The organism is Amycolatopsis sp. PSD-21 (assembly GCF_055561455.1).
This window is the reverse complement of the sequence record NZ_CM145712.1, coordinates 835,080-947,340: the sequence shown is the minus strand read 5'-3', so window position 1 is coordinate 947,340 and position 112,261 is coordinate 835,080. Positions and strand designations below refer to the sequence as shown.

The window sequence follows — 112,261 nt, the reverse complement described above, 5'->3', positions numbered from 1 at the left end:
CCGAACGCGTCCGGCAGCACCGAGGACATCGGCAGGATGCCGCTCGGGGTGTCCACCAGGCAGTCGGATCCGCCGTGCTCGAACAGGATCTGACGGCAGCGCCCGCACGGCATCAGCAGATCACCGGCGCCGCTGCGGCACGCGACGGCGACGAGCTTGCCGCCGCCGGTCAGCCGCAGCTGTCCCGCCATCGTGCATTCCGCGCACATTCCCAAGCCGTACGAAGCGTTTTCGACGTTGCAGCCGACGACGATCCGGCCGTCGTCCACCACAGCGGCGACGCCCACGTGCAGACCCGAGTACGGCGCGTACGCCGACTTCGCCGCCTCGACGGCTTGAGCCCGCAAGGCTTCCCAGTCGTACTCCGCCATGTCAGTCCTCACCTCGCCGATAGGTGGCGCCGATCGCCTTGGGCGGCCGCAGCCGCTGCGAAGCCACCGCCAGCACGATCAGCGTCACGAAGTGCGCGGTGTACGGGATGAGGTCGCTGGGCAGGTCGTCGTTGGTCCAGTAGATCGCGTACAGCGCGACGGCGCCGACGACACCGAGCGCGGAAGCGATCCACTGACGGCGGAACAGCTGCACCGCCACGATCACGGCCAGCAGGATCACCGCGCCGTACAGCAGCGCGAGCACCGCGGTGCCGCCACCGGCGAGCTGGAGGCCGTCCGCGTAACCGAACAGCGCCGCGCCACCGAGCAGGCCGCCCGGCCGCCAGTTGCCGAAGATCATCGCCGCGAGGCCGATGTAGCCGCGGTTGTTGGTCTGGTTCTCCAGGTAGTCCGCACCGCCGGCGAGCAGCACGAGCGACGCGCCACCCATTCCGGCGAGCCCGCCGGAGATGATCATGGCGATGTACTTGTGCAGGTAGACCTTCACGCCGAGGGATTCGGCCGCGACCGGGTTCTCGCCGCAGGACCGCAGCCGCAGGCCGAACCGCGTCCGCCACAGCACCAGGTAGCTGATCGGGACCAGCGCGATCGCGATCATCGTCAGCGGCGCGACCTCGGTGACCAGGCCGTTGAGGATGCCGGCGAGGTCGGAGATGAAGACGCGCTGCATCTTCTCCAGGTCCGAGAGCCAGTCCGAGAGGAACGTCGCCGAATAGGTGTCGAACTTCGGCACCGGCGGCGACTGGCGCGGGTTCCCCGAAAGCGGGGTGAACACCAGGTTCGCCAGGTACTTCGCGACGCCGAGACCGAGCAGGTTGATCGCCACACCGGAGACGATGTGGTTGACGTTGAAGGTCACCGTCGCGACGGCGTGCAGCAGCCCGCCGAGCGCGCCGAACACGACCGCCGCGATCAGCCCGGCCCAGACGCCGCCGTGGTACGCGCCCCAGGCGGCACCCCAGGTGCCGAGGATCATCATGCCTTCGAGGCCGATGTTGATCACGCCCGCGCGTTCGGCCCAGAGGCCGCCGAGCGCGCACAGCAGGATCGGCAGCGCCAGCCGCAGCGCGGTGTGCGCGGTGTTGGTCGAGGTCAGTGTGTTGACGCCGGTCGCGTACGACGCGATCGCGAGCACGCCGACCGCCAGCAGTCCCCAGATGGCGCCCTTGAGCCAGCCGGGGATACGGCGCTTCGGCGGTTTCACCGGCATGGTGGTCCCGCCCGTGTTGGGCGAAAGAACGTCCGCGGTGGTCACACCGCACCTCCCTCGGACACGCTGGAACCCTTGCGGCCGTTGCCTGCCAGCGCGCGACCGACGCGACGCTGTTCGGCGGCCAGGTCCGCGCGGCGCACGATCTCGTACGCGATGACGACCGACAGCACGATCACGCCCTGCATGATCGTGGCGATCTCTTTGGACACGTTGATCTGTTCCAGCGAAACGGCGGACCGGTCGAGGAACGCCCACAGCAGGGCGCCCAGCGCGATCCCGGCCGGGTGGTTACGCCCGAGCAGGGCGACCGCGATCCCGGTGAAGCCGTACATCTGGGTCGAGGTGATGCCGTAGCTGAAGTCGCGGCCGAGCAGTTCCGGCATCGCGACCAGACCGGCGACGCCACCGGAAAGCAGCATCGCGATCAGCGTCATCTTCTTGGCGTTGACGCCACCCGCCGCGGCGGCCGTCGTCGACTCACCGGAGGCCTTGAGCTCGAAGCCGAACCGGGTCCGGTTGAGCATGAACCAGTAGGCCCCGCCGATCAGCGCCGCGATGACCACGAAGCCGAACAGCTCACCGGACCCGATCGGGATTCCGGGGATCCGGCCGGTTTCGGCGATCTCGCGGGTGGCGATGTTGTTGCCGGTCTGCACGCCGAACTGGTCCGCGTTGACCAGGAACGCCACGATGCCGCCGACGATCGCGTTCAGCATGATCGTCGAGATGACCTCGGAAACGCCCCGGGTCACCTTCAGCACGGCCGGGATGGCCGCGTACAGCATGCCGCTGAGCACCGCGACGACCAGGATCGCCAGCACGTGGATCACCGGGGGCAGCTGCAGCGCCCCGCCGATGATGGCGGTGACGATGGCGGCGAACCGGTACTGGCCTTCGACACCGATGTTGAACAGGTTCATCTGGAAGCCGATGGCCACCGCGAGCCCGGACAGGTAGTAGACCGTCGCGAGGTTCACCGTGTCGACGGCGGTCGAGCCCTTGAAGAGCTGGCCGATCATCGTGCCGTAGGCCTGGAGCGGATCCGCGCCCGAAATGATCAGCGCGATGGCCGTCAGGATGACGGCGAAAACGATCGCGAGCAGAGGCGGCAGCAGCCTCGTACGCCAGGAACTCACGCTGCACCTTCTTCAGTGTCTTCGGAGGCACCCGTCATAGCGGAGCCCAGTTCCTGCGGGGTCACGGTCGCGGGGTCGGCCTCGCCGACCAGTCGTCCGCGCAGCATGACCTGAATGGTGTCGGAAAGCCCGATCAGCTCGTCGAGATCGGCAGACACCAGCAACACGGCCAGCCCGGCCGCCCGCGCCTGGCGGATCTGTTCCCAGATCAGCGCCTGCGCGCCGACGTCGACACCGCGCGTCGGATGCGACGCGATCAGCAGCACCGGATCACCGGAAAGTTCGCGCCCGACGATCAGTTTCTGCTGGTTACCACCGGAAAGCGCGGCCGCGGGGACGTCGATACCCGGCGTGCGGACGTCGTACTCCTCGACGATGCGGCGGGTGTCCTCACGCGCGCCGGCGATGTCGAGCAACTGTCCTTTCGCGACCGGCTCGCGCGTCTGGTAGCCGAGGATCCGGTTGACCCACAAGGGTTGCGTGAGCAGGAGGCTGTGCCGCGTGCGGTCTTCGGCGATGTAGCCGATCCCGGCCTCGCGGCGGGCGAGCGTCCCCAGTTTGTGCAGCTCGACGACCTTGCCGTCGACCTCGGTCAGTTCGATCCGGCCGCCGCCCTTGCGCATGCCCATGATCGTCTCGACGAGTTCGGTCTGGCCGTTGCCCTCGACGCCGGCGATCCCGAGCACCTCACCCGCGTGCACGGTGAAGGAGATGTGGTCGAGCACGTTCCGCTCGGACCCCTCGACGCTCAGGCAGACGTCGTCCAGGCGGAGCACGGGCCGATCGGTCACGGTGGACTCGCGGGTCTCCGGGCTGGGCAGCTCCGAGCCGACCATCATCTCGGCCAGCTGGCGCGAGGTGATCGTCTTCGGATCCGCCGTGCCGACGGTGGTGCCGCGCCGGATCACGGTGACCGTGTCGGCGATCGCGCGCACCTCGTCGAGCTTGTGCGAGATGAAGATGAAGGTGAAACCGTCCTTCTGCATGGCGCGGACGGTCTCGAACAGCGCGTCGACCTCCTGCGGCACGAGCACCGCGGTGGGCTCGTCGAGGATGATGATCCGCGCGCCGCGGTAGAGCACCTTGACGATCTCCACGCGCTGGCGGTCGGCGACGCCGAGCTCTTCCAGCAGCGCGTCCGGGCGGGCGCGCAGGCCGACGCGTTCGGCGAGTTCAGCCAGCTTCGCCCGCGCCGCGCGGCCGATGCCGTGCAGGTTCTCCGCGCCGAGGAAGACGTTCTCCCCGACGGTCAGGTTGTCGGCCAGCATGAAGTGCTGGTGGACCATCCCGATGCCGGCCTTGATGGCGTCCTGCGGGTTGCGCAGTTTCACCGGTTCGCCGTTGATCGCGATGTCGCCCTCGTCCGGCTGCTGCATGCCGTAGAGGATCTTCATCAGGGTCGATTTGCCCGCGCCGTTCTCGCCGCAGACGGCGTGCACCTCGCCCTTGGTGACGGTGAGGTTGACGTCGGAGTTGGCCACGACACCGGGGAACCGCTTCGTGATCCCGGTCAGCTGCACGGCCGGTTCACCCCGGTCGGGGGCGTCGGTGACCTCGGCCTGGGGAGCGCTCATGGAAAAGCCATCCAGTTCTGGGGTAAACAGGTTGGGGCTCGGAAGGGGTTACCCTCCCGAGCCCCGCTGCCTGGTGAAGCTTACTTCTGCGGCTTGTCCGAGACGGTGATCGCCCCGGAGACGATCTGCGCCTTGTAGCCGTCGAGGACGTCCTTGATGTCGTCGACCTTGCCACCGGAGGTGGCGTAGCCGATGCCGTCGACCTTGAGGTCGAACCGCTTCGGCAGCGTCGTCAGGTCGCCCTTCGCCAGCGCGCGCAGGTAGTCGAACACCGCCACGTCGACGCGCTTGAGCATCGAGGTGATGATGACGTCCTTCGACGCCTCGACCGTCTTCTGGTTGTACTGGTCGGAGTCGACGCCGATGGCCATGGCGTTGTTCGACTTCGCGGCCTCGAACACGCCCTTACCGGAGGCGCCGGCGGCGTGGTAGATCACGTCCGCGCCCTTGGCGATCTGCGCGGCGGCCTTCACGTTGCCCTTCGCCGGGTCCTGGAACCCGGAGAAGTCACCGGCCGGGGTGAGGTACTCGTCCTCGATCTTGGCCTTGCTCGAAGCGGCCTTCACGCCCTGGAGGAAGCCGGCCTCGAACTTCTGGATCAGCGGCGTGTTCACCCCACCGACGAAGCCGACGTGGCACTTCTTCGACTTGTAGGCGGCGGCGACACCGGCCAGGAACGAGCCCTGCTCCTCGGCGAAGACGAGCGAGGTGACGTTCGGCGCCTCGACCGAGTCGTCGTCGACGATCGCGAACTGGGTGTTCGGGTACTTCGGCGCGATGGCGCCGACGGCCTTGGCGTAGGCGAAGCCGACCGCGATGATCGGGCTGAAGCCCTGGGTGGCGAGCTGGTCGAGACGCTGCGACTTGGCGGCCTCGTCCTCGGTCGCGGCGGCGGTGCTTTCGGTGACCGTCGTGACGCCGAGCTCGGCCTTCGCCTTGTCGGTACCGGCGGCGGCGGAGTCGTTGAACGACGCGTCGCCGCGGCCGCCGACGTCGAAGGCCAGCGCGACCTTGAGCTTGCTGCCGTCGACCTTCTCACCGGCCTGGCTGGAGCTGGTCGAGGCGGCCGCCGCGGCGGGCGGCTTCGGCGCCGTCACGCAGCTGGCGGACTGGTCCCCAGAGCCGGCGTTGTTGTTGTTCCCCGTACCTGAATCCTTCGCGCACCCGGCAAGTACCAGTGCACCGGCCATGGCGGCGGCGGCCAGCGCGGTTCCACGCATGCGACGCAACGTGTGTCTCCCTCCCCGCTGATCCAGCGGATGGTCCGAAGAAAGCGACCCGGCGACACTGCCGGGTTCGACCGGGAGACGGTACCTAACGGCCGCTTTGCCGCCATAGGAAAGGCACGCTACGTAACACAAACGTTTACTCATGAGTCGTGAGCGCGACGAATGGAGTACTCACGGTGACCACAACGGAGTAATCGCAGGCAGCACCCGGCCCCGTGGCCGGGTGAGACGGCGTAGATCGTCACGCACCGTTCAGGGGGTCCGGCCGGCCGGTCGCGCGTCCACAGTGGACGAACCGGTGAGTTACCGGCCCGCGTCACCCGATCGGGCAAGGGGCCCGATGTCTGGTCCATCACACAGAGGAACCCGGAGGTGAGCCCACCGTGAGGTGCGGGTCTAGCATCCTGTTTATCCACGCTCGATGACCATGATCTCGGCACCGTCGCCGGAGCCGTCCCCAGGTGGACGTCCCGGCGGCAGGCGCGGAAACCAGCGGTCAGCGGGCCCAAGCCATGACGTTGGAGGCCGTTCACCGATGTCCACCACGGCTAGCACCGCCACCGAGGCGGCCGCGAGCGATCGGGCGGGTGCCTCACGCCGGCAAGGGACCTTCTACCGGGGCGACCCCGGTATGTGGTCCTGGGTGCTGCACCGCATCACCGGCGTGCTGACATTCTTCTTCCTCTTCGTGCACGTGCTCGACACCGCGCTCGTGCGCGTGTCGCCCGACACGTACAACGAGGTCATCGAGACCTACAAGACCCCGCTGGTCAACCTCCTCGAGGTCGGCCTCGTCGGCGCGGTGCTGTTCCACGCGCTCAACGGCATCCGGGTCATGCTGGTCGACTTCTGGGAGAAGGGACCGAAGTTCCAGAAGCCGATGCTCTGGACCATCCTGGCCATCTGGGTCGTGGTGATGATTCCCGGTGCCTTCTTCATGATGAAGCGCACCGTCGAAGTTATGTTCGGGGGGCACTGACCATGGCAACCGAAGTTCTCGCACTCGACAAGCCGCGTTCGCCGAAGCGCCCGGCCGCCCGCCGCAGCAACTTCGAGCTCTACAGCTGGCTGTTCATGCGCATCTCGGGCCTCGCCCTGATCGTGCTGGTGCTCGGCCACCTGTTCATCATGAACATCCTCGACGGCGGCGTGCACCGCATCAACTGGGGCTTCGTCGCCGGCCGCTGGGCCTCGCCGTTCTGGCAGTTCTGGGACCTGTCGATGCTCTGGCTCGCCGAGATCCACGGCGGCAACGGGCTGCGCACGATCATCGACGACTACGCCCGCAAGGACAGCACCCGGTTCTGGCTGAAGATCGTGCTCTACGTCTCGATGGTGCTGATCCTCGCCGTCGGCACGATGGTGATCTTCACCTTCGATCCCGGTATCTCGGCCAACTGACGCCCACCACACGTTAAGCGGAGTCATCCCTATGCAGTTCCACAAGTACGACGTGGTGATCGTCGGCGCCGGTGGCGCCGGCATGCGCGCGGCCATCGAGTCCGGCCAGCGTGCCCGCACCGCGGTCCTCACCAAGCTCTACCCGACGCGTTCGCACACCGGCGCCGCCCAGGGCGGTATGTGCGCCGCGCTGGCGAACGTCGAAGAGGACAACTGGGAGTGGCACACCTTCGACACGATCAAGGGCGGCGACTACCTGGTCGACCAGGACGCCGCCGAGATCATGGCGAAGGAGGCCATCGACGCGGTCCTCGACCTCGAGAAGATGGGCCTGCCGTTCAACCGGACGCCCGAGGGCAAGATCGACCAGCGCCGCTTCGGCGGGCACACCCGTGACCACGGCAAGGCAGCGGTGCGCCGCGCCTGCTACGCCGCGGACCGCACCGGGCACATGATCCTGCAGACGCTGTACCAGAACTGCGTCAAACACGGCACCGAGTTCTTCAACGAGTTCTACGTGCTCGACCTGGTGCTGACCCCGGACGAGAACGGCAACCCGGCCGCTTCCGGCGTCGTCGCCTACGAGCTGGCGACCGGCGAGCTGCACGTCTTCCAGGCGAAGTCGATCGTGTTCGCCACCGGCGGCGCGGGCAAGATCTTCAAGACGACGTCGAACGCCCACACCCTCACCGGTGACGGCCTCGGCATCATCTTCCGCAAGGGCCTGCCGCTGGAGGACATGGAGTTCTTCCAGTTCCACCCGACAGGTCTGGCCGGGCTCGGCATCCTCATCTCCGAGGCCGTGCGTGGTGAGGGCGGCATCCTCCGCAACGCCGACGGCGAGCGGTTCATGGAGCGCTACGCCCCCACCATCAAGGACCTCGCGCCGCGTGACATCGTCGCCCGGTCGATGGTGCAGGAAGTGCTGCAGGGCCGCGGTTGCGGGCCGAACAAGGACTACGTCGTCCTCGACGTCACGCACATCCCGGAAGAGACGCTGAACGCGAAGCTCCCGGACATCATGGAGTTCTCGCGGACGTACCTGGGCGTCGACCCGGTCACCGAGCCGGTGCCGGTGTTCCCGACCTGCCACTACGTGATGGGCGGCATCCCGACCAACGTCCACGGCGAAGCGTTGCGGGACAACGAGAACGTCATCCCCGGCCTGTACGCCGCGGGCGAGGTCGCGTGCGTGTCCGTGCACGGCTCGAACCGGCTCGGCACGAACTCGCTGCTCGACATCAACGTGTTCGGCCGTCGCGCCGGCATCGCGGCCGCCGAGTACGCGCTGGCGCACGACCACATCGAGCTGCCGGAGAACCCGACCAAGGTCGTGGAAGACCAGCTCGCGCTGCTGCTTTCGGAGCACGGTGACGAGCGCGTCGCCGACATCCGCACCGAGCTGCAGCGGACGATGGACTCGCACGCTTCGGTGTACCGCACGGAGGACACGCTCAAGCAGGCGCTGACCGACGTGCAGGCGCTGAAGGAGCGGTACAGCCGGATCACGGTGTCGGACAAGGGGAAGCGGTACAACACCGACGTCCTCGAAGCCGTCGAGCTGGGCTTCCTGCTCGAACTGGCCGAGGTCCTCGTCGTCGGCGCCCTGGCGCGCAAGGAATCCCGCGGCGGGCACGCGCGCGAGGACTACCCGAACCGCGACGACACGAACTTCATGCGGCACACCATGGCCTACAAGGAGGGCGAAGGCCTCACCGCCGACGTCCGCCTGGACTACAAGCCGGTGACCTTCACCCGCTACGAACCGATGGAGCGGAAGTACTGATGACCACGGCCACCCCCGAGAAGTCGGAGGCCGTGTCCTCCGACCACACGCCGATCACCGTCACGCTGAAGATCCTCCGGTTCAACCCCGAGATCGACACCGAGCCGCACTGGGAGTCCTACGACGTCCCGGCGCAGCGCACCGACCGGCTGCTGAACCTGCTCTTCTACGTCAAGGACTACATCGACGGGACGTTCTCGTTCCGGCGCTCGTGCGCGCACGGCGTCTGCGGTTCCGACGCGATGCAGATCAACGGCATCAACCGGCTGGCGTGCAAGGTCCTGATGAAGGATCTGCTCGAGACCAACGGCAAGAAGACGACGATCACCATCGCGCCGATCAAGGGTCTGACCACGCTCAAGGACCTTTACGTCGACATGGACCCGTTCTTCGAGGCGTACAAGGCCGTGAAGCCGTACCTCATCGCCTACGGGAACGAGCCCACGCGCGAGCGGATCCAGTCGCAGGCCGACCGCGACCGGTTCGACGACACGACCAAGTGCATCCTGTGCGCCTGCTGCACGTCCTCGTGCCCGGTGTACTGGAACGACGGCTCGTACTTCGGCCCGGCCGCGATCGTCAACGCGCACCGGTTCATCTTCGACTCGCGAGACGAAGGCGCCGAAGAGCGTCTGGACATCCTGAACGACTCCGAGGGTGTCTGGCGCTGCCGGACGACGTTCAACTGCACCGACGCCTGCCCGCGTGGCATCCAGGTCACGAAGGCGATCCAGGAAGTGAAGCGCGCTTTGCTCTTCAAGCGCGTCTGACGCTTCTGTCGAAGTACATGAAGGCCCCCTTCCTTGCGCTAGGCGCAAGGAAGGGGGCCTTCATGTACTTGCGGGTGAGTTATCCACAAGGGGTCAGTTATCCACAAGTAGGCAAATCGACTCTGGCGCGCAGGCGGCCCCACGCCCACGCTGAGCACCATGACCAAGAGGGGGCGATGGGCTCAGCATCCCGAACTGCTGCACGCACGGAGTCGCAACGGGGTCATCCGGGCGGCCGACCTGGAAAGCCTCGAAATGAGCAGCCGGACGATCTACACCCGCTGCCTGCCGGGTGGTCCATGGCAACGCCTGCTGCCGGGCATAATCCTGCTGCACAACAACGAACCCACGAGCGAGCAGTTCGTGACCGCGGGGCTGCTGCACGGCGGTGCGGACGCGGTTCTCACCGGAATCGAAGCCTGCCGGCGGCATGGCCTGCGCACAACCGCGATGCCACCGGACGCGGGGCTGCACCTGCTGATCCCGCATGATCGGAAGATCCGCAGCACCGGTTTCGTGACCATGGAGCGGACGATCCGCCTACCACCACCGATCGTCCGGAACGAAATTCCTTTGGCGCCACTGGTCCGGGCCACGACGGACACGGCACGGCGACTCGGGAACTCCGAACAGGTCGAGGCCATCTTGATCGAAGCGGTCCAGAAAGGCGGATGCCATCCGAAAGCTCTGCTTCGCGAACTCGATCACGGCTCACTTCGAGGTACCGCTGTACCGAGGCGCCTGCTGACGAACTGGGTGGATCTCCGCTCCATGGCGGAATCCAGTGCCAGGATCCTCAGCCGGCGCATGACGACACCACCGAGCCACTGGAACGCGGCGATTCACGACCGGCAAGGGCGCTATATCGGACGCCCCGACGCGTTATGGGAGGACGTCGGCCTCGTGTGGGAAATCGACTCTTTCGAGTTTCATTTCCGCAAGTCGGACTACGCGCGAACCATCGAGCGCAATACGCGGTACGCGGCGGCGGGCCTGGTCGTGGTGCAGACTCTGCCCTCCCGACTACGAGACGACCCCGATGGCGTCCTCGCCGATCTCACGGCCGCGCACGAGGTTGCCATCGCCAGGCCGCGACCCGACATCCACCTCGCGACAGCCTCCTGAAGTACATGATGGCCCCCTTCCTGTACCTAGGCGCAAGGAAGGGGGCCGTCATGTACTGGCACGGACAGCCGCTACTCAAGAATCCGGGCGTCCAGCGAGTGATGGCCGGCGCCGGAGTCGGCGGTACCCGGCAGCCGGTCGAAAACCTCCGGGTCGATGTACCCGACAGCCCCCGTGCTCACGTCCCGCAGCATGTTGTACAGCCCCGCCATCACCGCGCGCGTGAAGCGCTCCCGGTGCTGCTGCCCGAGCGTCTGCGTCTGCCCGCGCACCTCGAACAGCACCGTCCCGGTCCCGTTCAGAGCGAACGAACACCGCGCCTGCCCCGGCAGATCCCGGTCCGGCGCGTGCGGATACCGCGCCCCGACGAAGCCACGCGACGTCATCCCGTTGAAGGCGCTGATCGCCAGCTGCCGCGATTCGTCCTTTGTGTACACATCGCGGTACTTCGCGTACTTCTGGCCGGGCTCGAAGAACTTGTCGGGAAGCGGCGGGTAATCGATGCCGACGTCGAGCAGCCGGTTACTGCCTTCCTGCCGGACGCAGGCGCCTTGGTGGTGCAGATCGACGTAGACGTCGGGCACCTTCCCCCGCGAAGCGGTCAGCTCCAGGTACACCGAACGCAGCGCCCGCGCCTCGGGCGTGATGAACCAGCCGGGCTGATCCGGCGCACCCGGGACGTCCTCCGCACGCGGGACGTAGTCGAGCTCGGGATTGAAGTCGCGGTTGACGTCGAATCCCGGCCGCTTGCGGTAGTCGTCGCCCTGGAGGATGCCGCTGAGGTAGTTCCAGGTGGGCGGCCGGTCCTTCAGCTGGGGGAACTTCCGCTGCACCTCGGCCCACGACAGGTCGTTGCCGCGCCGGTCGAGTTCGGCGCCGTCGGGGTTCAGCTTCGGCACCGCGACGAAGGTGATGGTCTTCCGCAGCCGCTCGGCGTCCCGCGACTCCGACGTGCCGAGGTAGTCGAGGATGCGCAGCAGGGCGTCGGTGCCGGTCTTCTCGTTCCCGTGGATCTCGCTGGAGACCACGAACACCTTGGGCCCGGTCCCGACGGTCGCCTGGTGGATCACCCGGCCGCGGTTCGACCGCCCGACCTCCTTGACCTTCACCCGCCCTTGGCTCACCCGTTCGAGCCGTCCGAGCTCCCGCACCATCTCGCGATAGTCGGTGAACTCGTTGATGGGCAGCTCCCGCGGCTCCTCGCTGCAGGGCGCCGCCACCGCCGTGGGCGCGCTGACGAGCGGGAGCATCGCCAGCCCCACCACCACGGGAACCAACCGACCGGACAACGACATCGTGAACTCCCCACTGCCGAAGGTGCTCATAACGTAGCGAGAAGGACCCCCATCGCGAATCCGGCGAAAGTTCCCGAAAGCGAAACCGGGGCCGGCCCACGAAGGTGGACCGGCCCCGGCGAACGCGCGAAACTACTTCACCGCGTCCAGGGCGTTGACGCGGCCGTGGCCGTAGTACGAGTTGTCCTTCGCCGGGCCTTCGCAGACCGGCGCCGCGGTTCCGCAGGGGACCGTGTCCGCCTGGTGCTCCAGCAGCCAGGTCAGCAGCCGCGGCGAAGCGTGGCGGTAGCGGGACGCCAGCAGCGCGGCGACACCGGCGGCGTGCGGGGACGCCATCGAGGTGCCGCACTTGGCGCCGTAGCCGCCGTTGAAGATAGTCGACAGCGGGCAACCGACACCCTGGCCCTCGGGCGGAAGCTGGGCGCGGTCGCCGCCGGGGGCGGTGACCGAAACGTCGTCACCGTAGTTGCTGTACGACGACTTCGTGCCCGCGTAGCCGATGGCCGAGACGTTGACGACGCCGTCGATGGCCTTGGGCAGGATGCCGCAGCTCGTGTCGACCGGGTGCGGGCGGTTCGGGTCGGTGGTCTGCTTGTCCGGGTCGAAACCGCTGTTGCCGGCGGCGGCGACGTTCAGCACGCCACGGCCGGTCGAGTAGGTCACCGCGCGGCGGACGGCTTCGAACGCGGCCGCGTCGCCCGGCTCCTTCGAGCAGTAGAACATGCCCGGGTCGATGTAGTAGCTGTTGTTCGTCACCGGGAAGCGGTGCTTCGCCGCCCACATGAACCCGCACACCGCGGCCTCGGGGAGGATCAGGCCGTCGTCGTTCACGACCTTCACCGACGCCAGCTTGACGCCGGGCGCCACGCCCGTGAAGCCGCGTGCGGCGTCCTTGCCCGCGATCGTGCCGGCGACGTGCGTGCCGTGGTCGGAGTTCGTGGGTGCCCAGGCGGCGGGCGTGGTGTCGGGCGCGCCGCTGTTGCAGCCCGCCGACACCTTCGGGTCGAGGGCGGCCTTCAGCGCGGGGTGGGTGGGCTCGATGCCCGAGTCCAGCACGCCGACCGTCACCGAGCGGCTGCCACCGGAGATCTTGTTCGCCTCGGGAGCCTGGATCGCCCGCATGTCCCACTGCTGGGCCGACAGGTCCTGCTCGACGGCGACGCTGGTGGTCTCTTCGTTCTCCTTGGTGTCGACCACGGCGGAGCGGGTCGAGCGGGTGGAGGCCGCGGGCGGGAACGCGACGTCACGGCCGCCCGAATAGGCGCGGAAGACACCGATCTTCGCCTGGAAGTCGGCGTTGCGCGAGGTCGCCACCGCGACCCCGATCTCCGGGTAGTACGCGACCTTCTCGCCGCACTTGGCGCGCAGCTCGTTGTCGACCTTGCGCTCCGGGGTGCGCGGGTCGTAGAGCACCACGTAGTTGAACGGGGCGCTCGCGGTGTCGCACTGCGGCGCGGGTGCGGCGCTCGCCGACGGAGCCGAGAACACGCTTCCCGCCGCCGCCGCGACGAGCGCGGGGACGAGCAGGCGTCTGATCCGGGACATTCCACCTCCATGATTCGGTGGAGTGAACGTAAGCGAGCCGGACCCCGGCCAACACCGTCAAAAGGACGACAAAACCCGATCAGGCGTCAGCCTTCTCCGCGTCCCGTGACTTGGCGCCACGAAGCGTGCGCAGACCGATGAGCCCGATGATGGTGCCGAGCACGAACGAGACGACCGTCAGCACCGCGTGCACGATGAAGTAGGCCGTCGGCGAGCCGTCCGCGGCCCAGGCGCGGTCACTGTCCCAGAGGTTCTTGGCGAACGTGATCCAGATGATCCACGACCACACGCCGAAACCCAGCAGGAACATCGAAGTACCTCGCGAAATGCGCATGCCCCTGAGTATGCAGCGGGCCCGGCGGCGCTACATTGCTCGGGTGCACAGCGCTATCTCCCGGTTGCTCCTGGTCCTCGTTTCCGGTGTGCTCGCCCTCGCGGTGACGCCGGTGGCCACAGCCACCCCGAAGCCACCTGCCCAGGCGCAGCCGTGCGCGAACAAGGTCACGCCTCCCCCGCCCGTCGACACCTCCGAGAAGCCGCGCCCCGGCGAGGCCGCTCCGGCGCCGCTGCCGGTGCCGCCGGTCCCGGTCGGCGGCGACCGGATGGCCGAATGCGGGCTCGTGCTCCCGAAGCGCGCGCTGAACCCGCCCGAGGGGAACACCTCCGCGGCGTGGGTGCTGCAGGATCTCGAAACCGGTGACGTCATCGCGGCGAAGGATCCGCACGCCCGCCAGCGTCCGGCGTCGCTGATCAAGGTCCTGCTCGGGCTGGTCGTGGTCACCGAGCTCCCGCCGGGGAAGATCGTCGTGGCGACCAAGGAGGACGCCGAGCAGGAGTGCACCTGCATGGGTATCGGCGCCGGCGGTCAGTACACAGTGGACCAGCTGCTGCACGGACTGCTGATGCACTCGGGCAACGACGCGGCGCACGCGCTTTCCACCGTGCTCGGCGGCCTGGACGCGACGCTGGCGAAGATGAACGCGCTGGCCACCCGCATCGGTGCCACCGACACCCGGGCCGCGACACCGTCCGGGCTCGACGGCCCCGGCATGTCGACCTCCGCCTACGACATGAGCCTGATCTTCCACTACGCGATGAAGAACGCCGAATTCGCCAAGGTGGTCAAGACCAAGAGCTTCGAAGTCCCGGCCACCGGCGGGAAACCGGTCGTCACGATCTACAACGACAACAAGCTCCTCGGCAGCTATCCCGGCTTCACCGGCGGGAAGACCGGCTTCACCGACGACGCGCGCCACACCTACGCCGGCAGCGCGGTCCGGAACGGTCACCGGGTCGGGGTCGTGATGCTGCGCGCCGAGCAGCGACCGACCAGGGTCACCGAACAGGCGGCGAAGCTGCTCGACTACGGCATCGCGCTGCGCGATGCCAAGGCCGAATCGGTGGGGCGCATCGAATACCGGTCGCCGGAAGCCGTGAACGCTGATCCGGCCAACGCCGCGCCGAACGCCGACGGCGCGTCGAACAGCGGAGCAGCGGCCGCTGCCGAAGACCCGTTCGGCGTGACGGGGTGGATCATCACGCTGGTGGTCTTCCTGATCATCGTGGCGTCGTTCGTCATCGGCCACCAGCGCAAGAAGGCCATGGCGGGCGAATAACGTCAGGACTTGCGGCGGCCGAACCAGCCCAGCAACGCGCCGGTCGCGAAAGCCCCGCCGACGGCGCCGAGTCCCGGGCCCTGCTGGACGGTCACCCTCGGGTGGATCAGCACCGGGGGCGGCGGCTCGACGACGGTCTTCATGTTCTCCTTCGCCGTCGCCGTCCACGCGGTGACGAACAGCAGGAAGCGCGACACCAGGTTCGCGAACACGAGCAGACCGATCACCGGGCCGAACAACGTGAACGCCGGTGACTTCGTGACGCTGCCGAGGTAAACGGTGGCGGCCTGCTGGAGCACGATGAATCCGACCGCGGCGAAGATCGCGCCCTTGACCGCGCTGCGCAGCGCGACGTGCTCACGAGGCAGCCTCGCGATGACCCACAGGAAGACCAGGGTGTTCGCGAGCAGACCGAGCAGGATCGTCGCGACTTTCAACAGGAACACGGCCCAGCCCTGGTTCTCGAGACCGACCAGTTCGAGCAGGAACCGCCCGACGCCGCTGCCCGCCGCGGTGAGGCCGAACGAGATCACCAGCGCGAGACCGAGCCCCACGAGGGACAGCAGGTCCTTGATCGTCGTCGACACCAACGGCAACTGCTGCTTTTCCTGGCCCCACTGGGCGGTCAGCGCGTCACGCAGGTTGGTCATCCAGCCGACGCCCGAATACAGCGCCAGCAACAGGCCGAACACCCCGATGCCGCCGCCGGAGTCCAGCGCCGCCTTGATGATGCTGCCGACGAGATCGCTCAGCCCTTCCGGGACCGACTTCTTGATGCCGTCGACGAGCTGGTTCGTCACCACCTGGTCGCCGGCGAGCACGATCTTGAGGATCGCGAAGGCGACCATCAGGATCGGGATCACCGACAGCACGCTGAAGTAGGTGATGGCGGCGGCGTAGTGGTTGCCGTAGCGCTCGGTGAAGGCGTCGTTGGCCCGGATGAGGTGATCGAGCCAGCCGTACTTCCGCCTCAGGCGCGGTAACAGCTTGTCCTGTTCCGGCTTCGCGCCGTCATCATTCGCCACCGTCAAACGCTAACCATCCGGCGACGACATCGCAGCGCGAATCAGCCTGCCGGGGGAAGGAACCCGATGTTCTCGTAGACGTTCCGCAACGTCACCGAAGCGACTTCCCTCGCCCGTTGCGCCCCGAGCGCCAAGGCCTTGTCGAGTTCGGCGACGTCATCCAGATAGGACTGGACGCGTTCCTGCACCGGCGTCACCCAGTCCACGAAGGCCTCCGCAACACCCTTCTTCAGGTCGCCGTATCCCTTGCCCTCGTAGGAGTTCTCGAGTTCCGCGACCGGCTGATCGGTCAGCGCGGAGAGGATCGTCAGCAGGTTCGAAACGCCCGGCTTGTTCTCGGCGTCGAAGACGATCTCGCGGCCGGTGTCCGTGACCGCCGAGCGCACCTTCTTCGCCGACTTCTTCGGGTCTTCGAGCAGTTCGATCAGGCCGTTGCCGGTCGACGAGGACTTGCTCATCTTCGCGGTCGGGTCCTGAAGGTCGTAGATCTTCGCCGTGTCCTTGACGATATGCGGCTCCGGCACGGTGAACGTCTTGCCGTAGCGGTTGTTGAACCGCTGCGCGAGGTTGCGCGTCAGCTCCAGGTGCTGGCGCTGGTCCTCGCCGACGGGGACCTCGTTCGCCTGGTACAGCAGGATGTCGGCGGCCTGCAGGACCGGGTACGTGAACAGGCCGACGCTGGCGCGATCGGTGCCCTGCTTCGCGGCCTTGTCCTTGAACTGCGTCATCCGGCTCGCTTCGCCGAACCCCGTCTGGCACTCCAGCACCCAGCCGAGCTGGGCGTGCTCGGGCACGTGGCTCTGGACGAACAGCGCGCTGCGGGCCGGGTCGACGCCGAGCGCGAGCAACTGCGCGGCCGAGCGGCGGGTGCGGTCCAGCAGCACCTTCGGATCCTGCTCGACGGTGATCGCGTGCAGATCGACGACCATGTAGAAGGTGTCGTGGGTGTCCTGCAGCCGCACCCATTGCCGCAGCGCACCCAGGTAGTTGCCGAGGTGGAACGAGTCGGCGGTCGGCTGGATCCCGGAGAGCACGCGCGGGCGCTTCTGTTCGTCGGACACGCCCGGATTCTCTCAGGCCACGCCACGGCGGGTCACGCGGCCTCGCCCCGGCCGAACGGTCTAAACGGTTAAACGCCACATACTTCCGACGGTTCTGGCCAGGGTGCCCGATTCCTAGCGTTCATGGCACCGGATCTTCCGGCCACACCGAAGGAGAACCCAGATGAAGGCACGATCCCTACTGATGGGCTTGGCCATGGCGGCCGCGGCCGTCTTCTCGCTTTCCGGCGTCGCGGCTGCGGCCGAGCCCACCGGAGGCGTCCAGCCGAACATCGTCGGCGGCGGCAACGCGACCCAGGTCTACTCGTTCATGGTGTCCCAGCAGTCGAGCTCCGGCGGCCACCAGTGTGGTGGCTCACTGATCAGCTCGACCTGGGTGGTCACCGCGGCGCACTGCGGCACGCCGTACCAGGTGCGCGTCGGCACCACGAACCGCACCAGCGGCGGCACCGTCGCCCGCGTGGCCCAGCGCATCGCCCACCCGAGCGCCGACCTGGCGCTGCTGCGTCTCTCGACGGCGGTGTCGCAGGCGCCGGTCACGATCGCCGCTTCGTCCGGGGCCGTTGGCACCGCGACGCGGATCATCGGCTGGGGCCAGACCTGCCCCGTCCGCGGTGGTTGTGGCGCCCCGATCAACCTCCAGGAGCTGAACACCTCGATCGTCGCCGACAGCCGCTGCCTCGGCATCAACGGTGCCAGCGAGATCTGCACCAACAACCCCAACGGCAACTCGGGTGCCTGCTACGGCGACTCGGGCGGCCCGCAGGTGAAGCAGGTCAACGGTGTCTGGCAGCTGGTCGGCGCGACGAGCCGCGCCGGGAACAACAGCAGCACCTGCGCGACCGGGCCGTCGATCTACGTGGACGTCCCCTACTTCCGTAGCTGGATCCGCACCAACTCCGGCGTCTGATCCGCTCCCCGCGTCGCCCCACCGCCCCCGGGGGCGACGCGGGCCCAGGCGGTTCAGCAAAGAACCGTGCGGAAGTTCGAAGAGCCGCTCCAGCAGCGCGACCGCCTTCAGGGAGTCGCACCGCTCGGGGCGGCTTCTTCCGGTCCGCCAGTAGCTCAAGGTCGCGACACTGACCCGGACACCCTCCAGGGCGAGCCGGTGCCGGATCCGGTCGAGGCCGAGGCCGCTGTCCGTGATCGCCCGGTCCAGGGCGCGGGGGAAGGGGTCACCGGGCCGGCTGCGACGCCGTGTCACCGTCATGGACCCGAGCGTGGCGATCAACGGGCGGCTAAACAATCCGGGCGGGACTAGGTGTACCTACCCAAAAATCCGCCGACCTGCGTTTAGCGGGCTAATCGCGATCCGCCCACCCGCCGGCACCGACCCGCGTTTAGCGGGCTAATCGCGATCCGCCCAGCCCCGGGCACCGACCCGCGTTTAGCGGGCTAATCGCGATCCGGGCGCGCGTCGCGTTTAGCGGGCTAAACGCGATTTGAGCCGGGGAGACGCAGGTCAGGGGCGCTGCTGGCGAGTGAGGGCCTCGTCCGCGAGCACGGCCTCGGCCATCGCGGCGACGTGCGGGGCGGCGGGCTGGGGTGGGGTGGTGGGGACGGCGGCCGCGCGGGCCTTCCGGCGCTGACGGAACACGCCGAAGGCCATCCCGACGACGCCGAGCGCGACGGCGATCAAGCCGACCGGGCCCAGAAGACCGAACGCCATCTCCGACCGCGACGTCATGTCCGCGGCCGACGCCGGTACCGCGCCCGCGATGAGCAGCGCGACCGGGATCGCGATGACCGCCGCGGCCCTCGCCGCGGGCAGGGTCGATCGCATCAGGAGATGAACTGGGTTCCGCACCGGAGTGCCTCCCGTGACGTGACTTTGCCGAACCGGAACGCTAACCCGAACGAGTGAGCATTTCCAGGCTGCTGGTCAAAAAACTACCGAGCGTGTCAAGACCTGTGGGTTCTGATCAACTCGGGGCACGAGACTAGCCCCTCACAGGGGGGATGTTTCGAGCACCCCTCTTCTCAGAGTTGCCGTGCTCAAGATCGGTTTCTGACAAAACCGGACAGGGTTAGGCCATTCGACTGTCACACGCGGCCGAACAGGCAGTATCCGACTTCCCACGGTTGGTTTCTTGTCCTCAATGGTCTATACCTGTTGGCCATACCCTTTAAAAGGTATAGACCAATCTCCCCCTGCATGGTCCCCTCGTACGAAGGAGCCACCGATGTCTCTTCGACGTATTCTCGCGGCGGTCGCCGCCACCTTCGCCGCCACCACGGTCGCCGTGGTCGTCCCGGCCCAGTCCGCCTCCGCCGCGGACTGCGTGGCGCCATGGAACGCGAGCTCGGTCTACTGGGGCGGCAACACCGCCTCCTACAACGGACACAACTGGTCCGCGAAATGGTGGACACAGAACGAAACCCCCGGAACGGCGCAGGTCTGGGCCGATCAGGGCGCCTGCGGCGGCGGCACGACCAACCCGCCGAACCCGTCCGGCTTCGTGGTCAGCGAAGCCCAGTTCAACCAGATGTTCCCGAGCCGGAACCCCTTCTACACCTACAACGGCCTGGTCACCGCCCTGAGCGCGTACCCGGCCTTCGCCGGCACGGGCAGCGACACCGTGAAGAAGCAGGAAGCGGCGGCCTTCCTGGCGAACGTCAGCCACGAGACCGGCGGCCTCGTCCATATCGTCGAGCAGAACGAGGCCAACTACCCGCACTACTGCGACACGAGCCAGTCCTACGGCTGCCCGGCGGGCAACGCCGCGTACTACGGCCGCGGCCCGATCCAGCTGAGCTGGAACTTCAACTACAAGGCCGCCGGCGACGCGCTGGGCCTGCCGCTGCTGACCAACCCGTGGCTGGTGCAGAACGACGCGGCGGTCGCCTGGAAGACCGGCATCTGGTACTGGATGACCCAGAACGGTCCCGGCACGATGACCCCGCACAACGCGATGGTCAACAGCCGCGGCTTCGGAGAGACCATCCGGAGCATCAACGGGAGCATCGAGTGCAACGGCGGCAACCCCGCCCAGGTGCAGAGCCGCGTGAACAAGTACCAGCAGTTCACCGGGATCCTCGGCGTGAGCCCGGGCGGCAATCTGTACTGCTGATCCATCTAAAGCACTGAAGGGGCCCTTCGCCGCATGTGACGCGGTGAAGGGCCTCTTCAGCTTTCGAGGGATGCCAGCAGCCGTCGCAGCGACGCGTCCAGAACGTCGAGGTCCTCGCCGAGTGGCGACAGCAGCTTCGCGACGTTCGCCGTGTGCTCGGTCATCGCGGCGTCGACAACCTCGAACCCGCGCTCGGTCAGCGTGACCCGGAAGCTGCGCCGGTCTTCGGGATCCAGCGCCCGCTCGACCAGCCCCGCCGACTCGAGCCTGTCGATCCTGCTGGTCATCCCGGCCCTGGACATCATCAGCGTCGCGGAAAGCTCGGACGGGATCAGCGTGTACGGCTTCCCGGACCGCCTGAGCGCCGCGAGCACGTCGAACTCCCCCTGCTTCAAGCCGTGCTTAGCGAACACGGCTTCCACCATGGGAGTGGTCAGCATCGCCACGCGGCCGAGGCGCCCGGCGACCCCGATCGCGGTCAAGTCCAGCTCCGGCCGTTCGCGCCGCCACGCGCCGACGACCGCGTCGATCGCGTCCGTGTTCCGTTCTTCGCTCACGGACGTAGTCTATTCGACGGAAGATAGTTTGACAGCGAACTATCAGCGGTGGAACCATCTCGGGCATGACCCAGCGCATCGAAACCCGTGAACCCGTCCTCGTCCGCGCCGCCGAAGCCGAGACCGTCGGCGCGGCCCCCACCCTTGTCACGCTGCTCGCCGACGTCTCGACCACAGGCGGAGCCCTGAGCAGCGCGCGAACACGGTTAGGCGTCGGCGCGGATGGAGCGGCGCCGCACTACCACACCGGCTCCTCCGAGATGTTCTTCATGCTCGGCGGGAAGCTGGAAGTCCTTGTGGGAGAAGAGATCGTCACTATTTCCGAGGGCGACATGCTGGTCGTCCCGCCACTGACCACGCACGCTTTCCGCGCGGCGGTCGACTCGGCGGCGGACGTCCTCATCGTGTTCGTCCCAGGCGTGGAACGGTTCGGCTACTTCCGCCTGCTGGAGAAGGTCGGACATGGCGAGGCGACCGTCCAGGATCTCTTGGACAGCCAGGAAAAGTCCGACAACCACTTCGTCGAGAGTCCGGTGTGGACGGAGAGTGCGAAGTCCCGTCAGTAACCGCGCGGCGGGTACCCCGGCGGCGGATATCCCTGGGGCGGATACCCGGGCTGCGGGTACTGCGGTGGTGGGTACTGCTGCGGCGGATATTGCGGCGGCGGATACCCCTGATGCTGCGGCGGATACGGCTGCTGTCCGTACTGCGGCGGAGGCGGGTATTGCTGCGGATAGCCGGGGTTCTGCGGCGGGTACGGCTGGTGCGGGTACTGAGGTTGCTGCGGAGGTGGCGGCGCGGCAGGCTGGCCGCCGCCGAGGTGGAACGGCAACAGCGACACCAGCTGCGCGAGACGCCCCAGCGTCGAGAGAACGTCATCCGGCTTGGTCCGGCCGAAGGTCGGATTCTCGACGTAGACCAGTTCCGCGCCCACCAGCGACCAAGTGTGCAGTTTCAGGGACCGCATGGTGGCGGCGACCTGCGGCGTGAGCACGCCGATCGCGACGTTCGGGTCGGTGTCGATCAGCTTGTACCAGCGGTTGAACTTCCGGTCCGCGGTGGCGGGCTCCGGGTATTGCTCGACGTCCCAGGCGGATTCGATGCTCGACACGATCTGGAAGTTCGGCATCGGGGCGGGCAGGGTGACGACCCAGACCGTGTCGATCGAGATCGTGTCGAGCTCGTTGACCTTCTTGTTGGTCCACCGCGTGTGCACGCTCGTGACCGTCGGGCGGCGGTGGTAGTCGAAAACGCTGAACCGCAGCCCTTGGTACGCGCCACTCAGCGCGCCGAACGCCATCCGCTTGTCACCGCGCTGGTTGAACGGCAGCACCGTCCACCGTTCCAGCATGTTCGGCGCGTCCGGGCTGAACTCCCACCCGTACTGGCCGGACATCGCGTAGCGCTCGGCGTTCGTCGCCTCGATACGCCTGGCTTCGTTCGTCTCCATGACCGGCCGGGCTATTCGGAGTACGTCGCCGTCACCGGCGCGTGGTCGGACCAGCGCCGGTCGTAGGACTCGGCGCGCTCGACCACGACGGAAGTGCACCGCTCGGCCAGGCCGGGGGTAGCGATCTGGCAGTCGATGCGCCAGCCGGTGTCGTTGTCGAACGCCTTCCCGCGGTACGACCACCAGGTGTACGGGCCGGGGCCTTCCGGGTCGAGCTTGCGCTGCACGTCGACGTAGCCGGCCTCGCTGAACACGCGGCCGAGCCACTCCCGCTCCTCCGGCAGGAAGCCCGAGCTCTTCTGGTTTCCGCGCCAGTTCTTCAGGTCGATCTTGTCGTAGGCGATGTTCCAGTCGCCCACGACTACGACCTCGCGGCCGCCGGCCTCGGCCTTGGCGCGCAGGTCGACGAGGTACGGCAGGAACGCCGCCATGAAGCGCTCCTTTTCGTCCTGGCGTGGGGTCCCGACGTCACCGCTGGGCAGGTACAGGCTCGCGACCACGACGTTCGGCAGGTGGATCTCGGCGTAGCGGCCGCTGTCCTCGAATTCGGGCTCGCCGAAGCCGATGCGGACCTCTTCCGGCTCCGCCCGGCTGAACAGCATGACGCCGTTGCGCCCCTTCTGCGCCGACGGCGCGTGCACCACGTGCCAGCCTTCGGGCGCGGCGGCACCGGCCGGCAGCTCCTTGAGCTCGGCCCGGACCTCCTGGCAGGCGACGACATCGGCTTTCGTCGAGCCCAGCCACTCGACGAAGCCCTTTTTCGCGGCGGCACGGAGGCCGTTGACATTCACAGTGGAGACGGTCAGCACCCTCCGCACGCTACCCGGGGGGTCCGACAGAATCGGCACTGGGAGACTGCGCGCATGAGCGAGCTGACCGTGCTGGGCAGCTGCGGCGCCTGGCCGGAACCCGGCCGGGCCTGCGCCGGCTTCCTGCTGGTCCACGAGGGTTTCAAAGTCGTGCTCGACCTCGGCTACGGCGCCGCGTCACGGCTGTTCGAACACTGCCCGGACGGCCGGGTCGACGCGGTGGTGGTGACGCACGAGCATCCCGATCATTGCGCCGATGTGAGCGCGCTCGGCCGGGCTCGCGCCTACGGGCTGCCGGACGAGCCGAGGATCCCGCTGCACTGCACTCCGGGAACGGTGCGCCGGCTCGAAGCGCTCGAGCCGCGGCCGCATCCGACGACGATCTTCGACGTGCTCGAACTCGGTCCGCCGCGTGAGGTCGGGCCGTTCCGGATGACCACGTTCCTGCTTCCGCACCACGTGCCGAACTACGGCGTCCGCTTGGCCGCTTCCGGACTCACCGTCGCGTACACCGGCGACAGCGGACCGAGCCCGATCCTCGCGGAACTGGCGCGCGACGCCGACCTCGTCATCGCCGACGCCACGCTTCAGGGCCCGTCGCCCGACGTGACGCCGCGTCTGGTGTCGACGGCGGGCGAGGCCGGGTACTGGGCCGAGCGCGGCGGCGCCCGGCGGCTGCTGCTGACCCACTTCTGGCCCGGTTCCGACCGCGCGATCTCGGTGGCCGAAGCGCGGGAAGCGTTCAGCGGGGAGGTACTGGCGGCCGAGGAGGGCACCCACCTGCGTTTAGCGGGCTAATCGCGATCCGCAGGCGCACTTGCGTTTAGCGGGCTAAACGCGATCCCGCAGGTCAGAGCACCCCACCTGCGTTTCGCGGGCTAAACGCGATCCCCCAGGTCAGAGGCCACTTGCGTTTCGCGGGCTAAACGCGAAACCGCAGGTCAAGGGCCACATTTCGCGCCGTCCACCGGGGGCGCGAACTCGACCGAGACCCACTTGCCCTCGGCGATCTTGCGGAAGCCGTTCTCGACCACCGGCTGCGCGTCGATCTTCGTGTCCTTGACGTACTTGCCGACGATCTTCTGCCCGCCGGGCGCGTCGCGCGCGTTGAGAACGTCGGCGGTCACGACGACCTGGCAACCGGTCGGGCTCGACGCGCTCGACTCCCTGTCCTGTCCCGAGATGGCGACGACGACGATCAGCGCCAGTCCGCCGCCGATGAACAACATCGGTTTCGAGATGGCCATGGTGGTCACTCCTCGAACAAGGGAATCGTTTTCCGTCCGGTCCAGAGTGGCAGAAGCCGGGGCGGCCGCCCAGATCCCGGATTGCCAACCACCCGGAGGCGCCAACCGAACGGCCTTCGTACTACCGACCGTCACAACGCGAAAGGCCCCCTTCCACAAGCGGAAGGGGGCCTTCAGGCGCTTAAGCGACTCAGCCCTGGGCGATCTTCTTGGCCAGGTTGGTGTCCAGCGTCGCGAGGAACTCCTCGGTGGTCTGGAACGGCTGGTCCTTGCCCACGAGCAGGGCGAGGTCCTTGGTCATCTTGCCGCTCTCGACGGTCTCGATGACGACCTGCTCCAGCTTGTTCGCGAAGCCGATCAGCTCCGGGTTCGAGTCCAGCTTGCCGCGGTGCTCGAGGCCACGGGTCCACGCGTAGATGGACGCGATCGGGTTGGTCGAGGTCGGCTTGCCCTGCTGGTGCTGGCGGTAGTGCCGGGTCACCGTGCCGTGCGCGGCCTCGGCCTCGACGGTCTTGCCGTCCGGGGTGCGCAGCACCGAGGTCATCAGGCCCAGCGAGCCGAAGCCCTGCGCGACCGTGTCGGACTGCACGTCACCGTCGTAGTTCTTGCACGCCCAGACGTAGCCGCCCTCCCACTTGAGCGCCGCGGCGACCATGTCGTCGATGAGGCGGTGCTCGTAGGTGATGCCCTTGGCGTCGAAGTCGGTCTTGAACTCCGCGTCGAAGATCTCCTGGAACACGTCCTTGAACATGCCGTCGTAGGCCTTGAGGATCGTGTTCTTGGTCGACAGGTAGACCGGCATCTCGCGGTCCAGGCCGTACTGCAGCGAGGCGCGCGCGAAGTCCTCGATGGACTTGCGGTAGTTGTACATACCGATGGCGACGCCGCCGCCCTCGGGGTACTGCGCGACCTCGAACTCCATCGGCTGCGAGCCGTCGGCCGGGGTGTAGGTCAGCGTCAGGGTGCCCGGGCCGGGGACCTTGAAGTCGGTGGCCTTGTACTGGTCACCGTGGGCGTGACGGCCGATGATGATCGGCTTCGTCCAGCCGGGGACCAGCCGCGGGATGTTGTTGATGATGATCGGCTCGCGGAAGACGACGCCGCCGAGGATGTTGCGGATGGTGCCGTTCGGGCTCCGCCACATCTTCTTCAGGCCGAACTCCTCGACCCGCGCCTCGTCCGGCGTGATCGTGGCGCACTTGACGCCGACGCCGTGCTTCTTGATCGCGTTGGCCGAGTCGATGGTGATCTGGTCGTCGGTGCGGTCCCGCTCCTCGATGCCCAGGTCGTAGTACTCGAGGTTGAGGTCCAGGTAGGGGTGGACCAGCTTGTCCTTGATGAACTGCCAAATGATGCGGGTCATCTCATCGCCGTCGAGCTCGACGACGGTGCCCTGGACCTTGATCTTGGCCATGAGCAGCGGTGCTCCTTCCGCGGATCTTCGCGTTCTACTTCAGTCTCTCCGGTAGCGGTACAAGCGTACTGCTTAACGGTGCTGGATGGTTCCAGTAGTGGTCGGTATCAAGTCTCCACGAGGCGGATGTGTCCGACGTCACCCGGTCGCACGACGGCCATCCGGCCGTCACGGGAACGACGGCGACCGCGTCATCATCGAACAACACTCCTCCGCCGGCCCACCGGAAAGGGCGATCCCATGTCGACCAACCCCTACGCCGTGCCTCCGTACGAGCAGCCTCAGGCACCGGAGCCCTACGCCCAGCCTAGGCAAAACGGGCGCGCGGTGCCCCGGGTGATCAGCGGGCTGGGCGGTGTCCTGCTCACGCCGGTCGCGCTCGGCCTGACCATCTACGGCGGCTCACTGCTCCAGCGGGGATTCTCGCGTTCCTTGTCCATCACCGAGGATCCGCTCGGCATCGTCCTCCTGTTCCTGGGCGGCCTGCTCTTGCTCGGCGTCGCGTTCCTCGGGGCGCTGTCCGGACTCGGGCCGGTGCTGGGCGGACTGGTGTGGGGTGTGCTGCCAGGCGTGGCGTTCCTCCTGAGTCCGCGCGACGTCATGAGCCTCATCTACGACGTCGGCGGCAGCGGCCTCGGCGTCGGCCTGGTGACCTGGCTGGTGATGGGCGCGCTGGTCGGGAGCGGTTTCCTGCTCATCGGGGCCGGTCTGGTCGGCACCCTCTCGCGGCGCCGCTCAAGTCGCGTTTAGCGGGCTAAACGCGATCGGCGGAGATCGAAGTGAACCGGAGGGGGCTCGCGTCCGTAGTCCGGGGCAGGGAGGTGACCCGCCGATGTCATCGCACCGGTACGCCGCGGAGTACGACGACGAGGACTACCAGGAGTACGGGGAGTACGAGCAACCCGAAAACCCGCGAGATCCGCGAAGGCCGTACGAGGACGTCGAGTCGTACGAACCGTACGAGCCCTTCGACGACGACCTGAGCCCCGAAGACACGCGCGCCGGCCGAGGCGTGCGTCGCGTCCTCAGCGGTGCGGGTGGCCTCATCCTGACGCCGGTCGCCCTCGGCCTGCTGGCCTGGGGCGGCTTGCGGCAGCAGATGCTCGTCCAGGCGACGCTCAGCACCCAGCGTGACGTCCTCAGTATCGGCCTCCTCGTCGGCGGCGGGATCCTGCTGCTGTCGGTCGGGCTGCTCGGCGCGCTCTCGGCGACCGGCCCGATCCTCGGCGGCCTGGTCTGGGGTGTCGCCCCCGGCGTGGCGACGATCGCGGTCCCGGAATGGGGCTTCCGGCTGGTGAAGTACCTGCCGCAGAACGACGTCACCTACGGCGTCACGAGCTGGCTGTTCATCGGCGGGCTGCTCGCGACGGGTTTCCTCCTGATCGGCGCGGGCCTCGCGTCGAGACTCGCCCGGCGGCGCCGCTGAGCGTGCTGGGACCATCGGCGCATGGGTCTGTTCACCGTTCCCGAAGCCCGCGCCGAGCTCGCCCGGCTACGCCCCGTGCTCGACGAGTTGATCCGCCTCCGCGCCGACGCGGCCGAGCTCGCCGCTTCCCTGCGCCCCGGCGGCCGCGAGACCTCGCTCGGCGGGATGCCGGAATGGAAGGCCGCGCAGGCCCGGCTGGACGACCTGATGACCACCGTCCAGCGGACGGGCGCGGAGCTGAAGGGATTCGCCCCGCTCCTGATCGACTTCCCCGCCGAGCTCGACGGCGTCGACGTCCTGCTCTGCTGGCTCGAAGGTGATCCGGAACTGGCCTGGTATCACCGCACCGACCTCGGTTTCGCCGGACGCCGCCGCCTGCCGGATAGGGTCGCCGTCGTGAGCGAAGAGATCGCGGCCGGGCTGTTCGACGGCATCGCCGCGCACTACGACGAAGACACCTTTCACGGCCTGGTCGCCGACGCGCTCGTCGACGGCCTCGGCTGCACGGCGCCCGAGCGCGTTCTCGACGTCGCGACCGGGACCGGGGTGGCCGCGTTCGCCGCGCTGCGGCTGGACCCGGGCGAAGTGCTCGCGATCGACATCTCGCCGGGCATGATCGCCCAGGCCGAGACGAAGGCGACGACGCACGATCCCGGCAAGCGCATCACCTGGCAGGTCGCTTCCGCGGTTCCGTCGCCGGTGGAAGACGAGGGCGCGGACGCCGTGCTGTGCGCGTCTTCGCTGCACTTCCTCGGCGCGGCCGCGCTCCGCGACTGGCTGCGGGCGCTGCGCCCGGGCGGCAGGGTGGGCTTCAGCCTGCCGCTCGCGTCGGCGTTCCGGCCGTCGGAGGCGTTCGCCGCCATCGTCCCCACCGACCTGAAGCTGCCGGAGACCGAGGACGACGCGGCGGAACTGGCCTCCGAAGCCGGCTTCACCGAGGTGACCGTGAAACGTCTCGACGTCGAGACCGAGGATCGGGTCCGGTCGGTGTTCGTGGTGCACGCGACCAGGCCCTGATCCTTACAGCGGCGCGAAGAACGGCACGCACTTCGGCGCGGGAGCGTTCTCCGGATCGAGCGCCTTGAGGATCAGGCTCGTCACGTTCGGGTCGATCGCCTGGCTCAGATGCCCGGAAACGTCGGCGCCACAACGGTCCTGCAGCACGATGTCGGTCGCGCCCGGCTCGTCCAGCACACCGCTGGTGTACGGCGTGACCACTCGATCGTGGCGGCTCACGATGCTCGTGTAGGTCGGCCCCGGCACGGTCACGCCGTCGCGGGCCAGATCGTCGAGGAACGCCGACGGCGCCAGGTATTCGCGGCACGCCCCGCACACACCATCGGCGAGGAGATCGATCCCTGGCAGCGACAGCACGGCCCTGGCCAGCTCGGAAAAGCCGTTGAGCGTCGTGCCCTTGAAGTTCGAGCCGAAGCCGACGAAATGCTTCACCTTCTCCGCGCCTCCCTCGAATTTGAGGTAGTACGCGGGCATCGTCGTGCCCTCGGAATGCCCGACGATGTCGACCTTGTCCGCGCCGGTGCTCGCTCGCACCCGGTCGACGAACGCGCCGAGTTCGACGGCGCTCTTCCGCATCGAGGCGAGCCCGCCGAACAACTGTCCACCCAGGACGGTGGCGCCGTAGGTCAGCGAATAGACGCAGTAACCGGCGTCCTTGAGCTTCGGCGCGTGGTGGAACCAGTTGGTCGTCGCGTTCCCGCCGAGGCCGTGCACCAGCACCACGGGCTCGGGATGGCTCGCACTCGGCCGGCACGACCAGTCGTTCCAGCCGCTGGACGGCGCCGCGTTCGCCGCCGCCGGAACGGCGATCGTGAACGTCAAGGCCGCGATCAGCGTGGTGAGGATCCGAGCCCGCATACCCGCCTCCGGTTACTCGTCAGTATGGGATGCGAGTCATCATGCGTCACAAACCGACGACCTGAACCAGGAGAAAGACCAGACTTACCCGCCAGTTCTTAGGACTGATCACAAAGGGAGCAGGACTCGGCGTTCGATCGGGCTGGACATGACGATCGACGTCGTCGTGGCGCCCAGCACGGAAAGGTCCTCCAGTAGCTCTTCCAGATGACTGGTGTCGCGCACGGCGATCTTCAGGATCCAGCAGTCCTCGCCCACCACGTGGTGGAGTTCGAGGATCTCCGGCCGGTCCATGATCTTCCGCGTCCGCGGGTGCCGGACGGTGAACCCGCTGTGCGGCGCCATCCGCACGAACGCCCGCAGCCCCAGCCCGATCCCGGTCGGCGAAACCAGCGCCGCGTAGCCGGTGATCGTGCCGTCGGCTTCGAGCCGTTTGACGCGCTCGCCGACCGCGGCGGGGCTCAGCGAAACACGTCGCCCGAGCTCACTCAGGGTGATCCGGCCTTCCTCCTGGAGGAGTTCGAGGAGTCGTCGGTCGATCACGTCCAGTGAACTTTCAGCGAAACTCCGATTCGACCGAGATTCTTTCAGCGATTCCGCCGTTTCACCCATGTTCTCCCCTTCAACCACCCGGATGGCCACCGTAACACTGGTGGACATGAAGAAAGTGCTCGTTCTCGGCGGAAGCCGGTACTTCGGCCGCGGGGTGGTCGAGCGGCTGCGCGACGCCGGCGCGGACGTCACCGTCCTCAATCGCGGGTCCGCGCCTGCTCCGGACGGCGTCGCCCACATGATCGCGGACCGCGACGACGAAGCCGGACTGAAGGCCGCGCTGGGTTCCCGCTCCTTCGACGTCGTCCTCGACCAGGTCTGCTACACACCGGTCCAGGCGGAGATCGCGAGCCGCGTGTTCCGCGCGGACCGCTACGTGATGACGTCCACGATCGAGGTCTACGACCAGGTCCGGACGGAGACGCCGATGACCGAATCGCTGGTCTCCCCCGTGCCGGTCGACCTCGGGGCGGCTTCGTACGACTACGGCGAAGGCAAGCGACAGGCCGAGACGGTCTTCGCGGCGGCGGACACGCCGTTCGCTTCGGTGCGCGTCGCGCACGTCCTCGGCGGCGAGGATTTCACCGGGCGGCTACGCCATTACGTCGAACGGCTGGACGCGGGGGACGCCGTGGACGTCCACGCGGAACCGCGGCCGTCGACGTTCATCCACGCGAGGGAGATCGCGGACTTCCTGACCTGGGCGACGCTCGCGGACTTCACCGGGCCGGTCAACGCCGGCTCGCACGGCGAACTGTCGGTGCTCGATCTCGCCGCCGCCATCAGCACGAAGCCCCGGTTCCGGGTCGTCGAGCGGGACGCCTCACCGTTCTCCTTCGACCGGTACGCCGTCCTGGACACCTCGCGCGCGACCGGCCTCGGTTTCTCCTTCTCCACCACCACCGATTGGCTCGGCGAAGCCATCGAAGACGTCAGAAAGGCTTGACCTACATGCGTTACCGCAGCATCGGAGACGTCGAAGTGAGCGCGATCGGCCTGGGCGCGATGCCCCTGTCGATCGAGGGCCGCCCGGATCGCGACCGCGCGATCGCCACCATCCACGCCGCGCTCGACGCCGGTGTCACGCTGATCGACACGGCCGACTCCTACCACTGGCACGCGGGCGAAATCGGGCACAACGAGGAGCTGATCGCCGCCGCGCTGGCCGTCCGCGGCGACTCGGACGGGGTGCTCGTCGCGACCAAGGGCGGTCGTGGCCGTCCCGGTGACGGTTCGTGGACCGTCACCGGAACTCCCGAGCACCTCAGGAACGCCTGCGAAGGCTCGCTGAAGCGGCTCGGCGTCGACGCCATCGGGCTCTACCAGCTGCACAAGCCCGACGCGAACGTGCCGTGGGCGGAGTCCGTCGGCGCGATCAAGGAGCTGGCCGACGAAGGCAAGATCCGCCTCGCCGGGATCTCCAACGTCTCCCGCGCGCAGATCCTCGAAGCGCGAGCCATCCTCGGCGAGACCCTGGTTTCGGTGCAGAACGAGCACGCGCCCGCGCAGCTCGCGCACGAACCGGAACTGGCCCTGTGCACCGAACTCGGGCTCGCGTACCTGCCGTGGGGCCCCCTTCGCGGCATCGACGGGGAGTTCCTTGCCGTGGCCGAAGAACTCGGGGTCAGCCCGCAACGGGTGTGCCTGGCCTGGCTGCTCGCGAAGTCGCCGTCGATGATCGCGATCCCCGGCTCGACGAGGCCAGCGACCATCCGCGATTCGGCGGCCGCGGCCGATCTGGTGCTCCCCGCCGAAATGCTGGCCCGCTTGCCGTGATCAGGCGCCGGCCACCAGCGCCACGCCAAGGCCGATCATCGTCGCGGCGACCAGACCGTCCAGTACCCGCCACGACGACGGCTTGCGGAAGAACCCGCTGAGCAGCCGCGCGCCGAAACCGAGCGCGAGGAACCAGATCACGCTGGCCGACACCGCGCCCACGCCGAACGCCCACCGGTCGCTGCCGTGCCCGGCCGCGATGGCGCCGAGCAGGAGGAGGGTGTCGAGGTAGACGTGCGGATTCAGCCAGGTGATCGCCAGCGTGGTCAGCACGATGCGGCGCAACGATCCGCCGGTCTCCGGGCCGCCGGTCTCCAGCTTCGACGGCTTGAACGCACGGCGGGCCGCGAGGGCGCCGTAGCAAAGCAGGAAGGCGCCGCCGATCAGCGCGACGATGGTCAGCGCTTCGGGTGACGTCCCGACCAGGGCACCGACCCCGCCGACGCCGAGGCTGACCAGGATGGCGTCGGAGAAGATGCAGATCAGCACCACGACGAGCACCGCTTCGCGCCGGATGCCCTGGCGCAGCACGAAGGCGTTCTGCGCGCCGATCGCGACGATGAGGGCCATGGTGGCGCCGAACCCGGCGACCGCGCTGAACAGAACGTCTCCCATACGACCAACACTAGGAAGCCGCTCGTCAACAGTACAGCTAAAGATTCTTACGTAAGATTAGCGTTCGTGATGACAGATCTGCCCCTCGACCTGGTCCGCACGCTGCTGGTCGTCGCCGACGAAGGCACGTTCGACGCGGCGGCCTCGGCACTGCACGTGACCCCGTCGGCGATCAGCCAGCGCGTCAAGGCGCTCGAACAGCGCACCGGCCGGGTCCTGCTGATCCGCACGAAACCGGTGCGCCTGACGGAATCCGGGCAGGCGGTGGTGCGGTTCGGCCGTCAGGTGGCGCTGCTGGAGGCCGACACCCGGGCCGAACTCGGCCTGACCACCGGCGACGAGCCGGTCCGGCTGACGATCGCGGTGAACGCCGATTCGCTGGCGACCTGGTTCCTGCCCGCCCTCACGCGGGTGCCGCCCGAGCAGAAGATCTGCTTCGAACTGCATCGCGAGGACCAGGACCACACCACGACCCTGCTGCGGGAGGGCCTGGTGATGGCCGCCGTGACGTCGTCACCCGATCCGGTCGCGGGATGTTCGGTCCACCGGCTCGGGCACATGCGCTACCTGGCCGTCGTGAGCCCGGCACTCGGCACGGACCTCGACCTCGCCGAAGCGCCCGTCGTCGTCTTCGACCGCCGTGACGACCTGCAAGACCGCTTCGCGCGCGAGCGCGGCACGATCGCGAGCCGGCTGCGGCACTACGTCCCGTCGTCCGAAGGGTTCTTCGACGCCGTCGCGGCCGGGATGGGCTGGGGCATGGTGCCGCTCGCGCAGATCGGCGACCGGCTGCGCGACGGCAGCTTCGTCTGCCTCGACCCCGACCACCCGATCGACGTACCGCTGTTCTGGCAGCAGTGGAAACTCGACTCCCCCGCGCTGGCGGCGGTCTCGGCCGCCATCACCACGGCGGCCGCGGACCTGCTGGTCGACCCACAAGGATGAGGACGCGCGGATCGGCCCGGTCGTGAGATCCTGGGCGCATGACGCGCGCATTGCACCTGGTCGGGGACGAGGAAGCGGACCGGCTGCTCACCGAAGACCCGTTCGCGCTGCTCGTCGGGATGCTCCTCGACCAGCAGTTCCCGATGGAACACGCGTTCCGCGGCCCGCAGAAGATCGCGGACCGGATGGACGGGTTCGACATCGGGAAGATCCACGCGATGGACACCGAAACCTTCGTCGAGCTGTGCGTGATCCCGCCCGCGATCCACCGCTACGGCGCCTCGATGGCCCGCCGCGTGAAGGATCTCGCGCAGCACGTCGTCGAGGTCTATGACGGAGACGCCTCCCGGATCTGGACGGCCGGACGCCCCAAGCCGGACGGCCCCGAAGTCCTCAAACGCCTCAAGGCGCTGCCCGGCTACGGCGACCAGAAGGCCGCGATCTTCCTCGCGTTGCTCGGCAAACAGCTCGGCGTGCAGCCCAAGGGCTGGCGCGCGGCCGCTGGCGCGTACGGCGACCGCGGCTCGCGGCGTTCGATCGCCGACGTCACCAACGCGAAGACCCTCGGCGAGGTGCGCGCGTTCAAGAAGGCGGCGAAGGCCGCCGCCAAGGCTCCTGCGGAGTAACTACTTCTTCCCGGCTCCCGGCCACGGTCCCGGTGTCTCGGCGGGCAGTTCGGCCTGCCCGACCTCGGTGCGGAACAGCCGGAAGCCGCGTGCCTGGTAGTTCTTGAGCGCGGCCGGGCCGTCCGTGGTGCAGGTGTGGACCGTGACGCGCCGCGTCGGCGTCTTGCCCGGCCAGCGCTCCGCGAGCGCCCACGCCTCCCGCAGCGCGACGGTCAGCAGGTGCCCGCCGACGCCCTTGCCGACGAACGACGACATCAGGCCGAAGTACGCGAGTTCGACTGTGCCATCAAGACCGCCGTCCACGCTGCCGTCAAGCTCGAAATAACCGCACGGCGTCCCCTGCGCGTAGGCCACCCAGGTCTCGACCCCCGGCCTGTCCAGCCACTCGACCCACTGCGCCCACGTCCAGCCGAGCCGGTCGATCCAGAACCAGTCGCCGCCGACGGCGGTGTAGAGGTAGCGGTTCAGTTCCGGGCTGGCCAGCTCGGCGCGGGTGACCGTCACCGGGACGGACGGCGGTTTCGCCGCGCTCAGCTCGTCCGGCGAGGTCTGTTCGAGGTGCCAGGTCGTGATCTCCATACGGCGATCATTTCAGCCAGACCCGCAGCGGACCCAGCGCCGTGTAGCCGTTGCGGAGGGCGGCGTCGAGATCCTCGCCGCGTTCGTAGCCGGTGATCGGCAAACCGGGGAAGCTGGCCGCGACGGCCGAGGTCGCGCCGCGCCAGGCCTCGTCCAGGTCGCCCTGAGTGTACAAATTGGACAGTCCCGCGAAGTCGCCGTCCCGGTTGGCCGTCACCCCGGCGGCACCGCTCGCCCACACGGCGACGGACGGGTCGTCGAAGGGGTCGGCGACCCGGGACCAGCCCGGTTCGAGCGGTGGCTCCGCCGTACAGGTGATCCAGGTGGCCTCGAAGAGCACCTCGAAACCCAGCGGCGCGAGATCAAGGCAGGCGAAGCTGTCCTTCACCGCGCAGCCCGGCGAGGTGTCGATCCCGTCCAGCACCTCCGCCGCCGTCGCGTCCGGGGTCAGGGTCATCGCGTCCGGATACAACGGCGGTGTCCGGCGGGCCGACTTCCAGACGCGGGCGGTGAAGGTGCCCGTCCGGCACACCGTGTCGCACCAGCGGGCGTTGACCCGTGCGGCGTCCGCTACACCCGCGCGAACCACAGCACGTCCGGTTCCCCTTGCGGCACCGGGATCTTCAGCTCCCGCACCTCACCGAACCGCGCCCGCAACCGCTTCCTGAACGACGGCACCGACTCGGCGCTCCACACCCCGAGCACGCCGCCGGGACGCAGCCGTTCGGCGAGCATGTCGAGCCCTTCGTCCCGGTAGAGCTTCGAGTTGCCGTCGGTGACCGTCCATTCAGGACCGTTGTCGATGTCGAGGCACAACGCGTCGAACCGTTCTTCCGTCCGGCGCAGCCACTTCACCAGATCGGCCTCGACGACGGTGACCCGTTCGTCGGACAGCGCGTCGTCGTGGACGTCCCGGAGCGGCCCCTCGCGGTTCCAGCCGATCACGGCGGGCTCGCGCTCGACGACCACGACCTCGCCGACACCGGGATGGTCCAGCGCGGCGCGCAGTGAATAGCCGACGCCGAGACCGCCGATCAGCATCCGTGCCTCGCCCGGCACCAGATCCGCCGCCACCGACACGAGCAACCGTTCGGATTCACCGTTCCGGGTGTCCATCAGGAAGACACCGTTGGCGATGACCTCGAAGTCGTCCCCTGCCCGGCGGAGCACCAATTCGCCGCTTTTCCCGGCGACTTTGTCGAGTACGTCGGTCATCCGGCCAGCTTATCGGCGACGGTCACAGCAGGCCCGCCAATTTGTACAGGACGAGGCTGCCGGCGACGGCGAGGTTGAGACTCGCGCCGGTGCCGACCATGGGAATTTCGACGACGGTGTCGAGAAGATCGAGCGCTTCCGGCGGAATGCCCTGCTGCTCGTGGCCGAGCACGGCGATCGTCCGGCCTCGCGGGCACGAGATCGGCGAGACGCACGGCCTCGTCGGCGAGTTCGACACCGACGATCGCCGTGCCCGCCGCCTTTTCCCGCGCCAGCCAGCCCGGCGGATCGTGCACCCAGTGCACACAAGCCGGACGGCGCAACGTGTTCCCCCGGCGCAGCGCCTCGGGCACCCACGGAAACCGCGGCACGGCGAGGCAGGCACCCACCGCGTCACAGGTTCGCAGCAGCGTGCCGAGGTTCGCTCCGTGCAATGGCCACAGCGGCGCGGCGACGAGATGTCCCCAGCAGGAGTGGGCTTTCCTTCTTCTGGCCGCACGCAGTTCCGACGGCGTGCGGACCCGGATCGACGGGCTCACCGGACGTGAGGCGTCGCGCCTCCAAGGATTTCGAGGATCATGCCGACACTGTAGCGAGATCACCCCGACGCTCCTAACCTTGAAGGCGTCGGAGGTGGTTCTCATGCAGGCGACCGTCGGAGACGAGATCCACGTGCACGGACGCACGGTGGGCTCGGCCGAACAACGCGGCGAGATCCTCGAGGTACGCGGTGAACACGGCGCCCCGCCGTATCTCGTCCGGTTCGCGGACGGACACGAAGGGCTGGTGTTCCCCGGCCCCGACTGCGAAGTCCAGTCGCGCGCCGAATAGACGTCATTCAGCGAATGCGGGCCGCTTCACGCGGTTCCGCCAGCCCGCCACGACCACGGCCGCGCCGAGCGCGGTCAGCACCGCCGCGACCTCGGGCAGCAGGAGCGGCCCGCCGCCGCTCAGCACCGCTCCCCCGACCACGCCGGAGAGGCCGACGCCGAGGTAGATCGCGGACGCGTTGAGCGAGAGGACGAGCCCGGCGTTCTGCTTGGACAGCTCGATCAGCCGGTGCTGGATCGGCGGATTGACCGACCAGGTGGCCAGGCCCCACAGGAAGAGGACGATCGCCGCGCCCGCGACGGTGGTCGCGATCAGCGGAAGCAGCGCGAGCACGACGGTGATCCCGCCGAACACGACCAGCAGCGGTCCCTTGGCGCCCCAGCGGTCGGCCGCGCGGCCGCCGAGGACGTTGCCGAGCGCGCCGCCCGCGCCGTAGACGAACAGCAGCAGGCTGACCGTCGTGCCGTGGACGCCGGCGGTGGCGGACAGGACCGGCGAGATGAAGGTGTAGACGGAGAACGCGGCGAGGCAGCCGAGCACGGTCGCGCCGAGCATGGCGAGGACGCGCGGATCCTTGGCGACGGTGAACCGTTCGGCCAGCCGGACCGGAGGTGGCGCCGGGACGGCGGGCAGGACCAGCCGGACCGCGACGGCGCCAAGGAGCGAGAAGACCGCGACGAGCGCGAAGACGGCCTGGTAGCCGACGCTCTGCGAAAGGACACTGCCGAGCGGGACGCCCAGGATCGTCGCGACGGTGAGCCCGCCGAAGACGAGCGCGACCGCGCGGCCCCGGCGTTCCGGCGAAGTGAGCTCGGCGGCGACGGCGCTCGCGGCCGGGGTGAAGACCGCCGCGCCGATCGCGGTGACGACCCGTGCGAGGAGCAGGGTCACGTAGCCGGGCGCGAGGGCGGCGAGGGCGTTGCCGACGGCGGTGACGACGAGCGCGGCGACCAGGAGCGTGCGCCGCTCCCAGCGGCCGGTGACCGCGGCGAACAGGGGTGAGCCGACCGCGTACGCGATGGCGAAGGCGGTGACCAGCTGGGCGGCGGCCGTCTCGGAGACCGCGAGCTCGCCGGTCAGCGCGGGCAGCAGCCCGGCGACGACGTAACCGCTGGTGCCGACCGCGAAGGTACCGAGCGCCAGCACCGCGGTCCTGGGTGGTGCGAAGGTCATGACTCCCCAGCTCCAGACCCCACAGATCGCGTTTAGCCCGCGAAACGCAGGTCGGCGCCGGATCGCGTTTAGCCCGCTAAAGGCGACATGGGGGTCGTTGTTCGATGGTTGCCGTAGTTCGATGGAGACCGTACTACGAACTCGCCGGAAGTTCGAGGGGCGTCGTACTATGGACGAATGGCCGCGACGCAGCAGTACGTCTATCCCGATCAGGACGAGATCCGGATCGAGGCGGTCCTCGCCGCACTCGCGGACCCGGTCCGCCTCGACATGGTCCGCCAGCTGGCCGAGCCCGGCACCGAGATCTCGTGCAGCGGATTCGACGTCGCCGTGACCAAGTCCACACTCACCCATCACCTGCGCACACTGCGCGAAGCGGGCATCATCATGGGCCGCCAGCAGGGCACCGCCCGCTACAACTCGTTGCGCCGCAACGATCTCGACGAGCTGTTCCCCGGCCTGCTCCAAGGGGTGCTCGCCGCCCGCCGCTGAGGGTGGCCAGCCTCACCCGAAACCGGGATGACAAAGGCACCCTCGATCGGTTGAACTGGACACAGGACAGCGGGGCCGCACACGCTGTCTTCTTTTGTGTCCGAGACCTAAATCGATTCAGCTCCCCATCCGCGACGCTGGGCGAGTAATCGTTTACTCACGTACGACCCTCGAAGGGAGAGCCGTGCCCGTCGCGCTGCTCGCGCTCGCCATCGGTGCCTTCGGCATCGGGACCACCGAATTCGTCATGATGGGCGTGCTGCCCGAAGCCGCCGCGGACTTCGACGTGTCGATCCCGTCCGCCGGGTACCTCATCTCCGGCTACGCCCTCGGCGTCGTCGTCGGCGCCCCGCTGCTCACCGCCGCCGCCGTCCGCCTGCCGCGCAAGACGATGCTGCTGGCGATGATGGGGCTGTTCACGCTCGGCAACGCCCTCTTCGCGCTCTCGCCGAACCAGGAGTTCGGTGTCGCGTTCCGCTTCCTCGCCGGCCTGCCGCACGGCGCGTTCTTCGGCGCCGGCGCGGTCGTCGCGTCCAGCCTGGCCAAGCCGGGCGAACGCGCGAAGGCCGTCTCGATGATGTTCATGGGCCTGACCCTGGCCAACGTCGTCGGCGTCCCGCTGGGCACGCTGCTCGGCCAGAAGGTCGGCTGGCGCGCGACCTTCGGCGTCGTCGCCGTGATCGGCCTGGTCGCCATGGCCGCGATCGCGAAACTGGTCCCCCACCAGGGCAAACCGGCCGAGCCGTCGCTGCGCGGCGAACTCGGCGCCTTCCGCCGCCCGCAGGTGTGGCTCGCGCTCGCGATCGTCACCTTCGGCCTCGGCGGCGTGTTCGCCTGCCTGTCCTACATCGCGCCGATGCTGACCGACGTCACCGGCTACTCGCCGTCCGACGTCACGCTGCTGCTGTCCCTGGCGGGCGTCGGCATGACCATCGGCAACTACCTCGGCGGCAGGCTCGCCGACAAGGCGCTGATGCCGAGCCTCTACGTCTCGCTGATCGCGCTCGCTTCGGTGCTGGCGATCTTCACCTTCACCGCGAACGGCAAGGTCGGCGCGGCGGTGACGATCTTCTTCGTCGGTCTCGCCGGCTTCATGATCGGCCCGATGATGCAGGCGCGGATCATGGAGAAGGCGGGCGGAACGCCGTCGCTGGTCTCCGCGGCCGTTCAGTCGGCGTTCAACATCGCGAACTCCATCGGCGCCTACCTCGGCGGTCTGGTGATCGCCGGCGGGCTCGGCCTGGTCGCGCCCAACTGGGTCGGCGCGTCGCTGGCCGTCCTGGGGCTCTCGCTGGCCGTGGTGTCCGGCGGGATGGACCGCCGCGAAGCCCGGCTCGCGCCCGCCATGGCTTCCTGAGCGCTCAATGCGCGTGAAGGCCCCCTTCCCTCGGCTGAGCCGAGGGAAGGGGGCCTTCACGCGCATCAGGACAGGGGCCCGCCGGTGATCGTGAGCGCGATGAACAGGATCAAGACGGAAAGCGCGCCGTAGGTCAGGACGTCGACCGGTTTGCCCCGGATCGCCAGCAGCCCGGCCTTCGCCTCGGGCAGTACCGCCCGCAGCAGCCCGGCGAGCAGCAGCGCGCCGCCGATCAGCGCGGCCCCCTGCCGCCAGTGGTACTGGCCGATCCGGAGGGCGGCGACCGCCACCACCAGCATCACCAGCAGGAACGGCAGGTGATGGAGCAGTGCCCCACGGTCACGCCGTTGTCCGGCCACCGCCATCAGTCCTCGTCCTTCAGGGTCTCGCGGGCGATTCGGTTCACTCGGTCAGTATCCCGGGTGAGTGACCCGGCACCAGGTCAGGGCGTCTTCCGGCGAGTCAATAGCGGCAAAACCCACATGCGGGGTGCACAGGAGCGCGGATACGGTCAAAATGTGACCGTGGCACAACCGACGACTCAGTTGAACGCGACCGAGCAGGACACCCTGGTCAAACAGATCGGCCTCGCCCTGCTGCGGGCCGCTCCGCGTGATTGGCGGAAGGTGACCGCCGAGTACCGAGCCGTCGGCAGGTACCACGAGATGACCGGGGAGATCATCACCGAGGACGGCACCTCACACGAATGGGTCGCGACGCACGACATCGCGACACTGTTCGGCAGACTCCGTGCCGGGATGTATCGCGACGGCCGCGGCACCTGGTTCAACGCCCGTTACCAGCTCGACCACCCGTCCAGCTACAACCTCGAGTACAACCGCGACGAGCCGCAGTGGCGTCTCGCGCCGCCGCCGCAGGCGCTCTCCGACGAGCTGCGCATGTTCCCCCGCTCCGAGGAGAACGTGCCCGAGTGGCTGATCCGGCGCATGTCCGGCCTGGGCCCCGAGCAGCCAGGACCGCATTTCCGCATCGCCCGCATCTTCGACACCATCGGCCCGGCCGGGCGTCCGGTGATCAACCGGCCCGACCTGGAGATCGAGGAGCAGGACAGGCTGCTCGAGTACCTCGACCACGCGCCGCTGGTGGTCACCGAACGCGGCTACGACATCGACCGGCTCGCCCAGACCCCCGAGGCCACCGTCCCGGTCGCCTTCCACAGCGACGGGCAGTGGATCTGGCCTGCCGCCGTGAACTTCTACCTGCGCCAGTACGGCGTCTCGCCGGAGCTCGACCTGATCGAGCACGTCCGGCAGAACGACTTCACGCTGCCCGAGGTCGACGGCCCGACACTGCAGGCCGCGGCGGGGTACCTCACCCGGGGGAATCAGCCCCCGCAGCAGCGCCCGAACGGCCCGGGTGGCCCCAACAACGGCGCGCCCGCAGGCCCGCCTCCGCAGGGTCCGCCGCAGAACGGCCCGGTGCCGCCGCAGCAGGCCGCGCCCGGCGCTCCCGCCGGCCCGCCGAACCAGGCCGCTCAGCCGCCCGTCCCGCCGCCACACCAGCAGGGTCCGGACCAGGCCGCGGTGGCCGCCGCTGCCGCCGCTCCGGTCGCCGCGGCGGCGGCCGTCCCGTCCGCCGAATCCACCGTCCCGGACCAGGCCGAGCAGGCCCAGCGGTACGAAGACGATTACGACACCCAGGACTACCAGGCGCAGGACTTCCACGAAGCCGCCGCCGAGCAGCAGTACGAAGACGGCTACGAAGAGCCGTACGCGTCCGAGCAGGACGCCTTCACCGACGAGGAGCGGCAGGGCACCGAGCCCGAGCCGCAGCTCGCCGACCCGGAGGCGACCACGTACGCACGGGCCCCGCAGGCCGGCGCCTACGAGCAGCCGCCGCTCAAGGAAGAACAGGACGCGTACGCCCGGCAGGAAGAAGACCAGCCGTACGCGCCGCCGGAAGAGGAGACGACCACCGGTTACACGCCGGTCGAGCAGGCCGACGCCGGCCCCGAGCTGCCCCTCCTCACGCACGACGCGGAGCCGGACGTGGCGCCCCCGCCGTCGGACACCGAGATCACGCAGGTCGACGGCCCGCCGCAGGAGCGGGGGACCTTTGCTACCGCCCCCGTACCCCACCCGGAGCCCGAGCCGCGGCGTGAGGAAGCGCCGCCGCGCCGCGCCGAGCACCCCGAGCCGGTGCTGAACGAGTTGCAGGCGAAGTTCGACGAACTCGACGTGCCCGGCGACGTCTACCGCATCGGCTCGCCCGCCGAGCACGGCTGGAGTGTCGAGCAGGTCGACGGTGGCGGCTGGCGCGTCGGCTGGTACGACGGGAAGCTGACGAATCCGGCGGTGTTCGGCGACGCCGAGGACGCGGCCGCGTTCATGCTCGGCAAGGTCCTGCTGAACCCGAACGGCGCTCCGCCGCCCGCGGAAGAGCCCGCCGCCGAAGAGGAACCGGTCGAGGAACCCGCTCCCGCGCCGCCCGTGATGGCGACGCTGTCCCCCGAGATCGCGACCGGTTCGCATCCGGTGCCGCCGCGGGAGTCGATCCCGGCACAGGAACAGACCGCGTTCACGACGGCCGAAGAGCTGCTCGGGGACGATTTGGACGACGAGCCCGCCCCCGCGCCGGTCCCGCCCGCGCCCCCGGCGCGGCCGAACCCGGTGCTCGCGAGCCCGCCGCCCGCGCCGCCGCGGCGCGAGCCGCCGGTGACGCCGCCTCCGGCGCCGCCGATGCGGCGCGAGGAACCGGCCCGTCCGGCCGCGGCGGCGAGCGCCGGGGCGCCGGACGCCAAGCAGAACTGGCCGATCTCGCCGCTCAACGGTGAGCCGCCGCTGACGCTGTTCCGCGGCAAGGAGCTGCGTGAGCTGCCCGCGGGCAGCGAGCTGGACCGCTTCGGCGGCCCGAACGGCAACCTGACCTACGCGGCCGGGACGCCGTTCGAGGAGCGCTCGCTCGTGCCGGAGTGGGTGAACCGGCCGTACCACGTCTACCGCGTGCAGCGTCCGCTCGAAGCCCTCGCCGGTGTCGCGATCCCGTGGTTCAACCAGCCCGGTGGCGGGTCCGCGTACCTGCTGCCGGCGTCCATCGAGGAACTGCTCGCCGAGGGCGACCTCATCGAGCTGGACCCGGGCGAACCGCCGATCGACTGAGCCCCCCAGGCGCTATGAACGGGCCGTTCCTGGCGAAATTCGCCAGGAACGGCCCGTTTCAGTGGATGACGAGACCGTGCGCGGCGGCGTAGGCGATCGCGGTCTCGGTGTCCACGTGGACCCCGGCGAGGTTCGCCTGCACCAGGCCGTTGGCGTCGAGCCGCGCGCCGCGCAGGTCCGCGCCGTCGAGCTTCGCGCCCGCCAGCCGGGCGCCGGTGAGGTCCGCGCCACGCAGGTCGGCGCCGGTCAGGTCAGCGTCGAGCAGGTTCGCCTCACGCAGCCGCAGGCCACCGAGGTCCACTTTGGACAATCGAGCCTTACTGAGCGACACCAGCGAGAGATCGCATTCGGTGAAGGCGATCTTCTGGAACCGGCAGTCCACAAAGGACGATCCAAGCATCGAGCAGGAGCTCCACCGCGTACTGGCCAGCACACTGCGGTCGAAGGTGCACGAGCGGAACGCCGACGCCTCGTGGCGCGAGCCTTCGAAGTCGACCTTGGTGAAGTCGCACTGATCGAAGGTGCAGCCCTGGGTGCGCAGCCCGCGCAGGTCGGCTTCGGTGAAATCACAGCCGACGAAACCGCGTTTTTCCCACCACTGCTCGGAAAGAACGGCTTCTCGGTAGTCCTCCGCGGTCTCGATCACCCGTCCAGGATCGCATACCCGCTCACGACCAGGTGATGCCGCCGAACAAGTCGCGCAGCTTCGCCGCCCGGAGCTCCGAAGACGCGGCGATCCAGCCGATCCGGCCGAGCAGATGGGCGCGGAAGTCCGGATGACCGGCCCGGTTCTGTTCCTCCGGGCCGGTGCGGACGCAGTTGTGGAGCACCGCGCGCAGGGCGTCGTAGTCGGCGCGTGTCGCGGCGGGCGCACTGTTGACCACCAGTCCCGCGACCCGTTGTCGCTGGTGCGCGGCGGCGATCGACGTCTTGTCGTCCCGGAGCCGGAAACCCTCGTCGGTCACGATCCGCCGGACCCCGGGCAGCAACCGGTGCAGTGGCAGGGAATCCCCGGAGAACGCCAGATCGTCGGCGTACCGCGTGTAGACCGCGCCCAGCGCACGGGCGAGGCCGTCGATCCGCCGGTCGAGATGGTGTGTGACGGCGTTCGCGACCGCGGGCGACGACGGCGCGCCCTGCGGAAGATGCGTGGCCGCCAGGTTGCTCAGCAGCCGCACGCGCGCCGGATCCCGCCGGCCGTCGGGCACGGTGGCGAGCACACCCGGCGGAACGGCCGTGGTGAGCACACCCGCCAGCGCCTCGGCCACGACGGACGGATAGCCGGCGAGGGCGAGCAACGCCGAGATCCGGCGCGCGGACACCGTCGGAAAGAACCCTTCGAGATCCATCCGGACCACGGTCTCCCGGCCGGCATGCGGTGCCGCGCACGACATCGGCGACCGGCCGCGCCGGAATCCGTGCGCGGCCTCGTGCACCGGCAGCGCGTCGACGACGTGCCGCACGATCCGGCGTTGCAGTTCGGCGATGCGCGGCTTCGGCCGCTCGATGAGCCGCACCCCGCCCGAAGCCGTCGGGATCCAGCGGTAGGTGTAGTGCCGGATCGGCCCGGCCGCACGCCTGTTCCAGCCCTTCGCGTCGGCGAACCACGACAGTTCGCCGGGGGTCAGGCCGAGCCCGGCGGCGCACTCGTCGAAGGTCGCCCAGCGGGCCACCTGGAACCGCCAGACCGGCGGCAGGGGTTCGAGGAGCGACGCGGAGGTGACTCTTTCTCCTGTCATCCGCGCGGACTCGCACGCGGAGCATGCCGCGCTCGCGCGGGGCGCCTTGTCTCGCTGACTTCGTACTCCCCGGGGTTGCCCCGGAGTGGGTGGTGATCCACCGGCTCACCTCCGCGTCGCGATCACCACCCTACCGAAATCAGCGGCTCGGGATGATCTCCGAGCTCGCCACGTAGTTCATGGCCTCGATGAACTTCGGGTCGTTCATCCGGCGCTCCATCTCCGGGTAGTCGAGGTCGACCACCCTGGTCTGGATCCACCAGAGGTTGCCGAACGGGTCGAGCACCCGGCCGACACGGTCGCCGAAGAAGAGTTCGGTCTGCTTCGTGACCTCTTTGGCGCCCGCCTCGATCGCCCGGCGCTGCGTCTCGATGCTGTCTTCGACATAGAGCCGCAAGTACGCCGGAGTGTCGACCCAGTGGTCCCGCGAGTCGAACAGCATGACGACCGAGTCGCCGATCCGGACCTCCGCGTGCCCGATCTTCCCGCCTTCGACGTACACCGGGTCGCCCAGCGGCTCGGCGTCGAAAACGCGCTTGAGGAAGTCGATCACGCCCGCGGTGTCACGCGAGATGATCCACGGGGTGACCGAGTGGTAGCCGTCGGGGATCGGGTTGGTCATCGGAGTTCTCCTCAGTCGTCGTGTGCGATGAGAAGAACGCTATGACCCTTATAGGTCAGATCATGTCCTAATGGGATTTCAGCAGGAAAGAAGGCTTCGTTTCCTGCCACTCCGGCATGTCCAGTGCGTTGAGCACCTCGACGATCCGCTTCTCCTCGTAGCGGAAATGCGTCTCCATGATCGCCGTGAGCCCGTCCAGTTCCCGTTGGATGTCGAGGATCTCGGCCTGGCTCGACCCGGGGCCGACATCGGCGACCAGCTCTTCGATCCGTTCGATGATCCCGGTCATGACCTCGTGGTCGTGCGCGAGCTCTTCGAGCGACGGCCGCAATTCGGGGAATTGCTCCGCCAGCACAAGGAAAGCGCCACCGTCCTCGCCGGTGTGATGCCTGGTCAGCGCGGAGCAGAAGGTGAGGCAATGAGCCCGGAGATCGCGCAGCCGCTCGGCCCGCCCGGCCGCGACCGACTCCAGATCGTCATGCAGCCTGGCCAGCTCTTTACGCAGCCAGTTGTGAACCTGAACGAGTTGATTTCCGAACGCCGTCAACCGGCCGTTCGTCCGAGAAGGGGTTTCCATGATTTCCCATGGTCCGGCGCCTCCATGCCCGCGACGGTCTCTTTGCCGGGTGCACTGCGACGCTGGAAACACTTCAGCACGGCCTCCCGATGATCGTCAAGAGGGTTCAGCGGAAGTCACGGGACTTGGCGGTGATCCGCAACGGCAGGTGCCGGATCTGTTCGGCGAGGACGTTCACCACCTCGCCGGTGCGCTCGACCACACCCCGGACCAGCAGCGCGGGGCTGCCGCGGGCGACCCGGTGGTAGCGCTGCCACACCCCCATCGTGCAGATCACGTTGATCATCCCCGTCTCGTCTTCGAGGTTCATGAAGGTGACGCCGCCCGCCGTCGCCGGCCGCTGGCGATGGGTGACGGCGCCGCCGGTCAGCACGTGTGTGCCGTGCGGGATCTCGCGCAGGCCCGCCGCCGTGACGACGCCGAGTTCGTCGAGGTGCTCCCGGATGAACTGGGTCGGGAAGCTGTCCGGCGACACCCCGGTGGCCCAGACGTCCGCGGCCGCGACGTCGATTTCGTCCATTCCCGGCAACATCGGCGCCTTGGCCCCGGTGATGAGTCCCGGCAATTTCTCCGGGCTTTCGCCGGCGACCGCCCCCGCCGCCCAGAGCGCGCTGCGCCTGCTCTCGCCGAAACAACCGAAGGCACCGGCCGCGGCCAGCGCCTCGACCTGCGGCCTGGTCAGCCGCACCCGCCGGGCGACCTCGGACAGATCCGCGAACGGGCCGCCGCTTTCCCGCTCCTCGACGATCTTCTTCGCCAGGTTCTCGCCGATCATCCGCACGGTGGACAGGCCGCCCCGCACGGCGAGCAGCTTTCCCCCTTCCGGCAAGGGTTCCAGCGTCGCGTGCGGAAGACTCGCGTTGATGTCCGGGCCGAGCACCCGCACCCCGTGCCGCCGCGCGTCGGCGACCAGCGACTGCGGCGAGTAGAACCCCATCGGCTGCGCGCGCAGCAAACCCGCCAGGAACGCGTCCGGGTGGTAGTACTTGAAGTACGCGCTCGCGAACACCAGCAGGGCGAAACTCAGCGCGTGACTCTCCGGGAAGCCGAAATTCGCGAACGCCTTGAGCTTGCCGAAGATCTTCTCGGCTAGCTCGCCTTCCACGTCGTTCTTCGCGGCGCCTTCGAGGAAACGGCGTTTGAGCCGCTCCATTTTCTGCTCGGAACGTTTCGCCCCCATGGCGTGCCGCAACTGATCCGCCTCCGCCGGCGTGAAATCGGCGATGTCGAGGGCGATCTGCATCATCTGTTCCTGGAACAGCGGGACACCGAGGGTCTTCCCCAGCGCGTTGGCCAGTTTCGGATGGTCGAAATCCCATTTCTCCTGGCCGTTCTTGCGCCGGATGTAGGGATGCACCGAACCACCCTGGATCGGGCCGGGCCGGATGAGCGCGACCTCGACCGCCAGATCGTAGAACTTCTTGGGGCGCAAGCGGGGCAGCGTGGCCAGCTGCGCCCGGCTCTCCACCTGGAAGACGCCGATCGCGTCGGCCCGGCAGAGCATTTCGTAGATGTTCTGATCCTTGAGATCCAATTCGGAGATGTCGACCTCTTCCCCCTTGTGATCACGGACCAGATCGATCATGTAGTGCAGCGCCGACAACATCCCGAGCCCGAGCAGATCGAATTTGACCAGTCCGGCGGCGGCGCAGTCGTCCTTCTCCCACTGCACGACACTGCGGTTCTCCATACGGGCCCATTCGATCGGGACGACCTCGCTCACCGGCTGACGGCAGATCACCATCCCGCCGGAATGGATGCCCAGATGCCGGGGGAAGTCTTCGAGCGCACAGGCCAGCTCCACGACCTCTTCCGGGATGTCGTGATCGTGGTCCTTTTCCGTGGCCCGCAACGCGCCCCAGCGGTCGATCTGCTTGCTCCACGCGTCCTGCTGGCCGGGCGTGTACCCCAGCGCCCGCGCCGCGTCCCGGACCGCGGACCGCGCCCGGTAGGTGATCACGTTCGCGACCTGCGCGGTGTTCAGCCGACCGTACTTCTCGTAGACGTACTGGATCGCCTCCTCGCGGCGGTCGGATTCGATGTCGAGGTCGATGTCCGGGTAGCCGTCGCGATCCGGGGCGAGGAACCGTTCGAAGAGCAGGCCGTAACGCACGGCGTCGACCTTGGTGATGCCGAGCGCGTAACAGACCGCCGAGTTCGCGGCCGATCCCCGGCCCTGACAGAGGATCTTGTTCTCCCGGCAGAAGTTCACGATGTCCCAGACGATCAGGAAGTAGCCGGGGAAACCCAGCTCTTCGATGATGTCCAGCTCGTGGTCGATCAGCTTGCGGGCCTTTTCGCGGTACTCGGCGTCTTTGTTCTTCTCGTGCTTCTTCGCACCTTCCTTGGTGAGATGGCGCAAGTAGGACGCTTCGGAGGCGTGCTCCTTCGGAACGTCGAACGGCGGCAGTTCCGGCTTGATGTGGTGGAGTTCGAACGCGCACTCCCGGCCGAGCAGCGCCGCCCGCTGCACCGCGCCCGGATACCGCTCGAAGATCTCGGCCATCTCCTCTCCCGACCGCAGGAACGCCGTCCCCGCGGCGGGCAGCCAGCCCTCCATGTCCTCCAGGCCCCGCCGGGCGCGGATGGCGCTGAGCGCGTCGGCGAGCGGAGCCCGCTCCGGCCGGGCGTAGTGCGCGGCCGTGGTCGCCACCGTCGGCAGGCCGAACTCGTCGGCCATCTCGCTCAGCAGGTCGTTGTGCGTGCTGTCCAAGGGAAGGCTGTGGTCGATGAGTTCGACGTAGACGTTCTCCCTGCCGAAGCAGTCGATGAGTTCCTTCAGCCTCACCACGGCCGCGGCCGGGCCTTCGGTGACGAGCGCCTTGCGCACCGCGCCCTTGCGGCACCCGGTGAGCACCACGCATTTCCCGCGTACCTCCTCGGCGACCGCGCGCAGGTCATAGACCGGCCTGCCTTTCTCCGCCCTTTCCTTGGGGGACAACGACTGCCTGTCGAAGCCGTACAGCTGGCCGGCGGTGATCGCCCGGTTCAAGCTCAGGTACCCGTCCTGTTGCTTGGCCAGCAGGAGCAGATGCTCACCCTCGGGATCGGCGAATCCGTTCTGCGGCCCCGAAAGGCCGAAGCTGAGCTCGGTGCCGAAGACGGTGTGCACGCCCAGCTCCCTCGCCGCCTCGGCGAAGCGCACCACGCCGTACATGCCGTCGTGATCGGTGAGCGCGATCGCGTCCAGGCCCAGCCGCGCCGCCTCCTCCACCAGCTCCTCGGGGTGGCTCGCCCCGTCGAGGAAACTGAAGTTCGAATGGCAGTGCAGTTCGGCGTACGGCACCCGGCAAGCGGTGGCGCCGTCGTCTTCGCCGATCAGCCCGGTCAGATCCGCGGGCCGTTGATAGCCCTGCCGCTTGGCACTCCAGGCGGGGCTGTCACCGCCGTCGCCGGGCGGGGCCTCGCCCGCGAGTTCGCGGGCGAGGTCCTTCCACGGCCGCGGAGGGTTGTTCCAGCCCATCGGTCACCGATTCTCGGTCGAGCTTCTCGGCGCGGGGACGAACACTTCCGCGCGCGGGACGCAGGCCGCCCAAGCGGTGTCCAGCTCGGCACGCTGTACCGGGATGGCAGGCTCTTCCAGCCAGCGTCGCACCAGCCGCGTGTACTCCTCGTCCATGGTCAGTCGTACTTCCCTTCCAGTGTCCACATCGGATTCTTGTGGTGCTCGAAGCGCAGCAGCACCGCCTCTTCGGCGTCCTGCCCGTCGGCCAGCAGCACCTGCAACCGCATCCGGGTCCCCGACCGGGCGTGCCCCGCCCCGGCCCGGACGCCGACGAACCACGGCCCGGCCCAGGCGATCACCTCGCGCGGCTCACCCCCCTCGAAACTCACGAGGAACGGAGCGGCGGTGACCCGGCGTCGCGCGGTGATCTCCACGACGCGCCCGTTCTCGTCCAGCACCTGAGCGGGCACCGGGCGGGCGAACACCGTCGCCGGGGAGGGCGACGGGAGCCGCCCCGCCCAGTTCGCGTCCGCCTGCGCCGATTTCTCCCGCCTGTCGCCCCACGGCACCAGCCGGACCCGCTCGGCGGGATCGCGGCCGCCGTCGAGCACCGCGGTGAAGACGCTCTCCGGACCGAGGAGGCCCTGCACCCGCACCAGCGCGCGGCCTGCCCGCTCGCCGGACACTCCTTCGTCCTCTGTGGACGGTCGCAGCACACCTGTCGCGCCCGCCTGCCACAACCCGAGCTGCAGCGACCGCCCTTCGACCGTCTCCTCCGGCTCCAGCCGCAACCGCACGACTCCGGAGTTAGGGCGGTCTTTGGCCTTCAGCCAGCCTTCGAACTGCCAGCGCACCCTGTCCGCGACGCCGAGCGGGGTCAGCGGTTCGGCGCAGCGCCACACCCGGCCGAGCTGTTCACCGGTCTCGGTGGTGGCGTAGATACCGAGCCGGGTGCAGGCCAGCCCGTGTGCGGCGAGCCCGGCGTGGAAGCGTTCGCCGAGCCCTTTCGCCACGAACGCGGCGGCGTCGACCCGGTCGATCGGCGGGTCGAACGCCTTCGCGAGGGAGAGTTCCGGTGGCGGCCGCCGACGCGACGGCGGCCGTTCGGACCGTCCTCGCGCCAGCCTGTGCGCGAGCACTCCTTCCGCCCCGAAGCGCGCGGAGACGTCGCTTTCGTCGAGGGCCGCGAAGGCGCCCAGCGTGTGCAAGCCGAGCTGTTTGAGCAGGGTGACCAGCTCGGCGCGGCCCGCCTCGGGCTGATCGAGCTCGCGGATGGGCAGCGGGGCCAGGAACTCCGCCGTGCCACCGGGTTCGACCAGCGTCGAACGGCGGGCGGCGAGCGTCGCGGCGAACAGTCCGTCGGCGACGCCGACCTGGCTCTCCACTCCCGCCGCCACGGACACCTCGTCCACCAGTCTTTCGAGCAGGCCGTGCTCACCGCCGAAGTACCCGGCCGCGCCGTCGACCGGGACGGCGACGATCCCCGGACGTACCACCTCGACGCCGACGGCCAGCTCCTCCACCGCCCGTGCGACGGACTCGAAGAGCCGGGCGTCACGACCGTCGTCCTCGCCGAAGACCGCCAGCTCCGGGCAGCAGGACTGGGCCTCGCGCCGCCGCATCCCGCGGCGGACGCCGTATCCCCTGGCCACCGCGGTGCAGGCGACCACACGGTTCGCCGAGAAGACCGCGGCGGGACGGCCCACGGGTTCACCCGCGACGGCCGCGGCGGCGACCGCGGGCCAGTCCGGGCACCACAGCACCAGCATGCGTACAGGCAGGTTCACGCCGTCCCCCACCTGGTCGCGGGGAAGTCCGCCCGCTCGACCTCGCCCTGGCCGGGGAACCGCAGCAAGGCCGACGTCGGCCGGGCGGCCGCGCCCCGGCCACCCGCCCGTACCTCCACCTCACGGCTGCGCAGGTAGCCCGCGCCGCGGCCGGTGAAGCCCGTCCATCGCGTGCGACGACAGCTCAGTTCGACCTCCGCACCGGGCCAGGAGCCCAGCGAAAGCAGCACCGAACCACGGTTGCGCGCGCGGGCGGACAACCTTCTCGCCACCTCGGGCCGGGCGAGCCCCGGACCGACGACCACGAGGTCGAAACCGTCGAGCAGGGCCGCGGTCACCGCCGGGAACTCGGCACCGGGACGGGGGACCAGCGCCAGCCTGCCCACCTCGACCCCGAGTTCCGCGGCGGCGACCACCCCGAGCGTGGGCAGGCCGACCGCGACCGCCCACGCACCGCCGGCGGTCGCGGCGGCCAGCAGGGTGAGCATCAGTGACGTGGACCCCAGCACCGAAACGGTGCTCCCGCGCCGGAGCCCCGCGGCGGGCAGCAGACCGGACAACGCCGGGGACACCGGGAGCACCCTTCCCGTCGTCCTCGCGTGTTCGGCCGCGGAAGCCACGCCACTGGCCGTGCTCACTCCTGGCAAAGCCGCCAGCCTCGCCAACGGCAAGGCCCGCGCCTCGACCACCTCCGCTGTCACCGGACCTCGCCTCCCCACGACACCTAGACCGTCCTTTGTGGACGGCACCGGCGTGCCACGGGGAAGGCGGCACTTCGAACGCGTGTTCGATGACTCCAGTAGACCGGGTGGCGCAGCGGTTGTCAAGCGAGCCGGAACGATCACCGGACCTGTCACGTCCGATATCCGGAATCACCGCGTCAGGAAAGGAAAACCCGCAGTGGACGACGCTTGGCCCGAGACGGTGAACGGCTGGGAACTCGCCAGGGAGGGCCATATCGAGAACTACCGCAAACGGCTGGCAAACCAGGTCACGGTCACCGCGATCTGGGAGAACGGGACCGGCCGCGGCCAGGTCGACGCCCGCACCGAACCGCTGGGCGGCGGACGGACCCTGACCAGCAGCCGCAAGGACTTCCGGGACAAGGACGCGTTCTGGACCGCCGCGACGTGCGTGCTGGAGATGGCGGCGAACCTGCCGTCACTGGACTGGAGCACGAGCCCGGCGGACACGGCGCTGGCCGGGACCGTGGCGGGGATGGTCGAGGCGAAGCCCGGCACCAGCGGCCATCCGGAGGCCGAACTGACGTTCACGCTGACCGAGGGGCACACCGTGACGTTGGTCATGACCGACGAGCAGGCCTTCGACCTGAGCAACAGCATTTCGCGGCTCGATCACCACGTCTGGTCCGAAGAACGCGAAGACGACGAAGAAGATGACGACTACGACGAGTCCGTCGTAGTGGAAGAAGTGCCTGACGTCAGCGAAGTCCGGTCCGGTCCGGACACCGGGCACGACCTGGTCACGGTGCTGGAGGAACAGTTCGGAGTCACCGAGGACGACCTGCTGGCGCACGTCGACTGGTCCGCGCTCATCGTGGTGGGTGAACCCGCGGTGAGCTCCCTCATCGAACGGGGTGGCGAGCTGACCGCCGCGGTGGCTCCGCGGTGGTATCCGGTCGTGGCGGACCGTCCCGGTGAACGCTGGGTCGTCCTGAAGCGCACCGGCCTGCGCTACCACGGGGAATGAAAACTCGTCTCCGGTAACCCCGCCGCGTGCCCGAGGATAGGCACATGGACCCGGAGATCGAGCCCCACGCGTCAGGCCACCTGGACACCGGTGACGGCAACCTCGTGTACTGGGAGGAATGCGGGAACCCCGGCGGCAAGCCCGTGGTGTTCCTGCACGGCGGCCCCGGCGGGGGCTGCTCGCCGTCGCACCGCCGGCTGTTCGACCCGTCCGCCTATCGGATCGTCCTGTTCGACCAGCGCGGGTGCGGGCGGTCGCTGCCGCACGCTTCGGCGTCGGGCGATCTTTCGTCGAACACGACCTGGCATCTCGTCGACGACATGGAACGCCTGCGGGAGTCGCTGGGCATCTCCCGATGGCAGTTGTTCGGCGGGTCATGGGGGTCGACGCTGGCGTTGGCGTACGCCGAGAAGCACCCGGAACGGGTGTCGGAGCTGGTGCTGCGCGGGGTTTTCACACTGCGTTCGTCCGAAGTGGACTGGTACTACCGGGGCGGCGCGGCGACCGTCTTCCCGGACCTGTGGGAGAAGTTCACGGCGCCGATCGCCGGGCTCGACGGCGATCCCGTCGAGCTGTACGCGAAGCTGCTCTCCGACCCCGACCCCTCGGTGCACGGACCAGCCGCCGTCGCGTGGAGTACCTGGGAGGCCGCGACGACCACGCTGCTCCCCCGCCCCGAACTGGTGGCGGATTTCGCCGAGCCCGAGTACGCGCTGGCGTTCGCGCGCATCGAGAACCACTATTTCGTGCACAACGGGTGGCTCGAAGAGGGACAGCTGATCCGAAACGCCGCCGTGCTGAAGGACATCCCCGGCGTGATCGTCCAGGGGCGGTACGACCTCGCCACGCCCACGGTGTCCGCGTGGGACCTGCACAAGGCATGGCCGGAATCGGAGCTGGTGATCGTGCCGGATGCCGGGCACGTGTACGACGAGCCCGGCATCCTGGCCGCGTTGCTGGAGGCGACGGACCGGTTCCGCGACCAGCCCTAGCGAGGAAGCGGGGCCGGGTGGTGCCGCTGGAACGCGGCTGCGGCGGTGCCACCCTCACCGTGCAGCCAGTCGTAGAGGAAGCGGAATTCCGGGCCGAACCGGTTCGCCTCGGCGTTCAACCGTTCCGGCGACGTCGACGGCCAGCGACCGGTCTCGACGCGGTCCCGCAGCACGCGCAACGCCGTCAGTTCCTCCGCGGCGGTGTGCTGGCAGTGGCCGCCCCGGTTCACGAACAGCTGCCGGATCCGGCCGGGTTCGACGCGGTCGCCGTAGGTCCGCTCGTGTTCGGGGGCGACGCCGTCGCCGATGGGGTGCAGCGTGACGACGGGCGGCCGGCCACGTCCTGTCGGCGTCCCGACTCGGGTGAGCCATCGGGCGGCGGCGTTGTCGGCCCCGACCCTGGGCGCGGCGGCGAGCGCGGCCAAGTCGGCGCCGAGGTCCAGCCCTGCCGCACGGTAGGCCTGTTTCACGAGGTCGCGTTCACTGGACCGGGCGAGCACGGCGCGGTAATCCACTCCGGTGTTCCCGACTGGGTTCCCGCCCGCCTGCACCTCCAGGTCGGCCCGGTGCGCACCCCAGGCCAGCTGGTCGTAGACGGCCAGAACGAACTCCGTCTGCTGACGGATCTGCGCGGCGACGTCGGTGGGCCTGGGATGGTGCGCCGTCGACCAGCCGGGGACGTCGGCGAACGCGTTGGCGAGGGCGAGCCGCGCCCGTCCATCGGGTGATTCCAGCGCCTTCGCGACCACCTGGCGGGCTTTCGCGAGGTTCGCCGCGGGGTCGGCGATACGGGCGACCTCCAGTTCCGGCGCCAGCAGCGTCCGGACCGCGAACCCCAGGTCGAGCGCCTGAGCGAACAACGCGGAACCGCCCGCGACGGGACCGCACATCGCCAGCACGCCGTCGATCCGGTGCGGAAGCCGCTCGGCCAGCAGGACCGCGTTGAGCCCGCCGCCGGAAGCTCCCCAGGTGAGCACCTGCTCCGGACGGCCGACAGTGCGATCGAACCAGGACAGCAGCGCCGTCTGGTCGTGGACGGCTTCGCGGGCCGAGAAGCCGTTCGGCTTGCTGTAGAGCGACGCGGCCAGCGCGTAACCCTCACCGAGGAGAACGGGTTTCGCCTCTTCCCGGTTGGCGAGTTCGATCTCCTCAGGCACGTAGCCCGGCGGGTAGATGCCGTGGTTGTACAGCAGCAATCTGCCGTTCCAGTTCGACGGCACCTCGACCCGGTACCGGGCGCTGTCGATCACGCCGGTGTGCACGCGGACGTCGTCCGTCGCGATGGCGGGCGCGCCGGTGACGATCAGCGCGGCGGCCAGGATTCCTGTGAGTGTCATGGCGGAAATGCTGGCAGCGCGAGGCTTCGCGGGAATCCGTCGAGACGCGGCTTCTCGTCTACGCTTCCCGGCGTACGAGCTCAAGCACTCTTCCGGCGGATGAGCTCCTCGACGGCGGAAGGCAGCGTGGTCTCGAAGTCGATGAGCTTGACCCAGGTCGGGGTCAGCACGATGCGGACCATGCCGTCGTAGAGCGACCGCACGTTTTCCTCCCACTCGACCCGCTGCTCGGGCGTCATCTCGTAGGTGCCGCTCCACTGCAGGTACTCGTCGGGGATGCCGTCGACGTAGTCCAATTCGACAGTGCCCCGGAGGAGCAGGACCTTCGGCGGGTGCGATTCGGTGTCGATCGTCAGCGCCACGGCGGGGTTGCGACGCAGCGCCGGCAGCTTCTGGGCGTTCGTCGACGTGCACATGACGATCTCCCCGCCGTTCCAGTGGATGCCGATCGGGATCGCCCGCGGCGTGCCGTCGAGCGCGGTGTAAGCCAGGCGGGCCAGGTCGCGCGCCAGGAGCTCCTGGCTGAGCGGGCGGTTCAGGATCTCGTCGATCGTGTTCTGCTTCATGTCTCTCTCCTCGGGTCGCCGTCTTCGCGGACACCCCAGGGACGCCGCCGTCCGGCGCACTTCGACACCCCAGAATGTGACCCACGTCACATCGTCTTTAGCGGGCTAAACGCGATCCGGCTGTCGAAAGCGCCCCTGGCCAGGCGTCGCTCTTGTGAAGGCAGACGAGAGAGGGACAAGTCATGGCGAAGGAATCCGAGGTCCGCTTCGAGGGCTTCCTCCCCACCACCCCCGCGGACACCTGGGCCGCGATCACCACGGGCAGCGGCGGCTGGCTCTGGCCGATCCAGTACGAACCGCGCGACGGCGGCGCCGAATCCGGACTCACCCCCGACGGCGGCATGGTCACCGTCTGGAAGCCGTCACAGCGCTTCGTCACCTACGCGGAAGACGAGAGCGGCTGGTTCAACACGCTCGAATACGTCCTCGAACCGAAGGACGGGGGCACCTACCTGCGCTTCGAGCACACCACCGTCCTCGACGACTGGGACGTCGAATACGACGCATGCGTGCAGCACACGTCGTTCTACTACCACTCGCTGGGCGAGTATCTGACGCACTTCAACCGGCTTCAGGCGAAGTACTTCAAGGCCGACGCACCCGAAGCGTCGACGGCCCCGGAGGCGTTCGAGGCCGTCCGAGCGGCGATAGGCGCGAAGGCAGTGGGTGACCGGGTGTATCTCGATGTCCCCGGCGTCGAGGGTGTCGTCGACTACCTGACTCCCGCCTTCATCGGCGTCAGGACCGAAGACGCGCTGTACCGCTTCTACGGCCGGAACGTCTGGGGCTGGCCTGTCGGCATCGGGCACCACTTGTTCGCCGAAGACGCCGACGCGGACGAGGCCGAGAAGGCGTGGACAGCCTGGCTGAACGGCCTGTACGCCTAGCGGGGCAGGTTCTTCACGAGCTCTGCACCCACGGACTTCGCCACTTCGGCGGACTCCGCGGGCGGGATCGGCGAGTTCGTGAAGAACCCTTTGTCCCAGCCCTTGTAGGTGACGATGACGACGTACACGCCCTGGGTGACCCGCAGCTCCGCGCCGCTGAAGGCGCTGTCGGTGTCGAGGGAGACGAGAACCGCCTTCTCCCCGATGCCCTGCACCTGCTGCTGACGCTCGGACGGCGCGGCCGACCCGGTGGACGACTCCGACGCGCGCCTCTCGGCGTCCCGCCCCTCGTAGCGGTACACCATGACCTGGAGGGCGCGGTCGTGGACGTTGTCGCTCTCCGGCGGCAGCCAGGAACAACCCTGCTGCTTCGTGACGATGTCGCCCGCTTTGATCTCGTTGTCGCGGACGCCCTGGAAGCTGCTGGTGAACGTCTTGTTCAGGATCTCCGGGGAGAGGGCGCACTCGGCGGGCGGCTGCTGCGAGACCGGCGCCTTGCCGACCGACGAGTAGTACTCGGACGCGAAGATGCCGCCGGGGATGCCCAGGCCGAGAAGGACCACGCCGCCCACGATCAGGCCGACGATCAGCCCGGTCTTTTTCTTCTTGGGCGGCGGCCCGTAGCCGGGCGGACCGTAGCCAGGCGGCGGACCGTACCCGGGCTGGGGCGGGCCATAACCCGGCTGCTGCCCGTAACCCTGCCCAGGTGGCGGGCCGTGACCCGGCCCCTGGCCGTACCCCTGCGGCGGCTGGTGCACCGATCCTCCCCTACCGATTCGCCTACGTCCGCGTCGCGTTTAGCCCGCTAAAGGCGACGCGCGCCCGGACCTGCGTTTCGCGGGCTAAACGCGATCCGCGGCCAGCATGGCACGATCGCCGCGGCCGGGCACCGAAATGCCCGTGGCCCTGTCCACCCCGCCGGATCGCGATTAGCCCGCTAAACGCACGTCCGGGGCCCGGATCGCGATTAGCCCGCTAAACGCAGGTCGGCGTCAGTGGGCGAAGTGGCGCGTGCCGGTCAGGTACAGGGTGACCCCGGCGGCCTCGGCGGCGGCGATGACCTCGGCGTCGCGGATCGAGCCACCCGGCTGGACGACGGCGCGGACACCGGCCTCCAGCAGGACCTCGAGCCCGTCCGGGAACGGGAAGAAGGCGTCCGAAGCGGCGACGGAGCCCTTCGCCCGGTCGCCCGCACGCGACACCGCGAGCCGCGAGGAGTCGACCCGGTTGACCTGGCCCATGCCGACGCCGACGGTCGCGCCGTCGTTCGCCAGCAGGATCGCGTTCGACTTCACCGCGCGCAGCGAACGCCACGCGAACTCGAGGTCGGCCAGCGTCCGCTCGTCGGCGGGCGCACCGGTCGCCAGGGTCCAGTTCGCCGGGTCGTCGCCCTCGGCGGCGATCGTGTCGACGGTCTGCACCAGCATGCCGCCGGAGATCGGCCGGAACTCGATCGGATCCGGCGACGTGATCGCGGGCAGCTTCAGCAGCCGCACGTTCTTCTTGCGCTGCAGGATCTCCAGCGCCTCGGCGTCGAAGTCCGGCGCCAGGACGACCTCGGTGAACACCTCGGAGATCTGCTCGGCGGCCTCGCGGCTCACCGGCCGGTTGGTCGCGATCACCCCGCCGTAGGCCGAGACCGGGTCGCACGCGTGCGCCTTCCGGTGCGCCTCGGCGATGTCCTCGCCGACCGCGATCCCGCACGGGTTGGCGTGCTTGATGATCGCGACGGCCGGGGCCTCGAAGTCATAGGCGGCACGGCGCGCGGCGTCGGTGTCGACGTAGTTGTTGTACGACATGGCCTTGCCGTGCAGCTGTTCCGCGTGCGCGAGGCCCGGCCGCCAGTGCTTGTACAGCGCGGCCTTCTGGTGCGGGTTCTCGCCGTAGCGCAGCACGTCGCCACGCTCCCACGAAGCGCCGGTGAAGTCCGGGAAACCGGAGTCGTCCGCAGGCGCGTAGACGTTCGCGAACCACGAGGCGACGGCGGTGTCGTACGCCGCCGTGTGCGCGTAGGCCTGCGCGGCGAGCCGCTTGCGGTCGGCCAGCTCGAAACCACCCGCGGCGACACGCTCCAGCACCCACTCGTAGCGGGACGGGTCGACCACGACGGCGACGCTGTTGTGGTTCTTCGCCGCGGCGCGCACCATCGCCGGGCCGCCGATGTCGATGTTCTCGACACAGTCTTCGGGGCTCGCGCCCGAGGCGACGGTCTGCGTGAACGGGTACAGGTTGACCACGAGCAGGTCGAACGGCGCGATGTCGAGCTGCTTGAGCTGCTCGACGTGCTCCGGGCGGTCGCGGTCGGCGAGCAGACCCGCGTGCACGCGCGGGTGCAGCGTCTTGACCCTGCCGTCGAGGGACTCCGGGAACCCGGTGACCTCTTCGACCGGCGTCACCGGCACCCCGGCGTTCGCGATGACCTTCGCCGTGCCACCGGTCGACACGATCTCGACACCCGCCGCGTGCAGCCCGGTGGCGAGTTCGAGCAGACCGGCCTTGTCGGAGACGCCGATCAGCGCGCGCCGGACGGGACGCTGTCCCTGTGCGGTACTCACGAAAACCTCACCTTTCGTCCCTCGACCGCGCACCCGCTCCGGCCGAGTTTTTCGATCGTTTCCACCAGGAGCCTGCGTTCCACGGCCTTGATCCGCTCGTGCAGGACGTGCTCGTCGTCGTCGGGCTCCACGATCACCGGCTCCTGCGCGATGATCGGCCCGGTGTCGACTCCGGCGTCGACGAAATGGACCGTCGACCCGGTGACCTTGACGGCCATCGCCAGCGCGTCGGCCACGGCGTGCGCACCGGGGAACGACGGCAGCAACGCCGGATGGGTGTTGATCACGCGGCCGGGGAACCGCGCGAGGAATTCGGCGCCGAGGATCTTCATGAACCCCGCCGAGACGACCAGGTCCGGCTGGTAGGCGGCGACGGCTTCGGTGATCGCCTTGTCCCACGCCGCGCGGTCCGGATGGTCGGCCATCCGCACGGCGAACGACGGCACGCCGGCGCGTTCGGCACGGGTGAGCGCCTCGATCCCGGTGCGGTCCGCTCCGACGGCGACCACCTTCGCCGGGAAGTTCGGCTTTTCGACGGCGTCGAGCACGGCTTGCAGCAGCGTGCCGGAACCGGACGCGAGGACGACGAGCTTCACCGGAGTGGGCAGGTCCAACCGACTAGCCAGAACGGGCTCCTTGCCACGGCGGTACGCACTCGGGCGTACGGCGCTTCACCTGGTCGCGACAACCCTAACGGTCGTCACCGGGGGCGCTTTCGTCGCCGGACCCCTCGGTGGATTCGGTCACAGCCTCGTCGGCGGCACCGTCGGGCTCGGGCTCGGGTTCCGGCTCTGCTTCGGGCTCCGGTTCGGCCAGGGCCTCGTCCGCGTCCTCAGCCGATTCTTCGGCTTCGGCCTCGGTTTCTTCCTCCGCTGGTTCAGCCTCTTCGGGCTCGACGAGGTCTTCCTCGACTTCGGGTTCGCCCGGCGGTTCGGGGGCCTCGTGCGCACCGGCGAAGAACGCGACGAAGCCGCCGGGGACGACGATCCAGCAGAAGGCGATCACCGACGCGACCCCGACCGGCACGCTGACCGGGTCGAACGGGCCGTCGCCGAGCCTGCCGCCGGACAGGGTCCCGAGGATGACGCAGCCGAACGCGACGAGCGCGCCCGCGACGGCGACCGCCCGCATCCGCAGCATCGGGTCCTCGTCGATCGCGCGGATCCGCCAGCCGACCAGCGCGCCGACCAGCGCGGGCAGGACCAGCAACGCGGGCCACCAGACGGCGTGCTGCGACGGGATCCCCGCCAGCACCGGCACTCCCGGCAGCTGCCCTTCCTGATAACCGAACATGCCGACGGTCAGCGAACCGACCGAGAAACCCGGCCCGGTGGTGAACGACAGCGCGGCGACGACCGCGTTCGGCAGGTAGGCGACCGAAAGCACGAACAGGCCGAAGCTCGCACCGAACCCCGGCTCGAACAGGCTGTCCACAGTGGACCAGGAGAGCGCGGTGGCCGCGGTGAACACCACGGCACCACACGCGATCAACGCGGCGAGGCCGAGCGCGCCGGCCCGAAGGCCTTGGACGGCCACGGGGTCGAACCGCTCCCGCACGGCGGCAGGCAGCCCGCAGACCTTCGCGACCCCCGCGATGGCGGCGAGCCCGGCGAGGAGGCCCGGTACGCAGAAGGCGGTCAGCGGGTTCACGTCAACCGGTGATCCGCCCGCCAGCAGGGCGACGAGCACACCGAACAGGGCGTGGGCGCCGGCGATCACCGTCACCACGGGAACGGCGTCCGCCGGGGTCCGGCCGCCGCTCCGGCGAGCGGCGCGCGCGGCCGCCCTCGCCACGAGCCAGCCGACGAGGAGGGTCGGCAGCAGCGGCAGCACGCCGAGCGGATGACCGCCGAGGTCGAGTTCCACCTGCCACGAGGCGAGCCAGCCAGGGCCCGCGGCGAGCACGGCGCCGGTGGCGGAAAAGCGGGACCGGTCCGCGGCGAACGAAACCATCGCGAGCACCGCCGCGATGGCGGTGAAAGAGAACAACAGGGGCGAGCAGGCCGCCGCGAGCAACACACGAACCCGCTTCGCCCTGGAGACCTCCAGCTCGGGGACGAGGTCGCTCACCGGCTCTTCGCCCGGCGGGCGTTCGTCGCGGGTGAGCAGCTTCATGATCCGCACCATTACATCCGGACTGGGCCGTCCGGGTGAGGCACGCCGCCGCCGGACAGCGCACGTGGCTCAACCCACCCGGTCGGGTAACCCGGAAAAGAAAAACACCCGCCGTGACACGGAGAGTCACAGCGGGTGTTCTTCGGTGCGAGAGGTCAGCTCTGCTTGCCGAAACCGCCGGGCGGCGTGCCCGGGTTCTGGTTCTGGCCCGACTCCGACGAGGAGGACGGCGGCTGCTGGAAGAACTGGCCCTGCTGCGGCGCGTACGTCGTGGCCTGCTGGCCCGGCGGCTGCGTGACCGGCGGCTGGAACCCGCCCGGCTGCGAGAACGGACCGGACTGCTCACCCTGCTGCTGCCCCTGCTGACCCGAGCCGGGGAACGGCTGGACCTGCGTGGCGGCCGGGCCCTGCTGCCCCTGCTGGCCGAACGGACCCTGCGGGCCCTGCTGCGGGAACTGCTGGCTGTACGGGGCCTGCGGCGCCTGCTGCTGCGGCTTCGCGGCGGGCAGCTTGATGACGTCGTGCTCGAACAGCAGCGCGGCGACCGCGACCAGCATCTGCAGGATGCCGAGGATCAGCACCACGGTGAGGATGCCGGGGACCGAGACGTCCTCACGGCCGCTCCCGTAGCCGATGACCAGGTCCAGTGCCCCGAACGCGCCGATGACGCTGAACAGCGCGGCGAACGGCAGCGTCTTCGGGCCGCGCGGCAGCGCGTGCAAGGCCGCGAGCAGACCGCTGACCAGGAGGAAGAGCGAGACCTGCCCGGCGGCGTCGGCCTCGTCGGAGAAGCCGATGAAGAACTGCACCAGGCCGAGGACGGTGACGGCGAGCGCGAGCAGCAACGCCAGGTTCAGCGGGGCGGCCGGTGACGGCGCCTGCTGCTGAGGAAAGGCTCCCGAGCCGGGGTTGGGGTGTTGCTGGCCGCCACCCTGCTGGGGGTAGCCGGGCCCACCGCTGGGATAGGACATCCGAATGCTCTCCTGTCGTTCGACCGGCACCCCGGGGCGCGCGGGACTCCCGGGACAAACGAGGCGGCTGTGATGCTCGAACGCTAGCGCACACGCGGACACCCCACGCCTCGGGCTCTGAGACGTCTCTACACCCGGTCAGGTTCCCGGCGGAACCCCTCGACGACGACCGGATCGCGATTAGCCCGCTAAACGCGACGCGGCCGCCGGATCGCGATTAGCCCGCTAAACGCAGGTCCGCCCCCGACGTGCGTTTAGCGGGCTAAACGCGATCCGGGCGAAAAGAGGCGGGCCGGGCACCGGTGAGGGTGCCCGGCCCGCCGGGGAAAGCGTCAGTCTCCGAAAGATCAGAGGCTGTTGTACAGCTCGCGCGCCAGGACGGCGGTCTCGCTCGGGGTCTTCCCGACCTTGACGCCGGCGGCCTCGAGGGCCTCCTTCTTGGCGGCGGCCGTGCCGGAGGAACCGGAGACGATGGCGCCGGCGTGGCCCATGGTCTTGCCCTCGGGCGCGGTGAAGCCCGCGACGTAGCCGACGACCGGCTTCGTCACGTTGTCCTTGATGTAGGCCGCGGCGCGCTCTTCGGCGTCGCCGCCGATCTCGCCGATCATCACGATGACCTTGGTCTCGGGGTCGGCCTCGAACGCCTCGAGGGCGTCGATGTGCGTCGTGCCGATGACCGGGTCGCCGCCGATGCCGACACCGGTCGAGAAACCGATGTCACGCAGCTCGTACATCATCTGGTAGGTCAGCGTGCCCGACTTCGATACGAGACCGATCGGGCCGGCACCGGTGATGTCGGCCGGGATGATGCCCGCGTTCGACTTGCCGGGGCTGATCACGCCTGGGCAGTTCGGCCCGATGATGCGGGTCTTGTTGCCGGTCGCGACGGCGTGCGCCCAGAAGTAGGCGGAGTCGTGCACCGGGATGCCCTCGGTGATCACCACGGCGAGCGGGATCTCGGCGTCGATCGCCTCGATGACCGCGTCCTTGGCGAACTTCGGCGGCACGAAGATGACCGAAACGTCGGCGCCGGTCTCCTTGATGGCCTCCTCGACCGTGCCGAACACGGTGAGGTCCTTGCCCTCGATGGAGACGGTCTGGCCGGCCTTGCGGGCGTTGACGCCACCCACGATGTTCGTGCCGGACTTCAGCATCTTGGTCGCGTGCTTCATGCCCTCGGAGCCGGTGAGCCCCTGGACGATGACCTTGCTGTTCTCGTTGATGAAGATCGACATCTCACGCACCTGCCGCGGCGAGCTCGGCGGCCTTGTCGGCCGCGTTGTCCATTGTGTCCACCACGGTGACGAGCGGGTGGTTCGCGTCGGCAAGGATCTGACGTCCCTCGACGACGTTGTTGCCGTCCAGCCGCACGACGAGCGGCTTGGTGGCCTCGTCGCCCAGGATCTTCAGCGCTTCGACGATGCCGTTCGCGACCGCGTCGCAAGCGGTGATGCCGCCGAAGACGTTGACGAAGACGCTCTTCACGTCGGTGTCGTTGAGGATGACGTCCAGACCGGCCGCCATGACCTCGGCCGAAGCGCCGCCGCCGATGTCGAGGAAGTTGGCGGGCTTGACGCCGCCGTGCTTCTCGCCCGCGTACGCCACGACGTCCAGCGTGGACATCACGAGGCCCGCGCCGTTGCCGATGATGCCGACCTCGCCGTCGAGCTTGACGTAGTTGAGGTCCTTGGCCTTGGCCTTCGCCTCGAGCGGGTTCTCCGCGTCCTTGTCGACCAGGGCCTCGTGGCCCGGCTGACGGAACGAGGCGTTCTCGTCGAGGGTGACCTTGCCGTCGAGGGCGATGATCTTGTCCTGCGGGTCACGGACCAGCGGGTTGACCTCGACCAGCGTGGCGTCCTCGGAGACGAAGGTCTCCCAGAGCTTCACGACGACGTCGGCGGCCTCGTCGACGACCTTCTCCGGGAACTTGCCCGCGGTCAGGATCTCGACGGCCTTCGCCTTGTCGACACCGGCGATCGCGTCGACCGGGATCTTCGCGAGCGCTTCGGGACGCTCGACGGCCAGCTGCTCGATCTCCACGCCGCCTTCGGCGGAAGCCATCGCGAGGAAGGTGCGGTTCGCACGGTCCAGCAGGAAGGAGAAGTAGTACTCCTCGGAAATGTCCGAGGCTTCGGCCACCAGCACGCGACGCGTGATGTGGCCCTTGATGTCCAGGCCGAGGATCGCCTCGGCCTTCTCGGCGGCCTCATCCGGCGTCTGGGCCAGCTTGACGCCGCCGGCCTTGCCGCGGCCGCCGGTCTTGACCTGGGCCTTGATGACGACCTGGTTGCCGATCTTCTCGGCGGTGGCCTTGGCTTCTTCGGGGGTGTTTGCCACGGCACCCGGCAGAACCGGTACTCCGTGGGCGGCGAAGAGATCCCTCGCCTGGTATTCGTAGAGGTCCACTACTCCAGTCTCCTGACGACACGCCACTGTGGTGGTCCGTTGCCGGACCGCGCTGTCGGACCAGTCGAGGTTAGCGACCTGCGTAGAAGCAGGGGACTCCGCACCTGGTGAAGTCGGTCACCGTACGCGGTCAGACGGTGTTTCCACGGTGTGAGACCGCACACCGGAGACCCAGTTCGCCGCGTTTTCCAGGCTTTCGAAGGCGTTCTCGAACCCGCTCGGGCCGTTACCGACCGCGAAGAGGAGGACGCCGGGGACGGCGTCGGCCAGGCCCTCCGGTTCGCTCGCGCCGCACAGGACACCGAGGATGTCCGGATCCTCCTGTTCGACCGTTCTGGCCATTTGGTCGACCGTGTCGAGACGCCCGGCGTAGACCACCTCGACGCCGTCGTCGCGCAGCAGCCGCCCGAGAGCGACGGCCGCGCCTTCCTCGACGTCGAACTCGGCCAGCACGACCCGGAGAAGACGGCGCGTCATCCGGCCCGCCGGGCGCCCGCGACGGCCATCCCTGCCGTGACGAGGGTGACGACGGCGCCGGCCAGCGCGAGCCAGAACCCGATCCCGGCCGACGAGCCGTCGTACTCCGAGCCGACGAGCGGGAGTTCCGCCGCGCGCAGGCCGAGCACCAGCGCGGCGCCTGCCAAGGCGGAGGCCGCCGCGGCAGGCCGGGAGCGCGGAACGAGTGCGTACAGGCCGAGAACGACCGCGAGCGCGCCGAGCAGGCCCCACGACGCCGCGCCGAAGTCCGACCACAGCCCGGGAGCGGTGTAGCCGGGCGCGGTGAACACCGGCGTGCCGAACGCGGCGATCGCCAGTACCGCCGCCGCGACGAGCGGGGTGAGCACGTTCCCACCGGCCCGCGTTCCGTCGAGGCCGGTGTCCAGTTCCGCGTTGTCGTCGTCGGAGACGTCTCGCTCCACGACGCCGGTGATCACCGCGGCGAGCGCGGCCACGGCCGCCAGCACGAGCGCGATGAACGTCCACGTGACGCCGGGGCCCGCCGAAAAGCCGACCTTGTCCGGCAACGGCACCGGCAGGTCGACGCCGAACAGCGCCGGGTCCACCGCCTTGTCCTCGGTCACGGACAGGGCCGCGCTCAGCACCGCCGCGCCCGCGAGGACGACACCCGCCCACGTGGCCGCGACGACTCCCCTGGCGAACGCCGAGAGCCGCGGCACGAAGACGAACAGCGCGGGCACGGCGAGCACGACCGCGGCGCCGAGCAGCAGCCAGCGCGCCGGTGTCTCGGGTACCGGCGCCGGACCATTGGCCTTCAGCACCGGGGCCAGCGCACCCGCCGTCGCGGCCGCGGCGGCGAGCAGCGCCAGACCGCCGGTGGCCAGCCGCCACCAGAACAGCCCCGGCAGCTTGGCCTCGCCCGCCATGTCCCCGGTGACGGCCTCGCCCGCTTCCGCGACGTCGAACCGGGTGAAGGCCAGCCCCACCAGCGCCAGGCCCGCGACGGTCACGACCACCGAACCCGGCGCGACCGAAAGCCGGTCCACGACCAGTCCCGCGATCACGGGCGGGACACCGACCGCGAGCGCGGCCAGCCCCGCTCCGGCGAATCCGCCCTTGCCGACCTCGGCCGAGGGCGAACTCACCGCCACGAGCGCGGTCAGCGGCAGCAAGGCCGCGAGCAACAGGTATCCGGCCATCGCGACGGTCGGGCCCTCGAAGGCGTTCTTGGCCAGGAGGTACGCGTTGCCCGAACCGAACGGCGCGAGGAGCAGGCCGACCCCGCCCGCCACACCGAGCACGGGCCCGAGCAGCCGCCAGCGGCGCCGTCCGTCGAGTTCGCCCGCCAGTTCCGCCTCGTCGCGGGCGGCCCCGGCGGCGAACGCGCCGGCCGCGAGCGTGAGCAGGTGGCCCGCCACGAGCGGCCACAGCCCCGGCCCCGCCGGAGGCAGCGCGAGCAGCCTGTCGGCGAGGAACAGTTCCGGGCGCGCGGCGAGGGAGCCGTCGGCGAGCAGCTGCAGATCCAGCAGCAGCCGTCCGGGCGCGAGCGCGGTGAGCCCGAGCACCAGGCCCGCCGCGAGCCCCGAGCGCCCGGTGACCACCGCGTAGAGCACGGCCGCCGCGGGCGCCAAGGCCAGCACGACCAGCAGAGGAGCGGCGGTGAAACCAGGCGAGCCCCCCTGGATGACGGGCAGCAGCGCGCCGGCCGCCAGCGCGACCGCACCGGCCGACACCAGCCCCGCCGACAGCAGGAGCGCTCGCGGGCGGGAGCCCGGTTCGCTCCGGAGAAGTTCGGCGGACGCGGTACCGGGGACGGCTTGCCCGGCGGAGTCGCCAGGGTGCCGTGAGCGCGAAGTCATCGACGGCGACGCTAGCAAGCCGGGGTCGGCGCGGCCCGGCAGCAGGGGGCGCCCTGGGTCTCATCGGCGCTCGGCCGGCCCTTGAAGAAGGGTTGAGACGGCCCAGTCCGGGTAAACCTCCTTCAACACCGTCAGGCAACCGCTTATTTCCCTCGTTTGCCTCCTTTCCGGCCCTCCGGTACCCCCGAACGGCCCTCTGATCTTGTAACGCAAGTCACACGGTTGTGAGTAAACCTGCTCTAACTTTGGGTAATCCTCACTGGACAACGGCCAGATCGCCGTCGCCCGATCGGCCGAGAGCGCCGCCAGATCTTGCTGTCGGGGGTGCCGCTTCGTTACTGTCCCGGGGTCCCCATTACAGTCAGATCACGAATGAGAGCACCGAACGAACCACCCCCGAGGTTCTTCACCGGGATCCCCCGCCCGGGCTCTTGATCCGACTCCCCGAACATGGAAGGCCCCGTCTTGGCTTCACACCGCTCCCCCGGCGGCCAAGCTCCTTCCCCGGCGCTCGAGAACGCACTGGATGGTGCGGTCGTCCGCGTCCGGGGCTCGCACCGCCTGTCGCCCCCGTCCTCGGCCCTTCGCGGTCGTGTCGTGGTCGCAGCCGTCGCTGCCGGCGCCTTCGCGGCCGCCGCTGCCGGGCAGACCCTGAAGTCCGTTTCGGAATCCTCCGACGCCGCCGTCACGCCGCTGGCCAGCACCCAGGACGCGAGCGCCTCGTTCGCCCTCGGTGGCGGAGCCGGCGGTGGCGCACCCGAGCTGCTGCCGACGAGCCAGTCGACGAACGCCTCCGCCGAAGCCCAGAAGCTCTCGGAGAACAACAGCATCACCCAGGCCCGGGTCAAGCGTGAGGCCGAAGCGGCCCGCAAGGCCGAAGAAGAGGCCAAGCGCCCCAAGACCTGCATGCCGGCCAAGGGCACCTTCACCTCGGGCTTCGGCGCCCGGTGGGGCACGAGCCACCTCGGCATCGACATCGCGGCCCCGATCGGCACGCCGATCGTCGCGGCCTCCGACGGCACGGTCATCGAAGCCGGCCCGGCCAGCGGTTTCGGCCTCTGGGTCAAGGTCCAGCTCGCCGACGGCACCATCCACGTCTACGGCCACATGAACTCGTTCTCCGTCCGCGAAGGCCAGAAGGTCAAGTGCGGCGAGGAGATCGCCGAGGTCGGCAACCGTGGCCAGAGCACCGGCCCGCACCTGCACTTCGAGGTCTGGCAGAACGGCACGAAGAAGATCGACCCGCGCCCGTGGCTCGCCGCCCGTGGCGTGAGCGTCGGCTGATCGAGCCTCCGCTTTCCTTTCGACGCGGCACCTTTCCACCACACCGGTGACTCCGCTCCCGTAGAAGGCGCGCCGGGCGACGACGCTCTGGCGCGCCTTCAAGACCTCCGCTTCCCCCTGCGAAGACAACAGCTTCAAGGGCAACGGGAAGCGTCGTAGGCCATCGGCCTCGGAGCATGTGTGGTCTTCCAGGCCCTCAGCGGCCTCACGCGACGCCCCCGGGCAGCTTCTGGACGAAGTACCCCACGGCGATCTGCCAGACCGTGCAGAGACCGGCCGGGCCATGTTCGTTCGGCCGCCGTCTGGCGAAAAGTCCCCTAAGAAGAGTTCGGCACCCGGCTGGCCGCGGCCCGAACAGCCATCGCCGCGCGTGCCCGCATACGACGCACCGTCCGGCCCCGTCCGGTTCGTGCGTCCGCAGTAACGCGCGCCAGGCCGCGACCAGCCTGAGCACTTCCGGCGGTTCCGGACCCCGATCCGTTCCCGCCCCTTCTTCAACACCCCGCAGATACTCGAGTACCCCACTCGAGAGAACCCCAAACAAGACCCCGTCCACACCGGTTGCGCCCCCTCCTCCTGATCGGGGCACACCGGCTCGTCCAGCCTACCCCAGCGCATCGAACTCGTGTTCGATGGCACAGGTATACTGGAGGGGTCCGACAGTTTTCGCGTGCGGCGGAGAAACCGCAGGTCAGGGCTAGAGTTTGACCATCGGGACGCTGCCGATGAGCATCAGCCGGACCTTGCCGGCGGCACCGAAGTCGATCGTCGCCGTGGCCCGCGGGCCCGTGCCGTCACAGGCGACGACGGTCCCGAGCCCGTACTTGTCGTGGCTGACCCTGTCGCCGACGTCCAGTTTGAGCGCGACGGTGTCCTTCCAGCCCTTGCCGAACGGGCTCGTACTCGCCGTCCTCGACGCCGGCGAGCCACCGCCGCGGCTCCCCCAGGTCGTCGCGGCCCGCGGCGATCCGCCGGACGAACCGAAACCACCGGAGGACGAGGAAGGCGCGAGCCTGCGCCAATCGACCAGGTCGGCGGGAAGCTCGTCGAGGAACCGCGAGGCCGGGTTCATCTGCGGCTGGCCCCAGGCGGAGCGCACCATCGAACGGGAGACGTACAGCCTCTTCCTCGCCCGCGTGATCGCGACGTAGGCGAGGCGGCGCTCTTCGGCCAGCTCGGTCGGGTCACCCAGCGCGCGCATATGCGGGAAGATCCCGTCCTCCCAGCCGGTTCCGAAGACGACCGGGTATTCGAGGCCCTTCGCGGTGTGCACGGTCATCAGCGTGACCACGCCCGCGTCGTGCCCCTCGCCGTCATCGCCGCCGTCGGGCGACGGGACCGAATCCGCGTCGGCCACCAGCGAGACCCGCTCCAGGAACGCGGGCAGCGAGCCCGGCTCCGGCACACCCGGCTCGGTCTCCGGCAGTTCGCCCTCCGGACCGGCGACCTCGGTGGTGAATTCGGTGAATTCCCGCGCGACGGTGACGAGTTCCGTCAGGTTCTCCACCCGCGACGCGTCCTGCGGGTCTTCGGATTCCTCGAGTTCCGTGCGGTAGCCCGTGCGTTCCAGCACCGCTTCGAGGATGTCGGCGACCTCCGCGCCGCTCTCGACGACCTCGCCGAGCTCGTCCATCAACTCGACGAAACCGGTGATCGCCTTGGCGGAGCGCGGGTTCAGCAGCGGCACCTCGCCATTGACGGCGCCGCGCAACGCCTGCGCGAACGAGATGCGCTCGCGTTCGGCGTACGTCGCGATGACCGCTTCGGCACGGTCTCCGATGCCCCGTTTGGGGACGTTGAGGATACGGCGCAGGCTGACCGTGTCCTCCGGGTTCGCCAGCACCCTCAGGTACGCGAGCATGTCGCGGACCTCGCGCCGCTCGTAGAACCGCACCCCGCCGACGACCTTGTACGGCAGGCCGAGGCGGATGAAGATCTCTTCGAAGACCCGGGATTGGTTGTTGGTGCGGTAGAAGACCGCGACGTCGGAGTAGTCCGCTTCGCCCTTGTCCGCCAGCGCGTCGATCTCGCCCGCGACGAACGCCGCTTCGTCGTGCTCGTTGTCCGCGACGTAGCCGACGATCTTCTCGCCGTCACCGGAATCGGTCCACAGCCGCTTCGCGCGCCTGTTGGGGTTTCGCGCGATGACCGCGTTCGCCGCGTTCAGGATCGTCTGGGTCGAGCGGTAGTTCTGTTCCAGCAGCACGGTCCGCGCGTTCGGGAAGTCACGCTCGAATTCCTCGATGTTGCGGATCGTCGCGCCGCGGAAGGCGTAGATCGACTGGTCCGCGTCGCCGACGACGCAGAGCTCGGCGGGCTCGATCCCGGCCTCGTTCGCCTCGGTGCCGACCAGTTCGCGGACCAGCGTGTACTGCGCGTGGTTCGTGTCCTGGTACTCGTCCACGAGCACGTGCCGGAACCGCCGCCGGTAGTACTCGGCGACGTCCGGGTACCGCTGCAGGAGTTCGACCGTCCGCATGATGAGGTCGTCGAAGTCGAACGCGTTGGCCTGGTTCAGCCGCCGCTGGTACTCGACGTAGACCTCGGCGACGCGGCGTTCCAGATCGTTGCCCGCGTCGGCGACCGCCGTCTCCGGATCGATCAGCTCGTTCTTGAGGTTCGAGATGTGCACGGCCAGCGTGCGCGCCGCGTACTTCTTCGGGTCGATGTCGAGATCCCGGGCGACGAGGGTGATGAGCCGCTTCGTGTCGTCCGAGTCGTAGATGGAGAAACTCGACGACATCTCCAGCGTTTTGGCCTCACGGCGCAGGATCCGCACGCACATGGAGTGGAACGTCGACACCCACATGGCGTTGGCACGGCGGCCGACGAGGTCGCTCACGCGCTCCCGCATCTCCGCGGCCGCCTTGTTGGTGAACGTGATCGCCATGATCTGGCCGGGGTGCACGTCCCGTTCGGCCAGCAGGTACGCGATCCGCCGGGTCAGCACCCGGGTCTTGCCGGAACCCGCGCCCGCGACGACGAGCAGCGGCGAGCCCGCATGGGTCACGGCCTCGCGCTGCGCCGGGTTCAGGTCGTCGAGCAGGTCCGAGTGCCGGGACTTGGCCGGACCGTCCGCTGGGAGATCGAAGAGGGTGTTCATCGCCGGTCCACGCTACAGCGCCGGGCGTAGGCGATGTTGCCGCCTGCCGTCCGACGCGCGAGCGGTGTTCGCGACGGAGGATCGGTCGTCATGGACACCAACGGAATTCCCTCCCGGCTCAGGGCCGCCGACGCCGACCGCGAGCGGGTCGCCACCCGCATCCAGGCCGCCGGCGGTGAAGGCCGTCTCACCCTCGAAGAAGTGGAAGACCGGCTGAGCGCCGTGTATTCCGCCAAATACACCGACGATCTCGTCGCGCTCACGTCGGATCTGCCGAAACCCGTGCCGAAGCGGCGCCCGGTCGCCTTCGGGCATCCGGCGGTGCGGATCCACCTCGCGGTCGCCGTGGTGCTTTCGGTGCTGCTGATCGTCCGCTGGACGGCTTGGGGGGTGCCCTTCTTCTGGCCCGCGATGCCGATGTTCTGGCTGGCGATGAGCGTCCTCGTCCACGCCCGCGTCCGCGGAGCACGCCGCCGCTTCGAGCCGGAGGACGGCGTCGCTGTGGCATAATGAGCGGCATGCGGCACCACGCGATGCGATTTTTTTACGGGACCCGGACTCCGGCTCCCGTGATCGCATAGTGCCGAAATGCCATCACCCGAAGCCCCGGAGTCCACGGACCCCGGGGCTTTACGCTGTTCCGGGGGCCAGCATGGGAATCCGGACCGAAGAAAGGTCCCGATGAACACCACACAGAAGCCCGACGCCGAAGAACCCACCGCCACCGCCGAAGAGATCGGCGAGCTCCGCAAGGAGATCGACTTCCTCGACGGCGAGATCCTGCGGCTGGTCAAACGCCGCGTCGAAGTCTCCAAGACGATCGGTGCGGCCAGGATGGCCGCGGGCGGCACCAGGATCGTCTACAACCGCGAGATGGACGTGCTGGCGCGCTACCGCGAGCTCGGGCCGGAGGGACGGCAGCTGGCGATGGCGCTGCTCAACCTCGGGCGGGGCAGGCTGGGGCGGTAGGTGGTAGCAAAGGTCCCTTGCTCCCTCGCGGCGCGCCCGGATCGCGTTCAGCGGGCTAAACGCGATCCGGCGACGTCACGATCCAGTGCCGTGAGGCGGAACTCAGGGTGTTCCCCGAGCCACGACGGCGCGGGACAGGGCAAACTGGACACATGATTAACCTCATCGCCGTGATCATCGCGATCGCCGGTGTCCTCGCGGCATTGGGCCATCTCGGTTATCTCGCCATGCTGAACAACGCGGCGGGTAAGCGCGCGGGCGGCACCCCCATCGCCCAGTACGTCAAGACGCGCTGGCCGATCGCAGCGGGTACCACCGCCGCCTCGCTTTTCGCCTGGCTGCTCACGAGTGGGGGAACGACGCTCGACATCATCGCCATTCTGCTTGCAGCGGGTAGCGGGATCACCGCCACGAAAGCCCTGCAATCGACCCAGCAGAAGTACCGCAGCGGCAACTGAACGGCTTCACCAGCGCCGATAGCACTCCGTAACGTCACCGAGGCCCGTTCGGCCGCGCCCGACCGAGTGAAACATCTGCAACTTGCAGAGTGGGTGAAGACTTGCGGGTGTCGAACTTTTAGTGTGGTCCTCGTGTGGACCCTTGCGTCTGGGTCGGGCGATGCCCGCATGGCGCGCGGGGGCGATGGCCCCGCGCGCCCCCAGTCGTATGCGCGTGCATTTGCTCACGAGAGTGCTTGGGAGTCTGCAAGCGAGGGATCCCGTGAACCCGCTGCTCCGTTCGGCTTAACCGGTGTCACATCGCCGTCAGGGCCGGCCTGTGAGGGGGTCGCTCGGACATGAACGGCTGGGCGGAACACCAGGGACGGGACGGCGCCACGCAAGCGGGCCGTCACCGGGCGGGCGGTACCGAAGGCTGGACTCCGGCCGTGCCGCCGAGGCGGCAGCGACCCACCGGGCACGGCCACCACGCGCACCGTGAGTTCGCCCCGCCCTCCACCGGTTCCCTTCCCCTGCCGCCACCGCGGGACAGGAGGGCGCCGAGCCCCGGCTACGCCCCATCGAGCGGCCATCTGCCGCTCCCCCAGCCCGCTCGCGAGGTCCCCGCGCGCGTCGAGGTCTCCTTCACCGAACCGGCCACCACCGGGGAACGGACCGCGAAGGTCGCGCAGCGCACGAAGGTGACGCTGACCGCACCCGCTCCCCGCCGTCCCGAGCCGGTGGAGGTCGACGACACCGACGACGTCCGCGTCTACCTCGCCCCGCCGGTCGACGGCCTGAGCACCTTCGACCTCGGTACGGTGCCCGCCTCGGTGACCCCGCCCAAGACCTGGCGCAAGGCCGCCTGGTTCGCGGCGGCGGCGTCCGCGCTGGTCGTGGTCGGCCTGCTCTTCGCCGGTTCGTACCTGGTCGGCAAACCCCTCCCGGAGCAGCAGAGCCAGGGCGGCTGGCCCGGATACCGCGGCGGCAGCCCGCTGACCCAGGACGGTGTCGCCGGCCATCCGGCCACGCCGCCGCAGGGTGGCGCGGCGGGTAACCCGTCCGAATCCGAGACCGAGTCCACCACCGGCGACGACCGCAGCTCCGTCAACTCGGGCACCCCCTCGGACAGCGAAACCGCCGGCACCGACTCGTCGCGACCCGGTTCGAGCTCCGGGCCGGTGACGTCGGGGCGGCCCGCGCCGTCGTCGAGCGACCGGCCGCAGAAGCCGCCGGTCGTCCCGGCCAACCGCACCACCACGCCCGGCCCCTGGTACGCGTCGCAGCCGGACGCGGAGGCGATGGGCGACAACACCGAGATCTTCCTCAACTCGGTCACCACGAACCCCCAGGAAGCGTCCTCGGTGACCTCCGGCGGCCTACGCGAAGAAGGCGCGGAGGGCCTCCGTGAGCGCTACGCCGACGTCGCCTACTTCGAGGTGAAGAAGGTCAGCATCGACCAGCGCCGCGGCGTCACGGTCAACACCGTCGAGGTCACGCACAAGGACGGTACGAAGACCATGGAACAGCGCACGTTCACCTTCGGCGACGACGACAAGATCGTCGACGACGGCATGTAGGCGACCACGCACGTGCAAGTGTCCTGTTCCTCTGCACGTGCGGTGCGTTGAGCGGTCGTCCCTGGTCCGGGTGGGTGACCTAAGCTGCCGTTCGTCGTATCGCGACGGCATTCCGGCGATGGAGTCTGGCCGTGGGCCGTCCGCACAGGGTTACCTGGCGACTGCAGGGTCCGCACCGTTCAGAAGACGGCCGCGCGGACCAGAGGCGTCGGCCGAACGGCCCAGCGCCTGCCCCGGACCAGAGCGAGGAATTTCGTGCTTGATCGACAGCGCATACGGCGTGAGGACGCCGTACGTGTCGAGGACGTCATCCCGGAAGAGATCCTGAACGACACCCGCGTCGACCGCGAGTACCTGGAGCAGGTCTTCCGCGAGCCGCAGAAGTTCGTACCCGCGCGCACCCGCGAAGAGCGGCCGGCGCGGCCCGAACCCGAGGTGGACGAGCCGGAGAGCCGCGCCGTCCGCCGCGCCAAGCTGGCCGGTCTGGTCGCCGCCGGGCTCCTGGTCGCGGGCGCCGTCGTCACCGCGGGCGTGCTCGCCGGCGCGCAGCCGCAGGGCACCGTGCCGGGTGCCGCCGCACCCGAAGCCATGAGCGGAGCCGCCGCGCTCGGCGGGCTCGCCGTCCCGGACTCCACCGAGCCGCAGCGGAAGCAGGAGACCCCGGCGACGTCGGGCACCAGCACGACGCCTCAGCCGTCTTCGGGCACCGGCTCGGGTTCGCTCCCGCCGCAGGGCTCGTCGTCCAGCAGCACCAGCTCGCAGCCCGCCCTCAAACCCGCCGCGGTCAGCACGGCCGAGGACAAGATCGACGCGGTCCGGAAGTTCTACCAGACCGTCGACGCCGATCCCTACGGCGCGATGTCGCTGATCACGCCGGTGCTGGCCGAGTCGGAGGCGGGCAAGCTGATCGAGGCGTGGAGCGCGATGGACGCCATCCAGATCCAGGACCTCCACGAACAGGCCGACGGCACCATCCTCGCCGTCGTGACCATGCGCAACCCGGACGGCGGCCTGCTGCGGGTCACGCAGGTGCTCGAATTCGCCGACGAGACCTCCGGCCTGATCACCGACGCGCGGCTGCTGTCCGCTCAGCACATGTGACGGACACCGCGCGTGTAACAGCCCTCCACCCAGGGCGATCAGAGTGTGCCGCGTGTGTGTGCGCAGAGTGAGCGCCTAGCCTTGTCACGAGTCGGTCTCGGAAAAGCCGGCACACAGACCACTACATGTGCATACGCTCCAACGCTGTGGCGTGCTGAAGGCCGCACCGCGCACGCGGACGATTCCGCGTCGTGAAGACGGAGCCCAAAGGGAGGTCGCGTGAGCGACGAGGGTCGCCTGGTCGCCGGTCGATATCGCATCGCCGGGCGGATCGGCACGGGCGCGATGGGGGCCGTGTGGCAAGCGCACGACGAGGTACTCGGCCGCACGGTGGCGATCAAGCAGTTGCTTCTGCAGCCCGGGCTTGAGGCTCACGACGCCGAAGACGCCCGTCAGCGCACGATGCGCGAGGGGCGGATCGCCGCCAGGCTGCACCACCCGAACGCCATCTCGGTGTTCGACGTCGTCACCGACGACAACGGCCAGCCGTGCTTGATCATGGAGTACCTGAACTCCACCAGCCTCGCCCAGGTGCTGCAGGAGGAGCGGACGCTGCCGCCGACGGAGGTCGCGCGGATCGGCGCGCAGGTCGCGGCCGCGCTGACCGAGGCGCACGCGGTCGGCATCGTGCACCGGGACATCAAGCCGGGCAACATCCTGCTGGCGCCCAACGGCACCGTGAAGATCACCGACTTCGGCATCTCGCGGGCCAAGGACGACGTCACGGTCACGAAGACCGGGATGATCGCCGGAACCCCCGCCTACCTGGCGCCCGAGGTGGCCATCGGCGGCGACCCTGGCCCGGAGTCCGACGTCTTCTCGCTCGGCTCGACGCTCTACGCCGCCTGCGAAGGCCAGCCGCCGTTCGGCCTCAGTGAGAACACGCTCAGCCTGCTGCACGCGGTCGCGGCCGGGCAGATCATCCCGCCGCGTCAGTCCGGCCCGCTCGCCAGCGTGCTGGCCGTGCTGCTGCACCCGGAGGTGCGGCACCGCCCCACCGCCGAAGAGTGCGAAGAGCTCCTCGCCGCCGTCGCACGGGGTGAAACGCCGCTGGGCGGCCCCGCGGACGACACCGTGCTCGCCGCCCCGATCGCGGGCGCGCTCGCCGGCGGCGGCGTGACCCAGGCGCTCGACAGCGAGGCCGCCGGTCACTCGGGCTCGCTGCTCGACGAGCAGGACGCGGCCGGGTCGTACTACGATGACGAGGACGACTACCAGCAGCCCGCGTCGGGCTACCCGGAAGACGACTACGACGGGTACGACAACTACGACGAGACGGCGTTGATGGCCGAACGCGGCCACCCCGGCGGCGGCCCCGCGCCCACGCGCGCCGTCCCGATCCCCGCGGGCGACTACGACGACGACCCCTACGACGACGATTACGACAACCCGCCCCCGCCGCCGCCCACCCGCGCGCAGACCAGCCCGGTGGACGAGGACGACGACGAGAAGCCGGGCGCGTGGAAGAAGCCCGCGATCATCGGTGGTGTCGTGGTCGTGGCGCTGGCCGCGCTGGGGTTCTGGCTGCTGAGCCCGAACAACCCGGAGACGCCCGCGCAGGTGGGGAACTCGTCGACGAAGCCCTCTCCGTCAGCGCCGTCTTCGGCACCCGAGACGACGGTAGCGCCGACGGAGACGGAGTCTTCCGAGCCGCCCAAGGAGACGACTTCGTCGAAGAAGACGACGAGCAAGGCGACGCAGACGCAGGAGCCGGATCCTCCGACGCCGACGAGGACTTCCTCCAGGACTTCCTCGAAGACATCGCCTCCGCCGAGCTCCAGCAAGTCCGTGGAGCCGTCCGAACCGTCATCGCCTCCGGCGAGTCCGTGATCCGATCCGAGGCTGCAATTGAGTTCTGAAGGTTCCATCGTCGGCGGCCGGTACCGCCTGGACCAGCCCATCGGGCGCGGCCGGGCGGGCATCGTGTGGCTGGCGTTCGACACACGCCTGCTCCGCACGGTCGCGATGAAGCGCATGTACCTGCCGGTCGGCCTGCCGCCGGATCGGGCGGAGCAGGCCAAGGCCGTCGTGATCCAAGAAGGCAAGGACGCGGCCAAGTTCGAGCACGCCACCGCCATCAAGGTGTACGACGTCCTGCCCGACGGGCCGGACGTGTGGCTGGTGATGGAGTACATCCCGTCCCGCGGGATGGCGACCTTCCTCGCCGAGCACGGCAGGCTGACCGCGGAGCAGGCCGCCGGGCTGGGCATCGTGCTCGGCCGCGCGCTGGCCGCGATGCACGAGGCCGGGGTGGTGCACCGGACCGTCGAGCCGGGCACGGTCCTGCTGGCCGACGACGGCGGCGTGAAGCTCACCGACATCGGCATCACCGGCGGCGGTCCGAGCCCCGCGTACCGGGCGCCCGAGGTGGCGCGCGGCGAACCGGCGACTTCGGCGTCCGACGTGTTCTCGCTGGGCGCGACGCTGTACACGGCGGTCGAGGGGGTGCCGCCGTTCGGTGAAGACGGCGAATCCTCGGAACGGCCGCCGCAGACCGCCGGGCCGCTGGCGGGCGCGCTGCGCAAGATGTTGCGGGCGGAGCCGGACGCGCGGCCGACGATGGCCGACACGGTGCGCTCGCTGAACGCGATCACGGAGGGGCGGCAGACGGCGTTCATCCCGCCGACCGCGCCCGCCATGCCGACGGTTCCGGCCTCGATGCCGATGCCCGTCCAGCAGGCACCGCAGCAGGCGCCGCAACAGTTCCCCCAGCACCAGCCGCAGCAGTATCAGCCGCCGCAGCCGCAGTACGCGCCGCCGGCGCAGCAGTACGCGCCCGCCGCGCCGGTGGCCGCGAAGTCGCCCGACACCCGGAAATGGCTGATCGTCGCGGGTGCCGTGGTGGCGGCGATCCTCGTCGGGGTGCTGTTCGCGGAACTGTTCCTGATCTAGAGCCGCTCGAGGACCAGCGTCGCCAGCTCGACCGGACGGCTGAGGTACGGGCTGTGGCTCGCCCGCCAGGTCACCGTCGTGTCGCAGCGCGCGGCGCAGTGGGCCACGAGTTCCGGGGCGAGAGTCCGGTCTTCGGTGCAGGCGATGTACGTGCTCGGGGTGTCCTTCCACGCCGAACCCTCCGGCGACTGGTCGAAGATCGTGACGGGTTCCGGGCGCAGCAACGCCGTCGCCCGCTCGGCGACGGCGTCCGCGCAGTCGGCGTACACGGCCTCGCGGACGGCGGCCAGGTCGAGATGGGTCAGGCCCTTGTCGTCGAAGGTCAAGGGCACCTGGGCGGGTTCGCGACCGGTCTCCTCCTTGATCCGCTCGATCCAGTACTGAGCGGTTTCCCCGGGCTCGCTGACGATCGCGGCCAGGAAGATCAGGTGTGAAATCCCCTGAAGCCCGCTGGCGGTCAGTCCGCCGAAGGAGTGCGCGAGCACCACCGGTGGTTCGGCCGCCTGGTCGACGAGTTCCTGGACGGTCCGGGTGGTTTCGGCGATCGGACGCCCACCGAGGTCGGGGACGGTGACGTCGGCGCCTTCCCGGCGCAGGCGTCCGGCGACGTCGTCGAAATGGGCGGGCTGGTGCCAAGAGCCGTGCAGGACGATCAGGGGACGCACCGGGGTCCTTTCGCTGGCGGGTTCCCTGCCAGGTTGTCGACCGCTGGCGCGGCCGATCAAGCTCAGCCGGTTTTCGTGCCCACTCGGCCAGTCCCGCTTACCTGTCCGGCCCCCTCGCGGATCGCGCCGAGGAACCGCCGCACCGCGGGGTGTTCCCTGGCGTGCGCGGCCACGGCGGCGTGGATGGACCGCACCGGATCCGGCCGCCGGACCTTGCGGATGGCGACGCCGGGATGCGGAGCGCCGAGACCGAGCTCCGGAATCAGCGCGACACCGAGACCGGCGGCCACGAACCCTTGCGCCGTCTGGTAATCCTCGGATTCGACGACGTGGTTCGGGGCGAACCCGGCCGCGCCGCAGGCGTCGAGCAGGATGTCGCGGCAGGCACCGGGCAGGCCGTCGACGCCGACCCACGGATCTTCCGCGAGCTCGCCGAGATCGAGGACGCGTTTGCGGGCGAGCCGGTGGTTCTTCGGCAGGATCGCGCGGTACGGGTCGTCGAGGAGGTGGACGTACTCGACCCCTTTGATCCGGGGAGTGCTGCTGGGGAGCACGATCATCGCGACGTCGGCCTTGCCCGACTCGATCTCGGGCATCGAATCGTCGGGCTCGACCAGTTTCAGGTCGAGGCGGACACCGGGGAACTCCCGGCGCAGGGCGGCGACGGCCAAGGGCACCAGCGAGGCGCCCGCCGTGGCGAAGTAGCGGATCGCGAGCCTGCCCGTGCGGCCTTCCTTGAGTTCGGTGAGCGCGGCTTCGGCCTTCGCGAGCTGGGTGCTCAGTGTTTCCGCGTGTTCGGACAGCAGCGAACCGGCGGGGGTCGGCCGCACGCCGCGGCCGACGCGCTCGAGCAGTTCGACGCCCGCTTCCCTTTCCAGGGTGGACAATTGCTGGCTGATCGCGGAGGGTGTGTAGCCGAGATTCCGGGCGGCGGCGGTGATCGAACCGCTACTGATGACGGCTCGGAGGACCTGCATGCGGCGGACGTCCAGCATGCCCCGATCTTACAGTTCTTCTTAACGCTGCCTGCAGTTATTTTCGCTTGTCCTTACGCGTCGGCGCGGCGAAGCTGGGCCGGGCACTTAAGGAGGACTGGTGGGCGAGACGAAGACCCTGCTGCGGATCGGCGCGCTGGCGCTCATGTGGGGATCGAGTTTCTTCTGGATCAAGCTGGGGCTCGGCGCGTTCTCGCCGGTGCAGCTGGTGCTGGCGCGGGTGGCGCTCGGCGCGGCGGTGCTGATCGGGCTCTGCTACCTCGGCCGCGACCGGTTGCCGTCGGGGCGGCGGATCTGGGGACATCTGGCCGTCGCGGCGTTCTTCCACAACGCGCTGCCGTTCCTGCTGTTCGCGTGGGGTGAGCTGACCGTCGACTCCGGGATCACCGGGGTGCTGAACTCGACGACGCCGTTGTGGGTGCTGCTGGCCGCTCCGATGATGGGCTCGCGGACGAAGATGACCGCGGTGCGGGTCACCGGGCTGGTCGTCGGACTCGCCGGGATCCTCCTGATCTTCGCGCCGTGGGAGGCCTCCGGCCTGCTGAGCTGGGGTGCGCTGGCGTGCCTCGCGGCGGCCGCGAGCTACGGTTTCGCGTTCGTCTACGAGGGCAAGTACCTCACCGGCACCGGCGACTCGCCGATGTCGCTGGCCGGCGGCCAGATGCTGCTGGCGACCGGGTTCCTGCTGCTCGCGATGCCGATGGGCGGTTTCGAACCGGTGCACCTGAGCACCGGCGCGGTCGTCGCGGTCGTGATCCTGGGGATCGGGTCGACCGGGATCGCGTTCGCGCTGAACTACCAGCTCCTCGCGAGCGAAGGCGCCGTCGCGGCGTCGATCGTCGGCTACCTGCTGCCGGTGGTTTCGGTGCTGCTGGGAGCGGTGTTCCTGGCCGAGCCGCTGAACCTGCGGGTGATCGCCGGGATGGTCGTCGTGCTGGGCGGGGTCGCGCTGACCCGGCTCCGCCCGAGGGAGCAAGGGACCTTTGCTACCACTCCGCAGGTCGAGCGCCCTTTGGCCGCCGCCGGGGACGCCGCGCCGTGACCGCGACGACGACGCTGTGGCGGCCGGCCGGGCCCGCCGAGCTCGACCTCGTCCGCGAGTCGGGCTGGCGCGAGTGGCCGCCGCGGCTGCCGGAGCAGCCGATCTTCTACCCGGTGCTGAACGAGGACTACGCGATCAAGATCGCCCGCGACTGGAACGTGCGGTACGACGGCGCCGGGTTCGTGACGCGGTTCGAGGTCGAGACCGCGTTCGTCGAGCGGTACCCCGTCCAGCAGGCGGGCGGGAAGACCATCCTCGAGCTGTGGGTCCCGGCCGAGGACCTCGCCGAGTTCAACGCACACATCGTCGGGAAGATCGAAGTCACCCACGAATTCCGCTGACCTGCGTTTAGCGGGCTAATCGCGATGCGGTGGGGCCTGGGGGCTCGCCGGATCGCGATTAGCCCGCTAAACGCAGGTCGGGCGCCACGGTCGCGAGGATGAGCAGAGCGGCGAGAACGATCTCGACCCAGAAGTAGAGCCAGCTCGGATAGAACCGCTCGGGCCGCTCCGCGAACCGCGCGACCAGCCGCCCGAAGGCCATCCCGGCGAGCGCGACGGCCACCGCGATCGCGACGCCCCGCTGGATCCCGCCGACGTCGAAAGCCGCGAACCCGAGCAGCACCGCGACAGCCACACCGAAGCCGCCGTACACCGCGCGCACCTCGGTTCGCGCCGTCGCCGACTCCAGCGAAATGCCGAACGGCCGGATCAGCCGCTTCGGCGCGGCGAGCCCCAGCAGCCCCATGCCCAGAAAGAACACGGCCACCAGGCCGATGAGGACAGCCGCCACCTAGACGAGACGCCGGTCGGAAGCCCAGCGCGAAAGCTCGTACCGGTTCGAAAGCTGCGTCTTCCGCAGCACGCTCGACACATGGGTCTCGACGGTCTTCACCGAGATGAACAGCTCCGACGCGATCTCCTTGTACGCGTACCCGCGCGCGAGCAGCCGCAGCACGTCACGCTCGCGCGGGGTCAGCAGGTCGAGATCCGGATCGCTGATCGGCGCGGAACCCGGGCGGTCGGCGAACGCGTCGAGCACGAACCCGGCCAGCCGCGGCGAGAACACCGCGTCCCCGTCCGAAACCCGCACGACGGCGCGGACGAGCTCCTTCGACGAGATCGTCTTCGTGACGTACCCCCGGGCCCCCGCGCGGATCACGGCGATCACGTCTTCCGCGGCGTCGGAGACCGACAGCGCGAGGAACACGACGTCCGGCAGTTCCGGCCGGACCCGGCGCAGCACCTCGGCGCCGCCGCCGTCCGGCATGTGCACGTCGAGCAGCACGACCTGCGGTTTGGTCCGGGCGATACCCGCGACCGCTTCGGCGACCGAGCCCGCCTCACCGACCACGCGGACGTCGTCGGTGATCGAGTCCAGTTCGGTGCGCACACCCGCGCGGAAGAGCGCGTGGTCGTCGACGAGGAAGACCTTGACCGGCTCCCGCGTCTGCTGGTTCTCCGTCACGATGCTCCCTCGCTCGCCCTGTCCCGTGAGCATAGCGACCTCACGCCGCGCCCTTCCCCGCCTTGACCGGCATCTCCAGCTGGACCTCGGTTCCTTCACCCGGTGCGGTACGCAGCTTGAGCTTCCCGCCGTGCCGCTCCATCCGCCCCCGGATGGAATCGGCGAGCCCGTGCCGATCGCTCGGCACGACGTCGGGGTCGAACCCCTTCCCCCGGTCGCGCACGAACACAGTCACCGCGGTCGGCTCGACCTCGGCGTACACGCTGACCTCGTCGACACCCGCGTGCTTGGCGGCGTTGACGATCGCTTCGCGCGCCGCCTGGACCAACGCGGTCAGCGGCTCGTTCAGCGTGGCCTCCCCCACGACGACCTGCTGCACCGAGATCGCGAAGGCGTCCTCGACCTCGCCGCACGCGGCAGCGAGCACTTCGGACAGCTGGCCGCTGACGGCCTCGTCCTCGGTCTTCTTGTTCTTGCCGTACCCCGACGGCCCGTACAGCCAGCCGCGCAGCTCGCGTTCCTGCCCGCGCGCGAGCCTGGCGACCTCGCGGGGCGAATCCGCCTGCTTCTGGATCAGCGCGAGGGTCTGGAGGACCGAGTCGTGCAGATGGGCGGCGATCTCGGCGCGTTCGTCGGTGCGGATGCGGGCCATGCGTTCGTCGGACAGGTCACGGACCAGGCGCAGCCAGAACGGGACGGTCAGCACGGCCACCCCGAACAGCGTCGCGATCACGGCGACCAGCGCGAACTTGACCTGGTCGATGCTGCCGCTCTCCAGCACGACGACGCCGATCCCGGTCATCACCAGTGCGACACCGGCGACCACGCGGATCGCGGCCGACCAGCCACCGCCGCCGAGGAAGGCCGTGGCGACACCGCCCTTGGCACCGAGGCGCCAGCGGCGGCGCTGCGACTCGTCGGCCTCACGCCAGACGACGGCCGCGCCGATCATCGCCAGTGCCAGTGGGATGGCGACCCAGCCGCTGATCAGGCCGGTCAGCGTGCCGCTGGCGACGGCGAGGCCGACCCCCAGCGCCATCAGGCCGAACGCCTGCTGCTTCTCCTTCGGCGCGGATTTCTCCGGCTCGACTTCACCGGATTGCTGCTGGACGAACACCCAGAGCAGGCCGTACGCGAGCAGGCCGACGCCGTTCAGCGCGGCCAGCAACGCGAACGCCGTCCGGACCCAGAGCACCTTGACGCCGAGGTGATCGGCGAGACCGCCGGCGACACCCGCGATGGCGCGGCCGGAACGGCGGCGGTACATCTTGGGCGGCTCGAACGGTGCCGGGGACAGGCTGCCGGGAACGGGCACCGGAGGGCGCTCGATGATCGTCGGCTTCACCTGTTCGGCGAGGTCGTTGGGGGCGGATTCCTGCACGTTCTCCATGGTCACATGCCACGGGGTACCGATCCATCGGGGAAACCCCTGACTCTTCCCGCTGGGGGAAACCTCAGGGACGTTCCCGGATGTGGCGGGGCCCGGCGGGGCGCATTCTTTGTGGCATGAGTGGGAGTGAGACACAGGTTCCGAAGCGCGGCCCCGCGGCCGGCTTCGAGGAGACCGTCAAGGATTTCTGGCGGAGCAGGCCGGTCCGCCCGGTGGCAGGCCGCAAGTTCGCCGGTGTCGCCGCGGGCATCGGCTACCGGTACGGCATCGACCCGACCGTGGTCCGGGTCGCGCTGGTCGCGGCGACCGTGTTCGGCGGTTTCGGCGTCTTCGTCTATCTGCTGGGCTGGCTGTTCCTGCCGCAGGAGGGCGACCCCGTTTCCGCGTTCGAGAGCCTGATCGGCCGTGGGCGCGCGTCGAGCTCGCCGGCGTTCGCGGTGCTGCTGCTGCTCCTGCTGTTCCCGGGTCTCACCTGGACCTTGAGCGGCGGCTGGATGGCCGACGGCACCGGGCTGATCGGGTTCGCGCTGATGGCCGTCGCGCTGTATCTGCTGCACCGCAACCGCGGGCAGTTCAACCGGCCGACGATGCCCGCACCGGCGTATCCGACGGCCGCGTTCTCCATGGCGTCGGCGTCGGCGGCCTCCACCTCGACGGCGACCGAGGGCGGCTGGGACCCGCTCGCGGCCGACCCGTCCGCTTGGGACCTGCCGAACGCTTCGCCGTCCGGCGGGCTGCCGCCGCAGACTCCTCCGCCGCCTCCTGCGCCGCCTGCGCCCCGCGGTCGCAAGTCGAAGATCGGTGTCGCGACCTTCGGGATCGCCGTGCTGGTCGCCGGGGTCGGCACCGTCCTGGGGCTGGACGGCGAGGCGTGGTTCACCCCGCAGCACGTCGTCGGGCTCACCCTGGGTGTGATCGGTATCGGGCTGGTGGCCGGGTCGTTCGTCCGGGGCGGCCGCGGACTGATCGGGCTGGCGGTACCGCTGGCGATCGTCGGGATGGCGCTGACCACGGTCCCGTTCGAGAACTTCTCCGTGAAGGGCGGCGTCGGCGACCTGACGGCGACGCCCGTCCAGGCGTCCGAGGTGCTCCCGGAGTACCACCGGTCGGCGGGGAACATCGACGTCGACCTGACCAAGCTGCCCGCCGGCGCGTCGGTGAGCACGAAGGTCTCCAACGGGGCGGGCAACTCGACGGTGCTCGTGCCGGCGGGTGCCGAAGTGAAGGTCTCCTGCGAGACGGGCGCGGGCGACATCGACTGCCTAGGCCAGTCGCGCTCGGGGGTCGGCGAGGAGGTCGTCGACTTCACGTCGCCGGGCACCAATGGACAGAAGATCACCGTGAAGGTCGAGAACGGTGTCGGGAACGTGGAGGTGCGCCGTGGCTGAGTACGACTACGACAACGCGCAGGCCCAGCCGTCGCAGCCCGCCAAGCGAGGGGTGGACGTCTTCACCCTGATCTTCGGGATCGCGACGCTGCTGGTGTCGGGGTACGTCCTCTCGGACGGCGCCTCGTGGCTCCCGCAGTTCGACTTCCGGTGGGTCATGGCGGGTGGAGCGATCTTCGTCGGCGTCATGCTGCTCGCCGCTTCGCTGCGCAAGAGCCGCCGCTAGCGGCGCCGCTCACGCTCCACCCCACTCCGAAGGCCCCGGCCCCTCGCCGGGGCCTTCGCCTTGCTCCCACCTGCGCCCGGATCGCGTTTAGCGGGCTAAACGCGATCCGGGGCGCGCCGGGTGCCCCAAGACCTCAGAGCGCGTTTAGCGGGCTAAACGCGATCCGGTCGCCTGGGTGCCCAAAGGCGGCAGATCGCGATTAGCGGGCTAAACGCAAGTCCGGGCCGCGACCGGTCACTCCCACTCGATGGTGCCCGGCGGCTTGGACGTGACGTCCAGGACCACCCGGTTCACCTCGGCGACCTCGTTGGTGATGCGGGTCGAGATCCGCTCCAGCACCTCATACGGCAGCCGCGTCCAGTCCGCGGTCATCGCGTCCTCGGACGACACCGGCCGCAGCACGATCGGGTGCCCGTAGGTCCGCCCGTCGCCCTGGACGCCGACGCTGCGCACGTCGGCCAGCAGCACCACCGGGCACTGCCAGATCTCGCCGTCGAGACCGGCCGCGGTGAGCTCCTCGCGCGCGATGGCGTCGGCCGCGCGCAGCGTCTCGAGCCGCTCGGCGTCGACGGCGCCGATGATCCGGATGCCGAGCCCCGGGCCGGGGAACGGCTGCCGCTGCACGATCGTCTCCGGCAGCCCGAGCTCCAGCCCGACGCGCCGCACCTCGTCCTTGAACAGCAGGCGCAGCGGCTCGACGAGCTCGAACTGCAGGTCGTCGGGCAGCCCGCCGACGTTGTGGTGGCTCTTGATGTTCGCCGCGCCCTCGCCGCCGCCGGACTCGACGACGTCCGGGTACAGCGTGCCCTGCACCAGGAACTTGTAGTCGCCCTCGGCCTTGAGGTCGCGCTCGGCCTGCTCGAACACGCGGATGAACTCGCGGCCGATGATCTTCCGCTTCTCCTCCGGGTCGGTGACCCCGGCCAGCGCGTCGAGGAACCGGTCCCGCGCGTCGACGGTCACCAGGTTCACCCCGGTCGCGGCGACGAAATCGCGCTCGACCTGGGTGCGCTCGCCGGAGCGCAGCAGACCGTGGTCGACGAACACGCAGGTCAGCCGGTCACCGATGGCCCGCTGGACCAGCGCGGCGGCCACGGCGGAGTCGACGCCGCCGGAGAGCCCGCAGATCGCCCGGCCGTCACCGACCTGCTCGGCGATGCGCTTGACCTGGTCGTCGACGATGGACGACGTCGTCCACTGCGGCTTGATGCCCGCGATGTCGTGCAGGAAGCGGCGGAGCACCTCCTGGCCGTGCGGCGAGTGGTGCACCTCCGGGTGGTACTGGACGCCGGCGAAGCGGCGTTCGACGTCTTCGAACCCGGCGACGGCGGCGCCGTCACTCGAAGCGGTGACGGTGGCGCCCTCGGGAGCCTTGGTGACGCTGTCGTTGTGGCTCATCCACGCGGGCTGGTTGCTCGGGAGACCGGCGTGCAGCACGCCGCCTTCACCGGCGACGCGGACCTCGGTGCGGCCGAATTCGCGGATCCCGGTCGGCTCGACCGTCCCGCCGAGCGCCTGCGCGAGCACCTGGTGGCCGTAGCAGATGCCGAGGATCGGCACGCCCGCCTCGACCAGCCCAGGGGCGAGGGCGGGGGCGTTCTCGGCGTACACGCTGGAAGGACCACCGGAAAGAATGATCGCGGCGGGGTTCTTGGCGAGGATGTCCTCGGCGGTGGCGGTGTGCGGGACGACCTCGGAGTAGACCTGCGCCTCACGCACGCGCCGTGCGATCAGTTGCGCGTACTGCGCCCCGAAGTCCACGACGAGTACCGGACCGGTGGGACTGGGCACCTGAAACCTCCAGATCAGAGCAGCACGCTTCCCCACCATCGTCCCAGGTGGGCCGGGTCACCTCGCCGCCAACCCCCTCACGATTCAGGACAGCGGATGACCGCGAGGGGTCCTACCGTCCGAGACATGGGCATCGACTGGAGCAAGGAACTCTCCGAACAGCTCGACTGGCACTGGACGCGGCATCTCCGGCCCCGGCTGGACACCCTCGGCGACGACGAATACCTCTGGGAACCCGTCGAGGATTGCTGGAGCATCCGGCCGGACGAGAGCGGCAAGCCGACGATCGACTGGGCGTATCCGGAGCCATCGCCGCCGCCGGTGACGACGATCGCCTGGCGCCTCGCCCACATCATCATCGGCGTCTTCGCGATGCGGAACGCGTCGCACTTCGGCGGCCCGCCCGCCGACTACCAGACCTTCCCCTACGCGGCCTCCGCCGAAGAAGCACTGAAGCAACTCGACGACGCCTACGCGCGCTGGCGTGACGGCGTCCGCGGCCTCACCGCCGAAGACCTCGCGCGTCCCTGCGGCGAGGCCGAAGGCCCGTATGCGGAGTACCCGCTCGCGACCCTCGTCCTCCACATCAACCGGGAGGCCATCCACCACGGCGCCGAGGTCCTGCTCCTGCGCGACCTCTATCGCTCACGCCCACGGCCGGATCGCGTTTAGCCCGCTAAACGCGATGCTCAAGGTGCTCTCCGAGCCCCGCCTCGAATACCTTGTCACCCATGGACATGATCACCCCGGAGCCGCGCCCCGCCTGGATCGCCGGACGCCCCGAGCAGGGCGCTTCGACGATCACCGTGCACCACCCTTATGACGGCAGCGAAGTCGCCACCGTCGCGGTGCCCGGCCCGGAGCAGGTCGAACGAGCGGTGAGCGCTGCGGCGAGCGTCGCGAAGGAGTTCCGGCGGTCCTCGGCGCACAGCCGCGCCGCGGCGCTCGACCACGTTTCGCGGGTCATCGCCGGCCGGGCCGAGGAGATCGCCGAAGTCATCACCGCCGAGAACGGCAAGCCGCTCAAGTGGGCCGAGGCGGAGGTCCGGCGAGCGGTGTCGGTGTTCCGGATCGCGGCCGAAGAGGCCCGCCGGTTCAGCGGCGACCTGCAGCGCCTGGACACCGATCCGGCGGGCGAGGGCAGGCTGGCCCTCACCCGCCGGATCCCGCGCGGCCCGGTGCTCGGCATCGCGCCGTTCAACTTCCCGCTGAACCTGGTGGCGCACAAGGTCGCGCCGTCGCTCGCGGTCGGCGCGCCGATCATCGTCAAACCCGCGCCGCGCACGCCGCTGGCCGCGCTGATCCTCGGCGAGATCCTGGCCGAGACGGACCTGCCCGAGGGCGCGTTCTCGGTGCTGCCGCTCGGCAACGAGGAGACGTCGGCGCTGGTCGCCGATCCCCGGCTGCCGGTCGTCTCGTTCACCGGTTCGGGTCCGGTCGGCTGGTCGATCGCGGACGCCGCGCCGCGCAAGCACGTCGTGCTCGAACTCGGCGGCAACGCGGCCGCCGTCGTGCTCCGCGACTGGCCGGATCCGGAAGGCGCCGCGGAACGCATCGCGACCTTCGGCAACTACCAGGCCGGGCAGTCCTGCATCGCCGTGCAGCGGGTCATCGTCGAACGCGAGGTCGCCGAGGAATTCGTGCCCGCACTGGTGGAAGCCGTGCGGGCACAGCGAACCGGCGACCCGTACGACAAGAACACCGACGTGGGACCGGTCGTCGACGAGGCCGCCGCCGAACGGATCGTCGCGTGGATCGACGAGGCCGTCGCCGCGGGCGCGAAGATCCTCACCGGCGGCAAGCGGGACGGCGCGACGGTGGAACCGACCGTGCTCACCGACGTGCCACCGTCCACAAAGGCCTGGGCCGAGGAGATCTTCGGACCGGTACTCGTAGTGTCCATTGTGGATGGCGTGGACGAGGCTTTCGCTTCGGTCAACGAATCCGCGTACGGTTTGCAGGCCGGGGTGTTCACCCGCGACGTGCATCTCGCCTTCTACGCGTCGACGGAACTCGAAGTCGGCGGCGTGATCATCGGCGACGTACCGAGCTACCGCGCGGACCAGATGCCGTACGGCGGCGTCAAGGGATCGGGCGTCGGCAGGGAGGGCGTCCTCGCCGCGATGCACGACCTCACCGAGGAACGGGTCACCGTCTTCACCGGCATCGACCTCTAGTCCGGGGTGACGGCCTGCGCGAACCCGAACACCTTGTCCGGGTCGTAGGTCTTCGCCACCTGCCTGAGGCGGGTGACGTTGCCGCCGTAGTAGGCCGTCATCCAGTCGGGCAGGGCGGGGTCGATGTAGTTGACGTAGCCCCCGCCCAGCCCGAGACCCGACACCACCTCCGCGACGGAATCCGTTGCCGCGGAACGGTTGTTCACGTCCGCCTGGCTGTAGATCTGCACACTCCCGATCGCCTTCCGGTGCCAGAACGCGGTGGCGTCCGGGGCGATGTCGGCGACGGCGCCGCCGAGACCGTCGACCAGCAGGTCCATTCCTTGCCTGCCCTTGAGGACGGACGTCAACTTCGCGGGCTCCACCGGTTCTCCGAGTATCCGCGACGAGGCCACAAAGGACTGACGGTTTTCACTGCCGGAGAAGTACTTCATGGCACCGAGATAGTCGAGCTGCTTCACCGTCCGCGTCCCACCGACCTGGTCGAGCAACCGGGCGAGTGAAGCGGAATCGCCGACGTAGCAACCGGAAATCCGCACACCGACCGTCGATCCGCCGGACAGCACGACATTCGCCCACAGTTCAGGCGGAGCTTCGGGAAGCCAACGCTGCCATTCGGCGACGACGTCGTTCGCACTGCCCGCCGGGAACCGCAGGGAGAACACCGCAACGACCGACGGCGCCGGATCGGTACGGAAAGTGAACGAGGTGACGACACCGAAGTTGCCGCCTCCCCCGCCGCGCAACGCCCAGAACAACTCCGGCTCTGAATCCGCCGACACGGTCCGGATCTCCCCGTCCGCCGTGACCACTAGTGCGGACACCAGATGGTCACAGGTGAGGCCGTATTTCCGTGCTAGCACACCGATTCCGCCACCGAGCGTCAGCCCGGCGATCCCGACGCTGGGGCAGGAACCCGCGGGCAGGCAACGGCCCGCACGGCCGAGTGTCGCGTAGACGTCTTTCAGCTTCGCGCCCGCGCCGATCACGACCTGTTCACCTTGGACGTCCACTGAGGACATTCCACCGAGGTCGATCATCAGGCCACCGTCGGGAACCGAGTATCCGGCGTAGCTGTGCCCACCACTGCGCGCGGCGATGGGAACTCGTCTCGCGGCAGCGGAAACGGCAGCCTGCACGTCCTCGGGTTTGGCGCATTTCGCGATCGCGGCGGGCCTGAGCCCGTCGAAGGCCGGGTTGAACACACGTTTGGCGCTGTCGTAGCCGGAATCCCCCGGCAAGAGCAGGGAAACCTTGTTCCGCAACGCCGCCCAGTCCGGCGGACCGGACGGCGGCGTGACGCCGGTGCTCGGCGGTAACGACGTTCCCGGAGCGGAGCTGGGCGCCTGGGCCGGCGGCGCGGCGGAACACGCCGTCGCGGCCACCCCGGCCGCTGTCGCACCGGCGAGTTTGAGGAACGCCCTTCTTTCCATGCCTGTTAGACGCCCAGCCGACGGGCAGGTTGCGGCCTTACCCCCGAAGGTGTGCGCTCACCGGCACGACCAGGGGCGTACCGGACACCGGATCCGCCATGACCTTCGCGGTCAGACCGAAGATCTCCTCGAGTAGCGGCTCGGTGAGCACCTCGGCGGGCGGGCCCTGCGCGACGATCCGGCCGCCGCGCATGGCGACCAGCTTGTCGGCGTAGCGGGCGGCGAGATTCAGATCGTGCAGCACCATCACCACGGTGGTGCCGCGTTCTTCGTGCAGCCGGTACACCAGGTCCAGCACGTCGATCTGGTGCGCCAGGTCGAGATACGTGATCGGCTCGTCCAGCAGGAGCAGGCCGGTCTCCTGCGCCAGCGTCATCGAGATCCACGCCCGCTGCCGCTGCCCACCGGAAAGCTGGTCGACGACCCGGCCGGCGTGCTCCTCCATCCCGGTCAGCCGCAGCGCCCGCTCGATCGCCTCGTCGTCGGAGGAGGACCATTGCCGGTACCAGCTCTGATGCGGATGCCGCCCTCGCCGCACCAGATCGGAAACGGTCAGCCCCTCGGGCGCGGACGGGGTCTGCGGCAACAGGCCGATGATCTTGGCGACCTCGCGGGTCGGCAGCTTGTCGATGCGCTCGCCGTCGAGCAGCACCGCGCCCTGCCGTGGCTTGAGCAAGCGCGCCAGCGCGCGCAGCAGGGTCGACTTGCCGCAGCCGTTGGGCCCGATGATCGCGGTGACGGTCCCGTCGAGGACGTCGAGGTCCAGCCCGGTCACGACGGGCGTTTCGCCGTAGCCGAGTTCCAATTCCCGGGCACGCAGTCTGGCGTTCACGCGCGCTCCTCCTTACGGCTGCGGATGAACAGGAAGATCAGGTACGGCGCGCCGAGGATCGCCGTCAGCACCCCGACCGGCAGCCCGGACAGACCTGGCGTCACGCGCACCACGAAGTCCGCGCCGACGGTCAGCAGCGCGCCGAGGACCATCGAGCCGAACAGCGGCGGCTGCGCCGAGCGGACCAGCCGCAAGGCGATCTGCGGCGTGGCCAGCGCGACGAAGGTGATCGGGCCCGCGGCCGCGGTGGCGACGGCGGCCAAGGCCGCGCCGAGCAGCAGCAGGGTCGCGCGGGCGCCGTCGACCCGGATACCGAGACCGCGCGCGGTGTCGTCGCCGAACTGCAGTCCGCCGATGGTGTGCCCGGCGATCAGCGTGATCGGCGCGAGCACGGCCAGCGCCAGCAGCACCGGGGCGACCGATTCCCAGCCGACGTCGGCGAGGCTGCCCACGATCCACGTCGTCGCCCGCGCGGCGTTGTCGACGTCTCCGATGGTCAGCATCCAGTACACGAGGTTGTAGCCGACGGCCGAAAGCGCGATGCCGATCAGCACGAGCCGGTAGCCGTCGATCCCGCGCCGCCACGAAAGCGCGTACAGCAGGATCCCCGCGATCACGCCGCCCGCCAGCCCGGCGAGCGGGACGCCCAGCGTGCTCGCCAGGCCGCTGACCTGGCCACCGGTACCGCCCGCGACGATCACGCCGACCGCGCCGACGCCCGCGCCCCAGGTGATGCCGAGGATGTCCGGGCTGGCCAGCGGGTTCCTGGCGATGGTCTGGAACAGCGCGCCGGACAACCCGAGTGCCGCGCCGACCCCGATCGCGGTCAGGGTGCGCGGCATCCGCAGGTCGAAGATGATCCCGCGTTCCCGCGCGGTGCCGCCGCCGAACAGCGTCTTCAGGACGTCGCCGAGGCCGATGTGGGAGGTGCCGATACCGATGTTCAGCGCCGCGACCAGCACCAGCGCGACCGCCGCGAAGAGCACGACGGCGAGCGTCCTCGGCCGGACGGTCCAGGCCGCCGGGCCGAGCGAGATCACCTTGGGAGCCGTCATATCCGTGCCAGGCCCTTCTTGCGGACGAGGTGGACGAACACCGGCACGCCGAGCACCGCCAGCATGATGCCGACCTCCAGGTTGTCCGAGGCGACGACGCGGCCGAGCAGGTCCGCCGCCAGCAGCAGGATCGCGCCGAGCACGGCGGAGAACGGCACCAGCCACCGGTAGTCGGGCCCGCTGATCGCCCGCGCGAAATGCGGGACCAGCAGGCCGAGGAACGCGATCGGGCCGCAGGCGGCGACGGCCGCGCCGGTCAGCAGCGTGATCGCCGCGACCCCGAGCAGCCGCGTCCGGCCGACCCGCCGTCCGAGCGCGACGGCGACGTCGTCACCGAGCGCGAGCGTGTTCATGCCCGGGGTGTTGATCACCGCGAGGAGCAGGCCCGCGGCCACGAACGGGGCGATCTGGCCGATCATCGCGGGATCCCGGCCGGCGATCGAGCCGACGTGCCAGAACCGGTAGGTCTCCATCCCGCGGTCGTCGCCGAGCACGATCGCGGAGATGACGCCGTTGAGCAGGGCGCTCACCGCGGCCCCGGCAAGTGCGAGCGTCACCGGTGTGGCGCCGCGGCCACCGACCGCGCCGAGCAGGAAGACGACGGCGCTCGCGATCAGCGCGCCCGCGAAGCCGAACCAGATGAACGCGTACAGGTCGTCGATGCCCAGCACGACGACGGCGAGCACCACCGCGAATGCCGCACCTTGGGTGACGCCGAGCAGGCCGGGATCCGCGAGCGGGTTACGGGTGTGGCCCTGCATGAGCGCCCCGGCCGCGCCGAGCGCGAGCCCCGCGAGGACGCCGAGGAGCGTGCGCGGCACCCGCAACGAACGGACGATCAGGTGATCCGGCACACCCGTGGGATGGAAGATCGCGTCCCACACGACACCCAAAGGAATCGAACGCGCACCGAGGGCGATGCTCGCGACGCAGATCACAGCCAGAAGGGTGACGAGCAGGGCGCCCGCTGTCGCCTTTCCAACACGAACTTCCACTGTGGACATCCGCCATCCTATGCTCCGGTTAGGAAAGCCTAACCGCACAGAAAGAGTGACCCATGACCCCACCCCGGCGCGCAGTCCTCACCCTCGCCGTGACCGCCTGCCTGGCACTCTCCGCATGCGGTGGCGCAGAACAGGAATCCGCTTCCACCGGCACCGGCCAAAGTGGATTCCCGCGGACCGTCGACCACGTGATGGGGTCGACCACGATCGACAAGCAGCCCACCACCGTCGCGGCGCTCGACTCCAGCTACGTCGACGCGGCACTGGCGCTCGAAACGAAGGTCGTGGCGTACACGAAGTACCGCAACTACGACAAGCTGCCGGACTACCTGGGCGACGACCGCAAGTTCGCCGAGGGCGCCAAGGAGATCGGCGCGCTCGAGAGCCCGGACATCGAGAAGCTGTACGACATCAAGCCGGAGCTGATCGTGTCCGCGAAGGTGCGGCACGAGAAGTTCTACGCGGAGTTCAGCAAGGTCGCACCCACGGTGTTCAGCCAGACCACCGGGGCCACCTGGAAGGACAACGTCCGGCTGCTCGGCAAGGCGGTGGGCAAGGAAGCCTTGGCGGAGCAGAAGATCAAGGCCTACGAGGAGCGCGCCCGCAAGGTCGGCGACGCGGTCAAGGCGAAGCTCGGCAAGCCGGTGACCGCCTCCGTGGTCCGCTTCATCGAAGGGGAGCCGACGGTGCGGCTCTACAGCACCGCGTCGTTCCCCGGGAGCGTGATGGCCGACGCCGGGATCCAGCGCCCCGCGGGCCAGCCGGACAACAAGGCGAAGATCTCCAACGACCTGAGCCAGGAAGAGATCGGGAAGCTCGATGCCGAGGCGATCTTCATCGCCAGCTACACCGACGAGACCAAGCAGGCCGAAAACCCCATGACGAAGTTCCAGTCGAACCCGCTTTGGGGAACCCTCAAGGGAAAGAAGATCGACGTCAACGACACCACCTGGTTCACCTCGGTGAGCCTGCAGGGCGCGCACGCCATGCTCGACGACATCGCCAAGCAGTTCGGCGTGGACTCGTTCCGCGCGTAGTCCTTTGTGGACCGTGCCGTCACAGCCAATGCGGCAGCGGCGGCGCGGTACCGTCCAAAGTGGATCCATCGCTGCGGCCGGTGATCCACGCCAGGACGTCGCCCGGGGAGCCGGTCAGCGTGACCGGCTCTCCGGTGCCCATCCGCCACTCGTGCCGGGTCCCGTCTGCGCCGACGGCGACCAGCAGGACCGCGGGCAATTCGCCGCCGTACATGCCGATGGCGTTGCCGACGACGATCTCGAACTCGGCGCCGAGCAGCTCGGCGACGCGGGCGAAGTCGTAGCCGAGATCGAGGTCCGCCAGGTGGATCGCGGTCTCCGAGAGCCGGAGCCAGAGCACGAACTCGGCCGGGATCTCGCGTCCCTGCCGGGCGCGCACGCGGACCTGCCACGCGTCGTCCGGCATGGTCGACGCGACGTCGGCGAACCTCGCCGCGGACGCGACGACGTCTTCGGCGATCTCCCCGGCGGACCGGTACGCACCCTTCTCGATGTCGTCGTCCCTGGCCGCCTCACCGGCGTACATCGGGGTCTCGACCCCGGACTTCGCCCAGGTGAGGAGGTTGACCAAGCCGTCGGCGTTGCGCGCGAGGTGGGACAGCAGATGCGCCCGCGTCCAGCCGGGCAACCCGCTCGGGGCGTGCACGGCCTCCTCGTCGAGCCCGCGCGCCAGCCGCGCCCATTCCTCGTGCAGGGTGCGGACGCGGTTCAGCAGGACGTGTGCGCGTTCGGAGGCTGTCACGCCCCCAAGTTACCGCCGAAGCGCCGCCGGCGCGTCCGCCGGAACCGCGGGGTTCTTCGGGGCGATCGGCTCGAGGCGGGTGTACGGCGAGTCCTGCGGCGGCCTGCTGTCCTGTTCGCCCTTGTTCGGCCAGAACGAGAAGGCCCGCTCGGCCTGCGCGGTGATGGTCAGCGAGGGGTTCACGCCGAGGTTCGCCGTGATCGCCGAGCCATCCACAATGGACAGACCAGGGTAGTTGAAGACGCGGTGGTACGGGTCGATCACGCCGTTGTCGGGCGCCGTGCCGATCGGGGCGCCGCCGATGAAGTGTGCCGTCAGCGGGATGTCGAAGATCTCGCCCCAGGTGCCGCCCGCCATGCCGCCGATCCGCTCGGCGGTGCGGAGGTTGGCCTCGTGCCCGGCGGGGATGAAGCTCGGGTTCGGCTCGCCGTGGCCCTGTTTGGACGTGTACTTGCGGCGGCCGAAGAGCCCGCGTTTGGTGTACGTGGTGATGGAGTTGTCGAGGCTCTGCATCACCAGCAGGATCACGGTGCGCTCGCTCCAGCGGTAGCCGTTGAGCAGCTTCACGGTCTGGACGGGGTGCTTGAACATGAAGTTCACGGCCTGACGCCAGCGCGGGACCGCTGAATCGCCTTCGGTGGCGATGGTCTGGAGCAGGCTCATCGCGTTGCTGCCCTTGCCGTATCGGACGGGCTCGATATGCGTGTTCTCGTCGGGGTGGATCGACGAGGTGATCGCGACGCCGCGGCTGAAGTTCCGCGCCTCGTCGACCGAGGTCCGGGCGGCGCCGATGATGGCCTCGGAGTTGGTGCGGGTCAGCTCGCCGAGACGCGGTGAGAGCTTCGGCAGCTTGGCGGTGTCGCGCATGCTGTGAAGCAGGTTCTGTGTGCCCCAAGTACCCGCGGCGAGCACCACCTGCGCGGCGGTGAGCTTGTGCCGGAACCTGCGCGAGGTGGTCCCGGTCTTCTTGATGCTCACCTCGTACCCACCTGCGTTTAGCGGGCTAATCGCGCTCACGGTGGTGAGCGGGATGACCTTCGCGCCGTCCTTCTCCGCGAGGTAGAGGTAGTTCTTGACCAGCGTGTTCTTGGCGCCGACGCGGCAGCCGGTCATGCAGGCGCCGCATTCGGTGCAGCCGGTGCGCGCCGGGCCCGCGCCACCGAAGTACGGGTCTTCCGCGCGCTCCCCCGGCTTGCCGAAGTACACGCCGACGGGCGTCGGGTGGTACGAGTCCGGCACGCCCATGTCCTCGGCGACGCCCTTCATGACCACGTCCGACGGCGTGACGCTGGGGTTGGTGACGACGCCCAGCATGCGGCTGGCCTGGTCGTAGTGCGGGCCGAGCTCGGACTCCCAGTCGGTGATGTGGGACCACTGCGGGTCGACGTAGAACGGCTTCAGCGGGCGGTACAGCGTGTTCGCGTAGACCAGCGAGCCGCCACCGACGCCCGCGCCGGCGAGCACCATGACGTCCTTGAGCATGTGGATGCGCTGGATGCCGAAGCAGCCGACCTGCGGCGCCCAGACGTAGCGGCGAAGGTCCCAGGACGTCTTCGCGAACTCGTCGTCGGCGAAGCGGCGGCCCGCCTCGATGACGGCGACGCGGTAGCCCTTCTCGGTCAGGCGGAGGGCGGCGACACTGCCGCCGAACCCGGAGCCGACGACGATCACGTCGTAGTCGAAGTCGTCTTCAGTGGTGGTGTTACTCGCAGTCACACCCTCGACTGTAACCCCGGCCACCCCTTCTGACCAGAGGTAAGTTACTGGCCGGTTACCTTCCAGCCGGATGTACGAACGTGGCTGGGGCATCATCGACCGGTGGATACGGATGCCCTGGTGGCGATCGACCTGACGCGTGACGAGCGCACGGTACTGCGCTGTGGCCTGGCGGAATGGGGTGGACCGGCCGCGTGCACCCACGAGCTCGCCGTCGCGATGGGCTTCGAGGACGTGCCCGACCTTTTCGAACAGGCGCGAAGGTTGCGCGCGGCGCTGGCCGACGAAGAACCGCTACGCGCCTCGGAATGGCGCAAGACCCTCATCGCCACCGAAATCGTGTTCGCCAGCGACGTCTTCGGCTCCGGGATGGACTGGTCGACCACCACGGGCTTCGCGGACGACGAAACCCTCCCGATCCTGCGAGACCTCCAGCGGAAGATCGCCCGCGCGCTCGGCTCAGCCCACTACCGCCCGCGGCCACCGGAGCGCCTTTAGCGGGCTAAACGCGACACAGGAGGGACGCGTGGGGTTGATGTGACTCCTGAGACGCGAACGGCCCGGATCGCGTTTAGCGGGCTAAACGCGATCCGGGCCGGGAGCGAGCGTCAGCGGCGGACGGTCAGGCCCACCCGCTGGAACTCCTTCAGGTCCGAGTAGCCCGTCTTCGCCATCGCGCGGCGAAGCGCGCCGAAGAGGTTCACGACGCCCTCGGCGTCCGAGGACGGCCCGAACAGCAGGGTCTTCAGGTCGACGGCGTAGTCCGGCCCCAGCGCCACGCGCGAACGCGGCAGCGACGGGTGCGCGGCCGCCGACGTCCAGTAGAGCCCCTGCCCCGGCGCCTCGGACGACGCGGCCAGCGGCGCGCCCAGCATGACCGCGTCGGCACCGCAGGCGATGGCCTTGGCGATGTCGCCGGACGTGCTCATCCCGCCGTCGGCGAGCACGTGGACGTACCGGCCACCGGTCTCGTCGAGGTAGTCACGCCGCGCGGCCGCGGCGTCGACGATCGCGGTCGCCATCGGCGTCCCGATCCCCAGCACGCTGTCGGTGCTCGTCACACCGCGGCTGGCCCCGTGCCCGACGATGACGCCGGCCGCGCCGGTGCGCATCAGGTGCATCGCGGTGCGGTAGTCGCTGACGCCGCCCGCGATCACCGGCACGTCGAGCCGTCCGATGAAGTCCTTAAGGTCCAGCGGCTCGGCGTCACGCTGGACGTGCTCGGCCGAGATGATCGTGCCCTGCACGACGAGGATCTCGACGCCGGCCGCGAGCAGGTCCGGCGTCAGCTCCGCGGCGTGCTGCGGGCTGACCCGCGCGGCCACGGTGACCCCGGACTCGCGGACGGTCTTGATCGCCTCGGTCAGCAGGTCCAGCCGGATCGGGGCGGAGTGCAGTTCCTGCAGCTCACGCACGATCGCGGTCGGGTCCTCGGTGTCCTCGGCCGCCCGGACGAGGCGGAAGATCGCGTCCTCGACGTTCGGGTGCCGCGCCCACAACCCTTCGGCGTTGAGGACGCCCAGCCCGCCGAGCTCGCCGACGGCCACCGCTGTTCCCGGCGACACGATCGCGTCGGTGGGGTGCGTGACCAGCGGCAGTTCGAACCGGTACGCGTCGATCTGCCAGGCGGTGGACACGACCGAAGACGACCGGGTGCGCCGCGACGGCACGATCTCCACGTCATCGAGGTCATACGCCCGCCGCGCGGTGCGGCCCATGCCGATCTCGACCAGATCCCGCACGTCAAGTCCCTTCTCACCGACGACCGTTACACCCCATTGTCGCTAGGCCGCGTGGGTGACCTGCGCACGGGGCACCCGAACCGGGCCGGAAGTCACACCAGCCCCGTTCGCCCCACCCGTTTCGCGTTTAGCCCGCTAAAGGCGCTCGGGTCAGAAGGAGACCTTCTCCACGGAGTCGGTCCGGAGGACGGATTCCTGCGCGAAGGCCTTCTTGTAGTCGGTCCGGATCTCCTCGATCTCGCGGTTCGCGTCGCGGTCGCTGAACGGGTACACGACGACGATCACCTTCGATTTCTCTCGCGAGATCACGCCGTCCGAACCGCGCCACTGGCCGCGTCCGGTCAGCTCGGTGAACCCGTCCGGGAACCTCGGCGTGACGGCCTTGTCGGTGAACGCGGTGAACTCCGCGTCGGTCAGCTCCCCGCCGCCCGGCTTCGTCGTCCCGAAGTAAAGCTCGGTGCGCTTCCACAGCTCGCCCGGCGAGGCCTGGAGTGCGGCGGCCTCGGGTGCGGAGGGCGCGGCGGAAGCGGTGGGGACGGCGGAAGCCGCCACCCCGCCGCCGAGCCCGAGGGCAGCGGCGGCGAAGACGGCGAGCGCGGTCCGGCGCGAGGTGAAAGACATCGGGTTCCTCCCAGGAGACTTGATCAGCGGGCCAAGTCTCCCGGGAACGGAACCGGATGGGTAAGTGTCCTAAGGGGCGGACTAACGGGTGGTGTAGTTCGGCGCCTCGACGGTCATCGTGATGTCGTGCGGGTGGCTCTCCTTCAGCCCGGCCGCGGTGATCCGCACCAGCTGCGCCTCCTGCAGCTCGGGGATCGTCGACGCGCCCGCGTAGCCCATACCCGACCGCAGCCCGCCCACCAGCTGGTGGACGACGTTCGCCAGCGGCCCGCGGAACGGGATCCGGCCCTCGATGCCCTCGGGGACCAGCTTGTCCTCGCTCAGCACGTCGTCCTGGGCGTAGCGGTCCTTCGAGTAGGACTTCGCCTGCCCGCGCGACTGCATGGCGCCCAGCGAGCCCATACCGCGGTAGGTCTTGAACTGCTTGCCGTTGACCAGGATCAGGTCGCCGGGCGATTCGGCGGTGCCCGCGAGCAGGCTGCCGAGCATCACCGTGGACGCGCCGGACGCGATCGCCTTCGCGATGTCGCCCGAGTACTGGATGCCGCCGTCGCCGATCACCGGGATCCCGGCCGGGCGCGCGGCCTGGTCGGCCTCGTAGATCGCGGAGATCTGCGGCACGCCGACGCCGGCGACGATGCGGGTGGTGCAGATCGAGCCGGGGCCGACACCGACCTTGATCCCGTCCGCGCCCGCGTCCACCAGCGCCTGCGCGCCGGCCCGGGTCGCGACGTTGCCGCCGACGATGTCGACGGTGTCGCCCAGTTCCTTCTTCAGCAGCGCGACGGTCTCGACGACGGCGCGGGAGTGTCCGTGCGCGGTGTCGACCATCAGCACGTCGACCCCGGCGTCGGCCAGCGCCATCGCGCGCTTGTGCCCGTCCGGTCCGACGCCGACGGCGGCACCGACGATCAGGCGGCCGTTGGTGTCCTTGGAGGCGTTGGGGTACTGCTCGGTCTTGACGAAGTCCTTGACCGTGATCAGCCCGCGCAGCTTGCCCGCGCCGTCGACGATCGGCAGCTTCTCGATCTTGTGGCGGCGCAGCAGCCCGAGCGCGGCCTCCGCGGTGACGCCGACCTGCGCGGTGACCAGCGGTGGCTTCGTCATCACCTCGTGCACCGCGCGGGTGTGGTCGACCTCGAACCGCATGTCGCGGTTGGTGATGATGCCCACCAGCGTGCCGGCGGCGTCCGTGACCGGCACACCGGAGATCCGGAACCGCGCGCACAGGGCGTCGACCTCGGCGAGGGTGTCCTCGGGCGAGCACGTGACCGGGTCGGTCACCATGCCCGCTTCGGAGCGCTTCACGACCTCGACGGCGGCCGCCTGGTCGTCGATCGGGAGGTTGCGCTGCAGCACGCCCATCCCGCCCTGGCGCGCCATCGCGATGGCCATCCGGCCTTCGGTGACGGTGTCCATGGCGGCGGAGACCAGCGGGATGTTCAGGGTGACGTTGCGGGAGAGCCGGGTGCGGGTGCTGACCGCACTGGGCACCACATCGGACTCGGCCGGCAGCAGCAGCACGTCGTCGAAGGTCAGCCCGAGCATGGCGAACTTGCTCGGGACGGGGGCGGTGACGCTGTCGCTGGTCATAGCAGGCGAAGGGCCTTCCTAGCGGTGATGTACGTGTCGCTGTGGCGACGCGAGGGCCTGCCCCTCATGATATCCGGGCCGGGCGGCCGCCCGGCCCGGGTGGGCGCCCGGTAGCGTGCAGGCGTGCCGCAAGATGCGTTGCCCCCAGACCCGTTCGCGGATGACCCGGACGACCCGGCCCGCGCGTTCATCGACGACGCCGACCGGCTCGACGAGCCGATCAGCGACGAAGAACGCACCGAGTTGCTGGCCGATCTCTCCGATCTCGCCGTCTACCAGGCGCTCCTCGAACCGCGCGGGGTGCGCGGGATCGTGGTCGACTGCGGTGAATGCGACGAACCCCACTACCACGACTGGCATCTGCTGCGCGCCAGTCTCGAGCAGCTGCTCGCCGACGGCCGCATGCGGCCGCACGAGCCCGCGTTCGACCCGAACCCCGGGGACTACGTGAGCTGGGACTACTGCCGCGGCTTCGCGGACGGCGTCACGGCCAACGAAAGCGCCTACTGATCGCGTTTAGCCCGCTAAAGGCGATCGCCTTTAGCGGGCTAAACGCGATTTGAGACAACGAAGGGCCTGGTGAGAGGGATCTCACCAGGCCCTTCGGCGTTCGATGGGTGCTACTGCGTCGTCTCGACCGCGCCAGGAGCCTGCGCTCCGGCGCCCGGCGACGGCTCGTTACGCGAGCCACCGGGGTCGTTGCCCGAGGCCGGTGGCGTCGTGGACGTCGTGGGCGGTGGCGGCTCACTGGTCGTGGTCGGCGGAGTCGGCGAGGGAGTCGTGGTGCCCGGCAGACTCGTGCCGGGGTTGCCGCCTCCGGGCAGCGACGTCGGCGGAGCGGTCGGCTGCGGAGTGGGCTGCGGTGTGGTCGCGACCGGGGTCTGCGTCGGCTGCTGCTGATCCGGCGGCAAGGGCTGCACGGGGTTCTGCAGCTGAGCACTCAACTGGCGGTGCTGTTCGAGCAGTTGATCGCGGTTCTCTTCGTCGGTCACCTGGCTCAGCGCGGCCTGGGCTTCGTCGAGCGCCTTGCGGGCGTCGTCGAGGCGCCCGCCGGCGAGCGCGAGGTTGGCCTTCTCGAGATCGAGTTTGGCCGCCGCGGCGGCCTCGACCGACCGGGCGTGGTCGGCGTAAAGCACCTTGGTCAGTCCCCAGAGCGTGTCACCAGGCTGCGCGTCCTTCGCGGCGAGACCGGTACCGGCGAAGGCGATGGCCAGGACGGCCGCGGCGGCGGCCACCGGGACCAGCAGCCGGCGTCTTCCCCCGTGTTTGCGGGCGAGCGCGGCGGTCTTCACGGTGACGACGGCGGTGTCGACGTCGACGAGTTCCGCGAGCGGCTCGCTGTCGATGTCGCGCCGCCAGGCCAGCAGCAGCGCGTTGAGCTCTTGATCACCGAGGTCGTCGGCCATCTTCGGATCCGAGCCACCGAGAGCGTCGAGCAGCGCGTCGTCGGCCTGGACGGCCGACAGATCGGCTGCGAACTCGGCTTCCGAGGGCGTCAGCCCTCTTTCGAAGGCCGTCAGTTCACGATCGGTCCCAGGGGAGAACCGATGGTCGCGATCGGTCACTCAGATCACCTCCTCAGCGGCCAGAACCTTACGTAGGCGCGCGAGGGCGCGATGCTGGGCCACCCGGACGGCGCCGGGGGTGGACCCCACGGCCTCTGCCGTCTCCTCGGCGGACAATCCCACGACAACCCGCAGGACTACGATCTCACGCTGTTTGTCGGGAAGGACACGCAGCAGCTGTGACATGCGCTCGTTCAGCTCGCCTTGAAGGGCACGCTGCTCGGGACCGACGCCACCCTCGACCTCGTCGGGGACTTCGGCGACCGGTTCGGCGCGGTTGCGGGCCGCGGCGCGATGCGCGTCGGCCACCTTGTGCTGGGCGATCCCGTAGACGAAGGCCAGGAACGGGCGGCCCTGATCACGGTACGAAGGCAATGCCGTGAGCACCGCGAGACACACCTCCTGAGCAACGTCGTCTGCGGAAGCGAACGAACGCTCCTGCCTGCCAACCCGAGCGCGGCAGTACCGCACTACCAAAGGACGGATGGCCGCCAGCAACCGCTCGACCGCTTGAGGATCACCCTCAACAGCAGCGGCGACCGGCTCATCCAGTCCGTCCCCCACATTGGCCATCGCAGACAACAGTCCCAGTGTTACGTATAGGCGTGCAAAGAGTCCGGCGTGTGACTTCGGAATCCACTACCCGGTGACAGCTACCGTACCGCTCGGGCTCGCCGCCTTCGTTGACGGCCGTCATCGGCGCGCCGCCTGCCGGCGAGCGCGCTGAACCCGGATCTTCCTGGTCCCTTTCGCTCGTGGCCGAAATCCGACGAGCCGGAACACAGTGGGGTACGACGGTCCGCCCGGAGGCGGACTCGCTCGGGCCAGGGTGCCCGAGCGGTGAACACAAAAGCGCGAAGCGTGACAGGGAACACAGGTACGGGCCAGGGGTACACCCCCGGCCCGTTCGTCACCCGTTGTGCGATCTCGCCGTTGAAATCAAGAAAGCGTTGTCAGGAAACAAGCCCACGACGGAATCCGTGGGCGACCGCCTGAGCGCGGTCTCGCACGCCGAGCTTGCGGAACAAGCGGCGCGCGTGGGTCTTCACGGTGTCTTCGGACAGATACAGCTCGCGGCCGATCTGCCCGTTGCTCTTGCCCTGGCTCATCCCGCGAAGCACCTGAAGCTCTCGCTCGGTGAGCTGGACGCCGGGGTCGGACGGCTGACGCGGCGCCGGCACCGAGGTGCTGGCGAGCGTGTGCGCCAGTGCGGCGACCAGCTCGGGACGCGAGGCGTCCCAGCGCAGGTAGCCGCGGGCTCCGCCGGCGATGGCGGCGGCGATGCTGCCCGCGTCGTCCGGGGCGCCGAACACGATCACGTTCGCTTGGGGGTTCGCCGAGACGAGCCGCCGGGTGGCTTCGACGCCGGTCGGGACGGCGCGCTGGGTACCGACCAGCACGACGTCGACCGGCTGACGGGAGTACCGGGCCAGCAGCTCGTCACCGTGCGCTACGCAGTCGATGCGACTGACCCCTGGGACCGCGGACATCACTCGAGTGAGCCCTTCGCGGACACTGCGTCGGTCGTCGCAGATCAAGACCGTCGTCACGGGGTTTCCTTCCTGCAGCCGGGTGACATTCCACTTCCCCTATCGGACGCTTTAGCCCGAACCTTGACACGATCCGGTGGCTTTTTTTGAAAGTTCTTAGCCCGGTTGCCGGAATGGGCCCTCCAACAGGCTAGACGCCATCAGAGCGGTACCCACGGAGATTCCCGGGCGAGCCACCTCCCGCAAGGATCCGCATGCCGTAACACTGCGTGCAACACTTCCGCCCCTCTGAATCGATACTCATCGGCGTGTCCTGCCCCGAAGTCCGCCCCGACCAGGCACGCCACCCACAGAAGTGAATTGAATTCGTATTTTTCGGCGGTTTCGCGCGCGCTCTCGACCAGCGCTTTCGCGCGCTCCCGCTCAGCGGAACCGGCATTCGCGATCGTCACGGCGAGTACAAGCTGTGATTTGACGACGTGACGGCAGGCACCCCTGGCGCGCGCGGTTTCCCACGCCATTTCCGCAGGTGCGATCGCCGCGGCGGAAATGTTACTCGCCAGTTCGATTTCCGCGCCGACCCAGCCCGCCCTCGTCCGGGTCCGCCAGCTACCGGTGTGCGCGCCCGCACGGGCGAGCAACCGCCGGGCGGCGGCGAGCCTGCCGCGCCCCAGATTGTCCGCCGCGAGGCCGAGGAGGGCGTCCGCCCGCGCCCCCTCGGCGTCCAGACCGTCGGGGTCGGGTTCGCCTCGCGGCTCCGAGATCACCCGCGCGAGCGCCTCGCCGTCGAGGACGAGGGCCGCCGCGTGCCCGCCCAGCTGCCGCCGATGCGAGGCCAGCGTGCTCGCGGCCAGCGACGCGACCACCGGATCCTTGCCCGTGCGCAAATCGTTCAGCAGCGTGGCAGCCGCCGCGTACCGGCCGCGGGCGCCGAGCCCGATCGCGGCGAGCAACCTTCCGCGAGGCGACGCGGGCACCGCGAAGGAGCTCGGCGGCAGGCCGTCGCCGAACGCGGCGGACCGCAAGGACGATTCCATGCGTCCTTTCTATCGCCTCGCACCGACAAGAACGTGCTCGATCCGGTCGGCGGCGGTCGTGAGTTCGCCGAGCAGTTCGATCTTGTCCGGGAGGGTCGCGGGATCCCAGCCGGGGCCGCACGCGAAGAGCCTGCTGCGCTGACGGCCTCGGGACACCCTGGCGAACAGGCGAGGGTCCGCCGTCGCGCGCCGTCCCGACCACAGCACCACCGCCGCCGGGACGCTGCGGCGCACGGTCACGGCGAGCACTTCGGCGGGCAGGGAGGCCCCGAACAGCTGGGCGCCGATCCGGCGTCCCGCCAGCGCCGCGGCGAGCGCGTACATCGGCAGGTTGTCGCGCTCGTCCGGGACGCAGGTCAGCAGGACAGGGCGCTGGTTACGCGGTTCGCGCAGCACCGGCGTCGCGCGGACGAGGGCGGCGTACACGCATTCGGCGAGCAGATACTCGACCTCCGCTCCGGCGCTGACACCGCGCCAGCGCGCGCCGAGCGCCGTCAGGACCGGCGAGATGACGCCGGTCCACGCGGGCAGGACGCCGAGTTCGCGGATCGTGTCGGCGAGCATGCGCTGGACCGCGCCGAAGTCCATCGCGAGCGCGGCCGTGCTCAAGCGCCTGGCGAGACGGGACGGAACGTCGTGATCTTCGGCCGGTGGCGCCGCGGCGCGCTCCTCAACCTGGACCACGACGGCCTCCGGCGGCTCCGTCGCCGTCCGGGGCATCTGCTCCAGCGCGTACTTCGCCGCTTCAGCCGTCGAGGCGCCGCGAAGCAACGCGCGCTGCATCAGTTCGAGGCGGCCGATGTCGGAGCTGCCGTAGCGACGATGACGGCCGTTGGTGTGGCGGCTCGGTCCTACGCCGTATCTGCGGTCCCAGGTGCGCAGGGTGGACGGCGCGACCCCGAGCCGACGAGCGACCGAGGCCACCGGCAGGGTGGGTTCTTCACTGCTGATCCGAGATCCCACTCGACCCAATATCCAGGCAGCCCGGGACGGCGGCAACCGGAACGGAAAGTACCGCTCACACATCCGGGGGATGCCTAACGGCTGAATCGTCTTGAATCTCTTGAACAAGTATTGGCGCGCTTCTAACGTTACCGCCGTTGCACCGAATGGAGTATCCGCAGCGCAGCAGAGCAGGTAAACGCTTCGACCGGATGACGGAGGCGGTCAGGATGGCGGACACACGCAGGCTCCCGGGGCCCAACGCGGATGTATGGGACTGGCAGCTCGAAGGGTCGTGCCGAGGCATGGACAGCGCGTCCTTCTTTCACCCTGACGGCGAGCGCGGGCCTGCCAGAGCCCGCCGCGAGGCGAGGGCCAAAGCCGTGTGCCTGGCCTGCCCGGTACTGGCCATGTGCCGGAGCCACGCGCTCGCCGTGCACGAGCCGTACGGGATCTGGGGCGGGCTGTCGGAGTCGGAACGCGAGCACATCATCAAGGCGGACAAGCGCCAATTGAGCATGTCGAACGGCTGATCCGGCCGAGTCGGCGACGCGGAAGGGCGGCATCCGGGTGGGGTGCCGCCCTTCCGCGTCTCCGGCACCGGATCGCGATTAGGGGGCTAAACGCAGGTCGGCGGGCGTGGGCACCCGCGCCACCCGGATCGCGTTTAGCCCGCTAACCGCAGGTCCGCCCCGGCCGCCGCTCCCGCTCTCGGATCGCGTTTAGCCCGCTAAACGCAGGTCGGGCGGCAGATCGCGATTAGGGGGCTAAACGCAGGTCGGGCGGCGCAGCAAAACGGGGCGGCACTCCGGATGGAGTACCGCCCCGCTTCAGGGGTGGAACTAGTGCGCGTGGCCGTGACCGGCCGCGGCGGGCTCCTCCTCGACCGGCTTCTCGACGATGGAGCTCTCCGTCGTGAGCACGAGCCGGGCGATGGAAGCGGCGTTCGCCACCGCGGACCGGGTCACCTTGACCGGGTCGACGATGCCGGCGGCCAGCAGGTCGGTGAGCTCACCGGTGGCGGCGTTGAAGCCGTGCCCCCAGCTCTGCTCCTGGACCTTGTTCACGATGACCGCGCCCTCGTGGCCCGCGTTGGTCGCGATCCAGAACAGCGGGGCGGACAGCGCGTCGCGGACGATACGGACACCGGTCGCTTCGTCGCCCTCGAGGCCGAGGTCGCCTTCGAGCTCCTTGACCGCGTGCACCAGCGCCGAGCCACCGCCGGGCAGGATGCCCTCTTCGACGGCCGCCTTGGTCGAAGCCACGGCGTCCTCGATGCGGTGCTTGCGCTCGTTCAGCTCGGTCTCGGTGGCCGCGCCGACCTTGATCACGGCGACACCGCCGCCGAGCTTCGCCAGCCGCTCCTGCAGCTTCTCGCGGTCCCAGTCGGAGTCGGTGTTCTCGATCTCCTTGCGGATCTGCGCGACGCGCGCGGCGATGTCGTCCTTGGTGCCGGCACCATCGACGAGCGTGGTGTCGTCCTTGGTGACGACGATCCGGCGCGCGTTGCCCAGCTGGGCCAGCGTGGTCTCGGACAGCTTGTGCCCGATCTCGGCCGAGATGACCTCGCCGCCGGTGACGACCGCGAGGTCGTCCAGGAACGCCTTGCGGCGGTCACCGAAGAACGGCGCCTTGACCGCGACGGCGGTGATCGTCTTGCGCAGCGAGTTCACGACGAGGGTCGACAGCGCTTCGCCGTCGACGTCCTCGGCGATGATCAGCAGCGGCTTCTTGGCCTCGACGACCTTCTCCAGCACCGGGAGCAGGTCGGCCAGGGCCGAGATCTTCTCGCGGACCAGCAGGATGTAGGCGTCCTCGAGGATCGCCTTCTGCTCCTCCGGGTTGGTCGCGAAGTGCGCCGACAGGAAACCCTTGTCGAACTGCACACCCTCGGTGATCACGAGCTCGGTCGCCAGCGTGGACGACTCCTCGATCGTGATGACACCGTCTTCGCCGACCCGCTCGACGGCCTCGCCGAGCAGGGCGCCGATGGCCGCGTCACGGGAGGTGACGGTGCCGACCTGGGCGATGTTGTCGCGACCCTTGACCGGGGTCGCCTTCTCCTTGAGGACCGCGATGACCTTCTCCGCGGCGGCCTCGATGCCACGGCCGACGGCGGTCGGGTTGGCACCGGCGGCGACGTTGCGCAGGCCGACCTTCACCAGCGACTGCGCGAGCACGGTCGCGGTCGTGGTGCCGTCACCGGCGACGTCGTTGGTCTTGGTGGCGACGCTCTTGGCGAGCTGGGCGCCGAGGTTCTCGAACGCGTCGTCGAGCTCGATCTCACGAGCGACGGTGACGCCGTCGAGGGTGATGGTCGGGCCACCGAACTTCTTGTCGAGCACGACGTGGCGTCCGCGCGGGCCGAGGGTGACCTTGACCGCGTCGGCGAGCTTGTTCACCCCGCGCTCGAGCGCGCGACGAGCGTCCTCGTCGAAACTGATCTGCTTGGGCATGGCCTGTTCCGCTTACCTTCCAGTTCTAAAGCTCGGAAAACACGAACGCCCCGTTCCCCGGCAATGCGGGGCCCGGGGCGTCATGCGCTGAGAGCGGACGTCAGTTGATGACGGCCAGCACGTCGCGAGCGGAAAGGATCAAGTAGTCCTCACCGTTGTACTTCACTTCGGTGCCGCCGTACTTGGAGTAGATGACGACGTCGCCGACAGCCACGTCCAGCGGAACGCGGTTGCCCTTGTCGTCGATGCGGCCCGGGCCCACGGCCAGAACCTTGCCCTCCTGGGGCTTCTCCTTGGCGGTGTCGGGGATGACGAGGCCGGAAGCGGTCGTCTCCTCGGCCTCACTCGTCTGGACAACGATCTTGTCCTCGAGCGGCTTGATGTTCACGCTCACCGGGTTGACCTCCACGGTCGTCGAAAGCGTTGGCAGGATTAGTTACGGCTCCTACCACCCCCGCCGTCGCGGGTGCCGGGGCGTGTTCGGGCCGTGCAATTAGCACTCTAGCCATGTGAGTGCCAGCTTCGCAAGGAGGGTCCGCTCACCCCGGGGAATCTCCCCCGCCGAGCCCCTGACCGGCGGTTTTGCTCCGCCCGGCACCACCGGATCGCGATTAGCCCGCTAAACGCAAGTCCGCGAGGTCGGTCACCAGGGCATCTGGGGCGAGGGCCGCGAGGGCTCGGCGCTTGGCGGGCGTCTTCGCCAGGGCGATCGATGCGACGCCGGCGGCGCGGGCGGCCAGGATGTCCGCGGCCGAGTCGCCGACCATGACGCACTGACCCGGCGACGTGCCGAGCGCCTTCACCGCTGCGTCGAGGAGCGCCGGCTGTGGCTTCAGCCTCTCGGGATCGCTCGTCGTCCGCGCGCTGATCCCGCGAACGAGCTCGGCGAGGTCGTGCAGTCCCAGGAAGGCCCGGATCGCGTCGACGGAGTTGTTGCTGACGATCGTCACCGTGAACCCCTGCGCGCGCCAATCACGGAGCACGTCCGCGACACCAGGCGACGGCGAGATCTGCGCGACGGCCTCCCCCTCGAAGCGACTGAGCTGCCGCTCGACGACATGCGCGGCGTTCGGGCCGCACGAGGCCGCGAACCGGAGCACGTCGAACGGATCGGCCGAGGCGATCACCTCAGGCTCGATGAGGAGTTTGAGCCTGTCCGCCACCTCGCTCGCCGGCAGCCTGGCGAACACGTCGCACACCGGCCCGTCGAAGTCGAGGAAGACGTGGTCCTTCTCCCACAGAAGCTCCATGCCCCCCACCTTGCCACCGACCTGCGTTTAGCCCCCTAATCGCGATCTGGAGGGGCCTTACGGACCAAGCCGGTTTCTGGTTAGGTTCCGACCATTGGGGTCGGTCCTGTTCAGCAGACCTAGTCACTGGGGGTATACGCCCATGCCGCGTCCCTTCCGTCCCGTCACCCTCGAGCCGCTCCGGCGCCGGTCCAAACGGACCGCCGGGCTCGCGGTCCTCGCCCTCGCCGCCGGTCTCCTCGCCGCGGTCCCCGCCGAAGCCGCCCCCGCGGACCAGCAGCGTCAGCGGGACTTCGCGGCCGCCGCGCGGGAATTCGGCGTCCCGGAGAACGTCCTGCTCGGCGTCTCCTTCCTGGAGTCGCGCTGGGACTTCAACGCGGGCACGCCCAGCACGTCCGCCGGGTACGGCCCGATGCACCTGACCGACCTGCGCGAAGCGGGCACGGGCACGCATCACGACGAAGGTGAGGAGGACCCGCGCGGCGACGACGCCCGCCCGGCGAAACTCCCGGCGACCCCGGCGCCGAAGCCTCCCCCGCCCGGCCTCCAGACCATCGACGAAGCGGCCGCGCTGATCGGTCAGGACGTCGCGACGCTGCGCACGAACACCACCCAGAACATCCGAGGTGGCGCCGCTCTGCTGGCGAAGTACCAGCGCGAGACCGGCGACTGGCGGGCCGCCGTCGCGCGCTACAGCGGCGAGAAGAACGCGGAGGGAGCGCAGTCCTTCGCCGACGAAGTCTTCGACACCATTTCCAAGGGCGTCAGCCGCAGGACCGACGACGGCCAGAACGTCACCCTCGCCGCGTCACCGGTGAGCCCGGCGCGCGCCCAGGCCGAAGACCCGAAGATCGAGTGCCCGAAGAAGCTCTCGTGCCTTTCGGTGCCGGCGCCGTACCAGGAGCTGCCGGACAACGACTACGGCAACCACGACAAGGCGGACCGGCCGAAGAGCCAGAAGGTCGAATACATCATCATCCACGACACCGAGGGCTACTGGGACACGGCGATGGACCTTGTCACCGACCCGACGTACGTGAGCTGGCACTACACGATCCGCTCGTCCGACGGCCAGATCGCGCAGCACGTGCCGACCAAGGACGTCGCCTGGCACGCGGGCAACTGGTACGTCAACGCGAAGTCCGTCGGCATCGAGCACGAGGGCTTCGCCGCGAAGGGCACTTGGTACACGGAGGCGATGTACCGCACCTCCGCGAAGCTCGTCGGCTACCTCGCGCGGAAGTACGACATCCCGCTCGACCGCGCGCACATCCTCGGCCACGACAACGTTCCCGGCACGCTCCCCTCGACGATCCGGGGCATGCACTGGGATCCGGGCCCGTACTGGGACTGGGCGCACTACTTCGAGCTGATGGGCGCGCCGCTTTCCGGTTTCGGCCGTCCCGGCTCGCCGCTGGTGACCATCACCCCGGACTTCGCCACGAACCAGCCCGCGTTCACCGGCTGCGAGGCCGCCGGAAAGCCTTGCCCGGCAAGGGGTTCCGGTTCGGTCGTGCTGCGCAGCGAGCCGAGCGACTCGGCGCCGCTGCTCAAGGACATCGGCCTGCGCCCGGACGGTTCGGCGAGCACGATGGCCGTTTCCGACATCGGCAGCCGGGCGGAGACCGGCCAGCGATACGTGGTCGCCGAGCGGCGTGATGGCTGGACGGCGATCTGGTACCTCGGCCAGAAGGGCTGGTTCCGCGACCAGCGCACGACGAGCCCGGCGTTCGGCCTGGTCGTCACGCCGAAGCCGGGCCTGGCGACCGTGCCGGTGTTCGGCCGCGCGTATCCCGAAGCCGAGGCCTACCCGGCGAACGTGCCTGTGCAGCAGGTCGTCCCGCTGCCGTACACGTTCTCGGCCGGGCAGCGGTACTCCGTCGGCAACGTGCTCGGCTCCGAGTACTACTCGGCGACGACGTTCGACCCGGCGAACCACGTGGTCGTCAAGGGCAAGACGAAGTACGTGCAGATCCAGTTCGGACACCGCATCGCCTTCGTGAAGGCGGACGACGTCCGGATCCTGCCCGCGCTCTGAAAACCGTCCCCGGGGTCAGGAGTCCAGCGCGACCTTGACCCCGGGGGCGTGCTCGGTGTTCCGCCGCGTCTTCGACCAGCCGTTGCGGCCGCGCACCAACCGGAACAGCGCCCGCCACGACGTGATGTAGAACGTGTAGATGTACAGCGCGTAGGCGAAGCCCATCCCCAGTCCACGTAGGACATTGCGGCTCTTCAGGCATTTGAACTGGTAGATCGGGCCCCAGACGATGAACGGCAGCAACCCGAACGAGCCGTAGATGGCGAACAGGATCCACGCGCCGTCGTCGGCGAACCAGGTCCACACCTGCGCCGGATCGCCCGCGGTGCTGAAGAGCAGCAGGATGAACGGGATCGGGTACAGCAGCGAGCCGAGCAGCTGCATCCACGGCTGCGCGAGGTAGTACATCATCTCCGCCGCGCCCAGTGTGCTCACGTGCGGCGAATCCCAGATCCGCCGGAGATACCGCGAACACTGCATCGTGCCCTGGCCCCAGCGGGTGCGCTGCACCAGGAACCGCCGCAGGCTGTACAGGCCTTCCTGTTTCACATGGGAATCCGGGGTGTAGCCGGTCCGCCAGCCCGCGGTCAGCAGGTGAACGCCGAGTTCGAAATCCTCCAGCAGCGAACCGCGCCACGGCTGCTCGTCCGGCCCGGCGATCGAGTCCAATGCGGACAGTCGCGTGAACTGGCCGTTGCCGCCCATGGAGATCGTGCCCGTGAAGCCGCGCGAGGTCTGGATGGCCGCGATGGCCGTGCGGAACTCCAGATCCTGCATCTGGGCCAGCTTCAGCCCGAAAGCACGGGAAAACCAGTTCTTCCCCGGCGGGCGGGTGTCGGCGTTGCCCATCCAGACGTCGAGCTGGACGGCGCCGATC

General features: G+C 69.3%; 112 protein-coding genes (2 of these 112 only partly in view). 43 read left to right on the top strand and 69 right to left on the bottom strand.

Annotated elements, in window-relative coordinates; all coding sequences use genetic code 11:
* From ACZ1DY_RS04900 to ACZ1DY_RS04880, 5 genes are all read right to left on the bottom strand, one after another.
* A protein-coding gene (locus ACZ1DY_RS04900) for a cytidine deaminase (RefSeq protein WP_378277627.1) crosses the window boundary here: on the bottom strand, positions 1-371 show its 5' portion. The gene continues 19 nt to the left of window position 1, outside the view; only the first 371 of its 390 coding nucleotides appear in the window; it begins with the start codon at positions 369-371; the stop codon falls past the left edge of the window.
* A 1-nt stretch (position 372) separates the two neighbouring features.
* Entirely contained in the window at positions 373-1,647 is a 1,275-nt protein-coding gene (locus ACZ1DY_RS04895; RefSeq protein WP_185927262.1) for an ABC transporter permease, read from the bottom strand.
* Positions 1,644-2,741: an ABC transporter permease gene (locus ACZ1DY_RS04890; RefSeq protein WP_126735262.1), complete on the bottom strand. Its 1,098-nt coding sequence runs from the start codon at positions 2,739-2,741 to the stop codon at positions 1,644-1,646. Before ACZ1DY_RS04890 ends, ACZ1DY_RS04895 begins: the two co-directional genes overlap by 4 nt.
* A complete protein-coding gene (locus ACZ1DY_RS04885) occupies positions 2,738-4,315 on the bottom strand; it encodes an ABC transporter ATP-binding protein (RefSeq protein WP_257489166.1) in 1,578 nt (525 codons plus the stop codon). Before ACZ1DY_RS04885 ends, ACZ1DY_RS04890 begins: the two co-directional genes overlap by 4 nt.
* An 80-nt stretch (positions 4,316-4,395) precedes the next feature.
* Positions 4,396-5,535 carry a BMP family lipoprotein gene (locus ACZ1DY_RS04880; RefSeq protein WP_465483712.1) on the bottom strand — a complete coding sequence of 380 codons (1,140 nt, stop codon included), beginning with the start codon at positions 5,533-5,535 and terminating at the stop codon, positions 4,396-4,398.
* Positions 5,536-6,079: 544 nt separating this feature from the next.
* Between ACZ1DY_RS04880 and sdhC the strand changes: the two genes are divergently transcribed.
* From sdhC to ACZ1DY_RS04855, 5 genes are all read left to right on the top strand, one after another.
* Positions 6,080-6,523 carry a succinate dehydrogenase, cytochrome b556 subunit gene (gene sdhC / locus ACZ1DY_RS04875; RefSeq protein WP_081809635.1) on the top strand — a complete coding sequence of 148 codons (444 nt, stop codon included), beginning with the start codon at positions 6,080-6,082 and terminating at the stop codon, positions 6,521-6,523.
* Positions 6,524-6,525: 2 nt separating this feature from the next.
* Positions 6,526-6,945, top strand: coding sequence for a succinate dehydrogenase hydrophobic membrane anchor subunit (locus tag ACZ1DY_RS04870; protein ID WP_034304594.1), 420 nt, complete (start codon positions 6,526-6,528; stop codon positions 6,943-6,945).
* A gap of 31 nt (positions 6,946-6,976) precedes the next feature.
* A complete protein-coding gene (gene sdhA, locus ACZ1DY_RS04865; protein ID WP_125732332.1) occupies positions 6,977-8,731 on the top strand; it encodes a succinate dehydrogenase flavoprotein subunit in 1,755 nt (584 codons plus the stop codon).
* Positions 8,731-9,501: a succinate dehydrogenase iron-sulfur subunit gene (locus tag ACZ1DY_RS04860; protein WP_034304588.1), complete on the top strand. Its 771-nt coding sequence runs from the start codon at positions 8,731-8,733 to the stop codon at positions 9,499-9,501. The genes sdhA and ACZ1DY_RS04860 overlap by 1 nt, the downstream gene beginning before the upstream one ends.
* A 159-nt stretch (positions 9,502-9,660) precedes the next feature.
* Complete coding sequence (locus ACZ1DY_RS04855) at positions 9,661-10,626, top strand: hypothetical protein (protein WP_465483711.1); 966 nt, start codon at positions 9,661-9,663, stop codon at positions 10,624-10,626.
* A gap of 71 nt (positions 10,627-10,697) precedes the next feature.
* On the opposite strand, the gene ACZ1DY_RS04850 is transcribed toward ACZ1DY_RS04855, so the two are convergent.
* The 3 genes from ACZ1DY_RS04850 to ACZ1DY_RS04840 form a co-directional block, all read right to left on the bottom strand.
* The gene (locus ACZ1DY_RS04850) at positions 10,698-11,921 is read right to left on the bottom strand and encodes a M14 family zinc carboxypeptidase (RefSeq protein WP_465483710.1); all 1,224 of its coding nucleotides are present in this window, start codon (positions 11,919-11,921) and stop codon (positions 10,698-10,700) included.
* A gap of 132 nt (positions 11,922-12,053) precedes the next feature.
* Positions 12,054-13,466 carry a S8 family peptidase gene (locus ACZ1DY_RS04845; RefSeq protein ID WP_465483709.1) on the bottom strand — a complete coding sequence of 471 codons (1,413 nt, stop codon included), beginning with the start codon at positions 13,464-13,466 and terminating at the stop codon, positions 12,054-12,056.
* 79 nt (positions 13,467-13,545) lie between these two features.
* Positions 13,546-13,800, bottom strand: a complete 255-nt coding sequence (locus tag ACZ1DY_RS04840) for an SCO4848 family membrane protein (protein WP_026467335.1) — start codon at positions 13,798-13,800, stop codon at positions 13,546-13,548.
* A 43-nt stretch (positions 13,801-13,843) separates the two neighbouring features.
* Between ACZ1DY_RS04840 and ACZ1DY_RS04835 the strand changes: the two genes are divergently transcribed.
* Positions 13,844-15,082 (top strand): D-alanyl-D-alanine carboxypeptidase family protein, encoded by a 1,239-nt coding sequence (locus ACZ1DY_RS04835; RefSeq protein ID WP_465483708.1) that lies wholly within the window; start codon positions 13,844-13,846, stop codon positions 15,080-15,082.
* 2 nt (positions 15,083-15,084) lie between these two features.
* Here ACZ1DY_RS04835 and ACZ1DY_RS04830 read toward each other — a convergent pair whose 3' ends face one another.
* Together ACZ1DY_RS04830 and trpS are read right to left on the bottom strand one after the other, a co-directional pair.
* Positions 15,085-16,113 carry a YhjD/YihY/BrkB family envelope integrity protein gene (locus ACZ1DY_RS04830; RefSeq protein WP_257489170.1) on the bottom strand — a complete coding sequence of 343 codons (1,029 nt, stop codon included), beginning with the start codon at positions 16,111-16,113 and terminating at the stop codon, positions 15,085-15,087.
* Between the two features lie 35 nt (positions 16,114-16,148).
* Positions 16,149-17,168 (bottom strand): tryptophan--tRNA ligase, encoded by a 1,020-nt coding sequence (gene trpS, locus ACZ1DY_RS04825; protein WP_034304577.1) that lies wholly within the window; start codon positions 17,166-17,168, stop codon positions 16,149-16,151.
* 163 nt (positions 17,169-17,331) lie between these two features.
* Here trpS and ACZ1DY_RS04820 point away from each other — a divergent pair, with 163 nt between their 5' ends.
* Complete coding sequence (locus ACZ1DY_RS04820) at positions 17,332-18,078, top strand: S1 family peptidase (protein ID WP_465483707.1); 747 nt, start codon at positions 17,332-17,334, stop codon at positions 18,076-18,078.
* Positions 18,079-18,630: 552 nt separating this feature from the next.
* Here the strand turns inward: ACZ1DY_RS04820 and ACZ1DY_RS04815 are convergent.
* The gene (locus ACZ1DY_RS04815; RefSeq protein ID WP_465483706.1) at positions 18,631-18,951 is read right to left on the bottom strand and encodes a hypothetical protein; all 321 of its coding nucleotides are present in this window, start codon (positions 18,949-18,951) and stop codon (positions 18,631-18,633) included.
* A 400-nt stretch (positions 18,952-19,351) separates the two neighbouring features.
* On the opposite strand from ACZ1DY_RS04815, the gene ACZ1DY_RS04810 reads away from it, so the two are divergent.
* A complete protein-coding gene (locus tag ACZ1DY_RS04810) occupies positions 19,352-20,239 on the top strand; it encodes a glycoside hydrolase family 19 protein (RefSeq protein ID WP_126735277.1) in 888 nt (295 codons plus the stop codon).
* A gap of 56 nt (positions 20,240-20,295) precedes the next feature.
* On the opposite strand, the gene ACZ1DY_RS04805 is transcribed toward ACZ1DY_RS04810, so the two are convergent.
* Positions 20,296-20,796 carry a MarR family winged helix-turn-helix transcriptional regulator gene (locus ACZ1DY_RS04805; RefSeq protein WP_465483705.1) on the bottom strand — a complete coding sequence of 167 codons (501 nt, stop codon included), beginning with the start codon at positions 20,794-20,796 and terminating at the stop codon, positions 20,296-20,298.
* Positions 20,797-20,861: 65 nt separating this feature from the next.
* On the opposite strand from ACZ1DY_RS04805, the gene ACZ1DY_RS04800 reads away from it, so the two are divergent.
* A complete protein-coding gene (locus ACZ1DY_RS04800; RefSeq protein ID WP_465483704.1) occupies positions 20,862-21,362 on the top strand; it encodes a cupin domain-containing protein in 501 nt (166 codons plus the stop codon).
* Here ACZ1DY_RS04800 and ACZ1DY_RS04795 read toward each other — a convergent pair.
* Positions 21,356-22,246, bottom strand: coding sequence for a hypothetical protein (locus ACZ1DY_RS04795; protein ID WP_465483703.1), 891 nt, complete (start codon positions 22,244-22,246; stop codon positions 21,356-21,358). The two genes, ACZ1DY_RS04800 and ACZ1DY_RS04795, sit on opposite strands and share 7 nt — an antisense overlap.
* A gap of 11 nt (positions 22,247-22,257) precedes the next feature.
* A complete protein-coding gene (locus ACZ1DY_RS04790) occupies positions 22,258-23,064 on the bottom strand; it encodes an exodeoxyribonuclease III (RefSeq protein WP_126735288.1) in 807 nt (268 codons plus the stop codon).
* Between the two features lie 45 nt (positions 23,065-23,109).
* On the opposite strand from ACZ1DY_RS04790, the gene ACZ1DY_RS04785 reads away from it, so the two are divergent.
* Complete coding sequence (locus tag ACZ1DY_RS04785; protein ID WP_465483702.1) at positions 23,110-23,853, top strand: MBL fold metallo-hydrolase; 744 nt, start codon at positions 23,110-23,112, stop codon at positions 23,851-23,853.
* A 143-nt stretch (positions 23,854-23,996) separates the two neighbouring features.
* On the opposite strand, the gene ACZ1DY_RS04780 is transcribed toward ACZ1DY_RS04785, so the two are convergent.
* Positions 23,997-24,302: an SH3 domain-containing protein gene (locus ACZ1DY_RS04780; protein ID WP_257489177.1), complete on the bottom strand. Its 306-nt coding sequence runs from the start codon at positions 24,300-24,302 to the stop codon at positions 23,997-23,999.
* A gap of 190 nt (positions 24,303-24,492) precedes the next feature.
* A complete protein-coding gene (locus ACZ1DY_RS04775) occupies positions 24,493-25,716 on the bottom strand; it encodes an NADP-dependent isocitrate dehydrogenase (RefSeq protein WP_007032065.1) in 1,224 nt (407 codons plus the stop codon).
* A gap of 240 nt (positions 25,717-25,956) precedes the next feature.
* On the opposite strand from ACZ1DY_RS04775, the gene ACZ1DY_RS04770 reads away from it, so the two are divergent.
* The 3 genes from ACZ1DY_RS04770 to ACZ1DY_RS04760 all read left to right on the top strand — a co-directional run bounded on the left by ACZ1DY_RS04770 (position 25,957) and on the right by ACZ1DY_RS04760 (position 28,159).
* A complete protein-coding gene (locus tag ACZ1DY_RS04770; RefSeq protein ID WP_465483701.1) occupies positions 25,957-26,466 on the top strand; it encodes a hypothetical protein in 510 nt (169 codons plus the stop codon).
* An 82-nt stretch (positions 26,467-26,548) separates the two neighbouring features.
* A complete protein-coding gene (locus ACZ1DY_RS04765) occupies positions 26,549-27,142 on the top strand; it encodes a hypothetical protein (protein WP_257489179.1) in 594 nt (197 codons plus the stop codon).
* 21 nt (positions 27,143-27,163) lie between these two features.
* Positions 27,164-28,159, top strand: a complete 996-nt coding sequence (locus tag ACZ1DY_RS04760) for a DUF2203 family protein (RefSeq protein ID WP_465483700.1) — start codon at positions 27,164-27,166, stop codon at positions 28,157-28,159.
* Positions 28,160-28,162: 3 nt separating this feature from the next.
* On the opposite strand, the gene ACZ1DY_RS04755 is transcribed toward ACZ1DY_RS04760, so the two are convergent.
* Entirely contained in the window at positions 28,163-29,017 is an 855-nt protein-coding gene (locus ACZ1DY_RS04755; RefSeq protein ID WP_465483699.1) for an alpha/beta fold hydrolase, read from the bottom strand.
* A gap of 108 nt (positions 29,018-29,125) precedes the next feature.
* The gene (locus ACZ1DY_RS04750; protein ID WP_257489182.1) at positions 29,126-29,560 is read right to left on the bottom strand and encodes an Lrp/AsnC family transcriptional regulator; all 435 of its coding nucleotides are present in this window, start codon (positions 29,558-29,560) and stop codon (positions 29,126-29,128) included.
* A gap of 115 nt (positions 29,561-29,675) precedes the next feature.
* On the opposite strand from ACZ1DY_RS04750, the gene ACZ1DY_RS04745 reads away from it, so the two are divergent.
* Together ACZ1DY_RS04745 and ACZ1DY_RS04740 are read left to right on the top strand one after the other, a co-directional pair.
* Positions 29,676-30,515 carry an NAD-dependent epimerase/dehydratase family protein gene (locus ACZ1DY_RS04745; protein ID WP_465483698.1) on the top strand — a complete coding sequence of 280 codons (840 nt, stop codon included), beginning with the start codon at positions 29,676-29,678 and terminating at the stop codon, positions 30,513-30,515.
* Between the two features lie 5 nt (positions 30,516-30,520).
* The gene (locus ACZ1DY_RS04740) at positions 30,521-31,345 is read left to right on the top strand and encodes an aldo/keto reductase (protein WP_465483697.1); all 825 of its coding nucleotides are present in this window, start codon (positions 30,521-30,523) and stop codon (positions 31,343-31,345) included.
* Here ACZ1DY_RS04740 and ACZ1DY_RS04735 read toward each other — a convergent pair whose 3' ends face one another.
* The gene (locus ACZ1DY_RS04735) at positions 31,346-31,960 is read right to left on the bottom strand and encodes a LysE/ArgO family amino acid transporter (RefSeq protein ID WP_465483696.1); all 615 of its coding nucleotides are present in this window, start codon (positions 31,958-31,960) and stop codon (positions 31,346-31,348) included.
* A gap of 66 nt (positions 31,961-32,026) precedes the next feature.
* On the opposite strand from ACZ1DY_RS04735, the gene ACZ1DY_RS04730 reads away from it, so the two are divergent.
* Positions 32,027-32,905: a LysR family transcriptional regulator ArgP gene (locus tag ACZ1DY_RS04730; protein WP_465483695.1), complete on the top strand. Its 879-nt coding sequence runs from the start codon at positions 32,027-32,029 to the stop codon at positions 32,903-32,905.
* A gap of 38 nt (positions 32,906-32,943) precedes the next feature.
* Positions 32,944-33,531, top strand: a complete 588-nt coding sequence (locus ACZ1DY_RS04725; RefSeq protein ID WP_126735314.1) for an HhH-GPD-type base excision DNA repair protein — start codon at positions 32,944-32,946, stop codon at positions 33,529-33,531.
* Here ACZ1DY_RS04725 and ACZ1DY_RS04720 read toward each other — a convergent pair whose 3' ends face one another.
* The 4 genes from ACZ1DY_RS04720 to ACZ1DY_RS04705 are packed head-to-tail and all read right to left on the bottom strand — an operon-like array spanning position 33,532 to position 35,563.
* Positions 33,532-34,110 carry a GNAT family N-acetyltransferase gene (locus ACZ1DY_RS04720; protein WP_465483694.1) on the bottom strand — a complete coding sequence of 193 codons (579 nt, stop codon included), beginning with the start codon at positions 34,108-34,110 and terminating at the stop codon, positions 33,532-33,534.
* A 7-nt stretch (positions 34,111-34,117) separates the two neighbouring features.
* Positions 34,118-34,699: a hypothetical protein gene (locus ACZ1DY_RS04715; RefSeq protein ID WP_465483693.1), complete on the bottom strand. Its 582-nt coding sequence runs from the start codon at positions 34,697-34,699 to the stop codon at positions 34,118-34,120.
* A complete protein-coding gene (locus tag ACZ1DY_RS04710; protein ID WP_257489188.1) occupies positions 34,681-35,325 on the bottom strand; it encodes a spermine/spermidine synthase domain-containing protein in 645 nt (214 codons plus the stop codon). Before ACZ1DY_RS04710 ends, ACZ1DY_RS04715 begins: the two co-directional genes overlap by 19 nt.
* Before the next feature lie 22 nt (positions 35,326-35,347).
* Positions 35,348-35,563, bottom strand: a complete 216-nt coding sequence (locus ACZ1DY_RS04705) for a TrmH family RNA methyltransferase (protein ID WP_465483692.1) — start codon at positions 35,561-35,563, stop codon at positions 35,348-35,350.
* Between the two features lie 404 nt (positions 35,564-35,967).
* On the opposite strand from ACZ1DY_RS04705, the gene ACZ1DY_RS04700 reads away from it, so the two are divergent.
* On the top strand, positions 35,968-36,156 hold the full coding sequence (locus ACZ1DY_RS04700) for a DUF1918 domain-containing protein (RefSeq protein ID WP_126735321.1): 189 nt from the start codon (positions 35,968-35,970) through the stop codon (positions 36,154-36,156).
* 3 nt (positions 36,157-36,159) lie between these two features.
* Here ACZ1DY_RS04700 and ACZ1DY_RS04695 read toward each other — a convergent pair whose 3' ends face one another.
* Positions 36,160-37,329, bottom strand: coding sequence for an MFS transporter (locus ACZ1DY_RS04695; RefSeq protein WP_465483691.1), 1,170 nt, complete (start codon positions 37,327-37,329; stop codon positions 36,160-36,162).
* 177 nt (positions 37,330-37,506) lie between these two features.
* Between ACZ1DY_RS04695 and ACZ1DY_RS04690 the strand changes: the two genes are divergently transcribed.
* Together ACZ1DY_RS04690 and ACZ1DY_RS04685 are read left to right on the top strand one after the other, a co-directional pair.
* Positions 37,507-37,821, top strand: a complete 315-nt coding sequence (locus ACZ1DY_RS04690) for an ArsR/SmtB family transcription factor (RefSeq protein WP_192747907.1) — start codon at positions 37,507-37,509, stop codon at positions 37,819-37,821.
* Positions 37,822-38,005: 184 nt separating this feature from the next.
* A complete protein-coding gene (locus tag ACZ1DY_RS04685; protein ID WP_465483690.1) occupies positions 38,006-39,178 on the top strand; it encodes an MFS transporter in 1,173 nt (390 codons plus the stop codon).
* A gap of 65 nt (positions 39,179-39,243) precedes the next feature.
* Here the strand turns inward: ACZ1DY_RS04685 and ACZ1DY_RS04680 are convergent, their stop codons facing one another.
* Complete coding sequence (locus tag ACZ1DY_RS04680) at positions 39,244-39,543, bottom strand: DUF3017 domain-containing protein (RefSeq protein WP_126735329.1); 300 nt, start codon at positions 39,541-39,543, stop codon at positions 39,244-39,246.
* Positions 39,544-39,696: 153 nt separating this feature from the next.
* Between ACZ1DY_RS04680 and ACZ1DY_RS04675 the strand changes: the two genes are divergently transcribed.
* The gene (locus tag ACZ1DY_RS04675; RefSeq protein ID WP_465483689.1) at positions 39,697-42,297 is read left to right on the top strand and encodes a TNT domain-containing protein; all 2,601 of its coding nucleotides are present in this window, start codon (positions 39,697-39,699) and stop codon (positions 42,295-42,297) included.
* A 58-nt stretch (positions 42,298-42,355) separates the two neighbouring features.
* Here ACZ1DY_RS04675 and ACZ1DY_RS04670 read toward each other — a convergent pair whose 3' ends face one another.
* From ACZ1DY_RS04670 to ACZ1DY_RS04635, 8 genes are all read right to left on the bottom strand, one after another.
* The gene (locus ACZ1DY_RS04670; RefSeq protein WP_465483688.1) at positions 42,356-42,943 is read right to left on the bottom strand and encodes a pentapeptide repeat-containing protein; all 588 of its coding nucleotides are present in this window, start codon (positions 42,941-42,943) and stop codon (positions 42,356-42,358) included.
* A gap of 22 nt (positions 42,944-42,965) precedes the next feature.
* Positions 42,966-44,036 (bottom strand): reverse transcriptase family protein, encoded by a 1,071-nt coding sequence (locus tag ACZ1DY_RS04665; RefSeq protein WP_257489194.1) that lies wholly within the window; start codon positions 44,034-44,036, stop codon positions 42,966-42,968.
* 139 nt (positions 44,037-44,175) lie between these two features.
* Positions 44,176-44,658, bottom strand: a complete 483-nt coding sequence (locus ACZ1DY_RS04660; RefSeq protein ID WP_465483687.1) for a VOC family protein — start codon at positions 44,656-44,658, stop codon at positions 44,176-44,178.
* Positions 44,659-44,725: 67 nt separating this feature from the next.
* Positions 44,726-45,235, bottom strand: a complete 510-nt coding sequence (locus ACZ1DY_RS04655; protein ID WP_257489196.1) for a hemerythrin domain-containing protein — start codon at positions 45,233-45,235, stop codon at positions 44,726-44,728.
* Between the two features lie 106 nt (positions 45,236-45,341).
* Complete coding sequence (locus tag ACZ1DY_RS04650; RefSeq protein WP_465483686.1) at positions 45,342-48,698, bottom strand: error-prone DNA polymerase; 3,357 nt, start codon at positions 48,696-48,698, stop codon at positions 45,342-45,344.
* A 3-nt stretch (positions 48,699-48,701) separates the two neighbouring features.
* Positions 48,702-48,854, bottom strand: coding sequence for a hypothetical protein (locus ACZ1DY_RS04645; protein WP_167373507.1), 153 nt, complete (start codon positions 48,852-48,854; stop codon positions 48,702-48,704).
* Between the two features lie 2 nt (positions 48,855-48,856).
* Complete coding sequence (locus ACZ1DY_RS04640; protein ID WP_465485822.1) at positions 48,857-50,449, bottom strand: DNA polymerase Y family protein; 1,593 nt, start codon at positions 50,447-50,449, stop codon at positions 48,857-48,859.
* Positions 50,450-50,463: 14 nt separating this feature from the next.
* Positions 50,464-51,138: a hypothetical protein gene (locus ACZ1DY_RS04635; RefSeq protein WP_457960628.1), complete on the bottom strand. Its 675-nt coding sequence runs from the start codon at positions 51,136-51,138 to the stop codon at positions 50,464-50,466.
* Positions 51,139-51,367: 229 nt separating this feature from the next.
* Here ACZ1DY_RS04635 and ACZ1DY_RS04630 point away from each other — a divergent pair, with 229 nt between their 5' ends.
* Both ACZ1DY_RS04630 and pip read left to right on the top strand, forming a co-directional pair.
* Positions 51,368-52,177 (top strand): hypothetical protein, encoded by an 810-nt coding sequence (locus tag ACZ1DY_RS04630; protein WP_465483685.1) that lies wholly within the window; start codon positions 51,368-51,370, stop codon positions 52,175-52,177.
* Positions 52,178-52,221: 44 nt separating this feature from the next.
* A complete protein-coding gene (gene pip, locus ACZ1DY_RS04625; RefSeq protein ID WP_465483684.1) occupies positions 52,222-53,169 on the top strand; it encodes a prolyl aminopeptidase in 948 nt (315 codons plus the stop codon).
* On the opposite strand, the gene ACZ1DY_RS04620 is transcribed toward pip, so the two are convergent.
* Both ACZ1DY_RS04620 and ACZ1DY_RS04615 read right to left on the bottom strand, forming a co-directional pair.
* Positions 53,166-54,506 (bottom strand): DUF6351 family protein, encoded by a 1,341-nt coding sequence (locus ACZ1DY_RS04620; RefSeq protein WP_465483683.1) that lies wholly within the window; start codon positions 54,504-54,506, stop codon positions 53,166-53,168. The genes pip and ACZ1DY_RS04620 overlap by 4 nt on opposite strands.
* 80 nt (positions 54,507-54,586) lie before the next feature.
* Positions 54,587-55,072, bottom strand: a complete 486-nt coding sequence (locus ACZ1DY_RS04615) for a pyridoxamine 5'-phosphate oxidase family protein (RefSeq protein WP_465483682.1) — start codon at positions 55,070-55,072, stop codon at positions 54,587-54,589.
* 182 nt (positions 55,073-55,254) lie between these two features.
* On the opposite strand from ACZ1DY_RS04615, the gene ACZ1DY_RS04610 reads away from it, so the two are divergent.
* Positions 55,255-55,959, top strand: a complete 705-nt coding sequence (locus ACZ1DY_RS04610; protein ID WP_465483681.1) for an SRPBCC family protein — start codon at positions 55,255-55,257, stop codon at positions 55,957-55,959.
* On the opposite strand, the gene ACZ1DY_RS04605 is transcribed toward ACZ1DY_RS04610, so the two are convergent.
* From ACZ1DY_RS04605 to ACZ1DY_RS04565, 9 genes are all read right to left on the bottom strand, one after another.
* The gene (locus ACZ1DY_RS04605; RefSeq protein ID WP_257489204.1) at positions 55,956-56,717 is read right to left on the bottom strand and encodes a hypothetical protein; all 762 of its coding nucleotides are present in this window, start codon (positions 56,715-56,717) and stop codon (positions 55,956-55,958) included. The two genes, ACZ1DY_RS04610 and ACZ1DY_RS04605, sit on opposite strands and share 4 nt — an antisense overlap.
* Before the next feature lie 234 nt (positions 56,718-56,951).
* Positions 56,952-58,514 carry a bifunctional phosphoribosylaminoimidazolecarboxamide formyltransferase/IMP cyclohydrolase gene (purH, locus tag ACZ1DY_RS04600; protein ID WP_192747891.1) on the bottom strand — a complete coding sequence of 521 codons (1,563 nt, stop codon included), beginning with the start codon at positions 58,512-58,514 and terminating at the stop codon, positions 56,952-56,954.
* Entirely contained in the window at positions 58,511-59,128 is a 618-nt protein-coding gene (purN, locus tag ACZ1DY_RS04595) for a phosphoribosylglycinamide formyltransferase (protein WP_465483680.1), read from the bottom strand. Before purN ends, purH begins: the two co-directional genes overlap by 4 nt.
* A gap of 76 nt (positions 59,129-59,204) precedes the next feature.
* Positions 59,205-60,641: a cell division protein PerM gene (locus tag ACZ1DY_RS04590; protein ID WP_465483679.1), complete on the bottom strand. Its 1,437-nt coding sequence runs from the start codon at positions 60,639-60,641 to the stop codon at positions 59,205-59,207.
* A gap of 143 nt (positions 60,642-60,784) precedes the next feature.
* Positions 60,785-61,600, bottom strand: coding sequence for a DUF5336 domain-containing protein (locus tag ACZ1DY_RS04585; protein ID WP_465483678.1), 816 nt, complete (start codon positions 61,598-61,600; stop codon positions 60,785-60,787).
* Positions 61,601-61,947: 347 nt separating this feature from the next.
* The gene (gene sucD / locus ACZ1DY_RS04580; protein ID WP_005165134.1) at positions 61,948-62,835 is read right to left on the bottom strand and encodes a succinate--CoA ligase subunit alpha; all 888 of its coding nucleotides are present in this window, start codon (positions 62,833-62,835) and stop codon (positions 61,948-61,950) included.
* A 1-nt stretch (position 62,836) separates the two neighbouring features.
* Positions 62,837-64,006 (bottom strand): ADP-forming succinate--CoA ligase subunit beta, encoded by a 1,170-nt coding sequence (gene sucC, locus ACZ1DY_RS04575; RefSeq protein WP_126736646.1) that lies wholly within the window; start codon positions 64,004-64,006, stop codon positions 62,837-62,839.
* A gap of 117 nt (positions 64,007-64,123) precedes the next feature.
* Complete coding sequence (locus tag ACZ1DY_RS04570) at positions 64,124-64,483, bottom strand: hypothetical protein (RefSeq protein ID WP_257489208.1); 360 nt, start codon at positions 64,481-64,483, stop codon at positions 64,124-64,126.
* Positions 64,480-66,324, bottom strand: coding sequence for a hypothetical protein (locus ACZ1DY_RS04565; RefSeq protein WP_465483677.1), 1,845 nt, complete (start codon positions 66,322-66,324; stop codon positions 64,480-64,482). Before ACZ1DY_RS04565 ends, ACZ1DY_RS04570 begins: the two co-directional genes overlap by 4 nt.
* A 597-nt stretch (positions 66,325-66,921) precedes the next feature.
* Here ACZ1DY_RS04565 and ACZ1DY_RS04560 point away from each other — a divergent pair.
* Positions 66,922-67,608 carry a M23 family metallopeptidase gene (locus ACZ1DY_RS04560; protein WP_126736643.1) on the top strand — a complete coding sequence of 229 codons (687 nt, stop codon included), beginning with the start codon at positions 66,922-66,924 and terminating at the stop codon, positions 67,606-67,608.
* A 697-nt stretch (positions 67,609-68,305) separates the two neighbouring features.
* Here ACZ1DY_RS04560 and pcrA read toward each other — a convergent pair.
* Positions 68,306-70,711 carry a DNA helicase PcrA gene (pcrA, locus tag ACZ1DY_RS04555; RefSeq protein ID WP_126736642.1) on the bottom strand — a complete coding sequence of 802 codons (2,406 nt, stop codon included), beginning with the start codon at positions 70,709-70,711 and terminating at the stop codon, positions 68,306-68,308.
* A 90-nt stretch (positions 70,712-70,801) separates the two neighbouring features.
* Between pcrA and ACZ1DY_RS04550 the strand changes: the two genes are divergently transcribed.
* The 7 genes from ACZ1DY_RS04550 (at position 70,802) to ACZ1DY_RS04520 (ending at position 77,690) form a co-directional block, all read left to right on the top strand.
* Entirely contained in the window at positions 70,802-71,221 is a 420-nt protein-coding gene (locus ACZ1DY_RS04550) for a DUF1707 SHOCT-like domain-containing protein (RefSeq protein ID WP_465483676.1), read from the top strand.
* Positions 71,222-71,392: 171 nt separating this feature from the next.
* A complete protein-coding gene (locus ACZ1DY_RS04545) occupies positions 71,393-71,680 on the top strand; it encodes a chorismate mutase (protein ID WP_016331191.1) in 288 nt (95 codons plus the stop codon).
* 152 nt (positions 71,681-71,832) lie between these two features.
* Complete coding sequence (locus ACZ1DY_RS04540; RefSeq protein WP_126736640.1) at positions 71,833-72,138, top strand: hypothetical protein; 306 nt, start codon at positions 71,833-71,835, stop codon at positions 72,136-72,138.
* A 338-nt stretch (positions 72,139-72,476) separates the two neighbouring features.
* A complete protein-coding gene (locus ACZ1DY_RS04535) occupies positions 72,477-73,697 on the top strand; it encodes a hypothetical protein (RefSeq protein WP_465483675.1) in 1,221 nt (406 codons plus the stop codon).
* A 255-nt stretch (positions 73,698-73,952) separates the two neighbouring features.
* Positions 73,953-74,798: a hypothetical protein gene (locus ACZ1DY_RS04530; RefSeq protein ID WP_465483674.1), complete on the top strand. Its 846-nt coding sequence runs from the start codon at positions 73,953-73,955 to the stop codon at positions 74,796-74,798.
* Between the two features lie 219 nt (positions 74,799-75,017).
* Positions 75,018-76,628, top strand: a complete 1,611-nt coding sequence (locus tag ACZ1DY_RS04525) for a serine/threonine-protein kinase (RefSeq protein WP_465483673.1) — start codon at positions 75,018-75,020, stop codon at positions 76,626-76,628.
* Positions 76,629-76,646: 18 nt separating this feature from the next.
* Complete coding sequence (locus tag ACZ1DY_RS04520; RefSeq protein WP_465483672.1) at positions 76,647-77,690, top strand: serine/threonine-protein kinase; 1,044 nt, start codon at positions 76,647-76,649, stop codon at positions 77,688-77,690.
* Here the strand turns inward: ACZ1DY_RS04520 and ACZ1DY_RS04515 are convergent.
* Positions 77,687-78,355, bottom strand: a complete 669-nt coding sequence (locus ACZ1DY_RS04515) for an alpha/beta fold hydrolase (protein ID WP_465483671.1) — start codon at positions 78,353-78,355, stop codon at positions 77,687-77,689. The genes ACZ1DY_RS04520 and ACZ1DY_RS04515 overlap by 4 nt on opposite strands.
* A 62-nt stretch (positions 78,356-78,417) precedes the next feature.
* Positions 78,418-79,350: a LysR family transcriptional regulator gene (locus ACZ1DY_RS04510; protein ID WP_126736635.1), complete on the bottom strand. Its 933-nt coding sequence runs from the start codon at positions 79,348-79,350 to the stop codon at positions 78,418-78,420.
* A gap of 100 nt (positions 79,351-79,450) precedes the next feature.
* Here ACZ1DY_RS04510 and ACZ1DY_RS04505 point away from each other — a divergent pair, with 100 nt between their 5' ends.
* Positions 79,451-80,392, top strand: a complete 942-nt coding sequence (locus ACZ1DY_RS04505; protein WP_126736634.1) for a DMT family transporter — start codon at positions 79,451-79,453, stop codon at positions 80,390-80,392.
* Positions 80,389-80,733 (top strand): hypothetical protein, encoded by a 345-nt coding sequence (locus ACZ1DY_RS04500; protein WP_465483670.1) that lies wholly within the window; start codon positions 80,389-80,391, stop codon positions 80,731-80,733. Before ACZ1DY_RS04505 ends, ACZ1DY_RS04500 begins: the two co-directional genes overlap by 4 nt.
* A 58-nt stretch (positions 80,734-80,791) precedes the next feature.
* On the opposite strand, the gene ACZ1DY_RS04495 is transcribed toward ACZ1DY_RS04500, so the two are convergent.
* The 3 genes from ACZ1DY_RS04495 to ACZ1DY_RS04485 are packed head-to-tail and all read right to left on the bottom strand — an operon-like array spanning position 80,792 to position 83,255.
* On the bottom strand, positions 80,792-81,184 hold the full coding sequence (locus ACZ1DY_RS04495; protein WP_465483669.1) for a DUF4345 domain-containing protein: 393 nt from the start codon (positions 81,182-81,184) through the stop codon (positions 80,792-80,794).
* Positions 81,185-81,892, bottom strand: coding sequence for a response regulator (locus ACZ1DY_RS04490; RefSeq protein ID WP_085939730.1), 708 nt, complete (start codon positions 81,890-81,892; stop codon positions 81,185-81,187).
* A 7-nt stretch (positions 81,893-81,899) separates the two neighbouring features.
* The gene (locus ACZ1DY_RS04485; RefSeq protein WP_192747876.1) at positions 81,900-83,255 is read right to left on the bottom strand and encodes an ATP-binding protein; all 1,356 of its coding nucleotides are present in this window, start codon (positions 83,253-83,255) and stop codon (positions 81,900-81,902) included.
* 110 nt (positions 83,256-83,365) lie between these two features.
* Between ACZ1DY_RS04485 and ACZ1DY_RS04480 the strand changes: the two genes are divergently transcribed.
* The gene (locus ACZ1DY_RS04480; protein ID WP_257489218.1) at positions 83,366-84,637 is read left to right on the top strand and encodes a PspC domain-containing protein; all 1,272 of its coding nucleotides are present in this window, start codon (positions 83,366-83,368) and stop codon (positions 84,635-84,637) included.
* On the top strand, positions 84,630-84,863 hold the full coding sequence (locus ACZ1DY_RS04475) for a hypothetical protein (protein WP_257489219.1): 234 nt from the start codon (positions 84,630-84,632) through the stop codon (positions 84,861-84,863). The genes ACZ1DY_RS04480 and ACZ1DY_RS04475 overlap by 8 nt, the downstream gene beginning before the upstream one ends.
* Positions 84,864-85,097: 234 nt before the next feature.
* On the opposite strand, the gene guaA is transcribed toward ACZ1DY_RS04475, so the two are convergent.
* Entirely contained in the window at positions 85,098-86,654 is a 1,557-nt protein-coding gene (gene guaA / locus ACZ1DY_RS04470; RefSeq protein WP_465483668.1) for a glutamine-hydrolyzing GMP synthase, read from the bottom strand.
* A gap of 126 nt (positions 86,655-86,780) precedes the next feature.
* On the opposite strand from guaA, the gene ACZ1DY_RS04465 reads away from it, so the two are divergent.
* A complete protein-coding gene (locus tag ACZ1DY_RS04465; RefSeq protein ID WP_465483667.1) occupies positions 86,781-87,326 on the top strand; it encodes a DinB family protein in 546 nt (181 codons plus the stop codon).
* Positions 87,327-87,385: 59 nt separating this feature from the next.
* Positions 87,386-88,831, top strand: coding sequence for an aldehyde dehydrogenase family protein (locus tag ACZ1DY_RS04460; RefSeq protein WP_465483666.1), 1,446 nt, complete (start codon positions 87,386-87,388; stop codon positions 88,829-88,831).
* Here ACZ1DY_RS04460 and ACZ1DY_RS04455 read toward each other — a convergent pair.
* Genes ACZ1DY_RS04455 through ACZ1DY_RS04440 form a run of 4 tightly spaced genes read right to left on the bottom strand, consistent with a single transcriptional unit; the run spans position 88,828 to position 93,155 of the window.
* Positions 88,828-90,264 carry an FAD-binding oxidoreductase gene (locus tag ACZ1DY_RS04455; protein ID WP_465483665.1) on the bottom strand — a complete coding sequence of 479 codons (1,437 nt, stop codon included), beginning with the start codon at positions 90,262-90,264 and terminating at the stop codon, positions 88,828-88,830. The two genes, ACZ1DY_RS04460 and ACZ1DY_RS04455, sit on opposite strands and share 4 nt — an antisense overlap.
* A gap of 37 nt (positions 90,265-90,301) precedes the next feature.
* Positions 90,302-91,096 carry an ABC transporter ATP-binding protein gene (locus ACZ1DY_RS04450; protein WP_126736626.1) on the bottom strand — a complete coding sequence of 265 codons (795 nt, stop codon included), beginning with the start codon at positions 91,094-91,096 and terminating at the stop codon, positions 90,302-90,304.
* Entirely contained in the window at positions 91,093-92,151 is a 1,059-nt protein-coding gene (locus tag ACZ1DY_RS04445; RefSeq protein WP_257489224.1) for a FecCD family ABC transporter permease, read from the bottom strand. The genes ACZ1DY_RS04450 and ACZ1DY_RS04445 overlap by 4 nt, the downstream gene beginning before the upstream one ends.
* Positions 92,148-93,155 carry a FecCD family ABC transporter permease gene (locus ACZ1DY_RS04440; protein ID WP_233620414.1) on the bottom strand — a complete coding sequence of 336 codons (1,008 nt, stop codon included), beginning with the start codon at positions 93,153-93,155 and terminating at the stop codon, positions 92,148-92,150. The genes ACZ1DY_RS04445 and ACZ1DY_RS04440 overlap by 4 nt, the downstream gene beginning before the upstream one ends.
* 53 nt (positions 93,156-93,208) lie before the next feature.
* On the opposite strand from ACZ1DY_RS04440, the gene ACZ1DY_RS04435 reads away from it, so the two are divergent.
* Positions 93,209-94,192, top strand: coding sequence for an ABC transporter substrate-binding protein (locus tag ACZ1DY_RS04435; RefSeq protein ID WP_465483664.1), 984 nt, complete (start codon positions 93,209-93,211; stop codon positions 94,190-94,192).
* Between the two features lie 19 nt (positions 94,193-94,211).
* Here ACZ1DY_RS04435 and ACZ1DY_RS04430 read toward each other — a convergent pair whose 3' ends face one another.
* Positions 94,212-94,934: a maleylpyruvate isomerase N-terminal domain-containing protein gene (locus ACZ1DY_RS04430; RefSeq protein ID WP_465483663.1), complete on the bottom strand. Its 723-nt coding sequence runs from the start codon at positions 94,932-94,934 to the stop codon at positions 94,212-94,214.
* Between the two features lie 9 nt (positions 94,935-94,943).
* Positions 94,944-96,650: a GMC oxidoreductase gene (locus tag ACZ1DY_RS04425; protein WP_465483662.1), complete on the bottom strand. Its 1,707-nt coding sequence runs from the start codon at positions 96,648-96,650 to the stop codon at positions 94,944-94,946.
* 102 nt (positions 96,651-96,752) lie between these two features.
* Between ACZ1DY_RS04425 and ACZ1DY_RS04420 the strand changes: the two genes are divergently transcribed.
* A complete protein-coding gene (locus ACZ1DY_RS04420) occupies positions 96,753-97,148 on the top strand; it encodes a hypothetical protein (protein WP_465483661.1) in 396 nt (131 codons plus the stop codon).
* 110 nt (positions 97,149-97,258) lie between these two features.
* Here the strand turns inward: ACZ1DY_RS04420 and ACZ1DY_RS04415 are convergent, their stop codons facing one another.
* From ACZ1DY_RS04415 to guaB, 3 genes are all read right to left on the bottom strand, one after another.
* Complete coding sequence (locus tag ACZ1DY_RS04415) at positions 97,259-98,392, bottom strand: GuaB3 family IMP dehydrogenase-related protein (RefSeq protein WP_126736622.1); 1,134 nt, start codon at positions 98,390-98,392, stop codon at positions 97,259-97,261.
* 150 nt (positions 98,393-98,542) lie between these two features.
* A complete protein-coding gene (locus tag ACZ1DY_RS04410; protein ID WP_465483660.1) occupies positions 98,543-99,013 on the bottom strand; it encodes a DUF3574 domain-containing protein in 471 nt (156 codons plus the stop codon).
* An 81-nt stretch (positions 99,014-99,094) separates the two neighbouring features.
* Positions 99,095-100,606, bottom strand: coding sequence for an IMP dehydrogenase (guaB, locus tag ACZ1DY_RS04405; RefSeq protein ID WP_126736620.1), 1,512 nt, complete (start codon positions 100,604-100,606; stop codon positions 99,095-99,097).
* Positions 100,607-100,729: 123 nt separating this feature from the next.
* Here guaB and ACZ1DY_RS04400 point away from each other — a divergent pair, with 123 nt between their 5' ends.
* Positions 100,730-101,116 carry a DUF5319 domain-containing protein gene (locus ACZ1DY_RS04400; RefSeq protein WP_005166667.1) on the top strand — a complete coding sequence of 129 codons (387 nt, stop codon included), beginning with the start codon at positions 100,730-100,732 and terminating at the stop codon, positions 101,114-101,116.
* A 110-nt stretch (positions 101,117-101,226) separates the two neighbouring features.
* Here ACZ1DY_RS04400 and ACZ1DY_RS04395 read toward each other — a convergent pair whose 3' ends face one another.
* The 5 genes from ACZ1DY_RS04395 to ACZ1DY_RS04375 form a co-directional block, all read right to left on the bottom strand.
* A complete protein-coding gene (locus ACZ1DY_RS04395; protein ID WP_185927339.1) occupies positions 101,227-102,171 on the bottom strand; it encodes an anti-sigma-D factor RsdA in 945 nt (314 codons plus the stop codon).
* On the bottom strand, positions 102,172-102,744 hold the full coding sequence (locus ACZ1DY_RS04390; protein ID WP_026467317.1) for a sigma-70 family RNA polymerase sigma factor: 573 nt from the start codon (positions 102,742-102,744) through the stop codon (positions 102,172-102,174). It lies immediately after the preceding gene.
* A gap of 380 nt (positions 102,745-103,124) precedes the next feature.
* Complete coding sequence (locus ACZ1DY_RS04385; protein WP_003073605.1) at positions 103,125-103,721, bottom strand: response regulator transcription factor; 597 nt, start codon at positions 103,719-103,721, stop codon at positions 103,125-103,127.
* A 140-nt stretch (positions 103,722-103,861) separates the two neighbouring features.
* Positions 103,862-104,698: a hypothetical protein gene (locus ACZ1DY_RS04380; protein WP_257489230.1), complete on the bottom strand. Its 837-nt coding sequence runs from the start codon at positions 104,696-104,698 to the stop codon at positions 103,862-103,864.
* A gap of 9 nt (positions 104,699-104,707) precedes the next feature.
* Positions 104,708-105,622 (bottom strand): MerR family transcriptional regulator, encoded by a 915-nt coding sequence (locus tag ACZ1DY_RS04375; RefSeq protein WP_465485821.1) that lies wholly within the window; start codon positions 105,620-105,622, stop codon positions 104,708-104,710.
* Positions 105,623-105,852: 230 nt separating this feature from the next.
* Here ACZ1DY_RS04375 and ACZ1DY_RS04370 point away from each other — a divergent pair, with 230 nt between their 5' ends.
* Complete coding sequence (locus tag ACZ1DY_RS04370; protein WP_126736617.1) at positions 105,853-106,173, top strand: WhiB family transcriptional regulator; 321 nt, start codon at positions 105,853-105,855, stop codon at positions 106,171-106,173.
* Between the two features lie 309 nt (positions 106,174-106,482).
* Here ACZ1DY_RS04370 and groL read toward each other — a convergent pair whose 3' ends face one another.
* The 3 genes from groL to ACZ1DY_RS04355 all read right to left on the bottom strand — a co-directional run bounded on the left by groL (position 106,483) and on the right by ACZ1DY_RS04355 (position 109,346).
* Entirely contained in the window at positions 106,483-108,096 is a 1,614-nt protein-coding gene (gene groL, locus ACZ1DY_RS04365; protein ID WP_126736616.1) for a chaperonin GroEL, read from the bottom strand.
* A 100-nt stretch (positions 108,097-108,196) separates the two neighbouring features.
* Positions 108,197-108,490, bottom strand: coding sequence for a co-chaperone GroES (groES, locus tag ACZ1DY_RS04360; RefSeq protein WP_009072407.1), 294 nt, complete (start codon positions 108,488-108,490; stop codon positions 108,197-108,199).
* Positions 108,491-108,707: 217 nt separating this feature from the next.
* The gene (locus ACZ1DY_RS04355) at positions 108,708-109,346 is read right to left on the bottom strand and encodes an HAD family hydrolase (RefSeq protein WP_465483659.1); all 639 of its coding nucleotides are present in this window, start codon (positions 109,344-109,346) and stop codon (positions 108,708-108,710) included.
* A gap of 142 nt (positions 109,347-109,488) precedes the next feature.
* Between ACZ1DY_RS04355 and ACZ1DY_RS04350 the strand changes: the two genes are divergently transcribed.
* The gene (locus ACZ1DY_RS04350) at positions 109,489-111,384 is read left to right on the top strand and encodes an N-acetylmuramoyl-L-alanine amidase (protein ID WP_465483658.1); all 1,896 of its coding nucleotides are present in this window, start codon (positions 109,489-109,491) and stop codon (positions 111,382-111,384) included.
* A 15-nt stretch (positions 111,385-111,399) separates the two neighbouring features.
* Here ACZ1DY_RS04350 and ACZ1DY_RS04345 read toward each other — a convergent pair whose 3' ends face one another.
* Positions 111,400-112,261, bottom strand: the 3' portion of a protein-coding gene (locus ACZ1DY_RS04345) for a glycosyltransferase (protein WP_034304376.1). 527 nt of this gene lie beyond the right edge of the window; the window shows 862 of its 1,389 coding nt (coding positions 528-1,389); its start codon lies beyond the right edge, outside the window; its stop codon occupies positions 111,400-111,402.

Coding starts and splice junctions, on each gene's coding strand:
- ACZ1DY_RS04885 (WP_257489166.1), bottom strand. CDS start 4,315: ATGAGCGCTCCCCAGGCCGAGGTCACCGACGCCCCCGACCGGGGTGAA.
- ACZ1DY_RS04880 (WP_465483712.1), bottom strand. CDS start 5,535: ATGCGTGGAACCGCGCTGGCCGCCGCCGCCATGGCCGGTGCACTGGTA.
- sdhC (WP_081809635.1), top strand. CDS start 6,080: ATGTCCACCACGGCTAGCACCGCCACCGAGGCGGCCGCGAGCGATCGG.
- ACZ1DY_RS04870 (WP_034304594.1), top strand. CDS start 6,526: ATGGCAACCGAAGTTCTCGCACTCGACAAGCCGCGTTCGCCGAAGCGC.
- sdhA (WP_125732332.1), top strand. CDS start 6,977: ATGCAGTTCCACAAGTACGACGTGGTGATCGTCGGCGCCGGTGGCGCC.
- ACZ1DY_RS04860 (WP_034304588.1), top strand. CDS start 8,731: ATGACCACGGCCACCCCCGAGAAGTCGGAGGCCGTGTCCTCCGACCAC.
- ACZ1DY_RS04855 (WP_465483711.1), top strand. CDS start 9,661: ATGACCAAGAGGGGGCGATGGGCTCAGCATCCCGAACTGCTGCACGCA.
- ACZ1DY_RS04850 (WP_465483710.1), bottom strand. CDS start 11,921: ATGTCGTTGTCCGGTCGGTTGGTTCCCGTGGTGGTGGGGCTGGCGATG.
- ACZ1DY_RS04845 (WP_465483709.1), bottom strand. CDS start 13,466: ATGTCCCGGATCAGACGCCTGCTCGTCCCCGCGCTCGTCGCGGCGGCG.
- ACZ1DY_RS04840 (WP_026467335.1), bottom strand. CDS start 13,800: ATGCGCATTTCGCGAGGTACTTCGATGTTCCTGCTGGGTTTCGGCGTG.
- ACZ1DY_RS04820 (WP_465483707.1), top strand. CDS start 17,332: ATGAAGGCACGATCCCTACTGATGGGCTTGGCCATGGCGGCCGCGGCC.
- ACZ1DY_RS04815 (WP_465483706.1), bottom strand. CDS start 18,951: ATGCGATCGACCCTGCCCGCGGCGAGGGCCGCGGCGGTCATCGCGATC.
- ACZ1DY_RS04810 (WP_126735277.1), top strand. CDS start 19,352: ATGTCTCTTCGACGTATTCTCGCGGCGGTCGCCGCCACCTTCGCCGCC.
- ACZ1DY_RS04800 (WP_465483704.1), top strand. CDS start 20,862: ATGACCCAGCGCATCGAAACCCGTGAACCCGTCCTCGTCCGCGCCGCC.
- ACZ1DY_RS04795 (WP_465483703.1), bottom strand. CDS start 22,246: ATGGAGACGAACGAAGCCAGGCGTATCGAGGCGACGAACGCCGAGCGC.
- ACZ1DY_RS04785 (WP_465483702.1), top strand. CDS start 23,110: ATGAGCGAGCTGACCGTGCTGGGCAGCTGCGGCGCCTGGCCGGAACCC.
- ACZ1DY_RS04780 (WP_257489177.1), bottom strand. CDS start 24,302: ATGGCCATCTCGAAACCGATGTTGTTCATCGGCGGCGGACTGGCGCTG.
- ACZ1DY_RS04775 (WP_007032065.1), bottom strand. CDS start 25,716: ATGGCCAAGATCAAGGTCCAGGGCACCGTCGTCGAGCTCGACGGCGAT.
- ACZ1DY_RS04770 (WP_465483701.1), top strand. CDS start 25,957: ATGTCGACCAACCCCTACGCCGTGCCTCCGTACGAGCAGCCTCAGGCA.
- ACZ1DY_RS04765 (WP_257489179.1), top strand. CDS start 26,549: ATGTCATCGCACCGGTACGCCGCGGAGTACGACGACGAGGACTACCAG.
- ACZ1DY_RS04760 (WP_465483700.1), top strand. CDS start 27,164: ATGGGTCTGTTCACCGTTCCCGAAGCCCGCGCCGAGCTCGCCCGGCTA.
- ACZ1DY_RS04755 (WP_465483699.1), bottom strand. CDS start 29,017: ATGCGGGCTCGGATCCTCACCACGCTGATCGCGGCCTTGACGTTCACG.
- ACZ1DY_RS04745 (WP_465483698.1), top strand. CDS start 29,676: ATGAAGAAAGTGCTCGTTCTCGGCGGAAGCCGGTACTTCGGCCGCGGG.
- ACZ1DY_RS04740 (WP_465483697.1), top strand. CDS start 30,521: ATGCGTTACCGCAGCATCGGAGACGTCGAAGTGAGCGCGATCGGCCTG.
- ACZ1DY_RS04735 (WP_465483696.1), bottom strand. CDS start 31,960: ATGGGAGACGTTCTGTTCAGCGCGGTCGCCGGGTTCGGCGCCACCATG.
- ACZ1DY_RS04725 (WP_126735314.1), top strand. CDS start 32,944: ATGACGCGCGCATTGCACCTGGTCGGGGACGAGGAAGCGGACCGGCTG.
- ACZ1DY_RS04720 (WP_465483694.1), bottom strand. CDS start 34,110: ATGGAGATCACGACCTGGCACCTCGAACAGACCTCGCCGGACGAGCTG.
- ACZ1DY_RS04710 (WP_257489188.1), bottom strand. CDS start 35,325: ATGACCGACGTACTCGACAAAGTCGCCGGGAAAAGCGGCGAATTGGTG.
- ACZ1DY_RS04700 (WP_126735321.1), top strand. CDS start 35,968: ATGCAGGCGACCGTCGGAGACGAGATCCACGTGCACGGACGCACGGTG.
- ACZ1DY_RS04695 (WP_465483691.1), bottom strand. CDS start 37,329: ATGACCTTCGCACCACCCAGGACCGCGGTGCTGGCGCTCGGTACCTTC.
- ACZ1DY_RS04690 (WP_192747907.1), top strand. CDS start 37,507: ATGGCCGCGACGCAGCAGTACGTCTATCCCGATCAGGACGAGATCCGG.
- ACZ1DY_RS04680 (WP_126735329.1), bottom strand. CDS start 39,543: ATGGCGGTGGCCGGACAACGGCGTGACCGTGGGGCACTGCTCCATCAC.
- ACZ1DY_RS04665 (WP_257489194.1), bottom strand. CDS start 44,036: ATGACAGGAGAAAGAGTCACCTCCGCGTCGCTCCTCGAACCCCTGCCG.
- ACZ1DY_RS04660 (WP_465483687.1), bottom strand. CDS start 44,658: ATGACCAACCCGATCCCCGACGGCTACCACTCGGTCACCCCGTGGATC.
- ACZ1DY_RS04655 (WP_257489196.1), bottom strand. CDS start 45,235: ATGGAAACCCCTTCTCGGACGAACGGCCGGTTGACGGCGTTCGGAAAT.
- ACZ1DY_RS04650 (WP_465483686.1), bottom strand. CDS start 48,698: ATGGGCTGGAACAACCCTCCGCGGCCGTGGAAGGACCTCGCCCGCGAA.
- ACZ1DY_RS04645 (WP_167373507.1), bottom strand. CDS start 48,854: ATGGACGAGGAGTACACGCGGCTGGTGCGACGCTGGCTGGAAGAGCCT.
- ACZ1DY_RS04640 (WP_465485822.1), bottom strand. CDS start 50,449: ATGCTGGTGCTGTGGTGCCCGGACTGGCCCGCGGTCGCCGCCGCGGCC.
- pip (WP_465483684.1), top strand. CDS start 52,222: ATGGACCCGGAGATCGAGCCCCACGCGTCAGGCCACCTGGACACCGGT.
- ACZ1DY_RS04620 (WP_465483683.1), bottom strand. CDS start 54,506: ATGACACTCACAGGAATCCTGGCCGCCGCGCTGATCGTCACCGGCGCG.
- ACZ1DY_RS04615 (WP_465483682.1), bottom strand. CDS start 55,072: ATGAAGCAGAACACGATCGACGAGATCCTGAACCGCCCGCTCAGCCAG.
- ACZ1DY_RS04610 (WP_465483681.1), top strand. CDS start 55,255: ATGGCGAAGGAATCCGAGGTCCGCTTCGAGGGCTTCCTCCCCACCACC.
- ACZ1DY_RS04590 (WP_465483679.1), bottom strand. CDS start 60,641: ATGGTGCGGATCATGAAGCTGCTCACCCGCGACGAACGCCCGCCGGGC.
- ACZ1DY_RS04585 (WP_465483678.1), bottom strand. CDS start 61,600: ATGTCCTATCCCAGCGGTGGGCCCGGCTACCCCCAGCAGGGTGGCGGC.
- sucD (WP_005165134.1), bottom strand. CDS start 62,835: ATGTCGATCTTCATCAACGAGAACAGCAAGGTCATCGTCCAGGGGCTC.
- ACZ1DY_RS04570 (WP_257489208.1), bottom strand. CDS start 64,483: ATGACGCGCCGTCTTCTCCGGGTCGTGCTGGCCGAGTTCGACGTCGAG.
- ACZ1DY_RS04565 (WP_465483677.1), bottom strand. CDS start 66,324: ATGACTTCGCGCTCACGGCACCCTGGCGACTCCGCCGGGCAAGCCGTC.
- pcrA (WP_126736642.1), bottom strand. CDS start 70,711: ATGAACACCCTCTTCGATCTCCCAGCGGACGGTCCGGCCAAGTCCCGG.
- ACZ1DY_RS04550 (WP_465483676.1), top strand. CDS start 70,802: ATGGACACCAACGGAATTCCCTCCCGGCTCAGGGCCGCCGACGCCGAC.
- ACZ1DY_RS04545 (WP_016331191.1), top strand. CDS start 71,393: ATGAACACCACACAGAAGCCCGACGCCGAAGAACCCACCGCCACCGCC.
- ACZ1DY_RS04540 (WP_126736640.1), top strand. CDS start 71,833: ATGATTAACCTCATCGCCGTGATCATCGCGATCGCCGGTGTCCTCGCG.
- ACZ1DY_RS04535 (WP_465483675.1), top strand. CDS start 72,477: ATGAACGGCTGGGCGGAACACCAGGGACGGGACGGCGCCACGCAAGCG.
- ACZ1DY_RS04510 (WP_126736635.1), bottom strand. CDS start 79,350: ATGCTGGACGTCCGCCGCATGCAGGTCCTCCGAGCCGTCATCAGTAGC.
- ACZ1DY_RS04490 (WP_085939730.1), bottom strand. CDS start 81,892: ATGCTCACGGGACAGGGCGAGCGAGGGAGCATCGTGACGGAGAACCAG.
- ACZ1DY_RS04480 (WP_257489218.1), top strand. CDS start 83,366: ATGAGTGGGAGTGAGACACAGGTTCCGAAGCGCGGCCCCGCGGCCGGC.
- ACZ1DY_RS04465 (WP_465483667.1), top strand. CDS start 86,781: ATGGGCATCGACTGGAGCAAGGAACTCTCCGAACAGCTCGACTGGCAC.
- ACZ1DY_RS04460 (WP_465483666.1), top strand. CDS start 87,386: ATGGACATGATCACCCCGGAGCCGCGCCCCGCCTGGATCGCCGGACGC.
- ACZ1DY_RS04455 (WP_465483665.1), bottom strand. CDS start 90,264: ATGGAAAGAAGGGCGTTCCTCAAACTCGCCGGTGCGACAGCGGCCGGG.
- ACZ1DY_RS04445 (WP_257489224.1), bottom strand. CDS start 92,151: ATGACGGCTCCCAAGGTGATCTCGCTCGGCCCGGCGGCCTGGACCGTC.
- ACZ1DY_RS04440 (WP_233620414.1), bottom strand. CDS start 93,155: ATGTCCACAGTGGAAGTTCGTGTTGGAAAGGCGACAGCGGGCGCCCTG.
- ACZ1DY_RS04435 (WP_465483664.1), top strand. CDS start 93,209: ATGACCCCACCCCGGCGCGCAGTCCTCACCCTCGCCGTGACCGCCTGC.
- ACZ1DY_RS04410 (WP_465483660.1), bottom strand. CDS start 99,013: ATGTCTTTCACCTCGCGCCGGACCGCGCTCGCCGTCTTCGCCGCCGCT.
- guaB (WP_126736620.1), bottom strand. CDS start 100,606: ATGACCAGCGACAGCGTCACCGCCCCCGTCCCGAGCAAGTTCGCCATG.
- ACZ1DY_RS04390 (WP_026467317.1), bottom strand. CDS start 102,744: ATGGCCAATGTGGGGGACGGACTGGATGAGCCGGTCGCCGCTGCTGTT.
- ACZ1DY_RS04380 (WP_257489230.1), bottom strand. CDS start 104,698: ATGGAATCGTCCTTGCGGTCCGCCGCGTTCGGCGACGGCCTGCCGCCG.
- ACZ1DY_RS04370 (WP_126736617.1), top strand. CDS start 105,853: ATGACGGAGGCGGTCAGGATGGCGGACACACGCAGGCTCCCGGGGCCC.
- groL (WP_126736616.1), bottom strand. CDS start 108,096: ATGCCCAAGCAGATCAGTTTCGACGAGGACGCTCGTCGCGCGCTCGAG.
- ACZ1DY_RS04355 (WP_465483659.1), bottom strand. CDS start 109,346: ATGGAGCTTCTGTGGGAGAAGGACCACGTCTTCCTCGACTTCGACGGG.
- ACZ1DY_RS04350 (WP_465483658.1), top strand. CDS start 109,489: ATGCCGCGTCCCTTCCGTCCCGTCACCCTCGAGCCGCTCCGGCGCCGG.